102 protein-coding genes and 4 tRNA genes (1 of these 106 running past the window's edge) are annotated in these 114,710 nt (G+C 67.0%); 57 read left to right on the plus strand and 49 right to left on the minus strand.

Features of this window, described 5'->3' with window-relative positions; all coding sequences use genetic code 11:
* Positions 1-202: 202 nt before the first annotated feature.
* Positions 203-451: a hypothetical protein gene (locus tag ACFTWF_RS05215; RefSeq protein WP_378460214.1), complete on the minus strand. Its 249-nt coding sequence runs from the start codon at positions 449-451 to the stop codon at positions 203-205.
* 894 nt (positions 452-1,345) lie between these two features.
* Between ACFTWF_RS05215 and ACFTWF_RS05220 the strand changes: the two genes are divergently transcribed.
* Both ACFTWF_RS05220 and katG read left to right on the plus strand, forming a co-directional pair.
* Entirely contained in the window at positions 1,346-1,957 is a 612-nt protein-coding gene (locus tag ACFTWF_RS05220) for a hypothetical protein (protein WP_378460215.1), read from the plus strand.
* Between the two features lie 193 nt (positions 1,958-2,150).
* On the plus strand, positions 2,151-4,394 hold the full coding sequence (gene katG, locus ACFTWF_RS05225; protein WP_378460560.1) for a catalase/peroxidase HPI: 2,244 nt from the start codon (positions 2,151-2,153) through the stop codon (positions 4,392-4,394).
* Positions 4,395-4,430: 36 nt separating this feature from the next.
* Here the strand turns inward: katG and ACFTWF_RS05230 are convergent, their stop codons facing one another.
* Both ACFTWF_RS05230 and ACFTWF_RS05235 read right to left on the minus strand, forming a co-directional pair.
* Positions 4,431-5,471, minus strand: coding sequence for a D-2-hydroxyacid dehydrogenase (locus ACFTWF_RS05230; RefSeq protein WP_378460216.1), 1,041 nt, complete (start codon positions 5,469-5,471; stop codon positions 4,431-4,433).
* Entirely contained in the window at positions 5,468-6,913 is a 1,446-nt protein-coding gene (locus ACFTWF_RS05235; RefSeq protein WP_378460217.1) for an MDR family MFS transporter, read from the minus strand. Before ACFTWF_RS05235 ends, ACFTWF_RS05230 begins: the two co-directional genes overlap by 4 nt.
* A 133-nt stretch (positions 6,914-7,046) precedes the next feature.
* On the opposite strand from ACFTWF_RS05235, the gene ACFTWF_RS05240 reads away from it, so the two are divergent.
* Positions 7,047-7,931 carry a phosphoribosylaminoimidazolesuccinocarboxamide synthase gene (locus tag ACFTWF_RS05240; RefSeq protein ID WP_378460218.1) on the plus strand — a complete coding sequence of 295 codons (885 nt, stop codon included), beginning with the start codon at positions 7,047-7,049 and terminating at the stop codon, positions 7,929-7,931.
* Between the two features lie 3 nt (positions 7,932-7,934).
* Positions 7,935-10,064 (plus strand): S9 family peptidase, encoded by a 2,130-nt coding sequence (locus tag ACFTWF_RS05245; protein WP_378460219.1) that lies wholly within the window; start codon positions 7,935-7,937, stop codon positions 10,062-10,064.
* Between the two features lie 102 nt (positions 10,065-10,166).
* Here the strand turns inward: ACFTWF_RS05245 and ACFTWF_RS05250 are convergent, their stop codons facing one another.
* The 3 genes from ACFTWF_RS05250 to ACFTWF_RS05260 form a co-directional block, all read right to left on the minus strand.
* On the minus strand, positions 10,167-10,346 hold the full coding sequence (locus ACFTWF_RS05250) for a hypothetical protein (RefSeq protein WP_378460220.1): 180 nt from the start codon (positions 10,344-10,346) through the stop codon (positions 10,167-10,169).
* A 112-nt stretch (positions 10,347-10,458) separates the two neighbouring features.
* Positions 10,459-11,148 carry a response regulator gene (locus ACFTWF_RS05255; protein ID WP_378460221.1) on the minus strand — a complete coding sequence of 230 codons (690 nt, stop codon included), beginning with the start codon at positions 11,146-11,148 and terminating at the stop codon, positions 10,459-10,461.
* Positions 11,145-12,710 carry an ATP-binding protein gene (locus tag ACFTWF_RS05260; protein ID WP_378460222.1) on the minus strand — a complete coding sequence of 522 codons (1,566 nt, stop codon included), beginning with the start codon at positions 12,708-12,710 and terminating at the stop codon, positions 11,145-11,147. The genes ACFTWF_RS05255 and ACFTWF_RS05260 overlap by 4 nt, the downstream gene beginning before the upstream one ends.
* Before the next feature lie 160 nt (positions 12,711-12,870).
* On the opposite strand from ACFTWF_RS05260, the gene ACFTWF_RS05265 reads away from it, so the two are divergent.
* From ACFTWF_RS05265 to ACFTWF_RS05275, 3 genes are all read left to right on the plus strand, one after another.
* Positions 12,871-14,244, plus strand: a complete 1,374-nt coding sequence (locus ACFTWF_RS05265) for a cation:dicarboxylate symporter family transporter (protein WP_378460223.1) — start codon at positions 12,871-12,873, stop codon at positions 14,242-14,244.
* A gap of 83 nt (positions 14,245-14,327) precedes the next feature.
* Entirely contained in the window at positions 14,328-14,822 is a 495-nt protein-coding gene (locus ACFTWF_RS05270; RefSeq protein ID WP_378460224.1) for a glutathione peroxidase, read from the plus strand.
* A 95-nt stretch (positions 14,823-14,917) separates the two neighbouring features.
* Positions 14,918-15,622 carry a DUF2334 domain-containing protein gene (locus ACFTWF_RS05275; protein WP_378460225.1) on the plus strand — a complete coding sequence of 235 codons (705 nt, stop codon included), beginning with the start codon at positions 14,918-14,920 and terminating at the stop codon, positions 15,620-15,622.
* Positions 15,623-15,672: 50 nt separating this feature from the next.
* Here ACFTWF_RS05275 and ACFTWF_RS05280 read toward each other — a convergent pair whose 3' ends face one another.
* Positions 15,673-16,320 carry an MBL fold metallo-hydrolase gene (locus ACFTWF_RS05280; protein WP_378460226.1) on the minus strand — a complete coding sequence of 216 codons (648 nt, stop codon included), beginning with the start codon at positions 16,318-16,320 and terminating at the stop codon, positions 15,673-15,675.
* A 131-nt stretch (positions 16,321-16,451) separates the two neighbouring features.
* Between ACFTWF_RS05280 and purS the strand changes: the two genes are divergently transcribed.
* Together purS and purQ are read left to right on the plus strand one after the other, a co-directional pair.
* Positions 16,452-16,691: a phosphoribosylformylglycinamidine synthase subunit PurS gene (purS, locus tag ACFTWF_RS05285; RefSeq protein WP_005244409.1), complete on the plus strand. Its 240-nt coding sequence runs from the start codon at positions 16,452-16,454 to the stop codon at positions 16,689-16,691.
* Positions 16,688-17,365 carry a phosphoribosylformylglycinamidine synthase subunit PurQ gene (gene purQ, locus ACFTWF_RS05290; protein ID WP_185725633.1) on the plus strand — a complete coding sequence of 226 codons (678 nt, stop codon included), beginning with the start codon at positions 16,688-16,690 and terminating at the stop codon, positions 17,363-17,365. Before purS ends, purQ begins: the two co-directional genes overlap by 4 nt.
* A 52-nt stretch (positions 17,366-17,417) precedes the next feature.
* Here purQ and ACFTWF_RS05295 read toward each other — a convergent pair whose 3' ends face one another.
* Entirely contained in the window at positions 17,418-18,065 is a 648-nt protein-coding gene (locus tag ACFTWF_RS05295) for a HemK2/MTQ2 family protein methyltransferase (RefSeq protein ID WP_378460227.1), read from the minus strand.
* Between the two features lie 196 nt (positions 18,066-18,261).
* Between ACFTWF_RS05295 and malQ the strand changes: the two genes are divergently transcribed.
* From malQ to ACFTWF_RS05335, 8 genes are all read left to right on the plus strand, one after another.
* Positions 18,262-20,367 carry a 4-alpha-glucanotransferase gene (gene malQ / locus ACFTWF_RS05300; RefSeq protein ID WP_378460561.1) on the plus strand — a complete coding sequence of 702 codons (2,106 nt, stop codon included), beginning with the start codon at positions 18,262-18,264 and terminating at the stop codon, positions 20,365-20,367.
* A 21-nt stretch (positions 20,368-20,388) separates the two neighbouring features.
* Positions 20,389-21,588: a macrolide family glycosyltransferase gene (locus ACFTWF_RS05305; protein WP_378460228.1), complete on the plus strand. Its 1,200-nt coding sequence runs from the start codon at positions 20,389-20,391 to the stop codon at positions 21,586-21,588.
* Between the two features lie 40 nt (positions 21,589-21,628).
* Complete coding sequence (locus ACFTWF_RS05310) at positions 21,629-21,982, plus strand: VOC family protein (RefSeq protein WP_185725631.1); 354 nt, start codon at positions 21,629-21,631, stop codon at positions 21,980-21,982.
* A 25-nt stretch (positions 21,983-22,007) separates the two neighbouring features.
* Entirely contained in the window at positions 22,008-23,291 is a 1,284-nt protein-coding gene (locus ACFTWF_RS05315; RefSeq protein ID WP_378460229.1) for a M18 family aminopeptidase, read from the plus strand.
* Positions 23,292-23,433: 142 nt separating this feature from the next.
* The gene (gene purL / locus ACFTWF_RS05320; protein ID WP_378460230.1) at positions 23,434-25,719 is read left to right on the plus strand and encodes a phosphoribosylformylglycinamidine synthase subunit PurL; all 2,286 of its coding nucleotides are present in this window, start codon (positions 23,434-23,436) and stop codon (positions 25,717-25,719) included.
* A gap of 3 nt (positions 25,720-25,722) precedes the next feature.
* Positions 25,723-27,492, plus strand: a complete 1,770-nt coding sequence (locus ACFTWF_RS05325) for an alpha/beta hydrolase (RefSeq protein WP_378460231.1) — start codon at positions 25,723-25,725, stop codon at positions 27,490-27,492.
* Positions 27,489-28,133 (plus strand): CPBP family intramembrane glutamic endopeptidase, encoded by a 645-nt coding sequence (locus ACFTWF_RS05330; protein ID WP_378460232.1) that lies wholly within the window; start codon positions 27,489-27,491, stop codon positions 28,131-28,133. Before ACFTWF_RS05325 ends, ACFTWF_RS05330 begins: the two co-directional genes overlap by 4 nt.
* Before the next feature lie 4 nt (positions 28,134-28,137).
* Entirely contained in the window at positions 28,138-28,524 is a 387-nt protein-coding gene (locus ACFTWF_RS05335) for a sterol carrier family protein (protein WP_378460233.1), read from the plus strand.
* 37 nt (positions 28,525-28,561) lie between these two features.
* On the opposite strand, the gene ACFTWF_RS05340 is transcribed toward ACFTWF_RS05335, so the two are convergent.
* A complete protein-coding gene (locus ACFTWF_RS05340) occupies positions 28,562-29,875 on the minus strand; it encodes a class I SAM-dependent methyltransferase (protein ID WP_378460234.1) in 1,314 nt (437 codons plus the stop codon).
* 173 nt (positions 29,876-30,048) lie between these two features.
* Between ACFTWF_RS05340 and purF the strand changes: the two genes are divergently transcribed.
* Entirely contained in the window at positions 30,049-31,632 is a 1,584-nt protein-coding gene (gene purF / locus ACFTWF_RS05345) for an amidophosphoribosyltransferase (RefSeq protein WP_378460235.1), read from the plus strand.
* A gap of 120 nt (positions 31,633-31,752) precedes the next feature.
* Positions 31,753-32,832 (plus strand): phosphoribosylformylglycinamidine cyclo-ligase, encoded by a 1,080-nt coding sequence (purM, locus tag ACFTWF_RS05350; RefSeq protein ID WP_378460236.1) that lies wholly within the window; start codon positions 31,753-31,755, stop codon positions 32,830-32,832.
* Between the two features lie 110 nt (positions 32,833-32,942).
* Here purM and ACFTWF_RS05355 read toward each other — a convergent pair whose 3' ends face one another.
* From ACFTWF_RS05355 to ACFTWF_RS05370, 4 genes are all read right to left on the minus strand, one after another.
* Positions 32,943-33,143, minus strand: a complete 201-nt coding sequence (locus ACFTWF_RS05355; protein WP_005244376.1) for a DUF3073 domain-containing protein — start codon at positions 33,141-33,143, stop codon at positions 32,943-32,945.
* 180 nt (positions 33,144-33,323) lie between these two features.
* Positions 33,324-34,277 carry an asparaginase gene (locus ACFTWF_RS05360; RefSeq protein ID WP_378460237.1) on the minus strand — a complete coding sequence of 318 codons (954 nt, stop codon included), beginning with the start codon at positions 34,275-34,277 and terminating at the stop codon, positions 33,324-33,326.
* Positions 34,274-34,942 carry an MOSC domain-containing protein gene (locus tag ACFTWF_RS05365; protein ID WP_378460238.1) on the minus strand — a complete coding sequence of 223 codons (669 nt, stop codon included), beginning with the start codon at positions 34,940-34,942 and terminating at the stop codon, positions 34,274-34,276. The genes ACFTWF_RS05360 and ACFTWF_RS05365 overlap by 4 nt, the downstream gene beginning before the upstream one ends.
* Positions 34,939-36,060 carry a YgfZ/GcvT domain-containing protein gene (locus ACFTWF_RS05370; protein ID WP_378460239.1) on the minus strand — a complete coding sequence of 374 codons (1,122 nt, stop codon included), beginning with the start codon at positions 36,058-36,060 and terminating at the stop codon, positions 34,939-34,941. The genes ACFTWF_RS05365 and ACFTWF_RS05370 overlap by 4 nt, the downstream gene beginning before the upstream one ends.
* Positions 36,061-36,122: 62 nt before the next feature.
* Here ACFTWF_RS05370 and ACFTWF_RS05375 point away from each other — a divergent pair, with 62 nt between their 5' ends.
* The 5 genes from ACFTWF_RS05375 to cydC all read left to right on the plus strand — a co-directional run bounded on the left by ACFTWF_RS05375 (position 36,123) and on the right by cydC (position 43,029).
* A complete protein-coding gene (locus ACFTWF_RS05375; RefSeq protein WP_378460240.1) occupies positions 36,123-36,995 on the plus strand; it encodes an aminodeoxychorismate lyase in 873 nt (290 codons plus the stop codon).
* A gap of 134 nt (positions 36,996-37,129) precedes the next feature.
* On the plus strand, positions 37,130-38,626 hold the full coding sequence (locus ACFTWF_RS05380; RefSeq protein ID WP_378460241.1) for a cytochrome ubiquinol oxidase subunit I: 1,497 nt from the start codon (positions 37,130-37,132) through the stop codon (positions 38,624-38,626).
* A gap of 11 nt (positions 38,627-38,637) precedes the next feature.
* Positions 38,638-39,675 carry a cytochrome d ubiquinol oxidase subunit II gene (cydB, locus tag ACFTWF_RS05385; protein ID WP_378460242.1) on the plus strand — a complete coding sequence of 346 codons (1,038 nt, stop codon included), beginning with the start codon at positions 38,638-38,640 and terminating at the stop codon, positions 39,673-39,675.
* Entirely contained in the window at positions 39,672-41,360 is a 1,689-nt protein-coding gene (gene cydD, locus ACFTWF_RS05390) for a thiol reductant ABC exporter subunit CydD (protein WP_378460243.1), read from the plus strand. Before cydB ends, cydD begins: the two co-directional genes overlap by 4 nt.
* Positions 41,350-43,029 (plus strand): thiol reductant ABC exporter subunit CydC, encoded by a 1,680-nt coding sequence (gene cydC / locus ACFTWF_RS05395; RefSeq protein ID WP_378460244.1) that lies wholly within the window; start codon positions 41,350-41,352, stop codon positions 43,027-43,029. Before cydD ends, cydC begins: the two co-directional genes overlap by 11 nt.
* 242 nt (positions 43,030-43,271) lie before the next feature.
* Here cydC and ACFTWF_RS05400 read toward each other — a convergent pair whose 3' ends face one another.
* Positions 43,272-44,381: a type IV toxin-antitoxin system AbiEi family antitoxin domain-containing protein gene (locus ACFTWF_RS05400; protein WP_378460245.1), complete on the minus strand. Its 1,110-nt coding sequence runs from the start codon at positions 44,379-44,381 to the stop codon at positions 43,272-43,274.
* Positions 44,382-44,467: 86 nt separating this feature from the next.
* Positions 44,468-45,178 (minus strand): FABP family protein, encoded by a 711-nt coding sequence (locus tag ACFTWF_RS05405; protein ID WP_378460246.1) that lies wholly within the window; start codon positions 45,176-45,178, stop codon positions 44,468-44,470.
* A 242-nt stretch (positions 45,179-45,420) separates the two neighbouring features.
* Here ACFTWF_RS05405 and ACFTWF_RS05410 point away from each other — a divergent pair, with 242 nt between their 5' ends.
* Positions 45,421-46,725, plus strand: a complete 1,305-nt coding sequence (locus ACFTWF_RS05410) for a cutinase family protein (protein WP_378460247.1) — start codon at positions 45,421-45,423, stop codon at positions 46,723-46,725.
* 131 nt (positions 46,726-46,856) lie between these two features.
* Here the strand turns inward: ACFTWF_RS05410 and ACFTWF_RS05415 are convergent, their stop codons facing one another.
* The 5 genes from ACFTWF_RS05415 to ACFTWF_RS05435 form a co-directional block, all read right to left on the minus strand.
* A complete protein-coding gene (locus ACFTWF_RS05415; protein WP_072943045.1) occupies positions 46,857-47,162 on the minus strand; it encodes a DUF1416 domain-containing protein in 306 nt (101 codons plus the stop codon).
* Between the two features lie 3 nt (positions 47,163-47,165).
* Positions 47,166-48,002: a sulfurtransferase gene (locus tag ACFTWF_RS05420; protein WP_378460248.1), complete on the minus strand. Its 837-nt coding sequence runs from the start codon at positions 48,000-48,002 to the stop codon at positions 47,166-47,168.
* 59 nt (positions 48,003-48,061) lie between these two features.
* Complete coding sequence (locus tag ACFTWF_RS05425; protein WP_378460249.1) at positions 48,062-48,511, minus strand: DUF4395 domain-containing protein; 450 nt, start codon at positions 48,509-48,511, stop codon at positions 48,062-48,064.
* A 236-nt stretch (positions 48,512-48,747) separates the two neighbouring features.
* Positions 48,748-49,224, minus strand: a complete 477-nt coding sequence (locus tag ACFTWF_RS05430) for a thioredoxin family protein (RefSeq protein ID WP_378460250.1) — start codon at positions 49,222-49,224, stop codon at positions 48,748-48,750.
* Positions 49,221-50,000 (minus strand): LmeA family phospholipid-binding protein, encoded by a 780-nt coding sequence (locus ACFTWF_RS05435; protein WP_378460251.1) that lies wholly within the window; start codon positions 49,998-50,000, stop codon positions 49,221-49,223. The genes ACFTWF_RS05430 and ACFTWF_RS05435 overlap by 4 nt, the downstream gene beginning before the upstream one ends.
* A 206-nt stretch (positions 50,001-50,206) precedes the next feature.
* On the opposite strand from ACFTWF_RS05435, the gene ACFTWF_RS05440 reads away from it, so the two are divergent.
* The 6 genes from ACFTWF_RS05440 (at position 50,207) to pstB (ending at position 56,087) form a co-directional block, all read left to right on the plus strand.
* Complete coding sequence (locus ACFTWF_RS05440; protein ID WP_378460252.1) at positions 50,207-50,965, plus strand: winged-helix domain-containing protein; 759 nt, start codon at positions 50,207-50,209, stop codon at positions 50,963-50,965.
* On the plus strand, positions 50,962-51,882 hold the full coding sequence (gene mshD, locus ACFTWF_RS05445; protein WP_378460253.1) for a mycothiol synthase: 921 nt from the start codon (positions 50,962-50,964) through the stop codon (positions 51,880-51,882). The genes ACFTWF_RS05440 and mshD overlap by 4 nt, the downstream gene beginning before the upstream one ends.
* A gap of 215 nt (positions 51,883-52,097) precedes the next feature.
* Entirely contained in the window at positions 52,098-53,213 is a 1,116-nt protein-coding gene (pstS, locus tag ACFTWF_RS05450) for a phosphate ABC transporter substrate-binding protein PstS (protein ID WP_378460254.1), read from the plus strand.
* Positions 53,214-53,281: 68 nt separating this feature from the next.
* Positions 53,282-54,355, plus strand: a complete 1,074-nt coding sequence (gene pstC, locus ACFTWF_RS05455; RefSeq protein ID WP_378460255.1) for a phosphate ABC transporter permease subunit PstC — start codon at positions 53,282-53,284, stop codon at positions 54,353-54,355.
* A 3-nt stretch (positions 54,356-54,358) separates the two neighbouring features.
* Positions 54,359-55,267: a phosphate ABC transporter permease PstA gene (gene pstA, locus ACFTWF_RS05460; protein WP_378460256.1), complete on the plus strand. Its 909-nt coding sequence runs from the start codon at positions 54,359-54,361 to the stop codon at positions 55,265-55,267.
* A 43-nt stretch (positions 55,268-55,310) separates the two neighbouring features.
* Complete coding sequence (pstB, locus tag ACFTWF_RS05465) at positions 55,311-56,087, plus strand: phosphate ABC transporter ATP-binding protein PstB (RefSeq protein ID WP_015888703.1); 777 nt, start codon at positions 55,311-55,313, stop codon at positions 56,085-56,087.
* Positions 56,088-56,230: 143 nt separating this feature from the next.
* On the opposite strand, the gene phoU is transcribed toward pstB, so the two are convergent.
* From phoU to ACFTWF_RS05485, 4 genes are all read right to left on the minus strand, one after another.
* A complete protein-coding gene (phoU, locus tag ACFTWF_RS05470; RefSeq protein ID WP_378460257.1) occupies positions 56,231-56,929 on the minus strand; it encodes a phosphate signaling complex protein PhoU in 699 nt (232 codons plus the stop codon).
* Between the two features lie 81 nt (positions 56,930-57,010).
* The gene (locus ACFTWF_RS05475; protein ID WP_378460258.1) at positions 57,011-59,053 is read right to left on the minus strand and encodes an LCP family protein; all 2,043 of its coding nucleotides are present in this window, start codon (positions 59,051-59,053) and stop codon (positions 57,011-57,013) included.
* A 119-nt stretch (positions 59,054-59,172) separates the two neighbouring features.
* Positions 59,173-60,315, minus strand: a complete 1,143-nt coding sequence (dusB, locus tag ACFTWF_RS05480; RefSeq protein ID WP_378460259.1) for a tRNA dihydrouridine synthase DusB — start codon at positions 60,313-60,315, stop codon at positions 59,173-59,175.
* An 81-nt stretch (positions 60,316-60,396) separates the two neighbouring features.
* On the minus strand, positions 60,397-61,353 hold the full coding sequence (locus ACFTWF_RS05485; protein ID WP_378460260.1) for an acyl-ACP desaturase: 957 nt from the start codon (positions 61,351-61,353) through the stop codon (positions 60,397-60,399).
* 428 nt (positions 61,354-61,781) lie between these two features.
* Here ACFTWF_RS05485 and ACFTWF_RS05490 point away from each other — a divergent pair, with 428 nt between their 5' ends.
* Positions 61,782-63,023 carry an MFS transporter gene (locus ACFTWF_RS05490; RefSeq protein ID WP_378460261.1) on the plus strand — a complete coding sequence of 414 codons (1,242 nt, stop codon included), beginning with the start codon at positions 61,782-61,784 and terminating at the stop codon, positions 63,021-63,023.
* Between the two features lie 29 nt (positions 63,024-63,052).
* On the opposite strand, the gene ACFTWF_RS05495 is transcribed toward ACFTWF_RS05490, so the two are convergent.
* Positions 63,053-63,655 (minus strand): DUF937 domain-containing protein, encoded by a 603-nt coding sequence (locus ACFTWF_RS05495; protein ID WP_378460262.1) that lies wholly within the window; start codon positions 63,653-63,655, stop codon positions 63,053-63,055.
* 117 nt (positions 63,656-63,772) lie between these two features.
* Here ACFTWF_RS05495 and ACFTWF_RS05500 point away from each other — a divergent pair, with 117 nt between their 5' ends.
* A complete protein-coding gene (locus ACFTWF_RS05500) occupies positions 63,773-64,162 on the plus strand; it encodes an MmcQ/YjbR family DNA-binding protein (RefSeq protein WP_378460263.1) in 390 nt (129 codons plus the stop codon).
* Positions 64,159-64,764, plus strand: a complete 606-nt coding sequence (locus ACFTWF_RS05505) for a hypothetical protein (RefSeq protein WP_378460264.1) — start codon at positions 64,159-64,161, stop codon at positions 64,762-64,764. The genes ACFTWF_RS05500 and ACFTWF_RS05505 overlap by 4 nt, the downstream gene beginning before the upstream one ends.
* A gap of 96 nt (positions 64,765-64,860) precedes the next feature.
* Here ACFTWF_RS05505 and ACFTWF_RS05510 read toward each other — a convergent pair whose 3' ends face one another.
* From ACFTWF_RS05510 to ACFTWF_RS05520, 3 genes are all read right to left on the minus strand, one after another.
* Positions 64,861-65,796: an alcohol dehydrogenase catalytic domain-containing protein gene (locus tag ACFTWF_RS05510; protein ID WP_378460265.1), complete on the minus strand. Its 936-nt coding sequence runs from the start codon at positions 65,794-65,796 to the stop codon at positions 64,861-64,863.
* A 145-nt stretch (positions 65,797-65,941) separates the two neighbouring features.
* Entirely contained in the window at positions 65,942-66,718 is a 777-nt protein-coding gene (locus tag ACFTWF_RS05515) for an SDR family NAD(P)-dependent oxidoreductase (RefSeq protein WP_378460266.1), read from the minus strand.
* Positions 66,719-66,918: 200 nt separating this feature from the next.
* On the minus strand, positions 66,919-68,244 hold the full coding sequence (locus ACFTWF_RS05520; protein WP_378460267.1) for an MFS transporter: 1,326 nt from the start codon (positions 68,242-68,244) through the stop codon (positions 66,919-66,921).
* A gap of 284 nt (positions 68,245-68,528) precedes the next feature.
* On the opposite strand from ACFTWF_RS05520, the gene ACFTWF_RS05525 reads away from it, so the two are divergent.
* Positions 68,529-70,487 (plus strand): flavin-containing monooxygenase, encoded by a 1,959-nt coding sequence (locus ACFTWF_RS05525; protein WP_378460268.1) that lies wholly within the window; start codon positions 68,529-68,531, stop codon positions 70,485-70,487.
* Between the two features lie 64 nt (positions 70,488-70,551).
* On the opposite strand, the gene ACFTWF_RS05530 is transcribed toward ACFTWF_RS05525, so the two are convergent.
* From ACFTWF_RS05530 to ACFTWF_RS05540, 3 genes are read right to left on the minus strand one after another with little or no spacing between them, the layout of a single operon-like run.
* The gene (locus ACFTWF_RS05530; protein WP_378460269.1) at positions 70,552-73,734 is read right to left on the minus strand and encodes a carboxyl transferase domain-containing protein; all 3,183 of its coding nucleotides are present in this window, start codon (positions 73,732-73,734) and stop codon (positions 70,552-70,554) included.
* On the minus strand, positions 73,731-74,285 hold the full coding sequence (locus ACFTWF_RS05535) for a flavin reductase family protein (RefSeq protein ID WP_378460270.1): 555 nt from the start codon (positions 74,283-74,285) through the stop codon (positions 73,731-73,733). The genes ACFTWF_RS05530 and ACFTWF_RS05535 overlap by 4 nt, the downstream gene beginning before the upstream one ends.
* Positions 74,282-75,106 carry a mycofactocin-coupled SDR family oxidoreductase gene (locus tag ACFTWF_RS05540; RefSeq protein ID WP_378460271.1) on the minus strand — a complete coding sequence of 275 codons (825 nt, stop codon included), beginning with the start codon at positions 75,104-75,106 and terminating at the stop codon, positions 74,282-74,284. Before ACFTWF_RS05540 ends, ACFTWF_RS05535 begins: the two co-directional genes overlap by 4 nt.
* A gap of 289 nt (positions 75,107-75,395) precedes the next feature.
* Between ACFTWF_RS05540 and ACFTWF_RS05545 the strand changes: the two genes are divergently transcribed.
* From ACFTWF_RS05545 to ACFTWF_RS05560, 4 genes are all read left to right on the plus strand, one after another.
* On the plus strand, positions 75,396-75,905 hold the full coding sequence (locus tag ACFTWF_RS05545) for a nuclear transport factor 2 family protein (protein WP_378460272.1): 510 nt from the start codon (positions 75,396-75,398) through the stop codon (positions 75,903-75,905).
* A 127-nt stretch (positions 75,906-76,032) separates the two neighbouring features.
* Positions 76,033-76,515 carry a nuclear transport factor 2 family protein gene (locus ACFTWF_RS05550; protein WP_378460273.1) on the plus strand — a complete coding sequence of 161 codons (483 nt, stop codon included), beginning with the start codon at positions 76,033-76,035 and terminating at the stop codon, positions 76,513-76,515.
* Positions 76,512-77,375, plus strand: coding sequence for an enoyl-CoA hydratase-related protein (locus tag ACFTWF_RS05555; protein ID WP_378460274.1), 864 nt, complete (start codon positions 76,512-76,514; stop codon positions 77,373-77,375). Before ACFTWF_RS05550 ends, ACFTWF_RS05555 begins: the two co-directional genes overlap by 4 nt.
* Positions 77,376-77,388: 13 nt before the next feature.
* Positions 77,389-78,165, plus strand: coding sequence for an enoyl-CoA hydratase-related protein (locus ACFTWF_RS05560; RefSeq protein WP_378460275.1), 777 nt, complete (start codon positions 77,389-77,391; stop codon positions 78,163-78,165).
* A 53-nt stretch (positions 78,166-78,218) separates the two neighbouring features.
* Here the strand turns inward: ACFTWF_RS05560 and ACFTWF_RS05565 are convergent, their stop codons facing one another.
* Positions 78,219-78,896, minus strand: a complete 678-nt coding sequence (locus ACFTWF_RS05565) for a TetR/AcrR family transcriptional regulator (RefSeq protein ID WP_378460276.1) — start codon at positions 78,894-78,896, stop codon at positions 78,219-78,221.
* A 130-nt stretch (positions 78,897-79,026) separates the two neighbouring features.
* Entirely contained in the window at positions 79,027-80,193 is a 1,167-nt protein-coding gene (locus tag ACFTWF_RS05570; RefSeq protein ID WP_378460277.1) for an LLM class flavin-dependent oxidoreductase, read from the minus strand.
* A 410-nt stretch (positions 80,194-80,603) separates the two neighbouring features.
* Here ACFTWF_RS05570 and ACFTWF_RS05575 point away from each other — a divergent pair, with 410 nt between their 5' ends.
* Together ACFTWF_RS05575 and ACFTWF_RS05580 are read left to right on the plus strand one after the other, a co-directional pair.
* Complete coding sequence (locus ACFTWF_RS05575; RefSeq protein ID WP_378460278.1) at positions 80,604-82,262, plus strand: class I adenylate-forming enzyme family protein; 1,659 nt, start codon at positions 80,604-80,606, stop codon at positions 82,260-82,262.
* A complete protein-coding gene (locus ACFTWF_RS05580; RefSeq protein ID WP_378460279.1) occupies positions 82,259-82,924 on the plus strand; it encodes a carboxymuconolactone decarboxylase family protein in 666 nt (221 codons plus the stop codon). The genes ACFTWF_RS05575 and ACFTWF_RS05580 overlap by 4 nt, the downstream gene beginning before the upstream one ends.
* A gap of 64 nt (positions 82,925-82,988) precedes the next feature.
* On the opposite strand, the gene ACFTWF_RS05585 is transcribed toward ACFTWF_RS05580, so the two are convergent.
* On the minus strand, positions 82,989-84,434 hold the full coding sequence (locus ACFTWF_RS05585; RefSeq protein ID WP_378460280.1) for a 3,4-dihydroxy-2-butanone-4-phosphate synthase: 1,446 nt from the start codon (positions 84,432-84,434) through the stop codon (positions 82,989-82,991).
* A gap of 217 nt (positions 84,435-84,651) precedes the next feature.
* Here ACFTWF_RS05585 and ACFTWF_RS05590 point away from each other — a divergent pair, with 217 nt between their 5' ends.
* Positions 84,652-85,275 carry a TetR/AcrR family transcriptional regulator gene (locus tag ACFTWF_RS05590; RefSeq protein WP_378460281.1) on the plus strand — a complete coding sequence of 208 codons (624 nt, stop codon included), beginning with the start codon at positions 84,652-84,654 and terminating at the stop codon, positions 85,273-85,275.
* A gap of 36 nt (positions 85,276-85,311) precedes the next feature.
* On the opposite strand, the gene ACFTWF_RS05595 is transcribed toward ACFTWF_RS05590, so the two are convergent.
* Positions 85,312-86,640, minus strand: coding sequence for an MFS transporter (locus ACFTWF_RS05595; protein WP_378460282.1), 1,329 nt, complete (start codon positions 86,638-86,640; stop codon positions 85,312-85,314).
* A gap of 466 nt (positions 86,641-87,106) precedes the next feature.
* Between ACFTWF_RS05595 and ACFTWF_RS05600 the strand changes: the two genes are divergently transcribed.
* The 3 genes from ACFTWF_RS05600 to ACFTWF_RS05610 all read left to right on the plus strand — a co-directional run bounded on the left by ACFTWF_RS05600 (position 87,107) and on the right by ACFTWF_RS05610 (position 90,244).
* Positions 87,107-87,463 (plus strand): YidH family protein, encoded by a 357-nt coding sequence (locus ACFTWF_RS05600; protein ID WP_378460283.1) that lies wholly within the window; start codon positions 87,107-87,109, stop codon positions 87,461-87,463.
* A gap of 4 nt (positions 87,464-87,467) precedes the next feature.
* Complete coding sequence (locus tag ACFTWF_RS05605; protein WP_378460284.1) at positions 87,468-87,797, plus strand: DUF202 domain-containing protein; 330 nt, start codon at positions 87,468-87,470, stop codon at positions 87,795-87,797.
* 173 nt (positions 87,798-87,970) lie between these two features.
* On the plus strand, positions 87,971-90,244 hold the full coding sequence (locus ACFTWF_RS05610) for a sulfatase-like hydrolase/transferase (RefSeq protein ID WP_378460285.1): 2,274 nt from the start codon (positions 87,971-87,973) through the stop codon (positions 90,242-90,244).
* A 279-nt stretch (positions 90,245-90,523) separates the two neighbouring features.
* Here the strand turns inward: ACFTWF_RS05610 and ACFTWF_RS05615 are convergent, their stop codons facing one another.
* Positions 90,524-93,157, minus strand: coding sequence for a LuxR C-terminal-related transcriptional regulator (locus ACFTWF_RS05615; RefSeq protein WP_378460286.1), 2,634 nt, complete (start codon positions 93,155-93,157; stop codon positions 90,524-90,526).
* Between the two features lie 271 nt (positions 93,158-93,428).
* Between ACFTWF_RS05615 and ACFTWF_RS05620 the strand changes: the two genes are divergently transcribed.
* The 3 genes from ACFTWF_RS05620 to ACFTWF_RS05630 all read left to right on the plus strand — a co-directional run bounded on the left by ACFTWF_RS05620 (position 93,429) and on the right by ACFTWF_RS05630 (position 95,785).
* Entirely contained in the window at positions 93,429-93,830 is a 402-nt protein-coding gene (locus ACFTWF_RS05620) for a nuclear transport factor 2 family protein (protein ID WP_378460287.1), read from the plus strand.
* Positions 93,831-93,892: 62 nt separating this feature from the next.
* Positions 93,893-95,008, plus strand: coding sequence for an LLM class flavin-dependent oxidoreductase (locus ACFTWF_RS05625; protein ID WP_378460288.1), 1,116 nt, complete (start codon positions 93,893-93,895; stop codon positions 95,006-95,008).
* Positions 95,009-95,035: 27 nt separating this feature from the next.
* A complete protein-coding gene (locus tag ACFTWF_RS05630; protein WP_378460289.1) occupies positions 95,036-95,785 on the plus strand; it encodes an SDR family NAD(P)-dependent oxidoreductase in 750 nt (249 codons plus the stop codon).
* 88 nt (positions 95,786-95,873) lie between these two features.
* Here the strand turns inward: ACFTWF_RS05630 and ACFTWF_RS05635 are convergent, their stop codons facing one another.
* A complete protein-coding gene (locus tag ACFTWF_RS05635; RefSeq protein ID WP_378460290.1) occupies positions 95,874-96,962 on the minus strand; it encodes an NAD(P)-dependent alcohol dehydrogenase in 1,089 nt (362 codons plus the stop codon).
* Positions 96,963-97,011: 49 nt separating this feature from the next.
* Complete coding sequence (locus ACFTWF_RS05640) at positions 97,012-97,485, minus strand: DUF4334 domain-containing protein (protein WP_378460291.1); 474 nt, start codon at positions 97,483-97,485, stop codon at positions 97,012-97,014.
* A 121-nt stretch (positions 97,486-97,606) separates the two neighbouring features.
* On the opposite strand from ACFTWF_RS05640, the gene ACFTWF_RS05645 reads away from it, so the two are divergent.
* Positions 97,607-98,197 carry a TetR family transcriptional regulator gene (locus tag ACFTWF_RS05645; RefSeq protein ID WP_378460292.1) on the plus strand — a complete coding sequence of 197 codons (591 nt, stop codon included), beginning with the start codon at positions 97,607-97,609 and terminating at the stop codon, positions 98,195-98,197.
* A 47-nt stretch (positions 98,198-98,244) separates the two neighbouring features.
* Here the strand turns inward: ACFTWF_RS05645 and ACFTWF_RS05650 are convergent.
* Positions 98,245-98,317: transfer RNA gene (locus tag ACFTWF_RS05650), tRNA-Lys, on the minus strand.
* A gap of 326 nt (positions 98,318-98,643) precedes the next feature.
* On the opposite strand from ACFTWF_RS05650, the gene ACFTWF_RS05655 reads away from it, so the two are divergent.
* The 5 genes from ACFTWF_RS05655 (at position 98,644) to ACFTWF_RS05675 (ending at position 100,599) form a co-directional block, all read left to right on the plus strand.
* Positions 98,644-99,300, plus strand: coding sequence for a TetR family transcriptional regulator (locus ACFTWF_RS05655; RefSeq protein WP_378460293.1), 657 nt, complete (start codon positions 98,644-98,646; stop codon positions 99,298-99,300).
* A gap of 99 nt (positions 99,301-99,399) precedes the next feature.
* Positions 99,400-99,472: transfer RNA gene (locus ACFTWF_RS05660), tRNA-Glu, on the plus strand.
* Between the two features lie 96 nt (positions 99,473-99,568).
* Positions 99,569-99,642, plus strand: a tRNA-Asp gene (locus tag ACFTWF_RS05665).
* 66 nt (positions 99,643-99,708) lie between these two features.
* A tRNA-Phe gene (locus tag ACFTWF_RS05670) sits at positions 99,709-99,785 on the plus strand.
* A gap of 160 nt (positions 99,786-99,945) precedes the next feature.
* Positions 99,946-100,599, plus strand: coding sequence for a TetR family transcriptional regulator (locus tag ACFTWF_RS05675; protein ID WP_378460294.1), 654 nt, complete (start codon positions 99,946-99,948; stop codon positions 100,597-100,599).
* Between the two features lie 4 nt (positions 100,600-100,603).
* Here ACFTWF_RS05675 and ACFTWF_RS05680 read toward each other — a convergent pair whose 3' ends face one another.
* The 7 genes from ACFTWF_RS05680 to ACFTWF_RS05710 form a co-directional block, all read right to left on the minus strand.
* Complete coding sequence (locus tag ACFTWF_RS05680) at positions 100,604-101,344, minus strand: ABC transporter ATP-binding protein (protein ID WP_378460295.1); 741 nt, start codon at positions 101,342-101,344, stop codon at positions 100,604-100,606.
* Entirely contained in the window at positions 101,344-103,161 is a 1,818-nt protein-coding gene (locus ACFTWF_RS05685; RefSeq protein WP_378460296.1) for an ATP-binding cassette domain-containing protein, read from the minus strand. Before ACFTWF_RS05685 ends, ACFTWF_RS05680 begins: the two co-directional genes overlap by 1 nt.
* Before the next feature lie 3 nt (positions 103,162-103,164).
* The gene (locus ACFTWF_RS05690) at positions 103,165-104,022 is read right to left on the minus strand and encodes a branched-chain amino acid ABC transporter permease (RefSeq protein WP_185725591.1); all 858 of its coding nucleotides are present in this window, start codon (positions 104,020-104,022) and stop codon (positions 103,165-103,167) included.
* 23 nt (positions 104,023-104,045) lie between these two features.
* Positions 104,046-105,260, minus strand: coding sequence for an ABC transporter substrate-binding protein (locus ACFTWF_RS05695; protein ID WP_378460297.1), 1,215 nt, complete (start codon positions 105,258-105,260; stop codon positions 104,046-104,048).
* Positions 105,261-105,375: 115 nt separating this feature from the next.
* A complete protein-coding gene (locus ACFTWF_RS05700) occupies positions 105,376-106,203 on the minus strand; it encodes an SDR family NAD(P)-dependent oxidoreductase (protein ID WP_378460298.1) in 828 nt (275 codons plus the stop codon).
* Positions 106,204-106,278: 75 nt separating this feature from the next.
* On the minus strand, positions 106,279-107,337 hold the full coding sequence (locus tag ACFTWF_RS05705; protein ID WP_378460299.1) for a YbhN family protein: 1,059 nt from the start codon (positions 107,335-107,337) through the stop codon (positions 106,279-106,281).
* A 26-nt stretch (positions 107,338-107,363) separates the two neighbouring features.
* Positions 107,364-108,146 carry an SDR family NAD(P)-dependent oxidoreductase gene (locus ACFTWF_RS05710; protein WP_378460300.1) on the minus strand — a complete coding sequence of 261 codons (783 nt, stop codon included), beginning with the start codon at positions 108,144-108,146 and terminating at the stop codon, positions 107,364-107,366.
* A gap of 137 nt (positions 108,147-108,283) precedes the next feature.
* Here ACFTWF_RS05710 and ACFTWF_RS05715 point away from each other — a divergent pair, with 137 nt between their 5' ends.
* Complete coding sequence (locus ACFTWF_RS05715; protein WP_378460301.1) at positions 108,284-109,021, plus strand: VIT family protein; 738 nt, start codon at positions 108,284-108,286, stop codon at positions 109,019-109,021.
* A gap of 17 nt (positions 109,022-109,038) precedes the next feature.
* Here ACFTWF_RS05715 and ACFTWF_RS05720 read toward each other — a convergent pair whose 3' ends face one another.
* From ACFTWF_RS05720 to ACFTWF_RS05730, 3 genes are read right to left on the minus strand one after another with little or no spacing between them, the layout of a single operon-like run.
* Positions 109,039-109,923: a universal stress protein gene (locus ACFTWF_RS05720; protein ID WP_378460302.1), complete on the minus strand. Its 885-nt coding sequence runs from the start codon at positions 109,921-109,923 to the stop codon at positions 109,039-109,041.
* A gap of 45 nt (positions 109,924-109,968) precedes the next feature.
* Positions 109,969-111,504 (minus strand): CHAD domain-containing protein, encoded by a 1,536-nt coding sequence (locus ACFTWF_RS05725; protein ID WP_378460303.1) that lies wholly within the window; start codon positions 111,502-111,504, stop codon positions 109,969-109,971.
* Between the two features lie 45 nt (positions 111,505-111,549).
* The gene (locus ACFTWF_RS05730) at positions 111,550-112,449 is read right to left on the minus strand and encodes a pseudouridine synthase (RefSeq protein ID WP_378460304.1); all 900 of its coding nucleotides are present in this window, start codon (positions 112,447-112,449) and stop codon (positions 111,550-111,552) included.
* Positions 112,450-112,644: 195 nt separating this feature from the next.
* Here ACFTWF_RS05730 and ACFTWF_RS05735 point away from each other — a divergent pair, with 195 nt between their 5' ends.
* Both ACFTWF_RS05735 and ACFTWF_RS05740 read left to right on the plus strand, forming a co-directional pair.
* Positions 112,645-114,633, plus strand: a complete 1,989-nt coding sequence (locus ACFTWF_RS05735; RefSeq protein ID WP_378460562.1) for a CocE/NonD family hydrolase — start codon at positions 112,645-112,647, stop codon at positions 114,631-114,633.
* 40 nt (positions 114,634-114,673) lie between these two features.
* A protein-coding gene (locus tag ACFTWF_RS05740; protein ID WP_378460305.1) for an oxidoreductase crosses the window boundary here: on the plus strand, positions 114,674-114,710 show its 5' portion. The gene runs 842 nt beyond the window's last position; only the first 37 of its 879 coding nucleotides appear in the window; it begins with the start codon at positions 114,674-114,676; its stop codon lies off the right edge, out of view.

Raw genomic sequence — 114,710 nt, forward strand, 5'->3', positions numbered from 1 at the left:
ATCATCGCCCACACACGGACCATGCATCCTGCGACTCTCGGAACCTGCGCCGACACACCGACAAGATCAAAATAAACGCGACTGTAGTACTAGGCCGGGCCACCGCACCAGGACGGCGCAAGGGTGTCGGAGACGCCGCTGGTGTTCTGAACGGCTTCCTGGATAGCATCCGGACAATTCCAGAACCTCGTCCTGAACGGTCTTACTCCACCGATCGAAGAACTGAGGTTGCCCCATGGAGGGTGTACGCCCCGATGATCACGAACTCGATGCGGCGTTGCGCGCTGCGACCGACGGTGAGCTCACTCCGTTCGAGACCCACGACCTCCTCGGTGCCGACGATTGCCGGGTCCTTGCCGCGGCCACGGCTGAGCGGCGCGCGCAGGCGAATGCACGCTGATCGGGCTGCCGCGGTCGCCGGCCCACCTGGGGTGGGGAAGTCGTCGAGCATCGACCCTCGCCGCCTCCCCGGGCAGGGACGGCGGGCCCTCGATGCGGACACACTCGAGGACCATCTGCTGCGCGACGCCCTCGACCAGGGCATCTGTACCGATCTGTTGAGGATCGAACTGGCGGACGGGCACCGTCTGATGCTCCTGAATTGGCGACCCTCGTGCACGCGGAGTCGACGACACTCCTCGCCATGATCACCGAGATCTGTCTGTCCCGTGGAGAGAACCTGGTCCTGGAGGGCACGCCCTACGGGGCCGCGACGGTCTCGGGGCAGGTTCACGCCGGGGTCCGTCATCGACGCCTAGATCCGAGCCGGGTGCCAGTGTCCGGAAATGAGACGTCCGACCCGGCAGAGCAGCGCGACTATTAGGGAAGCCACCTCAGTCGACACCGCGAATCGACAAAGGTGACCGACACGCCCCACCTGCCGCGGAACTCCAGAGGACGATTCCCATGACGACCAACCGAATCTCACCGCACAATCCACCTCTGGATTCAGGAGCTGGTCGGGTCTGGCTTGTTGCCGCCCTGTGTAGAACGGCCGCCCCCGCCGACCGTCCAGCCGTCCGCGACGACTTGATGCGGACCTGGCTGCCAGTGGCCGGCGCGGCCTACCGCAGCTCCGACGGAAAACATCAGGCCACATGGGCCCAACTGCACGCGCAATTCGACCTCGTCGAGGTGTACCCATGACTACCGTGATCGACATCGGCCGGACTCGACAATCGGTCTGTGCAGAAACCGCCCTCGCGGCGCAACTCACTTTCGAGGACTATGCGGAGGATGCCGTGCGGCTGGCTCCCGACGACCGCATCACGTGCCCGCTCCATCGCAAATGGATTCATCAATGTGTCGCCTCGCCCACCCACGTGAACCGGGTGACGAGCCACCGGTGGTGCCGGCACTGCGCATTGCCGTTGGCCGTGGCTATCGACGAAGTCGCGTTGACGGTCACCATGCGTTGCCCTGGTTGCGGTGGCGGCAACAGTCCCGCCACGGCCCGCGTGCTGACCGCGTGCCGCACCAGTCTCGCGCGCTCGAAAGTGCGAGCTGCCTCGGCGTGCCAGTGAAACAGAATTCCAACGAGTACCAGGACATCATCGGACACGCGTACCTGGGCGCGTCCTTCGCAACCTGCGTCTTCGATTGCCTCATCGAGGATCCTCGCTACTCGATTCATCGGATACTCTGGGAACAACTCCGCGACGTCGAACTCGCCATCCGAGACCAGCTCGCCTCGCTGCACGATTCCAAGATGCTCGGCGACTCCGCGCACTGGGCTGCCGATTATGTCGGCGCCATAGGAAAACTCGGTTTGAGTGAGCTACTGGCGGCAACGGTGACGTTCGGTCGGGCATCTCTTTATCGCTTGCACCGGTTGAGTGCAATCGCTCCGAAAACCATCGCACCGATCTATGTCGACCTGATCGTTCTCGAGTCGCAATTGGTGACCGCAGTTGAGGCCGCGTCCGGCAGCCGCGGCACGGCACGCGTCTCAATTTGACTCAGTATCTAGACGAATTCCACAGTCGTCGCGATAGTTTTTCGGTGTCCTCGACCATGGATTGCGCAGGCCAGCTGTGGTTTTCCGATTTGCGCCACGACCGCACTGCCCGACATCACACACTTCGTCACCCCAGCAACTGAATACAGCTCCCGGAATATGCACTTGTGGAAGGAACCCCGTGTCCGAAAACATCACCGCGACCCTCGCGGCCGAACACCCGCCCATCGCCGAGGCGCACACAGAGCCCGCTCCGAGCGGGGGTTGCCCGGTCGCACATGGTCGACTCACCCATCCTGCCCAGGGTGGCGGCAACCGTGACTGGTGGCCGAACCGGCTCGACCTGAAGGTTCTGCAGCGGAACCCTTCCGTGCGGAATCCCATGGACGGGGATTTCGACTACGCCGCGGAATTCGCTGCCGTCGATCTCGAGGCCCTGAAGCGGGACATCGAGGAGGTGATGACGACCTCGCAGGACTGGTGGCCCGCCGACTACGGTCACTACGGCCCGCTGTTCGTCCGGATGGCGTGGCACGCGGCGGGCACGTACCGCATCACCGACGGCCGGGGCGGCGCGGGCGCCGGCATGCAGCGGTTCGCGCCGCTGAACAGCTGGCCCGACAACGTCAACCTCGACAAGGCGCGCCGGCTGCTGTGGCCGGTGAAGAAGAAGTACGGGAAGACGGTGTCGTGGGCGGACCTGATCGTCTTCGCCGGCAATTGCGCACTGGAGTCGATGGGATTCACGACCTTCGGCTTCGGCGGCGGCCGGGTGGATCAGTGGGAGCCCGAGGAGATCTACTGGGGTCCGGAGACGACGTGGCTCGGCGACGAGCGCTACAGCGGGGATCGCGATCTCGAGGAGCCGCTCGGGGCGGTGCAGATGGGTTTGATCTACGCGAACCCGGAAGGCCCGCAAGGTAACCCGGATCCGCTCGCCTCCGCGATCGACATTCGTGAGACGTTCCGCAGGATGGCGATGAACGACATCGAAACGGCGGCGCTGATTGTCGGTGGCCACACGTTCGGGAAGAATCACGGGGCCGGTCCGGCCGACCTGGTCGGACCCGAACCGGAAGCGTCCCCACTCGAACAGCAGGGCTTGGGATGGACGAGTTCCTTCGGTACCGGCAAGGGCGGCGACACCATCTCCAGCGGCCTCGAAGGCGCGTGGACACCCACGCCGCGGACGTGGGACAACAGCTTCGTCGAAACTCTCTACGGGTACGAGTGGGAGCTGACGAAGAGTCCCGCCGGTGCGTGGCAGTGGATCCCGACGGGCGGCGCCGGAGCCGGCACCGTGCCCGACGCCCACGACACGTCGACAGCGCATGCCCCGGTGATGTTGACGACGGACATCGCGATGCGGGTCGACCCTGCCTACGAACGGATCACCCGGCGCTGGCTGGATCACCCGGACGAGCTCGCCGACGAATTCGCCAGAGCCTGGTACAAGCTCACGCACCGCGACATGGGCCCCGCCGTGCGCTACGTCGGGTCGCTCGTCCCCGAGGAGACGCTGCTGTGGCAGGATCCCATTCCCGCCGTGACGCACGACCTCGTGGAGGCCGCCGACATCGCTGACTTGAAGACCCGGATCCTCGCGTCGGGTCTGACGATCGCGCAGTTGGTGTCCACCGCGTGGGCGGCCGCGTCGACCTTCCGCGTCAGCGACATGCGCGGAGGCGTCAACGGTGGTCGTATCCGCTTGCAGCCGCAGAATGGGTGGGAGGTCAACAACCCCGACGCGCTCGCCGACGTCGTCCGCGTACTCGAAGAGGTTCAGGATTCGTTCAACTCGGCACAGACCGGGGCCAAGCGCGTGTCGTTCGCCGATCTCGTCGTGTTGGGTGGCAACGCAGCGGTCGAGCTGGCCGCGAAGAACGCCGGACACGACATCGAGGTGCCCTTCACCCCGGGCCGTACCGACGCCACCCAGGAGCAGACCGATGTCGAGTCGTTCTCGGCGCTCGAGCCGACCGAGGACGGCTTCCGCAACTACCGCGGACGGCCGCACCGCCTTCCCGCCGAGTACCAGTTGATCGACAAGGCGGATCTGCTGACGCTCAGTGCGCCCGAATTGACGGTGCTCGTCGGTGGACTGCGCGTGCTGGACGCCAACTACCGGCAGTCACCTGTGGGCGTCCTGACTGCGAACCCCGGATCGCTGACGAACGATTTCTTCGTCAACCTTCTCGACCTGGAAACGCAGTGGGCGCCCACGGACTCGGACCCGCAACTCTACGAGGGTCGCGCCCGCACCACCGGCGCGGTGAAATGGACCGGAAGCCGCGTCGACCTGGTCTTCGGATCGAACTCCGAGCTTCGTGCTCTCGCGGAGGTCTACGCGGCCGACGACGCGCAGCAGAAGTTCGTCCGCGACTTCGCCGCCGCGTGGGACAAGGTGATGAACCTCGACCGGTTCGACCTCGCCTGAGTGTGCCGCCGGACGGACCCGGGCCGCTCGGCGCGGTCAGTACCCGGCGTCGAAGTCGAACTCGTTGATCAACGGGGTGTCGCCGGACAGGTAGCGTCCGAGATTCTCGAGGAAGAGGTCGACGATCTTTCCGTTCTCCGACGGCACGTTGGCGGCGCTGTGCGGGCTGAGCAGGACGTTCTCCGCCGTCCACAGCGGCGAGTCGGCCCGGAGCGGTTCGGTGGAGGTGACGTCCAGGACGGCGCCACCGAGCCGCCGGGTCGACAGTGCTTCCGCGAGAGCGTCTTCGTCGAGGATCGGTCCCCGGCCGAGGTTGACGACCAGAGCGCCGTCGGGGAGGGCGGCGAGTTCGGGGCGGCCGATCAGCCCGCGAGTGCGATCGGTGAGGGCGCAGGAAATGACGAGTATGTCCGCGGTGGGAAGGTGCTCGGCGATCCGGTCCGTGGTGGTCGTCGTGTCGAACGGCGGGTCGGTGGGGCGCGGGCTGCGGGCGACTCCGGTGGAGGTGACGGAGAAGCATCGGAGGAGTTCCGCGGTGCGTGAGCCGATCTTGCCGGCCCCCACGATCAGCGCGTGACGGCCGGCGAGTTCGGTCGTCTCCTGTTTCCGCCAGGTTCGGTGGTGCCGGTCCGCGATCAGCCGGGGGAGCCCGCGCGCGAAATGCAGGATTCCGGCGAGCGCGAACTCCGCCAGCGGATCGGCGTGCACGCCCGCGGCGGTCGTCACCGTCAGCGGCCCGGACGACAACCCGATTTTCTCGAGGAGTTGCCCGGCGCCCGCGGACGTCGCCTGGATCCACCGCAGATTCGGCGACTGCTCGAGCGTGCGTTCGGGGCGACGCCAGTCGAAGTCGAACATGACGTCGGCGGTGTGCAGCATCGACGTCCACCGGTCGTGCTCGTCGGCCGTCAGGTCACGCGGGATGCCGACGTGGTCGCTGGGCCACCGCGGGCGGGGCAGCAGTTCGGGGGCGTACGACACCCGGATCCGAGGGTCGCTGCGCGCGACCCGCTCGACCAGGTCCGGCTCGAGGTACGACGCGACGAGCACCTCGACGCACGGGTCCGGCACGGTCACTCGGTCACAGCCGTCGGTGCGGCGGCTTCGACCTCCGCGTCGGAGGCGGATTTCGGCATCGCGGCCGCGGCGACGACGAGGACGACGGCCGCGCCGAGGGCGGCCACGAACACCAGATGCAGGGCGCCGGCCAGATCGGCGGGCGCGGGATTGTCGTCGCCGCCCAGTTGAGCATTGACGAGGGCGCCGAACAGGGCGACCCCCACGGCGCTGCCGATGGACCGGGCGAACATGTTGGTGGACGTGACCACGCCGCGCTCCGACCAGTCGACGCTGGACTGCGCCGCGATGAGGGTCGGGCTCGCGACTAGGCCCATGCCGCCGCCGATGACGAAGCAGCAGATCGCCACGTGCCACACCGCCGACTCGAGGGACAGACCCAGGGTGAGGGCGGTGCCGGCGACCACCAGGAGGCTGCCCGCGGTGGCGGTGACTCGGAAGCCGAAGCGCAGGTACACGCGGCCCGACTGCGACGCGGCGATCGGCCAGCCGATGGTCAGCGTGGCCAGCGCGAATCCGGCCACCAGTGCGCCCGTTCCGAGCACACCCTGGGCGAAGGTGGGCACGTACGTGGTCAGGCCGAGGACGATGGCCCCGACCAGCAGGGACACGAGACTGCTCGCCGCCAGAACGCGCCGGGTGAACACCCACAGCGGCAGCACCGGTTCGGCGGCGCGGCGTTCGACGAGGACGAACGCGATCAGGAACACGAGACCCGCCGCGAAGATCCCGATGCTGATCGGTGAACTCCACGCCCAGGCCTGCCCGCCCTCGAGGAGTCCGAGGATGAGCAGCGTCGCCCCCACGGCGAGGATTCCGGCGCCGGCATAGTCGATCGACCGCTGGGTGCGCACCCGCTCCTCGCCGAAGTTGCGGATCAGCATCACGGCCGCGAGGAGGCAGAGCGGAATGTTGACGAAGAAGATCCACCGCCACGACAGATATTCGGAGAACAGGCCGCCGAGGGTCGGGCCGACCACCGCGGACATGCCCCAGACGCTGGCCAGGTAGCCCTGGGCCTTGGCGCGTTCGGCGAGGGTGTAGATGTCGCCGGCGATGGTCATGCTCATCGGCTGCACGGCCCCGGCACCGAGACCCTGCACCGCCCGGAACGCGATCAGCGCGGGCATGCTCCACGCGATCCCGCACAGCACCGAGCCGACGCCGAACAGGGCGATCCCGAGGAGCATCACCGGCTTGCGGCCGAAGATGTCGGCGAGCTTGCCGTAGATCGGCACCGACACGGCCTGGGTGAGCAGGTAGATCGAGAACAGCCACGGGAACTGCGAGAAGCCGCCGAGATCCCCGACGATGGTGAAGACGGCGGTGGAGATGATGGTCGCATCCAGGGCGACCAGCGACGTCGTGAGCATCAGCGACACGAGAATCGGTCCGCGTTCCGAGCGGAACCCGACGTCGACCGGGGTCGTGTCCGTCGCCATTACCCACCTGTCGCGTCGTCGTTCACATCACAGAAGTCTCTTTCAAGGCTAACGACATGGGTGCCGGTGCTATTCCGGGCCCCGATCGGTGCGCGTCCCGTCGTGTCCGTCCCGACCGATAGGCTGGATCACCGTGCGCCCCTCACTCGATTCATACGCCCATCTGGCCGGTGGCAAGGTCCGCGACCTCTACACGATCGACGACGAGCACCTCCTGTTGGTCGCGAGCGACCGGATCTCCGCCTACGACCACGTCCTCAGCACCCCGATCCCGGACAAGGGTCGGGTGCTCACCGCGATGAGCGTCTTCTTCTTCGGCGTCCTCGGCGGCAACAACCATCTGGCCGGCGAAGCCGACGACAGCCGGATCCCCGAAGAGGTCCTCGGCCGCGCGCTGGTGGTGCGCAAGCTGAACATGGTTCCCGTCGAGTGCGTGGCCCGCGGCTACCTCACGGGGTCGGGGCTGATCGACTACAACGAGACCGGCGCGGTGTGCGGAGTCGCACTGCCCGAGGGACTCGTGGAGGCGAGCCAGCTTCCCGACCCGATCTTCACGCCCGCGAGCAAGGCGGAACTGGGGGAGCACGACGAGAACATCAGCTTCGAGGCCGTCGTCGAGAAGGTCGGCCAGGATCTGGCCGTAAAGCTGCGTGACGACACCCTCGACATCTACGGCCGGGCGTCCAACTTCGCCGCGGATCGCGGCATCATCCTCGCCGACACCAAGCTCGAGTTCGGACTGGACGCGCAGAACAACCTGATTCTCGCCGACGAGGTCCTCACCCCCGACTCTTCCCGGTACTGGCCCGCCGACGGCTACGAGGCGGGGAAGGTGCAGCCGAGCTTCGACAAGCAGTTCGTCCGCAACTGGCTCACCGGCCCCGAATCCGGCTGGGACCGCGCGTCCGACACCCCGCCGCCGCCACTGCCCGCAGAGATCGTGGCGGCGACCCGCGAGCGGTACATCGAGGCGTACGAGCGGATCTCGGGTCTGTCGTTCGCGGACTGGGTGGGCTGAGACATGACCTCCGGAGACCAGACGCTCACTCCGCCGGTCGCGAAGACCGTCGCCACCGAGCGCATCCACCACGGTCACACGTTCGTCGACGAGTACGAGTGGCTGCGCGACAAGGAGAACGCCGAGGTCGTCGCGTACCTCGAGGCCGAGAACGCGTACACCGAGCAGGAGACGGCGCACCTCGCACCGCTGCGCGACCAGATCTTCCAGGAGATCAAGTCCCGCACGCAGGAAACCGACATGTCGGTTCCCACCCGCATGGGCGACTGGTGGTACTACGCCCGCACGATCGAAGGCAAGCAGTACGGCGTCCAGTGCCGGGCCCCGATCGCCGGCCCCGGCGACTGGACACCGCCCGAGCTGACCCCGGGTGTGGAACTGGCCGGCGAACAGGTCCTGCTCGACGGCAACGCCGAGGCCGAGGGTCACGACTTCTTCTCCCTCGGCGCCTTCTCCCTCAGCCATGACGGCAACTTGCTTGCGTACTCCGTGGACGTCGTCGGCGACGAGCGCTACACGCTGCGATTCAAGAACCTGACGACCGGCGAACTGCTGCCCGACGAGATCCCCGGCACCGCGCCCGGCGTCACCTGGGCCATCGACCACAGCCACGTCTTCTATCTCACCGTCGACGAGTCCTGGCGGCCCGACACGGTGTGGCGGCACAAGCTCGGCACCGACCGCGAGCAGGATGTGTCGGTGTTCCACGAGCCCGACGAGCGGTTCTGGGTGTCGGTCGGGTCCACCCGCAGCGAGAAGTACCTCATGATCTGGGTGGGGTCGAAGATCACCAGCGAAGGCTGGGTTCTCGAATCGGCGAACCCCGAGGGCGAATTCCGGGTGGTGCTGCCGCGGCGCGAGGGCGTCGAATACGGAGTCGAGCACGCGGTCGTCGCCGGTGAAGACCGCTTCCTGATCATGCACAACGACGTCGTCGACGGTGTGAAGGCGGAGAACTTCGTCCTCGCCGAGGCACCGGTGTCCGACCCGACCTCGCTGACCACCCTCATCCCGCACCGATCCGACGTGCGGCTGGAGGAGGTCGACGCGTTCGCCGATCACCTGGTGCTCGGATACCGCCGGGAAGCGTTGACCCGGCTGGCCGTCTGGCCGCTCGGCGAGAACGGCTACGGCGAGTTCACGGAGATCGAATTCGACGAGGAACTGTTCAGCGTCGGGCTCGGGGCCAACCCGGAATGGCGGCAGCCGACGCTGCGGATGGCGTTCACGTCGTTCATCACGCCCGGCCAGGTCTACGACTACGTGCTGGCGACGGGCGAACTCGCGCTGCGCAAGTCGCAACCCGTGCTCGGCGACTTCGACGCCGGCAACTACGAGCAGCAACGCGACTGGGCCGTCGCCGACGACGGGACACGCATCCCGCTGTCGATCGTCCGCCGGAAGACGACCGGCGCCGGCGGCCCCGCCCCCACGCTGCTCTACGGGTACGGCTCCTACGAGGCCAGCATGGACCCGGCGTTCTCGGTCGCGCGGCTCTCCCTCCTCGATCGGGGTGTCGTCTTCGTGGTCGCACACGTGCGCGGCGGCGGTGAGATGGGCAGGCACTGGTACGAGACGGGCAAGACCCTCACCAAGAAGAACACCTTCACCGACTTCGTCTCGAGTGCACGGCATCTGATCGACACCGGGCGCACCACGCCGCGGCAACTGGTCGCCGACGGCGGCAGCGCCGGAGGCCTGCTGATGGGTGCGGTGGCCAACCTGGCGCCGGAACTGTTCGCCGGCATCCTCGCCAACGTTCCCTTCGTGGATCCGCTCACCTCGATCCTCGACCCGTCACTGCCGCTCACCGTCATCGAGTGGGACGAGTGGGGCAACCCCCTCGAAAACCCCGAGGTCTACGAATACATGCGTTCGTACAGTCCGTACGAGAACGTCGAGGCCAAGGACTACCCGGCGATCCTGGCGATCACCAGCATCAACGACACCAGGGTGCTGTACGTCGAACCGGCCAAGTGGGTCGCGAAACTCCGCGCCACCAAGACCGGCGACGCGCCCCTGCTGCTCAAGACCGAAATGAGCGCCGGGCACGGCGGTGTCAGCGGACGCTACGAGAAGTGGAAAGAAGTAGCGTTCGAATTCGCGTGGGTGCTCGACCTGATCGGCAAATAGGTACTGCGGCACCCTCGCCGGCGGTTCGCCGTCGGCGTGTGAAGGAGTACGTCGAGGTGGGGCGGAAGTCGCCGTGTCAGGCGACTTTCCGCCACGCACGCATCAGACGCAGAAACTGATGCTGGCCGATCCCAGTGGCAAGTTGAGGCAGACCGAGATCGAGCCGACCACCGGGGTCGGTGCGGGGGCGAGCGGTGCGGCGAGGGCTGCGGGGGCAGCCAGCGTGCCGAGTGACAGGGTCAATGCAATCGCGGCGAGTGTGGTGGCAATTCTGCTAGACATCGTGAGGTCCTTGACTGAGTGACGACGAGCCGGAGGTGACTCCTTCTCATCGTCCACCGATGTGACGCAGGTCACAACCGTCCGGTCTGGCTTTTCTCAGGCCGCCGCGGAGTCAGCGCTGCGCGTACCGAATCTGTGGACGCCCCGCCCGGCCGTACTCGGTGTGCCGGGTCAGGACCCCGTCGTCGGCGAGGCGTTCGAGGTAACGCCACGCCGTCACCCGGGAGACCCCGATGCTGGCGGCCACCTCGGCCGCGGTCAGCGGCCCGGACGCCTCCCGGACGCAGGCCGACACGTGGTCGAGGGTTTGTGGTGCAACGCCTTTCGGTGAGGTCGCGCGCTCATCGGAGGTGCGCAGGGCCGACATCGCCCGGTCGATGTCCTGCTGGCTCAGCGCGTTGCTACCGGCGGGCAGGGCGTCGCGAAACTCCCGGTACCGCTCCAGCTTGTCGCGGAACGCCGCGAACGTGAACGGCTTCAGGAGATACAGTGCGATTCCACGCGCCACGGCGGTACGGACCATCTCGAGGTCGCGGGCCGAGGTCACCGCGATCACGTCGGGGCTCGGCCGCACACCGCTCAGTGCCGCCGCCACGTCGAGGCCGCTGGCGTCGGGCAGGCCGATGTCGAGCAGGACGAGATCGATGGGGTCGTCGCTGCCGTTCGCGGCGGCCACCGCGCGCATGGCCCCGTTGCCGTCGTGAACGACGGTGTGGACCGAAAACCCGGGTATCCGTTCCACATACGCCCGATGCGCCTCGGCGATGAGCGGCTCGTCCTCGACGATCATCACCCGGATCACGAGACGTCCCCCTCGAACGGAATTTCGACGACGATCATCGATCCGAGCGACGGCTCCGTGTGGATCGTCCCCCCGTGCCGGGCGACCACCTGGGTGACCAGTGCCAGACCCAGCCCACGCTGGCCCGACTTGGTGGAATATCCACGCGTGACGGCCTTGTCGAGTTCGTCGGCGGGAATGCCGGGTCCGCTGTCGGCCACCCGCACCACCATCGTCGAATCCTCCTGACGGACCGTTACTTCCACCCACGCATCCTCTCCGGGCGACTCGGTCGCACCGCGGGCCGCGTCGATCGCGTTGTCCACGAGATTACCCACCAGTGTGACGAGTTCACGCGCGCTGAGCGGCGCGACGGGCCCGAGCGCGGTGTCCTCGGTGACGGTCAGGTCGACTCCCCGTTCGGCGGCCACCCCCACCTTGCCGAGCAGCAGTGCGGCCAGCGCCGGCTCGTGGACCGCCGTCATCAGGCGGTCGATCAGTTCCTGCGACAACCGCAGATCCTCGGTGGCGAAGGCGATCGCGTCGTCGTAGCGGCCCAGTTCGACCATCGTGATGATCGTGTGCAGGCGGTTCGCCGATTCGTGCGCCTGCGACCGCAGCGACTCCGCGAATCCGCGAATGGAATCGAGTTCTCCCATGATGCTTTGCAATTCGGTGCGATCCCGCAGCGTCAGCACCGTCCCCAGTCGCTGTCCCTCCCACGTGACGGGCTCCCGGCTGACGAGCAGCACCCGGTCGGGCGTCACGTGCACCTCGTCCCGGGAATCGCCCTCCCGCGACTGTCGCAGGGAGTCCGGAAGCGCGGACAGGGGCACCGGGCCCTCGGGAAGGTCGAGGAGGCGGCGGGCTTCGTCGTTGACCACGTCGGCCTCCGCGTCGTCGTCGCCGTCGCGGCCGAGTACCACCAGGCCCTCGCCGATCGAATGCAGGACCGCGTCGTGGTGCTCGTACATCTGACGCAATTCGTCGGGTGCCATCCCCAGCGTCTGACGGCGCAGGCGCCTGCTCAGCAGGAACGACCCCGCCGCGGACACCGCCAGGCCGATCGCGGCGACCGCGAAGATGGTCGGCAGGCTGGCGGCGAACTGGTCGCCGATCTTCGCCCGGGTGACGCCGACCGACACGAGACCTGCGATCCGGTCGCCGTCGTAGACCGGGGCCACGGTGCGGATCGAGGGTCCGAGCGAACCGGCGTACGTCTCGGTGAACGTTTCACCGCGGACCGCGCGGTCGATGTTCCCGGAGAACACGCCGCCGATCAGTTCGGGGTTGGTGTGCGTGAAGCGGATGCCGGCGGGGGTCATCACGACGATGAAATCGGTGCCGGTGGCCGCGCGGATCCGCTCGGTCTGCGGTTGGAGGACCGCCGTCGGGTCGGGGGAGCGCAACGCGTCGACCGTGCCCTGCGACATCGCCAGCGTGGTGGCGACGGCCGTGACCGCGCGCCGGGTGGTGTCGTCGCTGTCGCGACGCTGATCGACGACGGCTAGTGCGGTCCCGGCGCCGATGACCAGCACCAACACGACGAGCTGCAGGAGAAAGAGCTGCCTCGCGACGCTCATGGGCCGTCTCGGCGGATGGTGAGGCAATGCACTTCTCCTGAACGTAATGAACACAAACTTCACCAGCCAAGCGATCGCTTAGAAGATTCTTCCAAGACGTGATCGCGGTCACTAGCCGGCCTCACCGATCAGCTTGCCACTCGAATTGGAGGACAGTCCCATGACTACTGCGACAGGGAAAACCAAGAAACGCGACCGGACCCACTGGTTGTACATCGGGGTCATCGTCGCCGTCGTCGCGGGCATCCTTGTCGGGTGGCTGGCTCCGGGAGTCGGCAAGTCGGTCGGCGTGCTCGGCACGATGTTCGTCGACCTGATCAAGATGATGATCAGCCCGGTCATCTTCTGCACGATCGTGCTCGGCATCGGATCCGTGAAGGCGGCCGCGAAGGTCGGCAAGGTCGGCGGACTCGCCCTCACCTACTTCATCGGCATGTCGACCGTCGCCCTCGGCATCGGCCTCCTCGTCGGCAATCTCCTCGACCCGGGGACCGGCCTCAACATCAGCGCGGACACCGCCGGAACCGGCGCCGCGCTCGCGGAGAAGGCCCACGGCGCCGGCGGCACCATGGACTTCCTCCAGTCGATCATCCCCACGTCGCTGATGTCCGCGCTGACCGAGGGAAGCGTGCTGCAGACCCTGTTCGTCGCGCTGCTCGTCGGATTCGGACTGCAGGCCCTCGGCAAGCAGGGTGAGCCCATCCTGCGCGGTGTCGGCCACGTCCAGAAGCTCGTCTTCAAGATCCTGTCGATGATCCTGTGGCTCGCACCGATCGGTGCCTTCGGCGCCATCGCGAACGTCGTCGGTCAGACCGGACTCGGTGCCGTCGTCCAGCTCGCCACCCTGATGCTCGGCTTCTACCTGACCTGCCTGATCTTCGTGTTCGGTGTCCTCGGATCCGTGCTCCGCGTCGCCGCAGGCATCTCGATCTTCAAGCTGGTGAAGTACCTGGCCCGCGAATACCTGCTCATCTTCGCCACGTCCTCGTCCGAGTCCGCACTGCCGCGACTGATCGCGAAGATGGAGCACGTCGGCGTCGAGCGCACCACCGTCGGTGTCGTCGTCCCCACCGGCTACTCGTTCAACCTCGACGGCACGGCCATCTACCTGACCATGGCCTCGATCTTCATCGCCGACGCGATGGGACAGCCGCTGTCGTTCCCCGAGCAGCTGTCGCTGCTGGTGTTCATGATCATCGCGTCCAAGGGTGCTGCCGGAGTCAGCGGCGCCGGGCTCGCCACCCTCGCAGGCGGGCTGCAGAGCCACCGTCCCGAACTGCTCGACGGCGTCGGCCTCATCGTCGGCATCGACCGGTTCATGTCCGAGGCCCGCGCTGTGACGAACTTCTCCGGCAACGCCGTCGCCACCCTGCTCGTCGGCTCGTGGACCAACACGATCGACCACGACCGCGTCCGCACCGTCCTCGACGGCAAGCTGCCGTTCGACGAATCGACGATGGTCGACGACGGCCACGGCGAGATCGTCGACGAGCAGGCCACCGAGAACGAATCGCGGGTGCTCGTCAAGAGCTGACCGGCCCTCTCGAAGTAAACCTCTGTGCGCCCCGGCGATTCGAACCCTGGGCGCACAGAGGTTTGTTGGCTACGTTGGTGCGCATGACGACTCCTGTTCAGAACATCGGCATCAACACCCTCGGCGGCACGCCGACCTCACTCGGCGAGTACGACGGTCGCGCCGTCCTCGTGGTGAACGTCGCCTCCAAGTGCGGGCTCACCCCGCAATACAAGGGCCTCGAGAAGCTGGCCACCGACTATGCCGACCGCGGACTCACCGTGATCGGCGTCCCCTGCAACCAGTTCATGGGTCAAGAGCCCGGCACCGCCGAAGAGATCGAGACCTTCTGCTCCACCACCTACGGCGTCACGTTCCCGTTGCTCGAGAAGATCGAGGTGAACGGCGACAACCGGCACCCGCTCTACGAGGAACTGACCAAGGCCACCGACGCCGAAGGCGCGGCCGGCGACATCCAGTGGAACTTCGAGAAGTTCCTCGTCGCCCCCGACGGCACCGTCGTCAAGCGGTTCCGTCCCCGCACCGAACCGGACGCCCCCGAGGTCGTCGACGCCATTGAGGCGGTCCTGCCGAAGTAGGCCCTTCGGGCCCGTGCGCCTTTCTGGTTGCTCCCACAACCAGAAAGGCGCACGGGCTTTGCCTCGTGTTCACGTTCTCCTGTCACGCTGGGGCCATGACCGGACAGGTGATCGTGTCGGTGTCAGCAATCAGGGACGAGACGCGCGACTTCGCGGCCGCGTTCGCCGAGGAGATGGATCGGCGCGGAGTGCCGCTGTCGCTGCTGGTGGCCCCACGGCTGAAAGACAAGTACCGGCTGGTCAACGACCCCGCGACGCAGGACTGGGTCCGCGGACGCCGGTCCCGCGGCGACGCCGTCGTCCTCCACGGGTACGACCAGGCCGCGACCAAACGCCGGCGCGCCGAATTCGCGGCGCTCCCCGAGCACGAGGCGCGACTGCGACTGCTCGCGGCAGACCGGGTGATGGAACAGACCGGCCTGCGCACCCGACTCTTCGCCGCCCCGCGCTGGCTGGCGTCCCAAGGCGCGGTCGCGGCCCTGCCGTCCGCCGGGTTCCGGCTGCTGGCCGGGATGACCGCTATCCACGACCTCGAACGCGAAACGTCGGTGCGGTCGCGAGTGCTGGGGATCGGGGAGGGATTCCGCGCCGAACCGTGGTGGTGCCGGGCGCTCGTCCTCGGCGCCGGCCGGACCGCCCGGCGCGGGGGGCTGGTACGCCTCGCCGTCACCGCCAAACAGTTGGGGAGCTCGGGACCGCGGCAGGCATTGCTCGACGCCGTCGATCTCGCGCTCTACCACGGCGCCCAGCCGGAGGTGTACCGCTGGCAACCCCGGATTCCGCAGATCGGTGCCGCCTGACCCGTGAGTACTTGTTAACCGCGGGCGGTTAACAAGTACTCACGGGGCCGTCAGGCCACCTCGACGCTCGACTCGCTCGGCAACGTGCGGAACTCGGTGCCCTCGGGCGCCATGTCGGTGTAGCGGCCGTAGAAGATGCCGGTGGCCTCGTTCGCGATGATCGCCTGGTGGATCGGCACCGCGACCCGCGGTGCGACGGCTCGTAGGTAGTCGACGGCCTCGGAGATCTTCATCCACGGCGCGGCGGCGGGCAGTGCGAGCACGTCGACCTTCTGCTCCGGGACGAACAGAGAGTCGCCGGGGTGCATCAGCCGGGCCGGGTTGCCGGCGTCGCCGAGCAGGAACGCCGTGTTGTCGATCACCGGGATGTCCGGGTGGATCACCGCGTGCGTGCCGCCGGTGCCGGTGACGTGCACGTCGCCGATGTCGAACTCGTCTCCGGCGTGCACCCCCGTCCAGCCGCCGCCGAGCTGGGCCGCGGTCTGCGGGTCCGAGTACAGCGCCGCGCCGGGGTTCGCCTCGACGAGGGCGGGCAGTCGTTGCTGGTCGACGTGGTCGGGGTGCTGGTGCGTCACCAGGATGGCGTCGAGTCCGGTGATGCCCTCGAATCCGTGGGAGAAGTTGCCCGGATCGAAGAGGATGGTGGAACCGTTCAACTCGACGAGGACGCAGCTGTGGCCGAAGTGAGTCAGTCGCATGAATTCGAGTATGCGCCTGGATACGTGGCGCGTCCGCTTCGTCCGATGCGAACCGCAGGCAGGTAGCCCGGTAAACTTCCGGGTGCCCGGTGTTCCACTCTGGGCTCGCGCACTACTACAAGGAGCAGCACGTGGCCCGTGTCGTCGTCGAAGTCATGCCCAAGGCCGAGATTCTCGACCCCCAGGGGCAGGCCATTGTCGGAGCGCTGCCGCGGCTCGGCTTCGCTGGAGTGTCCGATGTCCGTCAGGGCAAGCGGTTCGAGCTCGAGGTCGACGGCAGTGTCGACGACGCTCAGCTCGAGAAGATCGCCGAGGCCCTGCTGGCCAACACGGTGATCGAGGACTGGACCGTGAGGCGCGTCGAAGCATGAGCGCCCGCGTCGGAGTCATCACTTTCCCCGGCACCCTCGACGACGTCGACGCCGCCCGCGCGGTGACCCTCGCCGGCGGCGAAGCCGTGAGCCTGTGGCACGGCGACGCCGACCTCAAGGGTGTCGACGCCGTCATCGTTCCCGGTGGCTTCTCCTACGGCGACTACCTGCGCTGCGGGGCCATCGCCCGGTTCGCGCCGGTCATGGGCAAGGTCGTCCAGGCGGCGCAGGGCGGCATGCCCGTCCTCGGCATCTGCAACGGATTCCAGGTGCTGTGTGAGGCCGGACTCCTGCCCGGTGCGCTCACCCGCAACGAGGGCCTGCACTTCATCTGCCGCGACGAGTGGCTGAAGGTCGAGGCCACGTCGACGGCGTGGACGTCCCGCTACGAGGCGGGTGCCGAGATCCTCGTCCCGCTCAAGTCCGGCGAGGGCCGTTACCAGGCGTCGGAGACCGTTCTCGACGAACTCGAGGGTGAAGGTCGCGTGGTGTTCCGCTACGCCGGCGACAACCCGAACGGTTCGCAGCGCGGCATCGCCGGGATCTCGTCGGCCAACGGCCGCGTCGTGGGTCTCATGCCGCACCCGGAGCACGCCACCGAGGCTCTCACCGGCCCCAGCGACGACGGACTCGGCATGTTCTACTCCGTCCTCGACAGCGTCATCTCCGCCTGACCCGACCGGCGTCGTGCGCGGCCGTGGCCGTGCACGACGCCTCGCCGGAGGGCTATTTGACGGCGCGGATGACCACGATCTCTTCCGTGGTCTGACCGGCCTCGATCAGTCCTCGCCGTTCGAGCATTCTCCGGCGTGCGTCGAGGACGGGGCCGAACGGAATCTCCGCCGACGCGGCGACGTCGACCAGCATGTTCTGCTCCTCGAGCATCGTCAGCGTCTTCTCGACCCCACTGAGAACGGACTGCGCGAGCAGCAGGACACCACCGGGGACGAGAACCTCGGGGGCCTCGCAGCAGATTCGATCGAGCAGTGCCCGTCCGTTCTTACCCGCGTCCCACGCGCGCGCCGGCCCGCGGTCGGGCACCGTGTCGACGGGAGCGGGAACGTACGGCGGATTGGACACCACGACGTCGAACCGTTCCGTGCGCACGGCTTCGAGAAGGTCGCCGTGGATCACCCGGATCCGATGTCCGCCGAGAAGCGCATTGAGCCGGACGCTGATCGCCGCGCGCCTCGACACGTCCACCGCCGTCACCCGGCCGGCGCCCGCTGCGGCGGCGTGCACGCTGAGAGCACCCGTTCCCGCGCACAGGTCGAGCAGTCGCGTATGGGGTCCGAGATGTTCCGCTGCCAGGACGTCTGCCAGTAACTGCGTATCGTGTTGCGGGCGATAGACTCCGGGAAGGCGTAGCAGCATCGAACACTCCTCGGTTGCCGGGCGCATCGGATTCCGTCCACGGCCTGCCTTTCCGGGGCGCGCCGTGGACCCGTGCGTCTGATTACGACACAATTACCCCGCTCGGCGCAGGGCCAATCACGCGGACGGGGCCCGGCGTCCTCGCCGCCGGATCGGAAGCCGCGCAGATCCCGGCGTGAACTGGCACGATCGACGGGTGGCGTACACCGAGCAGTTGCGTGACCTCGCGGCCCGGCACGGGGTGGCGACGTCGTACCGGGGTTGGGATCAGCAGAGTCACGATGTGGGCGACGACACGCTGCGGCGTGTTCTCGCGGCGCTCGACGTGACCGCGGACACGGACGACGAGGTGCGGAGCGCCCTGTCCGACTGCGACGCGGCGCCGTGGCGGCGGATGCTGCCGCCTGTCGTCGTCGGGGTGGAGGGATCCGAGACTCGGTTCGTGGTGCACGTTCCGCACGGCGAACCCGTGGACGTCCGGATCGACACGGAGGCGGGCGGGACGGTGGCCGCGCGTCAGCTGCAGGTGTGGGTCGATCCGCGCGAGGTCGACGGAGAGTTGATCGGCCGTGCCACATTCGCCGTTCCGTCCGGGATTCCGTGCGGCTGGCACACGGTGCGAGCGTCGACGTCCCTCGCGTCCTCGTCGTGCACTCTCGTGGTCACGCCGGTACGGTTGTCGACGTCCGACAGTGTGCGCGACCGCAGGCGCTGGGGTGTGCTCACGCAGTTGTATTCGGTCCGGTCGCACCGTTCCTGGGGTGTCGGCGACTTCGGCGACCTCGCGGATCTCGCGTCGATCTTCGGGTCCGTCCACGGCGCCGACTACGTTCTGGTCAATCCGCTGCACGCCGCGCAGCCCCGGCCGCCGATCGAGGCGTCGCCGTATCTGCCGACCACCCGCCGCTACGTCAACCCGATGTACATCCGGGTCGAGAACATCCCGGAGACCGCGTATCTCTCGACGCGACGTCACGCGCGGATGCGCGACGCCGCAGCGCGTTTCGAGCGGGCGAACGACCGGTCCGACCGGATCGCCCGAAATGCGTCGTACCGCGCCAAACTCCGGGTGCTCGAACGGGTGTTCCGGATCGAGCGCAGTCCGAGCAGGCAACACTCATTCGACGAGTTCTGCCGCGTCGAGGGCGATGGCCTGCGTGACTTCGCGACGTGGTGCGCGCTCACCGAGAAGTTGCGGCCCGGCGACCCGCGATGGCGAACGAAGGCCGCTGCTCCCGACGCCGAGTGGGTCGAGGCGCAACGGCGCAAGCTGGCGCCGCGAATCGAGTTCTACTCCTGGCTCCAATGGGTGTGCGACGAACAGCTTTCCGACGCACAGGGCTCGGCCCGGGCAGCGGGTATGGACATCGGGATCGTGCACGATCTGGCGGTCGGGGTCCAGCGCGACGGTGCGGATGCGTGGTCGCTGGGGACGGCCCTGGCGGAGGGAATCACCGTCGGGGCGCCGCCCGACGACTTCAATCAGCAGGGGCAGCAATGGAATCAGCCGCCGTGGCGGCCGGATCGGCTGGCGGAGCTGGGTTACGCCCCGTACCGCGACATGCTGCGGACGGTGCTCAAACATGCGGGTGGGCTCCGCGTCGATCACATCCTGGGTCTGTTCCGGCTGTGGTGGATCCCGGCGGATGCGGAGTCGCCGGCCGAGGGAACGTACGTGACCTACGACCACGAGGCGCTGATCGGGATCCTCGTGCTCGAGGCGGAGCGGGCCGGCGCCGTGGTGATCGGCGAGGACCTCGGGGTGTTCGAACCCGTCGTGCAGGACTACCTGGCCGAACGCGGGATCCTGGGCACATCGATCCTGTGGTTCGAGCACGACGGCGAGCGTCCGACGCCGCCGGAGGAATATCGGACCCTGTGTCTGACTTCCGTCACCACGCACGATCTTCCGCCGACCGCGGGCTATCTCGCGGGTGAGCACATCGAATTGCGTTCGCGGCTCGGGCTCCTCGAACGCGACCTCGAACTGGAGAAGGAACACGACGCGCACCAGCGCGAGGCGGTACTGCAATTGGCGCGCGACCGCGGGTTGCTGGCGGACGACGCGTCGATACCCGACACCGTGAAGGCGCTGTACCGGCTGATCGCCCGGAGCCCGTCGCTGCTGTCGGGTGTCGCTCTCGCCGACCTCGTGGGGGAGTACCGCATCCAGAATCAGCCGGGCACCGACGAGACCCAGTACCCGAATTGGAAGATCCCGCTTGCCGACGCGTCCGGGCGGGTCGTCCATGTCGAGGACCTCGCGGACGGCGATTTCGGATTCGTCGAGGACGCCCGCTGACCCGTCTGGGGAAGGACGAAGATGCCACGCGCACACATCGCCATGGTCAGCATTCCGGCGCCCGGGCACGTCAACCCGAGCCTGGAGATTCTCCGCGAGCTCGCCGCGCGCGGGCACCGCGTGACGTACGCCAACGACGCCGCGATGAAGGACGTCGTCGAGAGCACCGGAGCCGAATTCAAGGAGTACACCTCGACGCTGCCGCGCGTGAACACCGCGGGCGCGGCGGAGGAGTCCGACAGAACCTGGGACGGCGACACCATCGATCAGCTCACCCTGTTCCAGGTGGAGTACGAGGCGATGCTGCCGCAACTGCGAAGACTGTACGAGAACGACCGTCCCGACCTGTTCCTCTACGACATCGCGGGAGGCCCGGCCCGTGTCCTCGCCGAGGAATGGGATGTGCCGATCGTGCAGCTGTCGCCGACGTACGTGGCCTGGGAGGGGTACGAGGACGACATGCAGTCGTTCGTGGACACGATGCGGGCCGACCCGCGGGGCGCCGTGCTGTACGAACGGCAGCGGAAACTCCTGTCGGACAATGGTGTCGAGACCGACCCGGACGAGTTCTACGGGCGCCCGGCCAGGGCGGTGGTGCTGATCGCGAAATCCATGCAGCCCAACGCCGACCGGGTGAACGAGGCCGTCTACACATTCGTCGGACCGGCCCTGCCCACCCGACGGCCCGCCGACGGCCGGTGGGAGGGTCCGGCCGGGGCGGGGAAAGTGCTCCTCATCTCGCTCGGCACGGCCTTCACCGATCATGCCGACTTCTACCGGCGCTGCCTCGAGGCGTTCGGCGATCTCGACGGCTGGCACGTCGTCCTGCAGATCGGGCAACACGTCGACGGCGCCGAACTCGGCACCGTGCCCGGCAATGTCGAGGTCCATCGCTGGGTACCCCAATTCGACATCCTGTGTCGGGCCGATGCGTTCCTCACCCACGCGGGAATGGGCGGGTCCAGCGAGGGAATGTTCACGGGAACCCCGATGATCGCCGCGCCGCAGGCCACCGACCAGTTCGACAACGCCGACGCGCTCGTCGCCGCGGGAGTCGCGGTGCGCGTGGACAGTTCGACCGTCTCGCCGGACGAACTCCGGGACGCGCTCGAACGGGTCGACGCCGAGCCGGTGCGGACGCGCAGCGCCGAACTCGCCGCCGAGTTGCGTTCTGCGGGTGGGGTGGACGCGGCCGTCCGGGTGATCGAGGATTTCCTGTGATACCCCGAACCGTGTCGGTGGCCCGGACTACTGTCCGGGCATGGCACTCACACTCGGCATGATCACGTTCGACACCCTCGATCCCGGTCCGCTCGCGAAGTGGTGGGCGAAGCAGACGGCCGGCACGATCGAGCAGGAGAACGACGGCTGGTTCTACGTCGTCGCTCTCCCCGGCTCCGCGCAGAAACTGGCGTTTCAGAAGGTCGACGATCCCACACCGGGGAAGAACCGCATCCATCTGGACCTTTCGTCCGACGACCTCGACGGCGAGGTGGGCAGGCTGAGCTCGGACGGCGCCACCGAGGTCGCGCGGCACGAGATGGGCGGCTTCCGGTGGGTCACGCTCGCCGACCCCGACGGAAACCAGTTCTGCGTCTCGGGTCCCCACGCGTGATTGCGGGTCCTGCATGATTGAGACCATGCCTTCCACCACGTGGGCCGACGCCCAGGGCCTCTGCACCTTCGTCGATGCGTCACCGTCGCCGTTCCATGTGTGCGCGACCGTGTCGATGTCGCTGACCGGCAACGGGTTCACCGAGCTGCACGAAACCGACTCGTGGCCCGGCGAACCCGGCCGGTACTTCCTGGTGCGCGGTGGATCGCTCATCGCCTGGAGCACCGAAGGGGTGGGCCGGACGGCGCCCTTCCGCATCGTCGGCGGGCACACCGACAGCCCGAACCTGCGCGTCAAACAGCACCCCGACCTGTCGTCGGCAGGGTGGCAGCTGGTCGGGCTCGAACCGTACGGCGGAGCGTGGCTCAACTCGTGGCTCGACCGCGACCTCGGCATCTCCGGACGGCTCAGTGTGCGGGCAGGCAACGCGGTGGAGGAAAAACTCGTCCGCGTCGACGAACCGATCCTGCGCGTGCCGCAACTGGCCATCCACCTGTCCGAAGACCGCAAGGGAGTGCACCTCGATCCGCAGCGCCACCTCAACGGGGTGTGGGGCGTGGGGTCCGAACGCCGGTCGTTCATCGACTTCGTGGCGAACCGCGCGGAGGTCCCGGCCGGCGCGGTGCTCGGATGGGAGCTGATGACCCACGATCTCGCGCCCAGCACGCTCGTCGGAACCGAACACGACCTCGTCAGCGCGCCGCGCCTCGACAACCAGGGCACCTGCTACGCCGGCACCCAGGCGCTGCTGGCGGCGGCCGAGAACCCCGGCGACCAGGTGCCCGTGCTCGCCCTGTTCGACCACGAGGAGGTGGGCAGCATGTCGGATCGGGGCGCGTTCTCCGATCTCCTGAGCACCGTGCTCGAACGCATCGTCCTCGGCCGCGGCGGCGGGCGCGAGGAATTCCTGCAGACCATGGCCGGCTCGATCTGCGCGTCCGGGGACATGGCGCACGCGACGCATCCCAACTACCCGGACCGGCACGAGCCCGCCCATCACATCGCCGTCAACGGGGGACCGGTGCTCAAGGTCAACCAGAACCTGCGCTACGCCACCGACGCGGCCGGAGCCGGGGCGTTCGCGCTCGCCTGCGACCAGGCGGGTGTGCCGCTGCAGCGGTACGTGCACCGGGCCGATCTGCCGTGCGGTTCGACCATCGGCCCGATCACGGCGTCCCGGACGGGGCTGAGCACCGTCGACGTGGGTGCCGCGCAGCTCGGGATGCACTCCTCGCGGGAGCTGATGGGCGCGCGTGACGTGCGGGCCTATTCCGACGCCCTTGCGGCCTTCCTCACACCGACGGCGTGACGAAGAACCTGCAGGGAGCGCCAGGTCGGTGCCGGAACGAGCCGCCGGATAGACTGACGTACGGCTCGTCGCCACTCGGCTTGCGCCGACCGTGACTCCCGGCTTGCCTTTCGACTCCCGTAGGGAAAGGGACCCACCTCCAGTGTCAGCACACCCGGTCGACACCGTCACCGCCGCCACCGCGACCCCCGACGTCGCACAGCCTTTCAAGGAACTGGGCCTCAAGGACGACGAGTACGCCCGTATCAAGGAGATCCTGGGCCGTCGCCCCACCGAGGCCGAGCTCGCGATGTACTCGGTGATGTGGAGCGAGCACTGCTCCTACAAGTCGTCCAAGGTGCACCTGAGGTATTTCGGTGAGACCACGACCGACGAGATGCGGTCCTCGATGCTCGCGGGCATCGGTGAGAACGCCGGCGTCGTCGACATCGGCGACGGCTGGGCCGTCACGTTCAAGGTCGAGAGCCACAACCACCCCTCCTATGTGGAGCCGTACCAGGGCGCGGCCACCGGCGTCGGCGGCATCGTCCGCGACATCATGGCCATGGGCGCCCGCCCGATCGCCGTCATGGACCAGTTGCGCTTCGGTGCGGCGGACGCCCCCGACACCCGTCGCGTCGTCGACGGTGTGGTGCGTGGTGTCGGCGGCTACGGCAACTCGCTCGGCCTGCCCAACATCGGTGGCGAGACCGTGTTCGACGAGTCCTACGCGGGTAACCCGCTGGTCAACGCCCTGTGCGCCGGAACGATGCGCGTCGAGGACCTGCACCTCGCGTTCGCATCGGGCGCCGGCAACAAGATCATCCTGTTCGGTGCGCGCACGGGCCTCGACGGCATCGGCGGCGTGTCCGTCCTGGCGTCGGAGACGTTCGACGGTGACGAATCAGGTACCGGCCGGAAGAAGCTGCCTGCGGTGCAGGTGGGTGACCCGTTCACCGAGAAGGTGCTCATCGAGTGCTGTCTCGAGCTGTACGCCGCGAAGCTCGTGGTCGGCATCCAGGACCTCGGCGGCGCGGGCCTGTCCTGCGCCACGTCGGAGCTGGCCGCGGCCGGCGACGGCGGCATGCACATCAACCTCGAGCAGGTCCCGATGCGGGCCACCGGCATGACCGCGGCGGAGGTGCTGTCCAGCGAGTCGCAGGAACGCATGTGCGCGGTCGTCACCCCGGAAAACGTCGACGCGTTCATGGAGGTCTGCAAGAAGTGGGACGTCCTCGCCACCGTCATCGGTGAGGTCACCGACGGTGAGCGGCTCACCATCTCCTGGCACGGCGAGACCGTCGTCGACGTGCCGCCGCGCACGGTCGCCCACGAGGGCCCGGTGTACGAGCGCCCCGTGCAGCGTCCCGCGAGCCAGGACGCCCTGGTCGCGAACACCACCGCGGGCCTGAAGCGTCCCGAGTCGGCCGACGAACTGAAGGCGACGCTCCTGAAGATGCTCGCGTCCCCGGCGCTGTGTAGCCGCAAGTGGATCACCGAGCAGTACGACCGTTACGTGCGCGGCAACACCGTCCTCGCGGAGAACGCCGACTCCGGTGTGATCCGCGTCGACGAGAAGACGGGCCGCGGCATCGCGCTCGCCACCGACGCGTCCGGCCGCTATACCTCGCTCGACCCGTACGCCGGTGCTCAGCTGGCGCTCGCCGAGGCCTTCCGCAACGTCGCCGTCACGGGCGCTACCCCCAAGGCCGTCAGCAACTGCCTGAACTTCGGTTCCCCCGAGGACCCGGGAGTGATGTGGCAGTTCCAGCAGGCCGTGCGCGGTCTGGCGGACGGCTGCGCGACGCTCGGCATCCCCGTCACCGGCGGCAACGTCAGCTTCTACAACCAGACCGGGTCGACCGCGATCCTGCCCACCCCGGTGGTCGCGGTACTCGGCGTCATCGACGACGTGCACCGGCGCATCCCCACCGGTCTCGGATTGGAACCGGGCGAAACCCTGATCCTGCTCGGTGACACCCGCGACGAGTTCGACGGGTCCATCTGGTCGCAGGTCGAGCACGGTCACCTCGGTGGCGTCCCGCCGAAGGTCGACCTGGAGCGGGAGCAGTTGCTGGCCGACATCCTCCTCGCGGCGTCCCGCGACGGACTGGTGTCCGCCGCCCACGACCTGTCCGAGGGCGGTCTCGCGCAGGCCGTCGTCGAGGCCGCGCTCGCCGGCGAGACCGGATGCCGCATCCTGCTTCCCGACGACGCCGACCCGTTCGTCACCCTGTTCTCCGAGTCGTCGGGTCGCGTGCTCGTCGCGGTCCCGCGCACCGAGGAAACTCGTTTTACGGGTATGTGCACGGCCCGTAATCTCCCGTGGGTGCGCATCGGTGTGGTGGACGAGGGGTCCGATTCCGTCGAGGTCCAGGGTCAGTTCTCGGTCTCGCTGGCCGAACTGCGCACGACGTTCGAGGGAACACTACCGGCATTGTTCGGGTGATGAATGGTCGATTCGGGGGCATTGGAGAGGGTTGACAGGGGGCCGCGGGAACTCTCGCGGCTAGTCGATCCTGCGCTCTTCCACGGCCCCCGGCTCGACCGGACCTGGCATTTCCTTCGACTCGACTTCACCGGCATCGCGTTCGCGACGCTGTTCTTCTGCTGGTCGCTGACGCCGTCACTGCTGCCCCGCGACTGGCTGTTCCAGGGACTGATCGGCGGCATCAACGCTGCCATCGGATACACGGTGGGAACGGCGATCGGCTGGGCGGTGCGCCGCTATTTCCTGCGGAACCGGTCCTGGTGGCCGCTGCCGGAACCGTGGTCGACCGGGCTGCGGGTGCTGGTGACGGTGACGTGCGTGGCCGTCAGTCTCGTGATGCTCGCGTACTCCGCGGCCTGGCAGCGTGAACTCGCCGCGCTGATGGGGGCGGAGGGAACCACCACCACCGGCTACATCCGCACGGGCGGCCTGAGCCTGCTCGTGGGCGCCGCGATCATCTCGGGGTACCGGCTGCTCCGGGAATTGGTGCGGTGGATCGCGGCACGCCTCATCCGGCGGTGGCACCTTGCCATTCCGACCGCCACCACCGTCGGCATCCTCATCGTGACGGTGCTGTTCTTCCTGCTCGTCGACGGCGTGCTGATGCGCGGCATCTACGCCGCCACGAACGCGGCGTTCAGCCTGCAGAATTCGACCACCCGGGAAGGCGCCGAGCAGCCCCTCGACCCCGAGAAGTCCGGCAGCCCCGACTCTCTCGCGCCCTGGGACAGTCTCGGCTACGAGGGACGGAATTTCGTGTCCCGGGGTCTCGACGCCGACGAACTCACCGCCGCCAACGGCGCACCGGCCAAGGACCCCATCCGCGTCTACGCCGGCCTCGAGACCGCCGAGGACACCGAAGCGCGCATGGATGTGGTCATCGGTGAACTCGAACGGACCGGTGCGTTCTCGCGCAAGGTGCTCGTCGTCATCCCCACCACCGGCACCGGGTGGGTCAATCCGACTGCGGCGCAGGCGATCGAGTTGGTCCACAACGGTGACACGGCGCTGGTGGCCAGCCAGTACTCGTTCCTGCCGAGCTGGATCTCGTTCCTCGCCGACCGGGAGAAGGCCGCGGAAGCGGGCAAAGAACTGATCGACCGTGTGCACGAGCGGTGGTTGCAGGAACCCGAGGCGACGCGGCCCAAACTTCTCGTCTACGGCGAGAGTCTCGGAACCCAGGCCGGGGAGGGCGCCTTCGACACGCTCAGCGACATCCGGGAGACCGTCGACGGTGTGCTGTGGGTGGGGCCGCCCAACTCGAACCGACTGTGGGGGCAGCTGATCCAGCGCCGCGACCCGGGCACACCCGAGGTGGACCCCGAGTACGCGGCGGGCCTGGTGGTGCGGTTCGCCGACGACTCCGCCGACATGGTCGAGAACACCGGCGAATGGCTGTCGCCGCGCATCCTGTACGTCCAGCACCCGTCCGATCCCGTCGTGTGGTGGTCGCCCGACCTCGCGTTCACCCGGCCCGACTGGTTGAAGGAGCCGCCGGGCGACGATCGTTCGCCATCCATGAAGTGGTTTCCGTTCGTGACGTTCTGGCAGGTGTCCGCCGACCTCACGAACGCCGCCGGCGTCCCCGACGGGCACGGCCACAATTACGGGACGCTCGTTCTCGACGGCTGGATCACGGTGGCTCAGCCCGAGGGGTGGACGGCCGTCGACACCGAACGCGTCCGCTCCACCCTCGAATCACTCGCCGGGACCGAGGGCCCGGAGAAATGAGCAGGCCGGCCTCCGTTGCGGCTGCGACGGCGGCGCTGGTGTGGAACAACGTGCTGCTTCCCCGCACGGGACTCGGCCCGTACGGGCGGGCCGCCGCCGGAGGTGCGCTCGGACTGTCGGCTGTGGGAGCCGCGCGCGCCGCGGGGTATGACATCGACGAACTCGGCCTGTCCGTCTCGAAGCTGAGGTCCGGGCTGCGGCACGGCGCCGCCGCGTCCGTCGTGCCGATGGCGGGATACGCGATCGCGCTGAGCATCCCCGCACTGCGGGCGCGCGTGCCGGCCGGCGACGGCGCCACCGGCTTCGCGGGCTGGGTCGGGTTCCGCATCCCGGTCGGAACGGTGATCCATGAGGAACTGGTGTTCCGCAGCGTCCTGTCGGCGATGTTCCATCGGTCCTGGGCGGCCGCGACGGCGGACGTCCTGCACGCCACGACGTTCGGGCTGTGGCACGTGCGCGCCGCCCGGATCGCCGGAGACGGGGTCGTCCCGAGCGTGCTGCTCACCGGAGCGTCGGCGTGGTTGTTCGAATGGCTTCGCCGGCGCAGCGGCAGCGTCGTAGCCCCTGCACTGCTGCATCTTTCGGTGAACGTCGGTGGGGCGGTGGCCGCCGTGGTGGCGCGGGCCCGCACAGTAGATTGAGGGCATGCCCTCGCGTCGTGCCGTCGATCCCGCCGAACTGAGAGCCGCCGTCCTCGAGGTCGGCCCCTGGCTGCGCGGCGACACCGAGGAGAAGCCGTCCCGCACCCAGTTGGCCGCGGCGGTCCGCCTCAGCGCGCGGACGCTCGAGCAGGTGGCGCCGGGGTCCAGTGTGGAGGTGCGGGTGCCGCCGTTCGTCGCGGTCCAGTGCATCGAGGGTCCCCGGCACACCCGCGGTACCCCGCCCAACGTCGTGGAGACCGACCCGCGGACGTGGCTGCTGTTGGTGACGGGTCTGCTGGACTTCGACGGCGCGACCACCGACGGCGGGGTCTCGGTGTCGGGGAGCCGCGCCGGGGAGATCGCCCACTGGCTTCCCCTGCTGCGCGTGTAGTCAGCCGAGCCCCACGCTGCTCATCCGGGCCCGACGCTTATCCGAGCCACAGCGCGCGGGTGCGGGGGAGGCCGCTCGACCCGCCGTCGGACGGCCGGATGGCGAGGACCTGGTGGATCGTCAGCCGGCCCTTCTCCTCGAACCCCAGGGCGCTGGCCGCGAGGTACAGCAACCAGGTGCGGGCGCGCTCGGCGCCGACGAGCCGGACCGCGTCGTCCCACGAGTCGCGGAGCCTGCTCACCCAGGCCCGGAGTGTGAGTGCGTAGTGCTCCCGGAGTGCCTCGACGTCGCGCACCTCGAGCCCGGCGTGCTCGAACGCGTCGAGCGTGCGGCTCAGCGGAAGCACCTCGCCGTCCGGGAAGATGTAGTTCTCGATCAGCCCCGGCGAGTTCTCCGTGTCGGTGAGCGACCGGACCGAGGCGATGGCGTGGTTGAGGAGCCGCCCCTCGGGGCGCAGGAGGTGGAGCAGGTGCGCCGCGTACACCGGCAGGGCGGCGTCGCCGACGTGCTCGGACATCCCGATGCTGGAGATCGCGTCGTAGGGTCCGTCGGCGATGTCGCGGTAGTCCTGAACCCGGATCTCGATCCGATCCGAGAGCCCGGCCTCGGACACCCGGGCCCGCGCCCATTCGGCCTGTTCGTGGCTGAGGGTGACCCCGACGACGGACACGTCGTACTTCTCGGCGGCGTGGATGGCCATCGAACCCCAGCCGCAGCCCACGTCCAGCAGTCGCATCCCCGACCGGAGTCCGAGTTTGCGGCAGATCAGGTCCAGTTTGTCGTTCTGCGCTTCTTCGAGGGTTCCGGTCGCAGTGCCTGGCTGCTGGTCCCAGTACCCGCAGGAGTAGACCATCGTCGGCCCCAGGAACAGGCGGTAGAAGTCGTTGCCCACGTCGTAGTGATGTGAGACCGACGACGCGTCGCGTGCCTTGCTGTGTTTGGTGCCGCGGCGCCGCGGCACCTCCACCGACGGCGGTGTCGGCCGCAGCCCGAGGCCGCCGAGCCGGACGAACGTCGACAGCGACTTCAGGACGGTCCGACGGTCGGAACCGCGGACGCCGAGAGTTCCCAGCCGGTCGACGAGGCCGGGGAGGGAGAGCAGCCGGAAGACGTCGCCCTCGATCTCGAGGTCCCCGGACACGTAGGCGCGCACGAGTCCGAGTTCGTTCGGCGACCACAACACCCTCCGGATGGCCCGGCGGTTGCGGAAGACGATGGTGACGTCGGACTCGGGTCCGGCCTCCGAGCCGTCCCAGCATCGGACGTGCACGGGAATGGGGATTCCCATCACTCCCTCGAAGGCGCCGAGGAGGCGTTCGGCTGCGGTCGGAGCCGTGTTGCGGATGGTCATCGGAAAAGCCCCCGCTCTGTGGTTCGAGGATACTGATCGGTACCGAAACTAATCTATTTCGGTCCGTCCGTCCCGGAGTCGGGCGGGTTCGAGCGGCACCGTGGGCGAAGCAGCGGCGGCGGGCACGTAGACTGACCTTGCCCCTCACACGCCCATCCCCAGGGAGCACCCCGGTGACCAGAGCCGATCTGTCGGTCCACAGTCCTAATCTCCTCTCCTCGAACCCGTCCGACGAGGACGAGAACGAGCCCCGCGAAGAATGCGGAGTCTTCGGCGTCTGGGCGCCGGGAGAGGATGTGGCGAAACTCACCTACTACGGACTGTATGCACTGCAACACCGCGGGCAGGAAGCGGCAGGCATCGCCGTCGCCGACGGTTCGCAGGTGCTGGTCTTCAAGGACCTCGGGTTGGTCAGCCAGGTGTTCGACGAGCAGACCCTGGCCGCGATGCCGGGCCACGTCGCCGTCGGGCACTGTCGCTACTCCACGACGGGCTCGACCACGTGGGAGAACGCGCAGCCGATCTTCCGCACCACCGCCGCGGGCAGCGGCATCGCCCTCGGCCACAACGGCAACCTCGTCAACACGGCGGAGCTGGCGCAGCGCGCCCGTGAGGCCGGACTGGTCAACGACAAGCGTCCCGGCGGGGCCACGTCCGACTCCGACGTCGTCGGCGCCCTCCTGGCGCACGCCGCTGCCGACAGCACCATCGAGCAGGCGGCCATGACGCTGCTGCCCACGCTGCGCGGCGCGTTCTGCCTCACCTTCATGGACGAGCACACGCTCTATGCGGCGCGCGACCCGCACGGCATCCGCCCGCTGTGCCTCGGCCGCCTGGACCGCGGCTGGGTGGTGGCCAGCGAGACGGCCGCACTCGACATCGTCGGCGCGTCCTTCGTCCGCGACATCGAGCCCGGCGAGCTGCTCGCCATCGACGCCGACGGCGTCCGCTCCTCCCGCTTCGCGAACCCCGAGCCCAAGGGCTGCGTGTTCGAGTACGTGTACCTCGCTCGCCCGGACAGCGTCATCGCCGGACGTTCGGTGCATTCCACCCGCGTCGAGATCGGCCGTCGCCTCGCCATCGAGCATCCCGCCGAGGGCGATCTCGTCATCCCGGTGCCGGAATCGGGAACCCCGGCCGCGGTCGGGTACGCGCAGGGGTCGGGCATTCCGTACGGCCAGGGTCTGATGAAGAACGCCTACGTGGGCCGCACGTTCATCCAGCCGTCGCAGACCATCCGCCAGCTCGGTATCCGGCTCAAGCTCAACCCGCTCAAGGAAGTCATCCGGGGCAAGCGCCTCGTGGTGGTCGACGATTCGATCGTCCGCGGCAACACGCAGCGCGCGCTCATCCGGATGCTCCGGGAGGCCGGCGCACTGGAGATCCACGTCCGGATCGCATCCCCGCCGGTCAAGTGGCCCTGCTTCTACGGCATCGACTTCGCGTCCCCGGCCGAGTTGATCGCCAACGGTGCCGGCGGCGGCGGTGAACCCGGCAGCTTCGACGAGATGCTCGAGGGGGTTCGCCGCTCGATCGGCGCCGACACGCTCGGCTACATCTCCACCGACGGCATGATCGCCGCCACCGAGCAGCCGGCGTCCCGGTTGTGCGCGGCCTGTTTCGACGGCACGTACCCCATCGCGCTCCCCACGGAGACGTCGATCGGCAAGAACGTTCTCGAGGGAATGCTCGAGAGCGCGGCAGGCAGTCCCGCGACGCGGGAGAACGACAACGCGAACGCCCTGAGTCGGCCGTAGGCCAGTACATCGGGGTCCGGCCGGAGAACGTACTCCGGTACCGTAAGGACGCAATCACAGCACTCGATTGCCCGACCGACACGATTTTGACGAGCAACAGAAGGCTGGAGTAACAACCACATGACCGAGGATCCGACAAGTCGCCCTGGCGCGTCGTACGCCGCCGCAGGAGTGGACATCGCCGCAGGCGATCGGGCGGTGGAACTCTTCGCTCCCTTGGCCAAGCGCGCCAGCCGTCCCGAGGTTCTCGGTGGTCTCGGTGGATTCGCGGGACTGTTCTCGCTCAAGGGTGACTACAAGGAGCCGCTCCTCGCGGCCTCCACCGACGGTGTGGGCACCAAGTTGGCCGTCGCTCAGGCACTCGACAAGCACGACACCGTCGGCCTCGACCTGGTCGCGATGGTCGTCGACGACCTCGTCGTCTGCGGTGCCGAGCCGCTGTTCCTGCAGGATTACATCGCTGTCGGGCGCGTCGTGCCGGAACGGGTCGCCGAACTCGTCAGCGGCATCGCGGAGGGCTGCATCCAGGCCGGTTGCGCGCTGCTCGGTGGCGAGACCGCGGAGCACCCCGGTGTGATGGCGGACGGCGACTACGACCTGTCCGCGACCGGTGTCGGTGTGGTCGAGGCCGATCAGGTGCTCGGACCCGACCGCGTCCGCCCCGGCGACGTCGTGATCGCCATGGGATCGTCCGGACTGCACTCCAACGGTTACTCGCTGGCCCGCAAGGTCCTGCTCGAGATCGACCACATGAGCCTGACGGCGCACGTCGACGAGTTCGGCCGCACGCTGGGCGAGGAGATGCTCGAGCCCACCAAGATCTACGCCAAGGACTGCCTGGCGCTCGCCGCCGAGACCGATGTGCGCACGTTCTGCCACGTCACCGGCGGTGGACTCGCCAACAACCTCGCGCGGGTCATGCCGAAGGGCCTGGTCGCCGAACTCGACCGCGGTACGTGGAGCCCGGCTCCGATCTTCGCCATGATCGCGCAGCGCGGACGCGTGGAGCGCGCCGAGATGGAGCAGACCTTCAACATGGGCGTCGGCATGGTCGCGATCGTGGCGCCCGAGGACGTCGATCGCGCGCTGGCCGTCCTGACGGCACGGCACATCGACTGCTGGACGCTCGGCAGCGTCAAGAAGTCGCACGACGTGTCGGCGGATCGCGCGGTTCTCGCGGGCGATCATCCGAGGTTCTAGGTCGGACGCAGTAGGTCGGAACGGGGCGAGCTAGTGGCCCCGACCGGCTGAAGATGTGGAAATGAGGGGGAGCCGGTATCGGCTCCCCCTCATTTCGTTGTCTTCAGATCTCAGCGCCGCCAGTCGTCGTCGTCCTCCCGGGAGTGACCCTCCCTGTCGGCACGCTGGTCAGCGAAGACCTCGTCCCGATGCGAGTTGGACGACCCACCTGAGAGCTCTCTTTGCAGGCTGTCAAAATCCGTGGTCGGTACGCTGTACTTCAGCTCGCGTGCAACCTTGGTCTGCTTTGCCTTAGCCCGGCCGCGGCCCATGGCTGACCCCCTCGCGCTTTCGCGGGGCGGCCTGGGGAATTTGGCGGCCCCGTTTGAGTGTGTAAGTTCCTGCCCACACTCTAGCGTGGAAAACACGCTCGCGCTTCCATCCACACCCCGAAGCGGTGTCGGTTTAGTCTCATCGGGCTCGCGAACTGCCCCGATGCCGGTATTTCGCCCTCAGAAGACTCCCGGAATTGCCCGGACCGTCCCCACCCGGACGCCGCCGCCGAGCACGGGCTGCGACGCGAGGGCCGCGAGATCCTCGGTCCAGTCGGCGCCCATCCTGTGCAGAAGCGCTGCGGCGAGGGGCAACCGGGCGCGTTCGTGGCCGTCGTCGATCTTCAGCGCGAACGCCGAGCCGTCCGGGAGGGCGCCGGCGTAGACACCGTCGGCACCGGCCTTCGTCATCAGTCCGGGCACGACCGGCATCAGCCGCGCGTCGTCCTTGCCGGTGCCGGAAACGAGATACGGGTGCTCGCGGACGGCGTCGGCGACGGCGAGCTCGGGGGAGTCGGGCTCGGCGGTGACGAGCCGGGCGAACGCCCGCGCCAGGTGCGTCAGCGACAGCGGGACGATCGGCAGCCCGCATCCGTCGATGCCGAGTTCGGCGTCGACGTCGCCGCTGATCGACCCGAGCGTCTCGACCACTGCGAGTTGAAGCGGATGCGTCGGCTCGAGGTAGCTGTCCAGCGGCCAGTCGTTGGTCAGGCATGTGGCGAGCATCGCCGCGTGTTTGCCCGAACAGTTCATGTACACGGGGCGGGGGAGCTCACCGGCGGCGAGCAGCTCGGCCCGGGCGAGTTCGTTGGACGGCAGATCCGCGGGACAGCGGAGCAGGTCCTCGTCGAGGCCGTACCGGGCGAGCAGCTGCTCGACGAGTTCGATGTGATCCGACTCGCCCTCGTGGGACGCGGTCGCGATCGCGAGCTCCTCGGAACTGGACGGCTCGAAGCCGTTCCGCAGCATGGTCACGGCCTGCCACGGCTTGTTCGACGACCGAGGGTAGATCGGCGTGTGCACCTCACCGAGGGTGAGGGCGATCTCGCCGTCCGCGCGGAGGATCACCGCGGAACCGCGGTGGACGCATTCGCGGAATCCGGAACGGACGACCTCGACCAGTTCGATGCTCAATACGTGACCTGCACTTCCAGTCCGGCGATCCGTCGGCGCGCCTTCTCGGCGACGGTCGGAGAGAGGTTCTCCTGCTGTTCGAGCAGTGCCACGAACCGTTCCGGGTCGCGGCCGGTGAACAGGTCGCGCACGGTGACGCCGTGGCCGGGCACGTGGACGCGGTGGACGGCATCGCCGGCGGTGATCGACCCCTCGGTGACGACCCGCAGGTACGCACCCGTGTCGCCGCGTGCGGAGAACCGCTTCACCCAGCCCGGCTCGCTCGCCCAGACCCCGAACGTGCCGCACGGCGTCCGCGGACTCGTCACCTCCAGTTCGGTGCCGCCGATCCGCCAGCGTTCACCGATGACGGCGTCGCTCGCGGCGATCCCGTCGAGGCGAAGGTTCTCGCCGAACCATCCCGGGGGCAGTTCGCGGCCGAGTTCCTCCGCCCAGCGCGCCGCCTCGTCCTCCTGGTAGGCGTAGACCGCCTTGAACGTGCCGCCGTGGAATTCGGTGTCGCAGACGTAGTCGCCGGCCAGCCCGGCGGTCGTGACGCGCACGGGGCCGTCGACGGGGCGCTTGTCGATGGCCGTCCGGGTCACCCGCCGGGTGCCGCTGTCGCGCTCGGTGTGCAGCACGCAGACGGCCAGCACCGCGCCGGCCGCCGCGGTCGCGTCGCTCACCGGCCCCGGAGCCGGTCGACGGCGGCGCGGCCCGCCTGGACGGCGTCGTCCACGGGGACGGAGTCGGGGTCGATGGATGCGGCGCAGGGTCCGGTCACCAGTTCGGTGTCGGTGGGGACGGAGCGCTTCACGAGGGCCAGCGCGATGGGGCCGAGCTCGTGATGGTCGATGACCGTGCCGACCCGGCCCACCGCACGCCCTCCCGCCGTCACCGGGTCACCCGGCTCCGGTCGGCCCTCGGCGCTGCCGTCGAGATGCAGCAGGACCAGGTGGCGAGGCGGTTTGCCGAGGTTGTGGACGCGGGCCACCGTCTCCTGACCGCGGTAGCAGCCCTTCTCCAGGTGGACGGCGCCGTGCTCGGCGGGCCCGCCGATCCAGCGGACCTCGTGCGGGATGGTGCGGTCGTCGGTGTCGAGTCCGATCCGGGGACGCACGGCGGCCACCCGCAGTGCCTCGAACGCCCACGTTCCCGCGGGCGCCGCACCGGCGGCGGTGAGCCGGCCCCACCACGTCGCGAGTCCTTCCCGGGGGATCAGCAGATCGAAGGAGTCGGCGGTCGGCCACGGCATGCGGCGCGCGAAGCCGCCCCCGGGCACCGCGACGGCCGCATACGGCTCGGCGGGTGCGGCGACCCCGGCGGCGTCGAGGACGGCCGCGGCGTCGGGGCCGATGACGCTGAGGACGGCGAGCTCGTTGCCGTCGCGGGGCTCGGCCTTGGACCAGAACACCATCTTGGTGAGGAACGACAGAAGGTCGGGACCGCGGTCGGCCTCGGTGTCGATCCAGGTGACACCGTCCAGGTCGGTCTGGACGAAGTGATGTTCGACGCGGCCGTTGACGTCGAGGCTGAGGTTCTCGGCGCTCGTGCCGTCGGGGAGCGCGGCGACGTGCTGACTGGAGATGGTGTGCAGCCAGGTGAGCCGTTCGGGTCCGCCGATCGCGATGACGAACCGGTGGGAACGGTCGACGACCACCGCGGATCGCTCGGCGCTGCGTTGTTCGCCGAGCGGATCGCCGTGATGCCAGGCGACGCCGGCGTCGGGCGAACCTTCGGGCGCAGGGACCGCGCCCGAAGCCGTGACGAGTGGACTGGGTGAGACGGGCAGGTTGTCGACCACGAACCCAGTCTAGGGACCATGGACGGCGGGTGACGGTCAGCAGGGTCGATAGGCTGGGTGTCATGTCTGATCGAGTGCTGGTGACACTGGACCACGAGGTGCGCGACGCGGATGCTCCGCTGCTGCACGCGGACGATCTGGCGGTGGTGCGCGGCGACGGTGTCTTCGAGACGCTGTTGGTGCGCGGTGGCCGCGCACTCAAGGTGGAGCCGCACCTCACTCGTCTGGTCGCGTCGGCCCGCGCCCTCGGTTTGCCCACCCAGGACCTGGACGACTGGCGGCTGGCCCTCGAACTGGCCGTCGAGGAGTGGGGGTCCGAGCGTGAGGGCGCGATGCGCCTCGTGCTCAGCCGCGGCCGGGAGTCCGGTGGGGACGCAACGGCCTTCGTCACCGTCGGGCCGGTCTCCGACCGGATCCGGGACGCGCGACGCGACGGCGTGTCGGTTCTCACACTCGCCCGGGGCTATTCGGTGGATCTGTCGGCGAGCGCGCCGTGGCAGCTGCTCGGGGCGAAGACCTTGTCGTATGCGACGAACATGGCGGCACTGCGGTACGCGGCGACGTTCGGGGCCGACGATGTGATCTTCGTCAGCAGCGAGGGCAATGTGTTGGAAGGGCCACGTTCCACGGTGGTCATCGCCCGGGAGAAGACGCTCCTCACGCCGCCGCCGGAACACGGAATTCTGCCCGGAACCACTCAGCAGGCGCTCTACGAGGTGGCGTCCGGGAAGGGTTTCCGCTGCGAGTACGCGGCCCTGCGCCCGGCGGATCTCATTACGGCGGAAGGTGTTTGGCTCATCTCGAGCGTCACCATGGCCGCGCGCGTCCGCAAGATCGACGGTCTCGCCCTGCCCGATGCGCCGCTCGCCGACGAGATCGTGGAGCTCGTCGACCTCGCGGTCGAGACGACGGGCGCCGAGTCCGCGGAGGCTTGACAGGTCTACTACATTTCGTAGTAACAAAGTCCTGCGGCGGAAACGACCCCCGCAGTACCTTGTTTTCAAGGGTCGGGCGGATGCCCACGCTCCGACCCTGAAGCCTGTCCTACGGGCCCAGTTTCGGAGTAGCCATGGATGCCTTGGATGTCTCCCGGTGGCAGTTCGGCATAACCACCGTCTATCACTTCATCCTCGTTCCGCTGACGATCGGGCTTGCCCCGCTGATCGCCGTCATGCAGACGATGTGGGTGGTCACCGGAAAGGATCACTGGTATCGGCTCACCAAGTTCTTCGGGAAGCTCTTCCTGATCAACTTCGCGCTCGGCGTGGCCACCGGCATCGTGCAGGAATTCCAGTTCGGGATGAACTGGAGCGAGTACTCGCGATTCGTCGGCGACGTGTTCGGCGCACCCCTCGCGCTCGAGGGACTGGTCGCGTTCTTCCTCGAGTCGACGTTCCTCGGGCTCTGGATCTTCGGCTGGGGGCGACTGCCCAAGCTCGTCCACCTCGCCACCATCTGGCTGGTGGCGATCGGCGTGAACGCGTCCGCGTACTTCATCATCACCGCCAACTCGTTCATGCAGCACCCGGTCGGGGCCGTGTACAACCCCGAGACCGGGCGCGCGGAACTCACCAGCATCTGGACGCTGCTCACCAACAACACCGCCCTCGCGGCGTTCCCGCACGTCGTGGCCGGCGCGTTCCTCACGGCAGGCACGTTCGTGGCCGGCGTCGGCGGCTGGTGGATGGTGCGCAGCATGCGCAAGGCGAAGGAAGCCACCGAACCGGACGTGGCGAAGAAGCACGAGGACACAGCCAGGACGATGTTCCGTCCGGTCACGATCCTCGCGCTGTGGGTCATGGTGGCCGCGGGCGTCGGGCTCGCGATCACCGGCGACATCCAGGGCAAGCTGATGTTCGAACAGCAGCCCATGAAGATGGCGTCGGCCGAATCGCTGTGCCACACCGAAACCGGTGCCGACTTCTCCATCCTGACCGTCGGCACCCAGAACAACTGCGAGAGCATCACCCAGCTCATCAAGATCCCCGGCCTCACCTCGTTCCTGGCGGACGGCAACTTCGACTCCACCGTCGAGGGCGTCACCGAGATCCAGGCCCGCTACGAGGAGATGTACGGGCCCGGCAACTACAAGCCCAACCTGTTCGTCACGTACTGGACGTTCCGCGCGATGATCGGCTGGGCCGCCGGTTCGGCGCTGCTCGCAGTGGTCGGTCTGTGGATGACCCGCGGCGGACGTGTCCCGGACAAGAAGTGGTTCGGCTGGTTGTCGATCGCCGTCATCCCGACGCCGTTCCTCGGGAACAGCGCGGGCTGGGTGTTCACCGAGATGGGCCGCCAGCCGTGGGTCGTTGCACCGAACCCGACCGGTGTCGACATGATCAGGCTGACCGTCGACCAGGGCGTCTCGAACCACTCCCCGTGGACCGTCTGGGTCTCGCTCATCACGTTCACCGTGGTCTACGGGGCGCTGGCCGTCGTGTGGTTCACGCTGATCCGCCGCTACACGGTCGAGGGGCCACTCGAACACGACGCGCATCCACCGGGTGACGACCACGACGAGCCCGAAGAACCGGGCAAGCCCGAACAACTCTCGTTCGCGTACTAGGAGAGACGGTCATGGGACTTCAAGAGGTGTGGTTCATCCTGATCGCGGTGCTCTTCATCGGGTACTTCGTCCTCGAGGGATTCGATTTCGGCGTCGGCATGCTGATGCCGGTGCTCGGCAGGCGCAAGGACCCCGAAGGTGACACGCGGCGACGGGTCGTGCTCAACACGATCGGCCCCGTGTGGGACGGCAACGAGGTGTGGCTCATCACCGGCGGCGGTGCGCTGTTCGCGGCCTTCCCGGAGTGGTACGCCACCCTGTTCTCCGGCTTCTATCTGCCGCTGCTGATCATCCTCGTCGCGCTCATCGTCCGGATCTGCGCCATCGAGTACCGCGGCAAGATCGACGACGACACCTGGCGCCGACGGTGTGACTGGGGCATCGTGTTCGGGTCGTGGGTGCCTGCAGTGCTGTGGGGTGTCGCGTTCGCGAACATCGTGCGGGGCGTCGACATCGACGCCGACAAGCAGGTCACGTCGAACCTGTTCGATCTGCTCAATCCCTACGCCCTGCTGGGTGGCCTGACGACCGCACTCGTGTTCGCCCTGCACGGCGCGGTGTTCCTCGCGCTGAAGACGGCCGACGAAGTGCGTACGGACGCCGTCGAACTCGCGTCCCGGCTGGCCCTCCCGGCCGTTCCGGTGGCGGGCGCGTTCGTGCTGTGGACGCAGTTGGCGCACGGCACGGGCTGGACGTGGATCCTCGTCGCGATCGCCGCAGGCGCACTCCTCGGGGTGGTCGCGCTCACCCGCGCCGAGCGGGAAGGGTGGGCGTTCCTGCTCACGTCGATCGCCGTCATCGCCACGGTGGCACTGCTGTTCGGTTCGCTGTTCCCCGACGTCATGCCGTCCACCCTGGACGCCGCCTACAGCCTGACCATCGAGAACGCGTCGTCGAGTCCGTACACCCTGAAGGTGATGACGTGGGCCGCGGCCTTCCTCACCCCGGTGGTGCTGATCTACCAGGGCTGGACGTACTGGGTGTTCCGGCAACGGATCTCGACCAAGCACATCCCGCCATCGATCGGTCTCCCACTCGAGCGCAGATGAGCACAGCGGTAGGCGACGCACCCCGCCCGGCACGGGACGGTGCGTCCCGGCGCCCCGTCGATCCCCGGCTGTGGCGGTACTCGGCCGCGGCCCGCGGATATCTCGTCCTCACGGTGGGGTTGTCGATGGTCGACGTTGCGATGGTCGTCGTGTCGGCGCTCATGATCGGCCGCGTGCTCGCCGGGGTCATCGTCGACGACGCCACCGACCTCGGCCGGTGGTCCACCGAACTGGTGGTGCTCGCGGTCGCGGTGGGTGTCCGGTTTCTCGGCGCCTGGCTGCAGTCCCGCTTCGCGCACCGTTCCGCGACCCGTGTCGTGGCGGAACTGAAGGGGGAAGTCCTCGGTGTCGCCACGCGGATGCGGCCACGCGAACTCGATCCGCGCCGCGACGAGATCGCGACCGTGCTCACCCGCGGCATCGACGGACTCGTGCCGTACCTCACCGGGTACGTTCCGGCCCTGGTGCTCGCGGTCACGCTCACTCCGGCGACGTTGGCGGTCATCGCATTCCAGGATCTGACGTCCGCGGCCATCATCTTCGTCACGCTGCCGCTGATCCCGGTCTTCATGATCCTCATCGGACTGCTCACCAAGGGCAAGGCGGCCAAGACCCTCAACGCGATGACCGCGTTGTCCTCGCAACTGCTCGACCTTCTGGCCGGACTGCCCACATTGCGCGCGCTCGGCCGCGAGCAGGGCCCGGCGACGCGGGTACGTGAACTCGGCGACGCCCACCGCCGCACCACGATGTCGGCGCTGCGGGTGGCGTTCCTGTCGTCGATGGTGCTCGAACTGCTGGCCACGCTGTGCGTCGCGCTCGTCGCCGTGAGCATCGGACTCCGGCTGGTGTACGGGGGGATGGGACTCGAAGCCGGAATCATCGCACTGATTCTCGCGCCCGAGGTGTACCTCCCGCTGCGGAGGGTCGGAACCCAGTTCCACGCCGCCGAGGACGGAATGGCCGCCGCGAGCAGGGCCTTCGCCGTCATCGATTCCGATCGCCCGGACGACGTCGACGGCGCGGTCGTGGTCGACGCGATCGGGGCGCGTCTGGAATTCGACGGCCTGGATGTCCGGTCCCGGCGCGGACTGGCGCCGCACGGACTGTCCGGGGTCGTCGAACCCGGCGCGGTGACGGTACTCACCGGACCGAACGGGTCCGGGAAAACGACTGCGGTGCAGGCACTTCTCGGTATCGTCGAACCGGCGCACGGCGACGTGCGCGTGGCCGGGGCGCCCGTCGGCACCCTCGACCGGTCCGCGTGGTGGGCGCAGGTTGCGTGGCTGCCCCAGCATCCCGTTCTCGTGCCCGGCACTCTGGACGAGAACCTCCGGCTGACCGGTGACGTCGTCGACCTCGAACATTCCTGCGCCGCCACGGGTTTCGACGAAGTTCTCGCCGAACTCCCCGACGGCTGGAACACGCGGGTCGGGTCCGGTGGAACGGGACTGTCGCTCGGGCAGCGGCAGCGGCTCGCCCTGACCCGCGTGCTCGCCACCCGGCGTCCCGTGCTGGTGCTCGACGAACCGACCGCGCACCTCGACGACGCGTCGGAGCGCACCGTGCTGGAATCCCTGCGGAGCCTGGCCGCGGCCGGCCGGACGGTCGTGGTCGTCGGGCACCGTCCGACCGTGCTCGCGGCCGCCGACCGGGTGATCGAGGTGAGCGCCGATGTCGCGTGACCCGTTGCTCCGCGCGCTGCCGCTGCTCGACCTGCAGCCGGGACGGGTGCTGCGTGCCGTCACCGCGGGCGTCGCCACGCTGGGCAGTGCGCTCGCGCTGGCGGCGCTGTCGGCGTGGTTGATCACCAGGGCGTGGCAGATGCCGCCCGTCCTCGACCTGAGCGTGGCCGTGGTGGCCGTGCGCGCGCTCGGCATCTCCCGGGGCGTGTTCCGTTACCTCGAGCGGCTGGCCACCCACGACACCGCACTCCGCGGCACCACCTCCGCCCGCACCCAGCTCTATCAGCGGCTGGCCGACGGCGACCCCGCCGCCGCGGCCGGGCTGCGCCGCGGAGAACTGCTCACCCGCACCGGGGCCGACGTCGACACGCTCGGCGACGTCGTGGTCCGCGCACTCGTTCCCATCTCCGTGTCCGTCGTCCTGGCCGTGGCCGCCGTCGGCATCCTCGCGGTGATCTCGCCCGCAGCGGCACTCGTGCTCGCCGTCGCGCTCGCGGTGTCGGGGGTCGCGGCACCCTGGCTGTCGGCCCGGGCCGCCCGCACCGCCGAGACGTCCGGCGCCGACGCACGTGCCCGGTTCAGCGAGGACGCCGTCACCGCCCTCGATCACGCCGCGGAACTCCGCGTGGCGGGCCGCCTCGACCGGACCGTGTCGCAGGCCGCCGACGCCGAGCGGGCCGTGGTCGCGGCCACCGACCGCGCCGCGGCACCCGCCGCCTTCGCCGACGCCGCCACGCCGCTGGCTGTGGGAGTGAGCGTGATCGCGTCGCTGCTCATCGGCATGGACCTGTACGCGTCGGGGACCATGAGCCCGATGGCGATGGGCGTCCTCGTGCTCCTGCCGCTGTCCGCGTTCGAGGCCACGGCCGCGTTGCCCGCGGCGGCAGTCGCGCTGACCCGGGCCCGGATCGCGTCGCGCCGCATCCTCGCCGTGCTCGACGCCGCCGTCGCCGATCCGCACCCCGGTGACCGGCCCCTCGACGGACCCGTCCACGTCGCGTCGAAGGCGTTGCGCTGCGGCTGGCCCGGCGGAAACGTCACCGCGCCACTCGATCTGGACCTACCGCCGGGTGCCCGCGTCGCGATCGTCGGGGGCAGTGGGTCCGGGAAGACGACCACCCTGATGACCCTGGCCGGGCTTCTCCCGCCGGTGTCGGGGACGGTCCGGGTCGACGGCATCGATCTGCACCGCGTCCGATCCGGCGCGGTGCGCCGGAACATCGGATTCTTCGCCGAGGACGCGCACCTCTTCGACACGTCCGTGCTCGAGAATCTGCGGGTGGCGCGGGGCGACATCGACGAGGCTGAGGCTCTCGCCGTCCTGAAGTCCGTCGGGCTCGGGGGATGGGTGTCCGGGCTGCCGGAAGGCGTGCGCACGACCCTCGCCGCAGGTGCCCGGGCGGTGTCCGGCGGGCAGCGGCGCCGACTGCTCCTCGCCCGCGCCCTGCTGTCGCCCGCGCGGCTGCTGTTACTCGACGAACCGACCGAACATCTCGACGCCGACGCGGGCGCCGACCTGCTCAGGCGACTGCTCGCGCGCGACGGCGGACTGGTGTCTGCGCAGCGCACCGTCGTGGTGGTCACCCACCAGCTTCCGCAGGATACCAGCGCTGACCTGGTGATACCCGTCGAGAAAGCTGAGAGCGAAAATGCGTTGCCGACTCCGTGAGTGCGGCGTACGTTCTTGAGTACACGAGGAAGGAGGTGGTCTGAAATTGAATGACAGACGGACACGTGAGGTGGCTGCCAGCTAGCCGCTACCGCTGACGGAATTCACTGACCGCGCGAGCGGCGAGCGAATCCCAGGCAGCTACCCGGCCCCCGAGCCCCCGGTCTGGTCCAGATCGGGCCCGGTGCATCAGCACCGGAAGGCTCGGGGGCCGTTGTGCGCTTCGCGCCCGTGAGTACTTGTTAACCGCCCGACGTTAATAAGTACTCACGGCACCGGGGGCACGGGTTCGACCCGCTCCAGCCGCCCCGCTCGAGGACCGCCCGAACCTCGGCCGCGACGTCGCACGAACGTCGCGTCACCTCCTCCCAGCCGTAGACCAGCGTCGCCTTGCCTGCGAGTTCCGCTGCGTTGCCGCGACGCCGGTCACGCAGCGCCACCGACCGCGACGAGTGATAGCGCAAACCGTCCAGTCGCACGATGAGAGGAACACCGCTGTCCGAGTAGTCCACGTCCTCGTACAGCGTCTGCCCGTCGACGAGAACCGGCGACTGTCGCCGGGCGGTCGGGAGGCCGTGAGCAGTCTCGACGTCGACGGCGTACCGATGCTCGAGGATCGACTGCACCCCGCCGACGACGAACGACAGCGCGTCGGTAAGGGCCTTCCGATATCTCCGCGGCGGACGCTGCTCGATCCGACGAAGCAACTCGTGGACCGACACGCTGCTGCCGGTGACCGCCGCGACGACGACACGCGCAGCTTCCGGCGCCGACGGTTCCTCGACGGCCAGATTGACGACGGTGTCGGCCAGGGACGTTCGCGGCAGCAGCGTCGGGACGAGGATGTGGGCGTGCGCCCGGGACCGGTGCACCACGACCCCCGGGTGCAGGAGATCGCCCTCACGGGGGACCGGACGGTCGGAACGCCGTCCGGCCTTGCGATATGTCGGTCCCTGAGGCTCGGCCGACAATCCGTACGGCACGGTGACGTGGATCGGTCCGGCAGGGTCGACGGGCACCAGCGCCCATTCCTCGGCCGCGGTCCGGTGGCTGAGTATCGCCCGGGGACCGCCGAACAGCAACGCCGCCCACAACGTCATAGGCCGGTCGAGAGGACCGTTGGTGACGGCGTAGACGCCGTGCAGCACCGTCGACCATTGGCCGGACTCCACCATGTGCTGAATCTGCCGGGTCGAGATGCCCAGCCCGCGCAGTTGCCGGGCCGTGACGAGGCCGTGCTGATAGTCGAGGACGCGTTGGAACTCGGGTTCGAAGTCGATCGTCGCTGTGGTCATGGACGCGACGGTGCGCGTGCGAGCCGACAGGAATGGCCCGAAAAACGCCGATTTCAACTGGCCTGTGGATGAACCGCAGGTTGTGGATAACCTGAGCTGTGAGTACTTCTTAACCGCGGGCGGTTAATAAGTACTCACGGGCGTCAGCCGACGTAGCGGGACAGACGCGCCGAGAGATGGGGGCGCAGTTCACCGTCGGCGATGATGCGTTCCTCGACGTAGGCGAGATCGCCGCCCTCGACGATGCCGTACAGGCGCTTGGCGCCGCCGACAAGGACACCGGAGGTGCTGCGGATCACGACGTCGGTCGCGAGTTCCCACGACGACTGCGTGAGGGCCCGGCCGTAGAACAGTTCGACGATGCCGGAGCTGTGGGTGAGGAGGAGTTCGACGACTTCCTCGTTGGTGCTACCGGGAATGCCGTCTCCGCTGATCCGCCAGAATCCGGTCTCGTGGAGGTCGGGGCGCACGTATTCACCGTTGGCGTCGAGGACCCAGCTCTGGGATTCCCACTTGAGGTAGTTGCCACCGTTGTGAGAGACGATGATCTGCTGCCCGAACGGGTAGTCGCCGGTGTCGGGGTCGTGACCTTCCCCTTCGCCGCGCCACACACCCACCAGGGGCAGTACTGCGAGGAGTTCGTTGTTCAGATCCGGGCCGAGGCGCAGATTTGCGGTGTCCTCGGGCAGCGGAAGGTCCGGAAGCTGCGGGATGTTCCGCGACGCCGTCGTCTTGGACCGCTCGATGGCGTCCGCGACGGCTGCGTCACCGCTACCACGACGCACCCCGGCGGGCGCGTTCGTAGGCGGGTGCTCGGAAGGCGGATCTGCGCCTGCGTCCGGGTTCTGACTCACGACTCGTCGGTGACCAGACGGTAGATCGTGTAGAGCGAGAACCACGTGATCAACACGGCGGCAAGGACAAGAAGTACCTCGAAGAAGATAACCACGGGGACATCCTAAACCGAACCCGTCGAACGGTCGAAACGGGAGGCGACTTACCGTGACTGCCGCTACGGTTTCTCGAAGGCGACCATCCGGTCGGTTCCGAAGATCCTCATGCGGTCGTCCCGTCTCCCGCCCCTCCCGGAGGTCCCATGCTTCGATCGAGTAAGGCCGTCACCGGTCCGGTGCGTGCCGCGATCACGGCGACTGCGCTGCTGCTCACCGTCTCCGCTGCCTTGTGTGCTCCGGGTCTGGCCGTCGCCGCCCCGGACACCGGCAGTGCCGGCTCGGGCAGTGCCGGCTCGGGAAGCGCCGGTTCGGGCAGTGCCGGCTCGGGGGGCGCCGACACGGACCGCGTCGACCCGAACAATTACGCCGCGGACTGCCCCGACGTGATGATCGTCGCCGTCTCCGGCGCGACCGACTCGTCGGAGGACCGCAACCCTCTGGCAGACGAGAATCGTCAGCTCTGGTCGAACTGGGTCGGCAACGTGACCGTGCCGACCGGCGAGGCCAACAAGGACGACCCGGGGAGGGTCGGGTGGATGTACGTCCCGTACCCGTCCACGTACGGACTCGGCCTGTTGCAACCTGTTCCGACATACCAGGATTCGATGGCGGCCGGTGTCGCGTCGACGAACAGGATCCTCGACGAGAACAAGGCGAAGTGCGGCGACGACACCAAGTACGTCCTCCTCGGGTACAGCGTCGGCGGCGAGGTGGTCGAGCGGGTGGCGCGCGAACTCGGCCACCGCGACAGCAATGCTCTGGTTACCGCCGACGACATCGCCGGCGTCGCGTTGATCGGCGACCCGTACCGCCCCGCGGGGACGCCGTCGATGGGCGAGCCGGGACCGCCCGGGGGAGGTTTCATGTCGTCCGAGCCTGCCGACTACGGCGCTCTCGACGGCAAGATCACCTACGCGTGCCGACCGTACGACATCGCGTGCGACGCGCCGCAGGAGATCGCGGTCCTCGAACTGGCGCTGGGGGTGCTCGGCCAATTGCACTTCACCCTGCTGAATCCGGGCCAGACCGTCTCCGACTTCGCGAACGCGGTGACGAGCATGGCGGCGCGGACGATCGTCCACATCGTCACTCACGACGACTGGTTCGCGTCGGACGAATCGTTCCTCGACGTCCTCCGCAAGGTAGCCGACCAGACGTACGATCCGGACGGGCCGGACCGCGACATGCACGTGTCCCAGGAGCAGATGGTCGCGGCGCTGAACTGGGCGATGGGCCCCGGTTCGGACGTGGTGAAGGCGAAGCTGGCGGCGGAGGGTCCCGGGTTCCTGGAGGACAACCGGGACATCTTCGATCTCGTGACGAAGCCGTACATCTTCCTCGGCTTCATCCAGCACCTCTTGTACTGGAACAACAACCCGAACGACCCGTGGTACTGGGAGAGCGAGCGGGTGGTCGACTGGATCACCGCGCTGGCGCGGCAGCAGTAGGTGGCTTCGCCGCTCGTGCGCCTTTCTGGTCGTAGGAGCAGCCAGAAAGGCGCACAGGCGGCGGAGCCGCCTACGCGGAAAGGCCCCGCTCCGAACGCTCGGAGCGGGGCCTTTCCGTTGGTGCTGTGTCCTTATTCGCCGACGGTGACGTCGACGTTGTGCACGCCGGCGCTGGTCGGGCTCACCGTGGCGGTGCCGTTGCCGGAGCTGGACAGTGCGCGCACGGTCCAGTCGCCGGGGGCGGCGAAGAAGCGGAAGTCACCGGTGCCGGAGGCGACGACCTCGGCGGTGAACTCTCCGCCGCCGTCGAGGAGGCGCACGAACGCTCCACCGATCGGCTGGCCGTCAGCGGCGAGAACGCGGCCGGTGATGACCGTTTCCTTCTCGACGTCGACGCCCGCGGGCAGGGTCTGGGTCTGTACAGGTGCTCCACACATGGCTCAGTGAACCTCCAACTCGATGGGTGCGCCGACGAGTGAGCCGTATTCGACCCAGCTGCCGTCGTAATTCTTGACGTCGGACTTGCCGAGGATCTCCTTGAGCACGAACCAGGTGTGGCTGGAGCGCTCGCCGATCCGGCAGTACGCGATGGTGGGCTTCGACTCGTCGTAGCCCTTCTCCGAGTACAGCTTCTCCAGGTCGTCGTCCGACTTGAACGTGCCGTCCTCGTTGGCGGTGGTGCTCCACGGGATGTTGATGGCCGTGGGGACGTGTCCACGCTGCTGCGCCTGCTCCTGCGGCAGGTGCGCGGGGGCGAGGATCTTGCCGGAGAACTCGTCGGGCGAACGCACGTCGACGAGGTTCTTGTTGCCGATGGCGTCGATGACCTCGTCGCGGAACGCGCGGATCGTCAGGTCGGGTGCGTCGGCCTTGTACTGGGTGGCCGCGCGGTTGACGGTCTCCTTGGAGAGGGGGCGCCCGTCGAGTTCCCACTTCTTGCGGCCGCCGTCGATCAGCTTGACGTCCTGGTGGCCGTACAGCTTGAAGTACCAGTACGCGTACGCCGCGAACCAGTTGTTGTTGCCGCCGTAGAGAACGATGGTGTCGTCGTTGGCGACGCCCTTGGCGGACAGGAGATCGGAGAACTGCTGCTGGTTCAGGAAGTCCCGACGGACGCCGTCCTGCAGGTCCTTCCGCCAGTCGAGGCGGATGGCGCCTTCGATGTGGCCGCCGTCGTATGCGCTGGTGTCCTCATCCACCTCGACGAAAACGGTCTTGGGGGCGTTGAGGTTCTGCTCAGCCCAGTCGGCGGAGACTAGGACATCGGAGCGAGCCATGGTGTTCCTTTCGATGTGTTCTTACTTCTGTCGGGTGGATCGTGCGGTGGTGGAAGCGTTCAGGCGGGGCGGAGCCGCGCCACGAGCGGATAGATCTGGCAGCCGAGGCAGAAGCCGAACGCGGCGTTGAGGAACGCCGCGAACAGGGCGAATGCGGTGGCCACGGCACCGACCAGGCCGGAGCCGGTGAGGAAGCCGACGGTTCCGATGGCGGCGAAGACGAAGCCGACGAGCTGCGCGAAGCGGAGCGGCGCGGTGGGTTCGCGTTCGCTCGCCGGGGCGAGTCGGGGCGCCACGAGGGTGCCGAAGATCTGGCCGTACGGGCTGCGCCGCGGCCCGGTGGCGGCACCCGCCGCGAAGACGACCGCCTGCAGCGCCAGCAGAATTCCTGCTGCGACCAGCGAGAACGTCGACACGACGAGCACGGCGACGAGGATTGCGGTGGTGACCCAGGCAGCGAACCGGGGGCCACGAACGTCGACCTGTGCGGGCTCGAGTGTGGTGGACATGTGAAGTGCTCCTGCGGTGAGTCCTGAATGCTTGCCTGGCGCCGAAGGACGACGAATGACGTCGTCATCGGGGTTCGATCACGGGCGCGGAATGCGCGGTGTCAGCAGAAAGCGACAGCCCTGGTGATCAGCAACAGGTACAGCAACAAGCCCCGAGGCGGCACAGGTCTACCGTGCGGCGTCGGGTGAGCATGAGCTCGTGGCTGGATTGCACGACGACGAGTTTACCCGGTTCTTCAGGAATTTGAACCCGGGGGCCGGGTGAGGGGTCCGAGCGCGGCCCGCAGGTCGGCCGCTGAGGGCACCCCGGACACCCGGAAACGTTGCTGCAGGTCGGCGTCCAGAATGAACGTGGTCGGCAACGACAGAACGCCGAGTTCCTTGGCGAGAGTGGGATACTCGTCGATGTCGACTTCCACCTCCACGGGCGGTTCCGGTTCGCCGTCGAGGTCCGCGACGACCTGTCCCACCACTCTGCGCACCGCCGCGCACGGTCCGCACCAGTCGGCGGAAAAGTGGAGAACGGTGGCTGTCCGGGGGTGCTCCGCCGATCCCATCCCGACGCCCGCGTCCTCGAGGAGGCGGCGTCGGTCGTCCGTCACGACCGCGGTCGTCTCGCCGCTGCCTCGGACCTTCCCCTGGCGCCGCTGCCACACGAGGCCGAACGCGGCAGCGGCGACGAGTGCGATCACCAATAATGTGATTCCGGTCATCGGCTCTGCAGTTCGTCGAGGTCGATCGTGACGTTGTCGCCGACGCCCTCGATGACGATCTGCGAACCCTCCGCATAGACCTCGGTCGGCTGGACTCCGAACGGCAGTTCCCGGGGGTCGATGGTCCGGGTGAAGAGGCCGAGGATCGCGGGGGCGAGGGGTTCGGGGATGGTGAAGTCGGCGTGGCCCTCGGGCCCGAAGTAGAAGTCGCTGGCGACGATCTTCACCTGTCCGCCGTCGAGGACGAGGTCGGCCTGCACGCTGACGGTCGTGTCGATGGGCCCGACGGGGACCGTGCCGGTGAGGACGACGCCGCCCGCGGTCGGCATCCCGGAGCCGCCGGATCCGCCGGTGCCGTCGGACTTGCTGGCCGGCGGAGCCGATACCTGCAGGTCGGGGATGTCGAGGAACCGTCCGAGGTCGGTGGCGTCGATGAGCATGCGGCCGGAGAGGTGGTCGACCGGGAGGGTTTGGACGGAGCCGTCGACGAGGTCGGACAGCGGTGCGGTGACGCCCTGGAGGCTGGACTCGATCGTCACCTCGCCGACCACGTCACTCTGCACTCCCTGTGCGCGGATCGCGATGTCTTCGTACTTCCCGTTCCACGCCTGGTTGAGGAAGGGAAAGCCGTGCACCGTGACTTCGGGATCAGCGGTGAGCGACGCGCCTGCCCGCAGCTCCCTCGACACCCGATACTCCGCGTAGGCCGCCGAACCGAAGTCGACGACGAGTCCGAGGGCCACGAGGAACACGATTCCGATGATGAGTTTCCGCACGGCCCCATTGTGACGGACACCGTCGCGGGGAGTGTCGGTGCAACCTCCCCGCCGGTCGCCGGGGGTTCGGTGCGACGAACGCCGTCGGCGGCGCGCTACTCTGTCACCGACAAAAGTGTCGATACCTTCAGTGTCGATCTACCTGGACCGGCGGATGAACGATCCGTCGGCCGGCCGGGTACGACGGCGACGAGATGGGAGGCTGTGTGGAGCTACTGCTTCTTACCTCCGACCCGAACCCCGAGGCAGTGCTGCCTGCCCTCGCCCTGCTGGCGCATGCGGTGCGGCCTGCCCCGACGGAGGTGTCCTCTCTCCTGGAAGCGAGCTCCGCCGACATCGCGCTGGTGGACGCGCGTACCGATCTCGCGGCGGCGCGCGGACTCTGCCGGTTGCTGGGCAGCACGGGTTCCGCGGTTCCCGTGGTGGCGGTGCTCACCGAGGGCGGCCTGGTGGCCGTCAATTCCGACTGGGGTCTCGACGACATCCTGCTCCCGGGCACCGGGCCGGCTGAGGTGGACGCCCGCCTCCGACTGCTGGTCGGGCGCGCAGGCGGCGTCGCGAGCCCGGAGGCGTCGGGCAAGATCACACTGGGCGAGCTGGTCATCGACGAGGGCACGTACACGGCTCGCCTGCGCGGACGCCCCCTCGACCTCACCTACAAGGAGTTCGAACTCCTCAAGTACCTGGCGCAGCACGCGGGTCGCGTCTTCACTCGCGCGCAGTTACTGCAGGAGGTGTGGGGATACGACTTCTTCGGGGGCACCCGCACGGTGGACGTCCACGTGCGTCGTCTGCGGGCGAAGCTGGGCAGCGAGTACGAATCCTTGATCGGTACAGTCCGCAATGTCGGCTACAAGGCCGTCCGTCCCACCCGCAGCAAGTCGGGGGCGCCGGTTCCACCGGTCGACGATCTCGACGCAGACGACGCGGACTTCGAATCCGCCGAGGGGCAGGCATTCCAGTGAGCGTTCCGGTGCAGTCCTGGATCGATCGACTCGACGGCAGACAGGCCGCGCATGTGGCCGCCCTGCTCGAGCGCGCGACGGCGGCCGACGGAACCGCGCCCGTGTCGGAGCAGGGCGTGCATGCCGTGTCCGGTGCCGGTGCCGGTGGCGACGTGCGGCACCTCGTGGAGACCGACGGCGATCGGATCGTCGGATACGCGCAGTTGCAGCCCGGCCACGGTGATCACCCCGCGATGGCCGAACTCGCGGTCGACCCCGAGTCGCGTGGCCGGGGAATCGGTGGCCGGCTGGTCACCGAGGCCCTGTCCGAGGGTGGTCCGGACGCGCGAGTGTGGGCACACGGCAACCTGCCCGCGGCGCAGGCGGTGGCGCAGCGGCTCGGTCTGAGCGGTGCGCGCGAACTGCTGCAGCTCCGGCGCCCGCTCGCAGGCACGGAGCTTCCCGAACTTGTCGTGCCGGAAGATATTTCGATCCGCGGGTATCGCGGCGTCGAGGACGATCCCGAGGTGCTGCGGGTCAACGCGGCGGCCTTCGCCTGGCACCCCGAGCAGGGATCGTGGACCGAACGGGACATCGCCGAACGTCGCGCGGAGGCCTGGTTCGACCCGGCCGGGCTGTTCATGGGATTCGCCGCGTCGGACGAGACGCGGCTGCTCGGATTCCACTGGACCAAGGTGCACCCCACTCAGGGCGACGAGCCCGCCATCGGTGAGGTCTACGTGGTGGCGATCGGCCCGGACGCCCAGGGGCGTGGCCTCGGCAGGCTGCTGACCCTCGCCGGACTGCACTATCTGCGCGACCGCGGGCTCGGCTCGGTGCTGCTCTACGTCGAGGGCGACAACACGTCGGCGTTGCACACCTACGACCGGCTCGGGTTCGAGCGGTTCCACACCGACGTCGCGTACGCGCGCGCCTGAGGTTCTCCTCTACTTCGGCATCGGCCGTTCGTCTCGGAAATATGGACAGTTGCTCAGTCTGTTCACTTTCCGTTCACCAATCGTGGTCCAACTGGACATTAGCTACCCCTAGGTTTCTCCGTGGGCAGCGCCGTGTTGCCCGGTGCAGGATTCTCGAGATCCGCGCCTCATGTCGCCGCCCGATCGCGGGCGAGACGGTATTTCCGGAGGACTAGGTGAATCTCAAGCGCAGTGGCGCCCTGCTCGGTGTGGCCCTGGGTGCCATGACCTTGGCCGCGTGTGGCAGCGACAACAACGCGGCGTCGAGCGGCGTCGACGCGTCCGCGTCGACCGCGACGTGCGAGGGCAAGGCCAACCTCTCCTCGGCCGGTTCCTCGGCCCAGAAGAACGCCATGGACCAGTTCGTCTCCACCTACATCTCCGTGTGCCAGGAAAAGGACAAGACGGTCAACCTGGCGTACAACCCCAGCGGTTCAGGCGACGGACGTACCCAGTTCATCGCCGGCCAGATCGACTTCGCCGGTTCCGACTCGGCGATCAAGGCCGAGCAGGCGGAGCAGGCCAAGGCCCGCTGCGTCGGCGGCGAGGCGTGGAACCTTCCCCTCGTCTTCGGACCCGTCGCTGTCGCCTACAACCTCGACGGCGTCGACGACCTGGTGCTGAACGGCGAAGTGACCGCCAAGATCTTCAACGGCACCATCAAGAAGTGGAACGACCCGGCAATCGCCGCCCTCAACCCGGGCGTCACCCTGCCGGACCAGGACATCACCGCGATCATCCGCTCCGATTCCTCGGGTACCACCGACAACTTCCAGCAGTACCTCACGACCGCCTCCAACGGCGCCTGGACCACCGGGGCGGGCTCCGACTTCACCGGCGGCATCGGTGAAGGCGCCAAGGGTTCGGCCGGTGTCGCGCAGGCAGTGGCCTCCGCCCCCGGCTCGATCACCTACGTGGAGAAGTCCTACGCCGACCAGAACAAGCTGTCGGCCGCGCAGATCGACACCGGTGCGGGTCCGGTCGCGCTGAGCGACGAGTCGGCGGCGAAGGCCATCGAGGGTGCGCAGTTCAAGGGTGCGGGCACCGGCGACCTGACGCTCGACCTCGCCTCGATCTACGGCACCAAGGAAGCGGGCGCATACCCGCTGGTGCTCGCCACCTACGAGATCGTGTGCTCGAAGGGCTATGACGCCGACACCTCCGCCGCGGTCAAGTCGTTCCTGACCAGTGCCGCCAACGAGGGCCAGGCCAACCTGGCCGAGCAGGGCTACGTGCCGCTGCCCGACTCCATGAAGGAGAAGCTGAACGCGTCGGTCGCCGCAATCGGCTGATTCGCACGGTAAGTCGTTCGGACCCGCCCATGACTCGATATTCTGACGATGAAGGATTGCGAGCGCAGATGAGTGAAGCGCACACCGAATCAGCACCTCGCGCCTCCGGCTCCGCTTCCAGCGGGGCCGGGGTGGGCGGTTCGAACGGCACCCCGGAGGCCGAGTTGAGTACCACCAAGGCCGACACCCCGACCCCGACGGAAACCCCCCGCGGCAAGACCGTCGCCAGGCCCGGAGACCGGATCTTCAAGACCCTCGCCACCACGTCGGCGATCTTCATCTCCATCCTCATCGCCGCGATCGGTATCTTCCTGATCTGGCGTGCGGTTCCCGCGCTGAGCCGGAACCAGGTCAACTTCCTCACCAGCCGCGAATGGGTCACGCAGAACATCAACGCGATGGCGTTCGGTGTCCTCGACCTCTTCCAGGTCACCGTTCTGGTGTCGCTGTTCGCGCTGGTGCTCGCGATGCCGGTCGCCCTGGGCATCGCGATCTTCCTCACCGAATACTCGCCGGGCTGGCTCAAGCGTCCGCTGGCGTACGTCATCGACCTGCTCGCGGCCGTGCCGTCGATCGTCTACGGCCTCTGGGGTCTGCTGGTGTTCGCGCCGGCGATCAAGCCACTCGCCGTGTGGCTCAACGAAAATCTCGGCTGGTTTCCGCTGTTCGCGTCGGGCAGCGGGTCGATCACCGGCGGCGGCACGATCTTCACCGCCGGCATCGTGCTCGGTGTGATGATCCTGCCCGTGATCACCGCCGTCACCCGCGAGGTGTTCGTGCAGACGCCCACGTCCCAGATCGAGGCGGCCCTCGCGCTGGGCGCGACGCGCTGGGAAGTCGTGCGAACCACGATCATTCCGTTCGGAAAGTCCGGCTACATCAGCGGATCGATGCTCGGCCTCGGTCGCGCCCTCGGTGAGACCATGGCGCTGTACCTGATTCTGCGCACCACGTCGCAGCCCTTCGGGTGGTCGCTGTTCGACGGCGGCGCCACCATCGCGTCCAAGATCGCCCTCGGCTACGCGGAGTTCAACAACAACATTCAGGCCGGCGCCTACATCGCCGCGGGCCTGGTGCTCTTCGTGCTCACCTTCGTCGTGAACGCCGCCGCCCGCGCCGTGATCGCAGGAAAGAAGGACTGACCCATGACCGCGACCCTCGACAAGCCGGTCAAGGCCCCCACCTTCCAGGGGGTCGGTGCTCGCCGGCGTCTCACCGACCTCGCCGCCACCGTGCTCGTGACGCTTGCGGTGCTGGTGGCGCTGATCCCCCTCGTGTGGGTCCTGATCACCGCCGTCGTCAAGGGAATCCCCGCCCTGACGTCGGCCAGCTGGTTCACCCACTCGCTCAGCGGACTGACGGCGTCGGCGGAGGGCGGCGGCATCTATCACGCGCTGATCGGCACGATCCTGCAGGGCCTCGTCTGCGCCGTGCTGTCCATCCCGCTCGGACTGTTCGTCGCGATCTACCTCGTCGAGTACGCCGACCGGAAGTCGCGGCTGGCACGGCTGACCACATTCATGGTCGACATCCTCAGCGGTGTCCCGTCGATTGTGGCCGCCCTGTTCATCTACGCCCTGTGGATCGCGACGTTCGGTTTCCCGAAGTCCGGATTCGCGGTCGCGCTCGCCCTCGTCCTGCTGATGGTGCCCGTCGTCGTCCGCAGCACGGAGGAGATGCTCCGCATCGTTCCGCAGGATCTGCGCGAGGCGTCGTACGCGCTGGGCGTTCCGAAGTGGAAGACGATCGCCAAGATCGTGCTGCCCACCGCGCTTCCGGGCATCATCACCGGCGTCATGCTGGCGCTGGCCCGAGTGATGGGCGAGACGGCACCGCTGCTGATTCTGGTGGGTTACGCACCCTTCATCAACTTCAACCTGTTCGGTGGCGAGATGGGCACGCTGCCCGGCGTCATGGTCGCCGAGATGAACAACCCGACCGATGCCGGCACCAACCGGATCTGGGGTGCGGCGCTGACGCTGATCCTGCTCATCGCCGTCCTCAACATCGCGGCCAAGGTCGTCGGCCACTTCTCACAGGTCCGCAGCAAGTGATCCATCCACTCGATTTCGAACACCAATCAGTAGGGAGCCGGTAATGGCCAAGCGTCTGGATCTCAAGGACGTCAACATCTACTACGGCAAATTCCACGCCGTCGCCGATGTCGGGCTGTCCGTCCCCCCGCGGAACGTGACCGCCTTCATCGGTCCGTCCGGTTGCGGCAAGTCGACCGTGCTGCGCTCGCTGAACCGCATGCACGAGGTGACTCCCGGTGCGCGCGTAGAGGGTTCGATCCTGCTCGACGGTGAGGACATCTACGGCTCCGGCATCGACCCGGTCGGCGTCCGCAAGACGATCGGCATGGTGTTCCAGCGGCCCAACCCGTTCCCGACGATGTCGATCAAGGACAACGTGGTGGCCGGACTCAAGCTGCAGGGCGAGCGCAGCAAGAAGCGTCTCGACGAGGTGGCGGAGCGGTCGCTGCGCGGCGCCAACCTGTGGAACGAGGTCAAGGACCGTCTGGACAAGCCGGGCGGCGGACTGTCCGGCGGTCAGCAGCAGCGTCTGTGCATCGCCCGGGCCATCGCCGTCTCGCCCGACGTCCTGCTGATGGACGAGCCCTGCTCGGCGCTGGACCCCATCTCGACCCTCGCGATCGAGGATCTCATCACGGAGTTGAAGAAGGACTTCACCATCGTGATCGTCACCCACAACATGCAGCAGGCGGCGCGTGTGAGTGACCAGACCGCGTTCTTCAACCTCGAGGCCACCGGTAAGCCGGGACGCCTCGTCGAGATCGACGACACCGAGAAGATCTTCTCCAACCCGACGCAGAAGGCCACCGAGGACTACATCTCGGGCCGCTTCGGATAGATCGACCCCACACGAAAACGCCCCGACCGGCGAACCGGTCGGGGCGTTTTTCGTGTCTGAGCGTGAGGACGGTGGAACGAACGAGACGCCCGTACGGTCAGACCGTACGAGCGTCTCGTTCGCGCGAAAAGGGTTGGGGGAGGCTACTGCTCCGGGTACGAGGTGAGATTGTCGGCGTCGGCCGCGGCGATCTCGTTCTCGTCGGGCAGCTTGCCGGTGACGAGGAAGATCACGCGACGGCCCACCTCGACGGCGTGGTCGGCGAACCGCTCGTAGAAGCGGCCGAGGAGGGTGACGTCGACGGCGGCGGCCACGCCGTGCTTCCACTCGCGGTCCATCAGGACGGTGAACAGGTGACGATGGAGGTCGTCCATCGCCTCGTCCTCCTCGCGGAGGCGGGCGGCCCGCTCGGGGTCACGGCTCTCCAGAACCTCGCGGGCTGCGGCGCCGATGGACACGGCGATGCGTCCCATCTCGGCGAAGTACCCGTTGACCTCTTCGGGGAGCACGTGGTTGGGATGTCGGCGGCGTGCGATCTTTGCGACGTGGAGAGCCAGCGCCCCCATGCGGTCGATGTCGGCGACGATCTGGATGCCGCTGACGACGGAGCGGAGGTCGCCGGCGACCGGTGCCTGTAGGGCGAGGAGGGCGAAGGCCCGCTCCTCGCAGATGGTGCTGAGCTCGGTGATCTTGTCGTGCTCGCCGATCACCTGCTCGGCGAGGGAGAGGTCGGCCTGGAGCAGCGACTGGGTGGCGCGCTCCATGGCGACCCCCGCAAGCCCCGCCATCTCGCCGAGCAGGTCGGCAAGCTCGGTCATCTGTTCGTTGTAAGCCACGCGCATGAGGTCACAGCCTACGGTGCACGGGAAACCAAGTCACGATCACACGGTGAACGCGGGGTGAACGCGATGCTGATCGGACGCTCAGTCGCAGGAAGCGTCGCCGGCATTGACCACGGCCAGGTCGGCGGGTATTTCCACGTTCTCCGGCTCGCCGACCCGAACGTTCGACATGTCGAGCGGAGTGTCGATCGGGCTCGGCGTCTGCACGGTGCCGGAGAAGCTCGAACCGAGGGCGACCTCCACGACCGTCCCGAGTCCGGTGGTCGACTCGAGCGCCGCGCCCGGGAACGACGACGCGAGGGTGGCGGCCTCGGCCTCGTGGCCGGGGGAGAACCGGATGACGGTCTCGCTACTGGTGCCCGTGTAGTTGCCCACGTTGTAGATCTGGAAGCCTTCGGCGGCCAACGAGTCGGCGGCGGTCGCGGCCAGGCCCGACTCACCCGAGGCGTTCGACACCTGGACGGTGACACTGGACGGGTCGACGGCCTGGACGGACGGTGGCGTGGGCGCGGCCTGGGGTTCGGGGGCCGACGAGGGCAGCGGCTCCGCACGCTTCTCGCCGGGTAGCGCGTCGTCGTCGATGATGGCGCGGAAGATGGCCTTGATGTCGTCGGTGCGGGGGATTTCGTTGCCCCACTCGGTGGTGCCTGCGGTGGGCACGGTGAGGAACGTGACCGCGCCCGCGTCGACGTTCTGCAGGGAACGGCCCAGCGTGACCAGCGACTTCGTGTCGATGTTCTCCACGAACGTGTCGCGGGTGAAGGCGTTGATGAAGCCGTTCAGCTTGCCGGGATTGAGCAGCACCTGACTGGACAGGGCGCCCCGCAGCAGGGCGGAGAGGAATCGCTGCTGACGGTTGATGCGCCCGTAGTCGCCGTTGCCCTCCGCCTCGACGTGTCTGGCGCGGACGAAGTTCAGCGCGGTCTTCCCGTCGAGCATCTGGGTGCCCGGCCGGGGCAGCACGGTGCCGAGCACGTCGTCCTCGAGCGGCTGGGTGGTACAGACCTTCACCCCGCCGATCTCGTTGACCATCGACTCGAAACCGGCGAAGTCCATGCCGACGAAGTGGCCGATCTTCAGGCCCGACATCTTCTGGATCACCTTCACCAGGCATTTCGGTCCGCCGAGCGCGTAGGTGGCGTTCAGTTTGTCGCCGTCGGCGGCGGGATATGTCTCATCGGTGTAGCTGCCGCTGTCGTTGTCCCAGCCCTGGCAGACCGGCCGCTCGACGTCGAGGTCGCGGGGGAACGACACCGCGACCACCCGGCTCCGGTCGGCGGGGATGTTGACGAGCATCACGGTGTCGGCGCGGGACCCCTCGGCGTCGTCGATGGTGCCTGCGCCCACCTCGCCGCTCGCTCCGGCGCGGGTGTCGGTGCCGACGATCAGATAGGTTTCGTCACCGGTCTGCCCGACGGCGTCGACGATGTCGGTCGACTCCGTGTCGAGGGCCGCGATCTGGTCGAACTTGCCTTCGGTGGAGCGGAGATATCCCCAGACGATGCCGGTGCCGGCCAGCGCGATGACCGCCACGAGGGCGACGACGGCACGTCCGGCCGCGCGGAGGCGCTTCCGTTTTCGGGTCTTGCTCAGGGCCAGGCGGGTGACCGCCGGGTTGCCGACCACCTGCGGTGCGGCGGTGGTCTCGGCGGAATCCGCCACCCACTCGGGCTCGGGAGCGCTCGGCGGCGGTTCCGGCGGGGGAGGTGTAGCGGTGGTCTTGCGCGGAGGAACCCCGGGAGGCGGCGGCTGCCGCTCGTCGATCGGGGGAATGGTCTCCGTCTTGTCCGGATCGTCGGGCCTGTTCGGCTCGTCCCCGGAGACCTTCTTCACGAGGTCTGCCACGGAGAGAGTTTCGGTGGGACCGCCCGCGGCGCGGCGACCGATCCGGCCGCTGTCGTGGCGGGACGATTCGGTGCGTTCTACCTGTGCGCGGCGCTCGGGCGCCGGCTGCTCGGAAGGCCGGCGATCGACCGAGGGCTCCCGCTCGGGAGGGGACTGGTGCCGTGGGAGCCGCCGCGGCCGTTCGGACTGGGCCTCTCGGTAGCTCCGATCGGCGAGGGGGCGCTCCCAGGGAGCCCGGGATTCGGGAGTCGGTGAGTCCGCACTGTGATCATCACCCACCGATGCAACCTGACCTCTCCGCCGACTCGGACCTCCGTCGGCCCCGACGGATTCCAGCCATAGTACTTATCGAACGCCGGGGCTCCGCACATGTAGCGAGGTGACGCGCGTTCGTGCCGCTAACCACCGGAATGCATGAGGTCGGCGCCGGCGGGCACGAGGCAGTCCTCGGGGTCGTCGAGCCAGCCCTCGGGGAGCGCGACCGTTCCGGGTGATCCCTGCCGTCCGCGCGGTCCCTCGGCGTCCTTCGGGAACGGAATGGTGGGATCGAGCTGGACGAGGAGATCGTCGAGTTCGGTGAGGGTGCTCACGAGGGCCATCGCGACCCGCAGTTCCGACCCGGCGGGGAAGCCCCGCAGGTACCAGGAGACGTGTTTGCGCAGTTCACGCAGGCCCTTGTCCTCGCCGTGGTGATCGGCGAGGAGTTCCGCGTGGCGGCGAATGATGGTGGCCACCTCGCCGAGGGTGGGCGGAGTGGGCTGCGGGTTCCCGTTCAGCGCCGCGCTCAGCTCGGCGAACAGCCACGGCCTGCCCAGGCATCCACGGCCGACGACGACGCCGTCGCACCCGGTCTGCTGCATCATGCGGGCTGCGTCCTCGGCGGCGAAGATGTCGCCGTTTCCGAGGACGGGCACGTCCGTCACGTGTTCCTTGAGGCGGGCGATCTCGTTCCAGTCGGCGGTGCCGGAGTATCGCTGTGAGGCGGTGCGCGCGTGCAGTGCGACCGCTGCGGCGCCCTCGCCGGCGGCGATCCTGCCGGCGTCGAGATGCGTGTGGTGTTCGGCGTCGATGCCGACCCGGAACTTGACGGTCACCGGGACGTCGGTGCCCTCGGTCGCCTTCACCGCCGCCGCGACGATCCGGCCGAACAGGGTGCGCTTGTACGGCAGGGCTGCACCGCCGCCCTTGCGGGTGACCTTGGGAACCGGGCAGCCGAAGTTCATGTCGATGTGGTCGGCCATGTTCTCGTCCACGATCATCTTGGCCGCGGCGTACGTGGTGTCCGGGTCGACGGTGTACAGCTGCAGCGAGCGCGGTGTCTCGGTCGGGCCGAACGTCGTCATGTGCAGGGTCGCGGGCTGCCGCTCCACCAGGGCACGCGCCGTCACCATCTCGCAGACGTACAGGCCGGACGTGCTGCCCGCGCGTTCCGTCTCGAGCTCACGGCACAGCGTGCGGAACGCGACGTTGGTGATGCCGGCCATGGGGGCCAGGACCACCGGACTGCGCAGCTCGAGCGATCCGATTCGAAGGGATGACATTGACGACCTCTGGGAAAGTGCTGGATTCAAAACTGTGCCCGGTACCGAATCCGGTACCGGGCACAGGATAACTGTTTTGCGCTACGAAGCTTTCTGCTCGCGCTTCTTGGCCTCACGGGCCAGCATGCGGTCGCGCTGCTCCTCGAACTTGGTGGCCTGGCCCTCGAGGTTCTCGAGGAACTTGCCGAGGCTCTCGCGGATTTCTTCGCCGCGGGCGGTGAAGTCGTTTCGCTCGAAGACGTTCCACTTGCGCAGGACGGGCATCACGACCTCTTCGAGGTGCTGGCGAAGGTCGTAGATGCCGTGCTTGGCCATGAGCACGCCGTTGCGCCGGAAGTTCGGCATTCCTGCGCCCGGCATCTGGAAGTTCTGGACGATCATGTCGATGGCCTCGAGCGCCTGGTCGGGCGCGAGGTCGAGGGCCGCGCCGCACATGTTGCGGTAGAAGATCATGTGCAGGTTCTCGTCGGCGGCGATGCGTTGCAGCATCTTGTCGGCGATCGGTTCCTTGCACGCCTTACCGGTGTTGCGGTGGCTGACGCGGGTGGCGAGTTCCTGGAACGTGACGTACGCGACGGAGTGGAGGAAGCCGGCGTCGACGTCGGCGGGCGAGGCGAACCCGTTCGTCATGTGCTCCATGCGGAAGCGTTCGAGCTGGACGGGGTCGACGGCGCGGGTCACGACGAGGTAATCGCGCATCACGATGCCGTGACGGTTCTCCTCGGCGGTCCAGCGGCCGACCCAGGTGCCCCAGGCGCCGTCCTGCGAGAAGTTCTCGGCGATCTCGCGGTGGTACGACGGCAGGTTGTCCTCGGTGAGGAGGTTGGTGATCATCGCGGCCTTGGCGACCTCGTCGAGCTGCGACTGCTCGGGATCCCAATCGGTGCCGCCCATCGCGGCGAAGTTGCGTCCTTCGTCCCACGGAACGTAGTCGTGGGGATGCCATTCCTTGGCCATGGAGAGGTGGCGGTTGACGTTCTCTTCTGCAACCGGCGACAACTCCTGCAGCAGTTCGAGTTGGGTCAGGTCCCTCGCCATGTGTAATGCCTCCATGTAGCTCAATTTGACTTCGGTCAGCCTACGGCACCGTAAGTAGGTTGGTAAACGCCGTCGGCGGCCCGGAAACCGTCTAAGTTACCGATCCGTAATGAATCGTCCGGGATGTGTCGCCGCGCCGCGGCGAACCGTTACATGACAGTGTACTGATGTGGTTGCGTGTGCGGTGACCAGCGTAATCATCGCAGGGAGGGATCATCACCACGACGCGCGGACAATTGTGGACGATCACAGTTTTGTCGAGTTCCACATATTCCGCGGCCGATCTCGAGCCGTGTCGGGGGTTGCGCGGTTCCTATTTCGTCAGGCTGTCAATGTCCTGGGAAAAGGTTTCACCCCAGGTGTGAACATCGCCACCCCGGGTTCCCCTCAGCCTCCGCGGACAGCATGCTCATGAGCGGAGGTAATGAATGAGCACTGGTTCGATCAGCGGCACTTCCGCCCGGGCTACCCACCGGGCGGGCACCCCGATCCCGCACGAACGGCGATCCCGCGGCTACCGAACCATCACGCTCTCCCTCTTCGCGGCCGGTCTGACGACGTTCATCTCCATGTACTCGGCGCAGGCCCTGCTGCCGGCGTACGCGGACGGCTTCCACGTGTCCCCGGCCGTGTCCGCCCTGTCCGTGTCGGTCACCACCGGACTGCTCGCCCTCGCGATCGTCCCGGCCAGCGTGTTGTCGGAGCGGTACGGGCGGACCCGGGTGATGGTGCTGTCCGCGCTGGTGGCGTGCGCCGTGGGTCTGTTGCTGCCGCTGAGTCCGAACATCGGTCTGCTGCTCGCGGGCCGCGCGATCCAGGGCGTCGCGCTCGCCGGGATCCCCGCGGTGGCGATGGCGTACCTCGCCGAGGAGGTGCATCCGAAAGACCTAGGCGCGGCGATGGGCCGCTACGTGGCGGGGACGACGATCGGTGGGCTCGTCGGGCGGCTGGTGCCGTCGGCCGTCGTCGACGTCGGTTCGTGGCGGTGGGCGATGGAGGCGTCGGCGGTGCTGGCACTCGTGTTCGCCGTCGTGATGATCCGCACGCTGCCCGCGTCGCAGTTCTTCCGTCCCCAGCGTGCGAACCCGGGAACAGTGCTGGCGAATGTGGTTACCCACCTGCGTGATCCGTCGCTGCGGACGTTGTTCGCGCTCGGGTTCATCCTGATGGGCGGTTTCGTCTCGGTCTACAACTTCCTCGGATTCCGGCTGAGTGCCGCGCCGTTCGGTCTGCCCGAAAGCGTTGTCGGACTCGTGTTCCTGCTCTATCTGGCCGGCACCTACACCTCCGCCGCGGCGGGCGCGTTGTCCGACCGGATCGGCCGCCGCCGGGTGCTTCTCGGCGCGGTGGGCGCGACCGCGGTCGGGCTCGCGCTCACCGTGCCCGACTCGCTCCCCGTCGTGCTCCTCGGAATGGCGCTGTTCACGGGCGGTTTCTTCGGTGCCCACTCGGTGGCGGGCGGATGGGTCGGCAGGCTCGCTACCGAGCATCGGGCGGAGGCGTCCGCGCTGTATCTGCTCGCCTACTACCTCGGCTCCAGCGTCGCCGGAGCCGCGGCCGGGGTGGCGTACGCGGCGGCGGGCTGGGTGGGGACCGCGGGATTCGTCGGGGCACTGCTGGTGATCGCGATCGTGTTGTCCGTCGTCATGTTCCGCAGCAACGGCGACTGAGCGCAGAGCCGGGCCGTCGCCCCGCGGTCCTACTTCTTTCCGCCGCCGAGTAGTCCACCGAGCACATCGCCCAGCCCGCCGCCGGCACCCTTTCCGAGCAGGCCGCCGAGGACGCCGCCGAGGCCACCGGATCCGCCGCTGCCCCCGAGGATCCCGCCCAGTACGTCCCCGAGGCCGCCGCCGGCCGGGCCTGCGTCCTGCGTCTGCGGCGCCGAGGTGCCACCGCCCGTCACCTGCTTGGCGATGTAGGCCAGCACAATCGGCGCGAGAATCGGGAGCAGTTGCTTCATCAGGTCGCTGCCCACGCCGCTGCCGCCGCCCACGCCGCCGAGCGTGCTCGCCACCTGATCGCGTTCGCTGCCGAAGATGTTGGAGACGATCTTGTCGCCGTCGTCGGTGTCGACCTGATCGAGGTCGATTCCGCCGTCGAGCAGGGTGGTGTCGCTGTGGTCGTGGAGCGCGCTCTGCAGCGACGCGGCGCCGTCCGGATCTGCGGCGTTGGCGCCGAGCCCGCCGACGAGTGTGGGCAGCGCCGACTTCACCGCGGTTTCCGCGGTGGCCTCGTCGACGCCGAGTTGTCGCGCGATCTGGTCGATCGGGATCTGGGACAGAATGTCGTCAATCGATGCCATTGATGCCTGCCTCGTCGTGGGGGTTCCTCGTCGGCACCCCGGACCTCCGACCTTAGTGAATCCGCCGTGTCCGTTATGCCTGTTGCGGTCCGTCGGGGTGCTGCCGACAATCGTCACATGGGCAACAACATGAGCCGCCTGGAAGAGATCGTCGCCGAGTTGCCCGAAGCCGTGCGGGTGGACATCGCCCAGTGGGACGGGCACCCGACGTTCCGGGTGCGGGGGAAGAACTTCGTGTTCTGCGATGTGGAGGCCACCCGGCTCACGGTGAAGCTGACCGTCGACGAGGCCGCAGCGGTGGTCGCCACCGAACCGGATGCGGAGCCCGCGGGATACGGTCTCGGTAGACACGGCTGGGTCGTACTGGACGTCACGGACGCGGACGGGCCACGGTGGGAGCAGTTGCGTGAGTGGATCACGACGTCGTACACGCTCGTCGCCCCGAAGCGACTGGCGAAGCAGGTGCTGGACGAAGAACCGTTGCCGACGCAGGGAGAGCAGTCATGACGACCGACAACAGCGCATCCACCACGACCCCTGCGAAGTCGGGGCTGCCGTCGTGGGCGAGGAAGGCCATCGGCATCGTGGTCCTCCTGGTGGTGCTCGTCGTCGCCTACTTCATCCTCGCGGCCTACCTTCCGCGGGCTTGGGCACAGAACGTCGGGGGGATGGCAGGCGGCAGCTTCGCCGGCGGCATCCTGTGGGGACTGCTCTTCGGGACCGTCTGTACCCTCCTGCCCCTGCTGCTGTTCCGCTGGGCGTGGCATCTGTTCCGCAGGCGCCGGTTCAAGCCGATGCAGATCGGGTTGCTGATCGTCGGGGTACTGGTGGTGCTGCCCAACCTGCTGACACTCAGTGTGGTGCTCGGCGGCAACAGCGCAGCGCACGCGGGGGAGCGGATCATGGACGTGGACGCCCCCGGGTTCCGGGGTGCCTCGCTCGCCGGAGCGATCATCGGGGTGGTGCTGTTCCTCGGCATCGCCGGAGTCAGCTTCACCTACCGCAAGCGCGGTGAGGATCTCGCCGAGATGCGGAGAGACGCGAAATCGAAAGACCTGCAGGCCGGTAGTGACGGTCCGCCCGCCGGACCGTCACCGGCCGCACCCTGATCGGGGACAACGACATAATCTGGCCCGGACACGGCGACCACCTCCGGGCGCTGCCCGACATCGGCACCGAAGTGCCGACCGGATGCAGCGCCTGGACTAGAGAACCGCGATCAGGCGCCCGTCGGGCGCGCCGTGCTCGAGGCGATGCAGGCCGTCGGGAATCTCGCCGAACGAGATCTGCTCGGTCCTCGGCAGCACGGCCCCCGCGGCCACCAGCGCGAGTATCGCGCTCGCTTCGGCTTTGGTGCCGTTCGATGCGCCGACGATCTGTACTTCCTTCATCGTGATGCTCGGTATGGAGACGGACGTGGCTTCGACGCCCAATCCCACCTCGACGATGCGGCCGCCGTGCCGGATGGCGCCGATGGCCGAGTCGAGAGTTCCCTCTGCCCCCGCGAAGTCGATGATCACGTCGAGTTGCTCGGCTTCGAATTCGCGGATGTCCCGTGAGCACGCCTCGACACCGAGTTGACGCGCGAGCGGCCACCGTGCCTCGCTGACCTCGGCGACGAACACGGAAGCTCCTGCTGCTTTCGCGATCTGGACGCCGAAGTAGCCGAGACCGCCGAACCCGATGATGCCGACCTTCATTCCGGATTCGATCTGCCCGGCGGTGTGCACTGCTCGGTAGGCGGTGCGACCCGAACACGTCGCCGAGGCCGCGTCGCGAAAGGACAACCCGTCGGGCAGTGCGACGGGCAGGTGGGACGGAACCCTGACCTTCTCGGCGTAGCCACCGTCCATCGCGGTCCCCGGGCCGTCCGTGGTGGCAGGTATTCCGACACGGTCACCGACGACGAAGCCGGTGACGTGCGAACCGACCGCGGAGACGGTACCGACGATCTCATGGCCGAGTGTGATCGGCACTTGTCCGAGTAGGTGCGTGATGGTTCCGTTCATGAACCCGATGTCGGAGTGGCACAAGCCGACGGCTCCGGTGTCGATGACGATGTCGTCGGGTCCGGGGGCCGGATCACCGATTTCTACCTGTCGCAGTTGCTCGTCGACCGCGGTGAATTGCCATGCCTTCATCGTTTCGATCCTTTCGATTTGCGTCGATGGTGTCGATGAAGTCTTCGACACCGTTGATGGCGGAGGGACCGGGTGCGGCAGGTACTCGCCTGCGCCGTCGGTCCGGGGGTGGGATGCGACAGATATAGGAGCGCTAGGCTGTTCGCTAGCGTACCGCCGCGAATCCTCCGTCGACCGGAAGCAGCTGGCCGGTGATGAAGTGCGACGCGTCGCTGGCGAGGAACACGAGCACCGGTGCCAGATCGCGTTCGGCGTTGCCGAACGTTCCACCGAGCGGGATGTCCTTGCGGAGCTGTTCCTGATAGGCGGCAAGCTCTTCCGGTCCGAGCGAGTTGGTGTACTTGTCGAACATCGGCGTGTTCACGTAGGGCAGAACAGCATTGACGCGTATGCCCGATGGTCCCCATTCGCGAGCGACCGTCCTGGTCCACGTGTGCACGGCACCCTTGGACGAGCCATAGGTTGCGTTGGCCAATTCTCCGGTGAATCCGGACATCGACCCGAAGTTGATGATAGCCCCCGTGCCCACCGGCTTCATGATCCGGTACGCGGATTGGTTGGTGTGAATCGTTCCCAGCACGTTCACCCGGTAGATGCTCTCGAACAAGTCGTCGGTGATCTCGTCGGCCATCGCGGAGCGCTGCAGACCGGCGATGTTCACGAGAACGTCGATTCCACCTAGTTCTTCTGCAGCACTGCGGAAGAGCGAGTCGGTCGCCTCACCGTCGGCGATGTCGAGACGCGAGAACCCGACCGTTCCGGGACCGGCGTCGTTCGCCTCTTTCGCGACCTCGCGACCCCCCTGCTCGTTCAGGTCGTACGAGCGCACGGTCGCACCCTCCGTGGCGTATGCCTTGACGATGGCGGCACCGATACCTTGCGCTCCACCCGTGACCAGGATGCGTTTTCCCTCGAGTTGCATGATGACTTCTTTCGGATCGAATTCGACTTTCCGCGAGCTCCGTGCGAATGCTGCGCGGGGCGGACCGTGGACCGAGTCGTCCACTTCGTTGGGTGATAGGTACGCATTTGTCATTAACTGCAACAACACTTTTCGATTCGGCCACCGGCCGAACATGGTGCGGTCGATCCCGGACGAAGAATCCGGGATCGCAACGCTCGTCAGAACTGGAGTTCTTCGCGGTGTCCGGAGCGCTGCCGACCGCGAATCGTCAGTAGTGCAACAACGCTGATCGCTGCGCAGCCGATTGTGTAGTAGGCCGCGGACAACGGATCACCGGTGGTGGATGCAAGCCACGTGATGATGTACGGCGCCGTCCCGCCGAATATCGCCACCGACAGTGCGTAGGTCACGGATACACCGGTAGCCCGGTTCCGGGTACGGAATCGTTCCGAAAGGAAGGCCGGCATCGGACCGCCGACGACGCCGATGAGCAGCCCGGCGATCACGAGTGCCACCATTCCGCCGCCGAAGCCGAGGTTCAGCATGTAGTAGAGAGGGTAGGAGAGAATCACCACCGCAGACGATCCGAACATCAGCACGGGGCGTCTCCCCACGCGATCGGACAGGGCGCCGAACACCGGCATCGACAGCCCCGCGGTGAGCCCGGTGACGAGTGCGAGGAAGTACGAGCGTTCGAACGACATGTCGTAACTCGTCGACAGGAACGTCGGCATGCCCACCATGAACGTGTTGCCGACCGCGTTGTACACGACGACGACGCCCATCGTTGCTGCGAGATATGCCAGTGGTCGTCGATCCACGGGTCCCGTGACGGCCGGCGCGTCTGCGGCGCCGTCGACGCGGATCTGCTTGAAATGGGGTGTCTCGTCGACCTTCAAACGCAGGTAGAGCACGACGAGTCCCATGGGGGCTGCGATCAGGAACCCGACGCGCCAGCCGTAGGAGGACATGGCGTCGTCGGAGAGAAGGACTGCCAGCAGTGTCGCGACACCGCCGCCGAGTACGAAGCCCAAGGTGGTGCCGACGAACGACCAGGATCCGTAGAGTCCGCGTTTGCCGGTGGGGGCGGACTCGACCATCAGGGACACCGCTCCGCCCATCTCGCCGCCCGCGGACAATCCCTGGGCTATGCGGCACAGCGTCAGCAGTAGAGGCGCGAGGATTCCGATCGAGGAGTGCGTAGGCAGAAACCCGATGCACGTCGTGGCAATGGTCATCAGTGCGATGATCAGCGCGAGTACGGGCTTCCGTCCCACTCTGTCGGTCATCCGCCCGAAGATCACTGCCCCGACGGGACGAAGGAAGAAGGCGAGGGCAAAGAGCAGGAATGTCGAGAGTATCGATGCGGTCGGGTTGTCCGACGGGAAGAACAGGGGCGCGATGATCGGCGCCATGTAGGCGTAGATCGCGAATTCGTACCACTCGATCAAATTGCCGAGTGAACCCGCGACGAGCGCCTTTCGCGACTTCTGGACGTCGAGCACCACCTCGGTGCCCGGCGTGGAGCTGACTGTATTCGGCATGGTCATGTCCGTTCGGGTGAGCGTCGCCGGAGGCCGATGCCTCGGGTTCGACGTGTTCGTGTGACGAATGACACTCGGAAATCAACACGAATGTTGCCTGCATGAACGGGCATTTGTCAACGCCTGCGTGGACGATCGCACCGTGCAACGCGAACGTTGACAAATCTGCGCGGGGGCTGCCACCATGAGTCGAAGGCTTTTCAACGTCAATGTTGAAAGTTCGTGATCTCGGCGAGGAGCAATTCGCAGCTCCGGTCGCCGCATTCGATGCGAGAGGTGCTCATATGAAGGCAGCGCAACAGGTCCAGGAGGCAGGCGCGGCAACCGAAGATCGAATCAATCCCGATCGGCTCACCGAATGCGAGATTCGAACCGCGGTTGCACGGGCAAACGTGCCCTCGCTGCTCATGGTCGTGTTCCAGACGACGGGTGACGAGAAGTGGCTGGCCGCGCCGTACACGCCGACACGCGGTAAAGGACTCGGCGACCACGACTCGGGCGGTCTCGACGAAGCGATTCAGGACGAGATCAGGGAGGCTGCGGTCGAGGCCGTTCTCGATTTGCAGAACGGCGTACGCCCTGCGGTCGAGACGCCCTCACCGGAGCTCACCGTGCGGATGATCAGTGTCTGCATGGGCGAGGAGGTCGGGGAGGAATACGGCCCCATGCTGTCCCTCGAACTTGCTCGTCGTGCTGCCCCCGATGCTCCGAGCCTCGCGCTCGAGCCCGTCAACGCACCGGAATCCTATTCGGTGGTCGTCATCGGCACGGGCGTTGCGGGAATCGCTGCAGCGCAACAGCTCGAGGACATGGGGATCGACTACGTCATCGTGGAGAAACAGCCGGAGGCCGGCGGAAACTGGTGGCAGAATACGTATCCCGGCGCCGGAGTCGACACCCCCAGTCACCTGTACTCGTTCTCCTTCGCGAAGAACGACTGGACGACGCACTTCGAACTCCGCAACGAACTGCAGGGCTATTTCGCAGGCGTACTGAAGGATCTCGGTGCCGGTGAACGCGTTCGGTACGGAACCGAAGTCCGATCGACGCGATACGACGAGGCGGCCGCGCAGTGGTCCGTCGACGTGATCAATCCCGACGGCTCGGCGTCGACGCTGCGGGCCGATGTGGTGATCAGTGCCGTGGGAGTGCTGAACCGTCCCACGACGCCGAACCTACCCGGGATGGACGGCTTCACCGGTGTGAGTTTCCATTCGGCGAATTGGCCGGACGATCTCGATCTGGACGGCAAGCGCGTCGCGATCGTGGGCACCGGTGCCAGTTCGATGCAGATCGCGCCTGCCATCGCGGACCGCGTAGCGCATCTCAGCATCTATCAGCGCTCTCCTCAGTGGGTTGCGCCGTTCGAGAAGTTCCGGGCGCCGATTCCCATGGAATTGCGTCGCCTCATGCAGACCTGCCCGATCTACCACAGCTGGTACTGGATTCGCTTGTTCTGGCAGTTCGGCGACAAGGTGATCGAGTCGCTGCGCGTCGACCCGGAGTGGGACCATCCGGAACGTTCGGTGAACGCTCGGAACGATGCCCATCGTGAGTACTTCACGCGGTACATCACGGCGCAGGTCGGCGATCGAACGGATCTGCTCGACAAAGTGATACCCGGCTACCCGCCGTTCGGTAAGCGGATCCTGCTCGACAACGGGTGGTACGCGACGCTGCGCAAGGACAACGTCGACCTCGTCGACAGGTCTGTCACCGCCGTCCGCCCCGAGGGCCTGGTCGACGATCAGGGCACGGAGAACGACGTGGACGTGATCGTGTGGGCCACCGGATTCGAGGCCGCACGGTTCGTGAGTTCCATGGATGTGGTGGGAATGGACGGCCGGACGCTGCGCGAGGTCTGGAACGATGACGACCCCAAGGCGTACCTGGGGGTGTCGGTTCCGGGGTTCCCCAACTTCTTCATGCTGGGTGGCCCCAACTCGTTCCCGGGTAGCGGCAGCTTCATGTTCTTCATGGAGGTGCAGATGCGCTACATCCGTGGGCTGCTGACCGAGATGTTCAAGAAGGGAATCAAGGCGATCGATGCCCGCCCGGAGGCGAACGACGAGTACAACGAATTGGTGGACTCGACCCATTCACGCACGGTGTGGACGCATCGTGGAATGTCGACGTACTACCGCAACTCGCAAGGGCGGGTGGTGTTCGTGATGCCGTTCCTCAATGTCGAGTACTGGCAGATGACGCGTCGCCCCGATCTGGAGAACTACACAGCGCGATAGCACTTCGAGAACTCTGCCTCGGAACCGATTCGGTTCCGAGGCAGAGTTCGTTGGAGGAGCTTTTCTACCACGAGTCGATTCGCCTGCGAACCTGGGCTGGGCGTTCGGGGCGCGGAGCGGCGAGCACATCGACGATCCGTGAACGAGTGGACGCGGGATCGATCACGTCGTCGATCTCGAACACGGACGCGGCGTTGACGGCCTTGCCTTGCGCCACGTACTCGTCCAGGTGCTGTCGGTAGACGCGCTCTCGTTCCTCGGCGTCCTCGATGGCGGCCAATTCGCGACGGTAACCGAGCTTGACGGCTCCCTCCGGACCCATGGCACCGAGTTCGGCCGACGGCCAGGCCAGGATGGCGTCCGGGACGCGGAAGCTACCCCCTGCCATGGCCTGGCCGCCGAGTCCGAATGCCTTGCGGACAATCACCGTGCAGAACGGAACGGTGAGACCGGGCGCGGTGACGAAAAGCCTGCTCACATGACGCACCGACGCGGTGCGTTCGGCGTCGGGTCCGACCAGGAAACCGGCGGTGTCGCAGAGCGAGAGGACCGGAAGACCGTACGCCTCGCACAGCTGCAGGAACCTGGTCATCTTGTCGGCCTCGGCGCTGCCGATCGTGCCGCCCGCCCGGCTGCCGTCGTTGGCGACGATCCCGATGGGAGTGCCCCCGAGCCGGACCAGCGCCGTGATCAAGCCTGCGGCGAATCCGCGTCGGAGTTCGAGGACGGATCCTCCGTCTGCGACGGTGTCGATCACAGCGCGGAGGTCGAACGGCCGGTTGCGTCGTTCGGGGACGATGTGACGCAGAATCCGCTGGTCCGCGGCGGTCCACTGGGTCTTCGGGCCTGCGAAGTAATCGAGATATCGCCGTGCGACGCCGACCGCCTCCGATTCGTCGGCCACGACGATGTCGATGACCCCGTTGGCCTCCTGGACGGACACAGGCCCGATTTCGTCCGCGGCGAACACACCGAGGCCGCCCCCTTCGATCATCGCGGGCCCGCCGAGTCCGATCGTCGCATCACGGGTCGCGACGATGACATCACACGTGCCCAGGAGTGCGGCGTTCCCGGCGAAACACCGACCCGACGCGATCCCCACTGTCGGCACCACGCCGTTGAGCCGTCCGAGTGCGACGAATGTCCCGAGGTCCATCCTCGTCGCCCGGGACATGTCGTCCGTGTCTCCGGGGCGTCCTCCGCCGCCTTCGGCGAACAGAACCACCGGTGTGCCTCTGCGGCCTGCCAGTTCGAACATCCGCTCGGCCTTCTTGTGGCTCTGAAGGCCCTGGGTTCCGGCGAGTACCGTGTAGTCGTACGCCAGCACCGCCACCGGTCGTCCGGCGACGCGTCCGAATCCTGTGACGAGGCCGTCGGCAGGTGTTTCGGATTCGAGTTCGTCCAGCGGCCTCCGTCGCCGCTGCGCGGCCACGACGAGCGATCCGTACTCGTGGAACGTACCTTCGTCGACGAGATGGGAGATGTTCTCGCGCGCGGTGCGTTTGCCTCGCTCGTGCCGGCGATCGATCGCCGCCGGACGCGACTCGTCGAGGGTTCGCCGGTGCCGTGCTTCGTTCTCGGACAGATCCGTGCGGTGGGCGGTGAGGTCCACGTCGACGGGGGCTGCCGAGGTTTCGTCCTCACCTGACTCGAGCGCGAGAGTCACGAGGTGATCGCCCGCGCTGACGGTGTCGCCTGTCGCAACCCGCACGTCGAGGACGCGGCCCGCCTCTGTCGCGCAGACGTCGGTCTCCATCTTCATCGCCTCGAGCGTGAGCAGAGCGTCGCCCACTCGCACCTGCCGGCCCGGCACCGCGGTCGTCGCGACGACCGTGCCCGACGTCGGGGCCCGCAGTTCGAGTCCGGCGGCTGGCTCCGTGGGAGTATCCGACATCGAGAGTGCGGCCAGATGGTCGTCGATCGTTCGTGTCGTCACCGCGCCGGACCGGAATTCGTGACTGTTCAGCAGCCACGACGTCGTCGTGACGTCGGTATCCATGTCGCTCAGAGTCAGATCGCCGAGAGCGTGGCCCAGTTCTGCTGCGGCTGAACCGAGGTCGCCGTCGGTGCGGTGCACGATGATCTTCGCCAGCAGTGGGTCGTACCCGGTCCCCACCTGCATTCCCACCTGCGCGTGAGAGTCGACGCGGATCGAAGCACCGGACGGAAACCGAACGTCGGTGAGTCGATCGGAGCCGGCGGGTTTCGGCCCGCCGGTGACCCGCGCTTCGATCGCGACACCGTCCGGTTCGCCGAGCGTGGCCGGTGAGAGTTGTACGTCCTCGAGCGTGCGTCCCTGTGCGACATCGAGTTGGAGGCCGACCAGGTCGAGACCGGTGATGGCCTCGGTAATTCCGTGTTCCACCTGGAGGCGTGGATTGGCCTCGATGAAGTACCACCGATCGAGGTGATCGGCCTCCACGAGGAACTCGAACGTGGCGAGTCCCCGCAGCGCGACGGACGACGCCAACGTCAGTGCTGCCGAGTGGAGTTCCTTGCGAGTGGAATCGGGGAGATTCTGGGCGGGTGCGATCTCCACGACCTTCTGGTGGCGGCGCTGCGCCGTACAGTCGCGGTCGAAGAGATGCATCGGCGACCCGACGCCGTCACCGACGACCTGGACCTCGATGTGCCGGGCCCGCGGGAGGAAGGCCTCGACGTAGACATCGGACAGGCCGAAACTGCGTTCCGCCTCGGAACGGCATCGGTCGATGGCACGTTCGAGTTGGGCGAGATCCTCCACGATGCGCATCCCACGGCCGCCGCCCCCCGCCGTCGCCTTCACGATCACCGCGCCGGCCGGAAGTGACTGCGCGAACTCACGTGCGTCGGTTTTCGACGTGGGACCCGCGGTGGCAGCGAGGACGGGTACTCCGCAGCCGGTCGCGAGTTCACGCGTGGCGGACTTGTCACCGAGAAGCCTCAGCGTGCGAGCATCGGATCCGACGAACGTCAGCCCCGCCAGAGCGCAGGCCTCGGCCAATTCGGCGCTCTCGCTGAGGAATCCGTAGCCGGGATGAAGCATCGAGGCCCCCGACCGCAGTGCCGCGTCGCGAATGCCCGCGACATCCAGATACGCGGTGGGGCCTGTTCCCCGGAGCGGCAGGGCGTGGGCGGCGGCGACGGCGTGCGGGGCATCGTGCTCGTCCTCGCTGTACACCGCGATCGACCTGATGCCCCGGGCCGCGGCGGTCCGCATGATTCGAAGCGCTACTTCACCGCGATTGGCGATCAGAAGGGACGTCATACGGATTTCCGGTCGGCGGCGAAACCGCCGTAACCGCCCTGGAAGAAGATCAGGGGTGACTCCGGGGTGTCGAGTTCGAGATGCCGCACCCGGCCGACGACGATGTGGTGGTCGCCGGCATCGTGCACGGCATCGATCTCGCAGTCGATCCACGCCAGCGCACCTGCGATCCGCGGCATGCCGGACGGGGCGGGGGTCCATTCGACGTCCGCGAACTTGTCGGTTCCCTTCCGCGCGAGACTGCGGCAGACCTGCTGCTGCTCGGTGCCGAGCACGTTGGCGCAGAACCGTCCGGCCGAGCGGATCTTGGGAAAGGTGGACGAGGACTTGTCCGGCAGGAACGCGACCAGCGGCGGATCGAGTGACACGGAGGTGAAGGATCCGACCGCCATGCCGGTCGGATTGCTCTCGGCGTCCATCGTGGTCACGGCCACGACGCCGGTGGGGAAGTGGCCGAGAACGTTTCGGAAGCGCGAGGGGTCGATCGCATGAAACTCGTCGATTATCACGGAGCCGGCGACGGTCGTGCCCGAGTCGGATTCGTGGGTCATTTGATCGTCATCCCTGCATCGACGGGGAGCATGACGCCTGTGACGTAGCGGGATTCGTCGGAGGACAGCCAGGCGACGGCGTTGCTGATCTCGGCGGGTTCCAGCATGTCGATCGGGAGCAGGTTGCTGATGGAGTTGCCCATGTTCGACGGATCGGCCAATGCTTCTGCCAGTGGGGCGTTTCCGACCACCATCGGTGTGCTCACCCCGGTGGGGTGAACGGAGTTGACTCGGATGCTGTGTTCGCCGAGCAGAATCGCGTACTGGCGCATCAATCCCACCACGCCGTGCTTGCTGGCGGTGTACCCGATTCCGGCACCGGAACTCCCGCCGACGGCTTTGATGCCTGCGGTCGAACTGATCAGAACGATGGAGCCACCACGGCCCTGGGCGATCATGGTTTCGCGAGCGACCTCGACCGTGTTCCACACCCCGACGAGATTCACGGCGATCACGTCGGCGAACACCTGATCTCGATCCGGCTCGTTCGACTGTTGTGGTGCGATTCCCGCGTTGGCGACGACGATGTCGATACCCCCGAGCTCGGCGACACCGGCATCGAAGGCGGCCTGCAGCGCGCCCTTGTCGCGGACGTCGGCGACCCGCGCGACAACGCGGCGATCCAGCTTCTCCACCAGCGCGACGGTCTCGGCGAGGTCGTCCTCGTCGGCGAGGGGATAGGGGACCGATTCGATCGAGTTGCAGATGTCGACTGCGATGATGTCGGCACCTTCCTCGGCGAGGCGAATCGCATGACTGCGTCCCTGCCCGCGCCCAGCTCCGGTGATGAATGCGATCTTGCCCTCGAGTGTGGAGCCCATGGCGATTCCTTTCGTCCGTGAAGCCGGGTCGGGCATCGAGGCCACACGACACTCGACCCGGAGACTGATTGAAGCCTCCTCCTCGAGCCCGAATTCTGTCAACTACGCTGTTGAATGAATCTACGTTTGTGTGGATTGATCGATCGCGACCGCGGTGTCGAAGGTTGACATCTGTGTCGCAGGGCACAATGATCGAGGCAGCGATCTACGCTGACGTTGATCGAGGAAGGTAGGGCTCGGCCCTCCGGTCGAGTCGCTGGATATTCATACGCCGCGCAAAGGAGTGCACATGTCCGACATCGAGAGCAGGGTGCGTCGACTGGAGGACAGGGCGGAGTTGGACGACCTCGCGGTCCGTTATTTCCTCGCTTCGGATTTCGACGATTTCGATGCCATCGCCGACGCCTTCGCCGAGAACGGGACGTTCTCGGCCGGAGGATTTCCCGGCGCGTCCACCGGCAGTGGGATCGCGGACATGATCCGGCAAGCGCGTACCGCGTTCGGGACCACCATTCACACGCCGCACTACGTCCTCATCGATTTCGTCGACGACGATCACGCGACCGGACTGGTGGGCGCGCACCTCGAGATCGCCACCGGCGGGACGACGGTGTTCGGGGCCGTGCGGTACGAAGACGAGTACGTCCGCGAGGACGGAAGCTGGAAGTTTGCATCGCGCAACATGCGCACCGTGCATCTGGGTCCCTGGGAGGAAGTGGGCACGTCGCTCACCTCGGACCTGCCGGTTCGGTGGCCGGGGGCTGAGCCTGCGCCGTCCGACTACTCGGTCCGCGTCTGACCGATCGCACCCGCCGCCGGCGGGTGCTCTCTGTCTCCAAAATCTACATTCATGTTGATTGCGCGTCTCGTGGTCGAGTCGGGGGATCGCACGTACATCAACCAAGGCACATCCAGAGGAGATCGCAATGACTGCCACCCATGAGGTGTCCACCAGGGAGCTCGCCGAGCTCGTGGAGACCGGCAAGATCGAACGCGTCCTGTTCGACTACGCCTACAACCTCGACATGAACCGTCCCGACGACCTCGCGGCGTTGTTCACCGAGGACTGTTACGTCGCGTACGGACCCGACTTCGGTGCCGAGGGCCGTGCCGCCTATCGCGAGACACTCGACGGCATCGGGACGTTCTTCACCGCGACCAGTCACCATGTGTCCAACATCGTGGTCGACTTCTCCGACGATCTTTCGTCCGCGACGGTGCGCTCGGTCCTGTATGCATGGCATCGGTACACCAAGGAAGGCAAGGCCGACGGGTACTTCTTCGGCCAGTATCACGACGAATTCGTGCGGGACGACGAGCACGGTTGGCGCTTCTCTCGCCGCGAGCTGCGTGCGTCCGGTGTCGTGGACTTCCATGTCAAGAAGCAGATCCCGATCGGGCGGTCATGACGGCGATCGCGGACTCGGCTGCAAGCCTGCGATACGAGAATCTTCGAATCGAGCACCGGGGGCCGATCAGCTGGATCGTGCTCGACCGGCCGGACAAGGCCAATTCGCTCTCGAACGAGATGCTGGACGAGTTCAGCGCTGCTCTGACCGCTCTGACGACGGCCGGCGGGCCGATCATCGGAATTCGTGGAGCGGGTAGGGGATTCTCGGCAGGATATGACATCGGCCAGGTGGGAAAGGTCGTCGCCCAGCCCGATCCGGTGGCGGATCGGGAGCGTCTGGCGCGTAACGTGAATCGTTTTCTCGCGATCTGGGATCACCCGAAACCGGTGATTGCTGCCGTGCACGGATACTGCATCGCGGGCGCCACCCAGATGTGTGTCTTCGCGGACGTGACACTCGTGGCACGCAACGCGAAGATCGGTGAGCCGGCGATCCCGCTCGGCGGTGGCTACATCGCACCGTTGTGGGCGCCCCTCGTCGGTCCCAAGCGCGCCAAGGAACTGGCGTTCGTTCCGGGCAACTCGATCGACGGCACGACGGCGGTCGAGTGGGGCTGGGCCAATCACGCTGTGGCCGAGGAAGATCTGATCGCCGAGACCGAGGCGCTTGCGGCTCGTATGGCCCGCACGCCGTCGGACATCCTGCGGATCAAGAAGCTGTCCATCAACAGGGCGATGGAAGCGATGGGCGTGCGTACCGCCGCTCACGGCGGGGCAGAAATGGACGCCCTGCTCCACCTGTCGCCGTCGGTGGCAGAGGTGCGCAGGTTCGTTGCCGAGGTGGGGCTGAAGGCGGCGATCGCTGCCTACCGCGAACCCGTTGCGTTAACCGATCATGCGGTCGCAGAACAACTATGAGGAAGGACCTACCGTGAGCAGCGGAATTGTGTTCGAGTTCGACAACCACATTGCACGTGTGACACTCGACCGGCCGAAGGCGTTGAACTCCATCGATCCCGAGATGGATGCGGCGCTGTTCGAGGCGTGGACCGAGATCAACTCGAATCCGGATATCTGGGTCGCGGTGCTCGGTGCGACGGGGGAGAAGGCGTTCTGCGCCGGTGCCAATGTGAGCGGAGGGACCGAAGGCGACGGCCACAGGATGGCGCTCGGCGGCGGCCTCACCGGTGTCGGCGGCCCCATGCTGACGCTGCGCAAGCCATTGATCGCGGCGGTGCAGGGATACGCGATCGGCGGTGGGTTCGAACTGGCGATGTGCGCGGACATCATCGTCGCAGCGGACAACGCTCAGTTCGGTATTCCCGAGACGAAGGTCGGCATCATCGGCGAGGCCGGCATCATGCATCGCGCGATACGGCAGCTGCCGCATCACATCGCGATGGCCCTGATACTCACCGGTGATCGCATCGATGCACTGCAGGCGGAGCGATATGGGCTGGTCAACGAGGTCGTGCCGTACGAGAAGCTGGTCGAGACGGCGTCGTCGTGGGCGGAGCGCATCGCGGCGGCGTCACCCCTCGCCGTCCAAGCCGCGAAAGATGCCGTGCTGTCGCGGGCGGGATGGCCGCTCGACGTCGCACTGGCAACTCGGTACGAGCCCATCGAGGCCTACGCGACCAGTTCGGATCGGCTGGAAGGCCGCGCGGCATTCGCCGAGAAGCGTGCTGCCCAGTGGAGCGGTCGCTGACAGCATCTTCGCCTGTGCGCTGGGTCCGCCGTCACGGCGACCCAGCGCACAGTTCACTTCGTGGTCTTCGCGCCTTCGAAGAAGAGTGTGCAGAACGCTTCGGTGGTCTGCTTGGCGTCGACGCTACGCATTCCCGGCTTGAGCCATCGATGCGTCCAGTTGACCATGCCGAACAGGGCTTTGGACATCAACTGAACCGACACGTCGCTGCGGAGAGTGCCGTCGTCGACGCCCTGCTTCAGCACGTCGAGGACGATGGTTTCGAAACGCTTGGTCTTACGCGCCATGTCCTTGCCCCAGGACGTGGTGTCGAGTTGTAGCTGCGCCATGTCTTCCTGGATGTAGAGGTAGACGAAGGGGTAGTTCTTTTCGTACGAGTTCATCTGTTGCTCGACGAGGCGGCGAAGCTTCTCCGGCGCGTCGTCGTCGCTGACGAGGATTTCCTCGGCGACAGCGATGTTCTGATCCAGAACGTCGACGAGAATGTCGTGGAAGAGAGCCTGGAACAGTTCCTTCTTGCTCGCGAAATAGTAATAGATCGACGCTCTGTCGGTCCCGAACCGCTCGGCGATGTCGTTGAGCGTCGCCCCCTCGAAGCCTTTTTCCTTGAAGACGTCGGCTGCGGTCCGCAACAGTTCCTGGCGCTTGGCCTGGTAGTTGGGGCTGCTGTCGTTCTGGGCGCTGCGACGGCGTCGGCTCATGCCACTGTTGGCTGCGGTCGAAGTTGGCATTGTCGGATGATACCTCCGGATCGAGGGCATTGATCAACGTCGGCGTCGAACGAGTTCGCCGTCGTGGACGGGGAAGGCCCCGGGAAGTCGTTGCTTTCGACAACTTCCCGGGGCCTCGATGTCGGTGGGATCAGCCCACTGCGACGGTCTCGTGTGTTCCGTCGACCGGAACGTTCGGCACGACCTCGGTCGCGAACAGGCGGAGTGATTCGATCCACGGCTCGGGATCGTCCATGGCGTCGTGCGTATTGACGGCGAGCTGGCCGTACCTGAAGCCGGCCAGGTCGAAGGTCTTCTCGATCTTCTCGATGACGGTCTCCGGGCTGCCGCATAGCCACACGTTGTCGGCCAGGTAGTCGAGGTCGACATCGTCGATGTCGACCTTGTGGTCGGCATCGTCGATGAAGCCCTGAAGGATCCGGTACTTCTGGTAGACCGGCATCAAGTACTTCTGCCAGGCCAGTCCCAGTGCGCCGTTCTTCGCCTTCTCCTTGGCCTCTTCGTCCGTCTTCGCCACGAACACATCCCGTGCGATCTTGAATCGAGATCCCTGGGGGGTTCCGCCGATGGACCTCACCGCCTCCGAATACGTGTCCCACTGCGACCTCAGCAACGCCGAACCGCCGTAGAACGAGATCGGGGTCCAGCCTCGTTCGCCTGCGAGCCGATGAGACGGCGAGTTCTTGCTCAGGCCAGTGACAGCGATTTCGAGGCCGTCCGCGCCGCCGTGGGGTGAGTGGTCGGCGGTCAGGTGGTACTCCTCGCCTTCCTTGACCTTGAACTCGCCATGGGACGCGACGCTACCGGGATCGATCTGTCCGTCGAGGCGTGCGGCCTTGTAGTACTTGCCTTCGAAGTCGAACGGCTCCTGGCGCCACACCTTGTCCATCACCTCCAGCCCCTCCATCAGGCGGGGGTGAGCTTCCGACAGATCGCCGGGCTGGCCACGAAGCACGGCTTCGTTCTCCCACGAACCGGCGCCGACTCCGAGGAAATACCGGTCCTCGAGCAACTGCGAGGTGTAGCCGATCTGAATGGCGAGGGTCGACGGGTTGTGCAGGGGCACGATGTGCGCCATGGGCGCGAAACGCATGCGCTGGGTGATCTGTGCTGCCGCGACGATCAGCAACTCGGGGTTCGGAATGTTCTCCCATGCCTGCATGCCGTGCTCGCCGACCATGAAATCGCGATAGCCGAACTTGTCGCATGCTGCTGCCAGCATGAGCGAGTACTCGAACGTGTCCTTGTCCTTGCGCCCGGGACGCATGTACGGGGTGTGGAAAACGCCGCATTCCATTTGTGAATCTCCAGCTTCTGGTCGTCGTGAATGCGTCTGCTGCGGTGTCCGGCACGAGCCCGACAGCGGTGGGGGACAGCCCTCGGGAAGCGAGGGTGGCTTCGCGGAACACGCATGCAGACTGTTCTGTCCGATCGATCCGACACAGGTTCGTGGCGGTCCGCCAGGCGAAATGCTCGCATCGGCGTAGAACCAACCTAGGGTGATGCCCATCACTTGTCAACTACAACGTTGACGTTGAAAATGAATAGAATCAACGTTGATATAAATCAACTTCAACGTTGACAGTGTGACGTGAGTCGCTTAGCGTCGACGTCGACACGATCCCTCGGTGCGCGCGGATCCTGCGCCGCTGATCAAGACAATTTCGGTAGCGCAACCGCTGCCGACGATCGATGATTGAGGACGAGATGACTGACATCGACGGCTGGTGCAACGTAACCCCGCTCGGCGACCTGCTGGTGCGAGGTGCCCACCTGCACCCGGATCGCGATCTGATCGTGTTTCCTGAGGCGCGGTTCACGTATGCGCAGCTACTCGAAGGCGCAGTCGCGGTCGCGCGCGGGCTACTGGCCCTCGGCGTCGAGTCCGGTGATCACGTCGCCCTGCTGGCGCCGAACGGTATCGAGTTCGTCGAAGGGCTCTTCGGCTCAGCGTTGATCGGGGCTGTCGTCGTACCACTCAACGCGCGGCACAGAGCGAAGGAACTCGGCTACATCATCGAGAACGCAGACATCACCGCGTTGCTCACGGTGTCCGGCCCCGACGACTACGTCGACTTCGTGCAGGTACTGCACGAAGCGCTGCCCTCCCTGGCCACGGCTGGAGCCGGCGATCTCGACATTCCCGAGGCGCCGAGGCTGCGGCGAGCCGTACTGCTGCGAGGAACCGGCCGGCCCGGGTTCACGTCCAGGGCGGACTTGGACGCTGCGGCAGAGACCGTCGACGCGACGCTCGTGCATCGTCGCCGCCGCCGGGTGCGGACGAGAGACATCGCCGCGATCCTGTACACATCGGGGACGACGGCCAACCCGCGTGGATGCTTGCTCACCCACGAATCGATGACGCGCGGTCCGGTGGAGCGGGCGACCGATCGCCTGTCGGCCGGCGGGCGTCACATCAGTTGGGCCGGCGGTCCGCTGTTCCACATCGCTGCGCTGGCCCCGCTGATCGGCGCGATCGGTGCCGGAGGAACGTTCCTGACCGATACGTTCTTCGAGCCGGGCCGCGCCATCGAGCTGATCAGGGCCGAGCGGCCGACCTGTGTCTGGCCCTGGTTCCCCGCGCCGATGCAGATGATGATGGCGCACCCGAACTTCGACGCAGCGGAGTTCGACTCGATTCGCTACCTGTTCCTGATCGGTCCGCGTGTCCTCATCGAGGCCGTTCAGAATCTGTTCCCTGCGGCCGAACTGATGGCCGCATGCGGAATGACGGAAACGACCGGGATCTATGCTCTCAGTGAACCGGACGAGTCGTTCGAGGATCGCAGTGGCGCACAAGGAAAAGCCGTGCCGGGCATCGAGATTCGTATTGTCGATCCGTTGAGCGGTGCCGAACAGCCGGTGGGAGTTCCCGGTGAGATCCTGATTCGCGGCTACTGCGTGACCGAGGGCTACTACAAGGATCCCGAAAAGACCGCCGAGACGATCGATTCCCACGGCTGGTTGCGCACCGGGGATCTCTACAGTCGCACCGAGTCCGGGTGCCTGGTGTTCCACGGACGGCTCAAGGACATGCTCAAGGTCGGTGGCGAGAACGTCGCGGCCATCGAGGTCGAGTCGTTCCTCTGCGAGCATCCTGCCGTGTTGACCGCCGCCGTCATCGGCCGACCGGACGACAGGCTCGACGAAGTGCCGGTGGCATTCGTCGAGGTCCGAGAAGGACACCAGCTCACCGAAGCGGAGTTGATCGAATTCTGTGACGGCAGAATCGGCCGGTACAAGGTTCCGCGCGCCGTGTACTTCGTCGAGGCGGGGGCGTGGCCCATGTCGGCGACGAAGATCAACAAGCGCGGACTCAGAGCGCAGTTGGCGACACTCGCCTCGTCGCTGAGTGTGGCGGGATGACGTCTGTGACCTTCGGATGCGACACCCGAGATCTTCGTGCGATAGCCGAACTCGTATTGGCAGACGTGGACGAGGGTCCTGCCCTCGACGAGCAGACCCGCGTGCTCACGCACATCGCGGTGCGGTCGGTGGTCACGACCATGGACGTGTCCGGTTCCGACCACTACATCGAGGAAGCGCTCGATCTGGGCCTGGGCGCAGAACAGATCCAAGAGGCGTTGACGGTGGTCTCGGGCCTCGGTGTGCACACACTGTTCGAATCGACCAGACAGTTGTCGAATGCCGTTCGGCGCAGAGACGGCGTCGTCGAACCACTCGATGCAGCGCAGCAGAACTTGCGAGATCGTTACCTGGGCGCGGATCCGTATTGGCAGCGCATGGAGGACGAGCTTCCGGGCTTCTTCGATGCGCTGCTGAGAATGTCACCGGCAACATTCGTGGCGTTCTTCGACTACTGCGCGGTGCCGTGGAAAAGTCGGGCGCTACGGGCAGTGACCAAGGAACTGATCTCTCTCGCTGCCGATTCCACTCCCACGCACCGATACAAGCCTGGATTCGTGCTGCATCTGAAGAACGCCCTCGACCTCGGCGCAGGTGCTCGCAGCATTCGCGAGGTGCTCGATATCTCGGCGTCCGCGCCCGGCCACCGCGGCGTCGGCTGACCCTCCTCGTCCGCACAGAATTCGGCCCCGGTACGAACGTCGTACCGGGGCCGATTCGCAGTGTTTAGCCGGCGATCAGCGACCGTGTCCGCACGACGTCTGCGGCGAGAGCGGCAACCAGCTCCTCCTTCGATGCAAACGTCACCTGCCCGCGCATCCAGTGGTGCAGATGCACCTCGAGAGTGGTGTCGTACAGATCGCCGTCGAAGTCCAGCAGGTGTGCCTCCAACAGTCGAATTCCGGATCTGCCGTAGAACGTCGGGCGTCGGCCTATCGATATCGCAGCGATCGCGGTCGAGCCGTCGGGGAGTGTGCACCGGCCTGCCCACACACCGTCGGCGACCGAATTCGACTCCTCCAGTTCCAGGTTCGCAGTGCGGAAGCCGAGTTCGCGTCCGCGGCGGTCGCCGTGAACGACCGGTCCGACGACGGACGGACTCTCGAATCCGAACGGCGCCGGTGTGTTACCGCGGGCAGGGGCGGCCGAGTCTCCCGAGCTGATGCTCAGGCCGAGGTGCCACATCATCGTCCGCGACTCCGGCGGGACGTTGTGCAGGGCGGGGGATGGGTAGCCGCACTCGCGCACCACCTCGGCGAGGTCGCCGTGAGTGTCGGCCGAGAGAGGGCTGTTCGGGGAGTGTCTCGCCACCACGACGGTTCCGTAACCGCGGTCGGAGACCTTGTCCAGCGCAGCGCCGATCGGGCAGTCCTGGAACAGATGCGGTGCCGGATCGCTCTCGTACTCGAAGCAGACGAGAGGGGTGGTGCCGGCGGCAGGCGATCCAGTGGAGTACGCGACGTATTCCGCTCCCGTGACATCGCTGCGGTATCCGACGCAACGAAAGGGGCCGCGAGCAGTGTCACGCTCGACGGTGAACTGCGTCAGCAAGTGCAGCTCCGTCATCCGCCGGTACGTTGCCACATCGTCGATCGACAGGCATCCGAGCCCGTGTGCACGAGCGAAGGTCTCGGCCTCGGCGGAGTCGGCGATCGCTGTCGGATCGAGCTCGGACACGAGGGCGCTGTAGGCGCAAGTCCGATGCACACCCGCGATGGTCAGGAGATCCACGGCAGCTTCCGCGGGCCCCCGGAACGCGAACACCCCGCCGGTGGCGGATCGTGCCGGGAGCACGTGCCCGGGCCGGGTGAACGCGTCGGGGGTGCTCGCAGAATCGGCGAGGATGCGTAGCGTGCCCGCCCTGTCGGACGCCGAAATGCCGGTGCCCGGTCCTCTCGCGTCGACGCTGACAGTGAACTCGGTTCCGGTATGTTCCCGGTCCGCACCGACCATGCTCGGGAGCCCGAGACGGTCGCAGTCCGAGCCGGCCATGGCGGCGCAGACCAGTCCCGAACCGTGGCGAACCAGAAATGCGATCGATTCCACGGTGGCCTTCTCGGCCGGGACCAGGATGTGGGCGTCGCTCGTGGGGGAGTTGCCCGTCAGTACGACCGGACGACCGGCGCTCAGGTCCGAAAGTGCTCGTTGCACGCGGGTTGTTGGACCATCCATGGTGGGGAACCTCGCTTCGATATGGACGACTGCCATTGGCACTGTGACGAGCGTCGCAAAAACCTAGACGTGTGTCAACATCAACGTAGATATTGATTGTGTCTCGGGCCGGCGCGCGTGCCGAGTGCGAGCGACGCGCGGGCGAGCGTAGGCTGACCGCCGTCCTGAGCGCATTGGGGACATTGCAACGCAGGCAGGAAGTCGGAAGGAGAATCATGTGGCGAGGAAGGCGATAGCCCGGAAACCCGGCCGGCCGCCTGCGAGCGAGGGCCGCGACCGAGCTGCCGACATCATCGAGGCGGCCCGCGCACGCTTCGCCGGCGACGGATTCGACGGTGCATCCCTGTCGAAGATCGCCGCCGACGCGGACTTGACGCTTGCTGCCCTGTACCACTACTTCGACGACAAGATTCAGTTGTTCGAGATGGTGTACCGGCTCACACTCCACGCCCTCTGGGAGCCGTGGATCGACGGGCTGGCGTCGCTGGATCCGAGTCTCGATCTGGCTGCACGGTGCGAAGCAGTCATGACCCCTGGTGACCGGCCGGACGACGAACACACCGACTTCTTCGCGGGTGCGCAGGTCGCCGGACGTCGCATCCCCGAGCTACGACACCTGCTCGACGAACGAGACATGGTTCGGCAGCGTGCATTCGCAGCGCTGCTCGGCGACCTGGGTGATCGAGGTCGAGTGCGGGGGTGTTCGACGAATGCGGAGGCCATCGCGCTCCTCGAGGTCATTTTCACGGGATGGACCTTCGAGGGCTACTTTCAACCCTCTCGCCGCGACGAGCACCACGAATCGGCTATGCGCATTCTCCGAACCCTGACCGTGGAATAGTCGCGCACGGTCAGGGCGACGCCGAACGAAGCAGGATCAGGCCGCGTATGCGCTCAGTGCGCGGATGTCGCGTTCCGGACGGATCCACAGCATGGCGATGATCCCCCCTGTGACGAGAATCCCCGCGGTGAGGAGAAAGACGATCTGGTAACCCGTTGCGCCGTCGTGTGCCTGGATGATCCTCCCGGCGACGAACGGTGCGATGACGCCTGCCAGGGAGGACACCGCAATGGTCGTGCCCTGAACGCTGCCGCGCTGGGAGGCGGGGCTGAGCTCGGCGTTCACGGTCAGCGTCACGGCCGAGATGATGACGCTGCCGAAATAGAAGGCGAAGGTCATGAAGGCAATCTGCGGCCACCCCACTGCGGCGTACACCACGCCGGCCATCGCGATCCCCGAGACGAGGAGGCATCCCGATCCGAGAACGCCGCGGGCCTTTCGGCTGGACACGCCTCGGCGCATCATCGCGGTGGTGACCATCCCCTGGAGAAGGACACCGACGCCTCCTGCGAGCCACGGCAGCGTGACCAGCAGGCCAACCGTTCCGGATCCGTAACCACCGACGGTTCCGAGATACGGAGGTACCCAGGCGATGAGCAGCGACATGCTCCAGTAGCCGGCAAAGGTGGCGGCCGTGGCGGCAAGCCAAGTGGGGGTGCTGATGATTCGACGTAAGGGAATTCGAACGGTCGGTTTCACCTGCAGGTCGGTGGCGGACCGGTCGTCGGAGGGACGGTGATCTACGGTGCCTTCGCGGCCGATGACGATCCACGCGAGAGCCCAGACGAATCCGACCGCGGCGAGGAGTCCGAAAGCGGCATGCCAGCTGAAGGCCTCGATCACCCAGCCGATCACGGGCGCCGCGACAATGACTCCGAGCGGAGCTCCCAATGCGAAAAGTGACGTAGGCAAGGATCGTTCGGAGTCGGTGAACCACTTGTGGATCGCGTGAATTGCGACGGGAGCCGCAGGGCCCTCGGCGGCTCCGAGGACGAGGCGGCTGATCAGCAGCACAACGAATCCCACTGTGCCGATCATCGGCAGCATCATGACCGTCCAGATCATGACCATCCCTAAGATCACCCATTTGGTGGGGAATCGGTCGGAGAGAAAGCCGCCGACGACGGCGGAGATCGTGAACGGCAGGAAGAACGCGCTGGAGATCACGCCGTACTGAGACGCGGTCAGGCCGAGGTCCTCCATGATGGGCTTTGCGGCCAATCCCAGCACTGCCTTGTCGGCAAAGTTGATCAGGATGAACAGGATGAGCATGGCGGTGACGGCCCATGCGCGTCGACGTGTGTGGGAATCCAGTCGCACTGTTCTCGTCGGCGGCTGCGTGACAGTGGAATCTTCTATGGACATCGTCTTCCTCGGGGTCGGATCGGTGTTGGCGCTGGAGCGAGTGAAGCGAAATGGTGGAATTGGCCGTCAATTGTGCTGGGAAGCAATGTGTTCGATGTGATGCCGGCAATTCGATCGCAGCGGAGTCGGGGCTGCGGATTCCGGTGAGGAGAGGGCGTGGGGCCTGTCCCGTGAAGATGGAGGCGCCCCGAAGCGTCGAGTCGCCGCTGCGCGGGTGATCCGCGATGCCGCCGTCAGTTGTGATACACGACTTCTGGCGGTGTATGTCGCCGGACGTTCCGTGCCGACTTCTGCAAGTCAACGACATGGGAGCGAGGTTGTCAACGGTCGAGTTGAAGACGTCCGAGATCAACACATACGTTGATGTTGACTTTCCTAACCTTGGTTGGAAGTATCGACGAACATCGTGAACGTGCGTGTCCGCAGGGCCGGGAGGTAGAGCGCGCGCCGAGGGAAAGGTATCGCTGTGACCTGGCGACCCAAGTCGTTTCGGCTAGGCGCCGATCCGGATCCTCGATTCACCCTGGCGAACGAACGCACGTTTCTGGCGTGGATTCGGACCGCGTTGGGCACGGTTGCAGCGGCGGTCGGATTCGAAGCGTTCGGTGCCGATGTGGTCGGTGCCGGAGTCCGCTCGACTGTCGTCGTCTTCCTGTTGGTCGGTGCGATCTTTCTGGCTGTCGGCGCTTTTCGGCGCTGGTGCACAGTGGAAGGTGCGTTGCGGCTGGGCAAGGGCCTACCCGTGCCCACGGTCGCGGTTCTGGCGACCGGGTTGGTCGTCGGCACGTCGCTGACCCTGCTCGTGGTTGCAGCAACGCGGTGACGCGGTGACGCGCGGCGAAGACTCCGTCGCCGACCCTGGGTTGCAGCCCGAGCGGACTTCTCTGGCGTGGGTCCGGACTGCATCGACTGTCGCCGCGGTGGCCGTTCTCTATGTGCGAGCGGTGCCAGGACCCTTGATCGTCACGGGAACGATCGCGAGTGTCGCGACAGCCCTGTCGGCCGGGGTGATTCTGTCGGGGCGCCGCGTGCACGACCGCCGGTCCGTCGACTTCTCCGCCGGCGGCACCCGTCCTGCCCTCCTGGGCAACCTCGTGCTCACCGCGGTGGTGACGGTGATGGCGATCAGCGCCGCCATTCTCGTCGCGTATCCCTGATTTTCGGAGAAGCGCCCCCTTCCCTCAGTCCTGGCCGTCGGCCGCGATGATCGGTGCATCGCTTCGATCGAGAGTGAAATATGTTGTTCCCCTTCGCAAAATAAATTAATTGTGCTAGTAATTAATTTAGCGGACCACCGTACGGTGACAGTTGAATGTGAGAGGGAGTACTCATGACCGAAGACACGACTCGAGAAGCGCAGCCGGGGGAGCCGCGGGCAGTGCCCGGAAAGAAGCCGAACGTTCTGGTAATCCTGCTCGACGACATGGGTTTCGGTGCCTCGTCGGCGTTCGGGGGACCATGTCGGATGCCTGTCGCGGAGAGCCTCGCCGAGAACGGCTTGAAGTTCTCGCGGTTCCACACCACGGCATTGTGCTCGCCGACACGCAGTGCGTTGATGACCGGCCGCAACCATCACAGCGTCGGGATGGGGACCGTCACGAACATGTCGATGGCGACGGAGGGATACAACGGTATCCGCCCCGCATCGAAGGCAACCCTCGCTCAGACGCTGCGGCTCAACGGATATGCGACCGGTGCGTTCGGAAAGATGCATCAGACGCCCGGTTGGGAACTGAGCCCGGCCGGGCCGTTCACGCGGTGGCCGACTCATGAAGGGTTCGACAAGTTCTACGGGTTCCTGGCGGGTGACACCGACCAGTTCGCGCCGAACCTGGTCGAGGGCACCACGTTCATCGAGCCGCCTGCCACCGAAGCAGAGGGCTACCACCTCTCCGAAGACCTCGTCGACCAGAGTGCTGCATGGATCCGGCAGCTTTCCGCATTTGCGCCCGACAAGCCGTGGTTCACCTATCTCTCGTTCGGTGCCACACATGCGCCCTTCCAGGTACCCGAAGCGTGGCGTGATCGGTACCGGGGGGAGTTCACCCACGGCTGGGACGCCCAGAGGGAGCGGACCCTTGCGCGGCAGAAGCAGTTGGGCGTGGTACCGGAGGATGCCGAATTGGCGCCGTGGGCGCCCGGCGCTCCGTCGTGGGACGAGATGAGCGAGGCGGAGCAGACGGTTGCACAGCGATTGATGGAGGTGTACGCCGCGTTCGCCGAGCACACCGACCTGCAAGTGGGACGGCTGGTTGCCGAGCTCCAGCGCCTCGGCCAGCTCGATGACACGCTGATCTTCTACATTCTCGGCGACAACGGCGCATCGGCCGAAGGTGGCATCGAGGGCACGTTGAACGACATCCTGCGGATAAACGGTCTGCCCGAAGACGTCGACCGGATGGTCGAACGTCTCGACGACGTCGGTTCGTCCATCACCGCGCCGCACTACAACGTCGGCTGGGCGTTGGCCATGGACACCCCCTACCAGTGGACGAAGCAGGTCGCGTCTCATTACGGCGGTACGCGCAACGGTCTCGTCGTCCACTGGCCGGCCGGAACCGCCGAGACCGGCCTGGTCCGGAACCAGTGGCACCACGTCATCGATGTAGCTCCAACCGTGCTCGAGGCCGCCGGCATCCCGCACCCCACGTCGATCGACGGCGTGGCGCAAGACCCGATCGAGGGCACCTCGATGCTGGCCACGTTCACCGCCTCGCAGGCGCCTGAAACCCACACCACCCAGTACTTCGAGATGCACGGCAATCGGGGCATCTACCACGAGGGGTGGACCGCGGTCACCAAGCATCGCACTCCCTGGTCGGTCGGCGTCGTGGACCTCGTCGACTTCGAGGACGATGCCTGGGAGCTCTACGACACGACCAGCGACTGGACGCAGGCGCGCGATCTGGCGGCAACTCATCGCGGCAAGCTCGCCGAACTCCAGCAGCTGTTCCTGGCCGAGGCCGACAAGTACAAGGTTCTCCCCCTGGATGATCGGTTCTCCGAACGGCTCAATCCGGAAGCGGCCGGCCGCCCTGCCGCACCGAAGCGGATGACGCTCGATCCGAGCACCCCCAGGCTGGCCGAAGACACCGTTCCCAACATCAAGAACGCGTCGTTCCGTATCACGGCACGTCTGCACGCCGGCGCGGAGGCATGCCGCGGCGTTCTCATCGCGCAGGGCTGCCGGTTCGCCGGCTGGTCACTGCACGTCGACTCCGGTGTCCCGGTGTTCACCTACAACCTTGCGGAAATCGAGATCACCCACATCTGTGCCGATCGCGCGCTCGACCCAGGCGACCACGTCGTGGAGGCGGTCTTCTCCTATGACGGAGGCGGCCTCGGCAAGGGCGGAGAACTCACCCTGATGATCGACGGGAACAACTGCGGGAGTGGCCGTATCGAACGGACGATCCCCTTCGTGTTCTCGGTCGATCAACCGCTCAGTGTGGGAGTCGACTGGGGAAGCCCGGTCACCACCTACACGCACGCCACGGATACGCGGTTCACCGGCAGGCTGGACGACGTCACCATCGACGTCGGTTCGGACACTGTCGATCCCAGCGACGAGGAGAAACTCCAGGCCGAACTCGCCTTCCACTGACACGCTGTCCGGAGGAATGCGGCGCGTGGACCCGAGTGCCTCTCGGGTCCACGCGCCGGGCGTCGTTTCCGGTGTGGAGCTCAGAGGACCGCGACGAGGCGCCCATCCGATGCAGCCCCTCGCGCGAGACGATCCAAGCCCGCCGGAATGTCGCCGAAGGAGATTTGCTCGGTGTTCGGCACCGTGCAGTGCTCTGCAGGCGTCCCGGACCCGTCGTCGTCGCCGGGATCCCGACGCGATCGCCCACCGCGAAGTCGGTCACGTTCCGCGCGTTCCGGGTTACCGGGCGCCGGCGTCGGACAGTGCGTTGAGAACCTGTTGTCTGCGCCGTATTCCGAGCTTTCCGAGCATGTGTGCAACATGCCCCTCGACGGTGCGTACCGAGAGGACCATCCGATCGGCGATCTCCTTGTTGGACAATCCTTCTGCCACAAAGGTGGCGATGTCGCGTTCGCGGGGTGAGAGATCCGCGCCGGGTGCCGAACGGACTGTTGCACGCTCGATGCCGTCCTCGTTCAGGGCGTAGGCGATGATCTGTGACTTCGACATCGTGGCACCCCGGTGATGTGACCTCGAGTAGGCGGCATCGCCGAGTGCGAGGCGCGCACGGGACTCGTACTCTTCCCGGCGCTGGACCCAGTGTCGGGACCCGTACAACTGCATGCCGAACGAGTCCCACATCGACGATGCCGCGCCGAGTAGCACTGCGGCCCGTTCGCGGGAACCGCTTGCAGCTTCGGCCCAGGCGAGAAGATCAGTCACGAGGGTTGTTCCTACGGTGTCGTCGAACGCACGCTTGAGCCCCAGGCTCGTTCTCGCGAGCCGAATGGCCTCGTCGTACCGGCATCGGACGAGCGCGACGAGACCGAGGCCATAGACGGCGTACGAGAGCATCCACCTCTCGCCCGTCGCCGACGCCTGCATTCGTACGAGCTCGAAATGCTCGGCAGCCGGTACCACTGCTCCGTTGGAGCTGAGCAGCATTCCCATCTCGATGTGTGCCGTCCACATGAGGTCGGTGCCCGAGGGGAGCTGTTCGTACAGTGCGAGGGCACCCGTCAAGTGGTGTTCGCCGGCGTCGAAGTCGCCGCCGAGGTAGGTATTGAGCCCCTGTGTCTGCAGTGTGAACGCAAGGGTCGCATCGTCCTGCAGCGATCGCGCGAGCCGTGCAGCCGCGTCGAGTGTGCGATCGGCTTCGGAGCGATCCCCCTGCATGGTCTGGAGGACACCGAGTGTGGCGTGGAGTTTCGCGACATCGCTGTCGGCGAGACCTTCGACGTTCAGCAGACCGGTCACCCACACTCGGTGTTCCCGCACAGAGAAGGCAGACGACCACAGGAACCACGTGGCAACCAGACCGGCCGCGAGGGAAAGATGTTCCTCGGTCGGCTCTGCAAGCGCAGTCTGCAGCGCCAGCCGGAGATTGGCTCGGTTCTCTCGGAGTTGGCCGCTCACTCGTTCCTGCTGGTCACCGGTCCATAGGCGACGCGCTGAGTCCACGAGTGCTGCGCACCATCGAAGGTGGGCGCCGCGCAGTGTGGACGCTTCACCGGCCGAGAGTTTGCTTGCACCGAAATGCCGTATCGTCTCCAGCATCCGAAAGCGGACGGAACCGTTGGAGTTGTCGCGCCGGAGAACCGATTTGCTCACCAGGCTCGCGAGCCCATCGAGTACGTACTGGGTTTCCACCGTAGCGTCCGAGCACACCTCTTCGGCCATTGCGAGATCGAAGCCTTCGGCGAACACGGAGAGCCTGGCCCACAGCGCTCGTTCCCGGATGTTGCACAGGTCGTAGCTCCACTCCACCGTGGCATGAAGACTCCGATGTCGTTCCGGGCCACCGCGATTCCCTACCGTGAGCAGCGCCAGCCTGTCGTCCAACCGGGTAGCGAGGTCGTCGACCGACAACGCGGTCAACCGGGCGCAGGCGAGTTCGATCGCGAGGGGCATCCCGTCGAGTTGCACACATACGCGGCTGACGGCATCGCGGCAGTCTTCGGTCACCGTGAACCCGGCAAGTGCAGCCGACGCCCGATTCTCGAACAGTTCGATCGCGGGACCGATCTTGCCGGGGTCGGTGATGTCGCTGGTGGGCAGCGGTTCCAGAACATGGACGTACTCGTCGGGTACGGACAGCACTTCACGACTGGTGACGAGGAACTTGACGGCGCCGGTACTTCGCAGGACGAGCGAAATCAACTCCGCGCACGTGGAGATCAAGTGTTCGCAATTGTCGAGAACGATCAGTAGATGCTTGTCGCGGAGCGACTCTACGAGCGATTCGATTGCGCTGTGCGCAGGAACGTCGGGACCGTCCGATCCCAGCGCATCGAGAATCGTCTGAGGAAGTAGTGAGTCGCTACGCAGCGACGCGAGTTCGATGAAGCGGACTCCATCGACGAACGCCCGCCGATAGTCGTGTGCGGCCTCGGCGGCCAATCGAGTTTTGCCGATACCGCCGGGGCCGGCGATCGTCACCAAACGGCTCTCGCCGAGAAAGGTGCGGAGGGTGCGTAATTCGCCTTTGCGTCCGACGAAACTCGTCGAGAAACGCGGGATGCCGGACGGAGGGCCCGTCTGGATCGCCGACGCCGGCGAGTGGGGGACCTGCGCACTGCCGTCCCGGACGCGTCGCACGACTCCCGCAAGAGTGTTGCGCGACCCCTCCCACTGCAGGTCTCGATGAATTTGAGCCACGGTCATCGCGGGGTGGACCTCGAGGAGGGTGGCAATCGCCGGGGCGAGTGCATCTGCCGACGACCCGCGGCGCGGCCGATGATCGGGGGGAGGTGCGTCGAAGGTCAACGCACGGCGCACGGTGTTGCGGGAAATCCGCAGTGTTGCCGCTATCGCCGAGATCGACTCGCCGGCCAGACGGAGGTCGGTGATCTGGTGCCACTCGTCCGAGTTCACAGAAGTTTCTCGTTCCGTTCGGTGCACTGCATGTGACTGGTGTCACGGACCGATAGTGCATGGTGTGCGCTCGGTGGTCAAGATCTGACATCGCTGATATTGACGGATTCGCGACACTGCTACTGCGCACAATCAGTGCTCCGAACTGGGGTTTTGCCGACCGTTCACGTGGTGTCCGAAACCGCGTACTTCTACGGTTTCGTGGGAGTGGCGCACCCTGGACAGTGATGTAGGCCATAACCGATCGCATCGCTGCACAGACGGAGCATCCATGAGTACGCCGGAACAGAACATCGACTTGGCGAAGAATTTCGCAAAGGTCTTCTCCACGGGTGACGTGGACCAGATTCTCGACACCCTTCATCCCGACGCGACCTACTGGGTGTCGGGAGGGATCGACGGGATGTCGGGGACCTATGACAAGGAAGGCCTGGGTGCGCTTCTGTGTGGGGTCACCTCCGTGTATGAGAACGGCGCACTGGAGGTCACCCCGACGTCGGCGATCGCCCAGGGCGAGAAGGTGGCTGTCGAGGCAACGTCGTACGCGAAGTTGAAGAACGGCAAGGTGTATCAGAATCGATACCACTTCCTGTTCGAGTTTCGCGACGGTCGGATCCTGTCCGTCAAGGAGTACATGGATACCAAGCACGCGTTCGACATCTTCTACGCATGACGCGTTGCTCTCCACATTCGCAGTGCGTGCGTCAAACGTATTTCCACGAAAGGCAATTCACGATGGCAATGGAAACCGGACTGATCGTCCACCCCTACATGCGCCCCGAGCGGACGGCACGTCAGACGTTCGACTGGTGCGTCCAGCAGGCCGTCGAGGCCGACCGGATCGGGTTCGACTCGATCATGCTGTCCGAGCACGCCTCGCAGCGCTGGGAGAACATTCCGAACCCGGAACTCGTCATCGCGGCGGCGGCGCGGCAGACCGAGAAAATCAAATTCGCTCCGATGGCGCATCTGCTCCCTCATCAGCATCCGGCGAAGCTCGCCATCCAGGTCGGCTGGCTGTCCCAGATTCTCGAGGGCCGCTATTTCCTCGGCATCGGTGCGGGCGCCTACCCGCAGTCGTCGTACATCCACGGCATCAAGAACGGTGAGGACACGAAGTTCACCAATGAGATGGTCCGTGAGTCACTCGAGATCATGGAGAAGATCTGGAAGCGAGATCCGTTCTTCTACGAGGGACGCTTCTGGAATGCGGGGTACCCTGAAGAACTGCATGGCGCCGACGGCGACGACCAGCACATGCTCGCGGACTTCAGTCCCTGGGGCGGAGCGCCGGAGATCGCGGTGACCGGGTTCAGCGCCAATTCGCCGTCGATGCGGTTCGCGGGTGAGCGTGGATTCCGGCCGGTGTCCATCTTCTCCGGTCTCGAAGCTCTCAAAACGCACTGGGAGACCTACTCCGAGGCTGCGGAAGCGAACGGGCACGTCGCCGATCGTTCTCGTTACCACGTCTCGCAGACGGTGTTCGTCGCCGACACGGACAAGGAAGCGAAGCGGCTCGTCATGGAGGGGCCGATCGGGTACTGCTTCGAGCGTTACCTCATTCCCATCTGGTGGCGATTCGGCATGATGGACGGTTTCATCAAGGATGCCGGTGCCGACAGGGCGGACGTGGATCTCGAGTGGGTCGTCGACAACGTGTTCTGCGTGGGGTCACCGGACACCGTGGTGGACAAGATCAATCATCTGTTCGAGGCGACCGGCGGATGGGGCACCCTCCAAGTCGAATCGCACGACTACTACGACGACCCCGCCCCCTGGTTCCAGTCTCTCGACATGATTGCGACAGAGGTTGCCCCGCGCATCTCGCTTCCCGCTCCGGTGTCGATCTAGCCCTCCGAATCCAACTGAAAGGTAGACATGACGAAACGTTTGGAGGGCAAGGTTGCCCTCGTCACCGGTGCCGCGCGTGGAATGGGCGAATCGCATGCGAAGACATTCGTCGAGCACGGCGCGAAGGTCGTGCTGGCTGACGTGTCCGCCGACGCCGGCGAGCGGCTTGCCGCGGAGCTGGGTGCGAACGCGCTGTTCGTGCATCACGACGTTACCCAACTCGATTCGTGGACGAGCACCGTCGAACGGGGCGTGGCAGAGTTCGGTGAGATCAACGTTCTGGTGAACAACGCAGGGGTGCTCGGTCCGCTGGCGACGACCGCGGAGCTTACCGAGGACGACTACCGAAAGGTCTGCAGCATCAATCAGGACGGAGTGTATTTCGGGATGAAGGCGGTCCTGCCGTCGATGATGAAGGCCGGAATCGGCTCGATCGTCAACATCTCGTCGATCGCCGGGATGGCGGCGAACTACGGCTTTCCCAGTCTGGCGTACGTTGCCAGCAAGTTCGCGGTCCGTGGCATGACGAAGGCAACGGCAATCGAATACGGTCCGAATAATATTCGCGTCAATTCCGTCCACCCCGGGTTCATCCAGACGCCGATGATGGTGGAGGCGACCAACGAGGAGGGTGGTGACGCACTCGCTCAGATCCCGCTGGGCCGGATCGCCGACCCGCAGGAGGTCTCGAACCTCGTGCTCTTCCTCGCCTCGGACGAATCCTCGTACATCACAGGATCGGAGCATCTGGTCGACGCCGGCATGCTTGCCCAGTAGGGCTGAAACCGAGGTAGTGGACGGATTTCTCCGAGATCCGTCCACTACCTCGATGTCGTCCAGTGATCCCGCACCGCCGCAGGCGGACTCACCACACCAGCACCGGTTTGATGACGGTGCCCGCTTTCTGGTCGGCGACGGCACCGTTGATGTCGTCGAAACGATACTCGGTGACGAGACGGTCGAACGGAAACTTTCCTTCCGCGTGCAGCGCCAGCAACTGCGGAATGAATTGCTGTACGGTCGAATCGCCTTCGACGCAGCCGCGCAGGGTCTTGCCGCTCAGCATCAGGTCCTGAACGTTGACGGCCACTTCGGGCTCGCCCAGTCCGACGACCACCGCGCTGCCCCGCGCGCGCAGCGACGACAGCGCCTGCCCGATGACGCTCGCGTTTCCCGTCGTGTCGAGGGTGTGGGTGGCCCCGCCGCCTGTCGCGGCACGGATGTCGCCGACCACGTCGTGCGTCCCCGGATCGATCGCCCGCGCGCCGAACTCCTCCGCGAGTGCGCGGCGTGCGGGAACCGGGTCGACCGCGAGAAGCGTTGCGACACCGGCCGACCGGGCCGCGAGCAGTGCGGCGAATCCGACGCTGCCTGCGCCGAAGACCACCACGGCCGAATCGCTTTCCGGGCGAAGCACGTTCAACACCGCCCCCGCTCCGGTCTGGAACCCGCAGCCGAGCGGGGCCGCGGCGACCAGGTCGACGGACCGGTCGACGACCACGATGTTGTCGGCCGTCGCGAGGACGTGCTCGGCGAAGCTGGACTGGCCGAAGAACGCGGAGCGCACGGGTTCGCCGTGCTGGGTGAGGGTGGCCGACCCGTCCGCGCGGCGGCCCGAGCTGTTCAACCGGTGCGCGTTCTCGCAGTACGCCGGACCGCCGGTGCGGCACTGACGGCAGTCGCCGCAGTGGCGGTAGCTGAGGATCACGTGGTCGCCGGGCGACACCCCGGTCACGCGGGATCCGACGTCCACCACGACTCCCGCCCCCTCGTGTCCGAGAACGACGGGGCCGACGGCTTCGGGGAGCGCCGCCTTGGTGAACAGATCGGTGTGGCACAGGCCGGTGGCGACGATGCGCACCAGTACCTCGTCTTCGCGCGGTGCGTCGATTCGGACCGTTTCCAGCGTGAACGGAGACTCGGGGCCTCGTGAGACCGCGGCCGTGATCTGCATTGCTGTTCCTCGGGTGGCGTGACGACCGGGCTCCGGCACGGTACGGATCTCAGTCCCGTTCGAGGAGGAAGTAGTAGTGCCTGCCCGCGTCGAGGACCAGTGCGGACTTGCCGTTCATGATGCCCATGAGGGTGGAGTCGTCGACCCGCTTGAAGTGGTCGAAGATGGGTGCGCCGTCGTAGACCATGGTCGCGGTGACCTCGCCCCGGAATTCGATGTTCCACAGGCTGGCCTCGCCGTTGCCGCTCTCGACATCGGAGAACAGGGTGCCGTCGGCGTCGCGGCAGATCAGCGGCTTGGCGTCGTCGAGCGAGATGAACGTCTTCCCGTGCCAGCGGCTCGCGACCAGCTGGTCGTGCAGGCGGTGCCCGGTGGCGAAGTCGTCGCCCTTCCATGCCCCGAGGATGTCTTCGGCGCGGACGGTGTCGAGCGCTGCCCACACGGCGTCGAGTTCGTCGGGGGAGACTCCGCTGTCCCGCCAGCGAAGCTGGCGGAACGTGCTGCGGGCCTGATCGTTGTCCATGGGCAGTCCTCGGGTCGGTGCTGACGGGCGGGGTCACCCGGATTCCGAACCAAACTGTTCGGCAACTTCGGAGGCTACGCCGAACCAGTTGGTTCGGCAACGGGCAATTTAGGATGACGGCATGCGATCAGCGGGAGAAGCCACGCGAGACCGGATCCTCGCCGCCGCGAAGGAAGAATTCGCCCGTTACGGAGTGGCGGGGGCCCGGATCAACCGCATCGCGGAGGCCGCGCGCGCGAGCAAGGACCGCCTCTACGCGTATTTCGAGAGCAAGGAGGCGCTGTTCGCCGCCGTCATCGAGCAGTGGATCGCGGAGACGACGGAACAGACGGCGTTGCGGGGCGACGACCTGCCGGGATATGCGGGCCGGCTGTTCGACGACTACGTCGCGCACCCGGAGAACGCGAGGCTGCAGGAGTGGGCCGACCTCGAGATGCGCGAGCAGATCGCCGACAGTGACGCGCGGATTCGCACGCTGCGGCCGAAGGCGGACGAAATCCGCCGCGGGCAGCAGGAGGGCTTCATCGATCCGTCGTGGAACCCCGGCGAACTCCTGCTGGTGATCACCGACATCGCCCGCACGCTCGCCACTGCCCGCGGCGGCCCGAAGTCGGAAGGCGGAAGGTCGGTGGAACAGCGACGGCAGACGGCTGTCGAGGCGGTTCGTCGGCTGGTCCGGGTGCCGGCAGGGGCGGATGCGCCGGGCCGGTAGCGGACGTTCATGCCCTTACCCGGCGTGGTGCCGGGTAAGGGGAGAAGTGCCCCCAGTAGGGCTCGAACCTACGACCTGCGGATTAAAAGTCCGTAGCTCTACCAACTGAGCTATAGGGGCGCGGGGCCAGAGTCTAATGCGCAGACGGTGCTCGGGAAAACAGCACCCCCGGCACGGCGTGGCGCGTGGGGGTGAGAAGGGTCGACTCGGGTGCGCACCCCCTGCAGCGCACCCGAGCCGACCCGAATTATACCACTCGGTGTGTTTTGGTATCGGCCTGCTTCTGGCGTCGTAACATACCCAAAGTATGGTTTAGATGACTTTTAATTACTTCAAGACTGCTGTGTTGGTTTTTTCAAAACAGGGATACTGTTATGTATGGCTCCATGCTCGTCCTTGCAAGGCGAGGGGGTGGGGTTACGACATCTCGGAGAGGGTCCACCGCAATGCCACGTCAACAGGAGCGTGCGCGACGCACTCGCGCTGCGCTGGTGGAGTCGGCCGCGATCGAGTTCGCCAAGCGCGGCTATGCAGCAGCGTCGGTCAACACGATCCTCGAAGGCTCGAACGCCACCAAGGGGGCGATGTACTTCCATTTCCAGTCGAAGGAAGAGCTCGCCCGGGCCGTCCTCGAGTCCGGAGTCGAGCAGTTCACTGCCCTGACCGACCGGTGGACGCGTCGCACGGATATCGGGCCCTACGAGGCCCTGCACGGCTTCGTGCTCGACCTGGCGAAGCTGTTCCATTCCAGCGTCATCGTCCGTGCGGAGTTCCGGCTGATCGTCGAACCCGAGTTCTATCCGGACGTGCAGTCCGGCGGTTCGCAGGTCTGGGGGAGGGCCGCGCACGAGTTCGGTGTCCGCGCTCAACGGGAGGGACTGCTGCGCGCCGGCGCGGATCCCGAGAAGTTCACCCGGGTCCTGGCGGCGTCGCTCGCCGGCCAGCGGTACATGTCCGACATGACTGCCCTCGAGGGCGACCTCGGCGAGCGGTTCACGGAATCGCTCGAAGTGGTCCTCACCGCCATGGCTTCGCCCGAATGGCTGGAGAACTTTGCGAGGGACGGGTGGCCCGATTCCGGCTCAGAACTGCCCGATTCGTAGCCTGACCTGGCGATTTGGGAAATTCTCGATCCGTGTCCTAAGCTATCCAAGCTCCCAACGGAACGCCGTTGGAGGTACTGGTTCGGAGAAATCCGGCGGGCCCCCTTCGTCTAGCGGCCTAGGACGCCGCCCTTTCAAGGCGGTAGCGCGGGTTCGAATCCCGTAGGGGGTACGTTTGACCAGTGTCGAGCATGCGGTATGGTTCGACGGCAGTAAACAGTGACACGCAGTATCGCTTTACACTTGTAAAGCACAGCAGGACAAGCAAGGCCCTGTGGCGCAGTTGGTTAGCGCGCCGCCCTGTCACGGCGGAGGTCGCGGGTTCGAGTCCCGTCAGGGTCGCAAGTGTGTTGCCAATACTCGGTATTGGCAACACCGTGCGATAGGCATTCGGTTCGGGTGCCGTCCGGCCAGGTAGCTCAGTTGGTACGAGCGTCCGCCTGAAAAGCGGAAGGTCGCCGGTTCGATCCCGGCCCTGGCCACCACGATTCAGGAAACTCCGTTGTCGAGAACGTCGACAGCGGAGTTTTTTCGTCGTTCCCCCACGTGAGTGCGAAAGTGTGCCGGAACACACATTCGCACTCACGTGGGGTAGGGGTGCCGTCGCGCGACGACGCGGCGCCGGCTGTCGCTAGGCTGACGTCCATGAGCAGTGCTGAAGAGCCGCTGACCGCGGGCCGCGACGGATTGTTGTCGTTGCTTCGCAACGGGCAGCTGCCCTCGCGTGGGGCGAAGGCCCCGCAGCGGGAGCGTTACCAGCGGATCGTCGCCGCGGCGATGGAACTTGCCTCCGAGGGCGGGTACGACGCCGTGCAGATGCGGGCCATCGCCGACCGGGCGGGGGTCGCGCTGGGCACCGTGTACCGCTACTTCCCGTCGAAGAACCACATGCTGGTGATGGGTCTGCTGATGGTGTTCGAGGGAATGCGGTCGAGGTTCGAGAATGTCACGATCCCCGGTGACACGCCGTCCGAGCGGATCCTCTTCGTCCTGCGGAAGAACACGGAAGTACTCGAGAAGGACCGGCCGCGGTACGAGGCCCTGGTCCGGGCGTTCATGTTCGCGGACGCGTCGGCATCGGCCGAACTGGATGCGTTCGGTGCCCTGATGACCGAGATGTTCGCCAAGACCATCGGGGTGGAGCGGATCTCCGACGACCAGTTGAATGCCATCCGCGTGATCGGCGACGTCTGGATGTCGAGCCTGGTGTCCTGGGTGGCCGGCCGCATCTCGGTGGACGAGGTGATGGCCCACCTCGGGCTGGCGGTCCGGCTCGTCTTCCGGCGCCTCGGCGGGTAGCTCGTCAGCCGCCGACGCGCCCGAAATACGCGTCGCGCAGCACGGCCCGGTCGTCGATCTCGCCGGCATCCGCGTCCATGACGACGCGTCCGACGTCGAGAACCGTGACGTGATCGGCCACGCTCATCGCCGCGTCGACCGCCTGCTCGACGAGGAGCACCGCCAACCCGGTCTCCTTGAGTGCCGTCACGCGTTCCATGACCTCGTTGACGATCACCGGTGCGAGGCCGCCGGACGGCTCGTCGAGCAGCAGCAGGGTGGGTTTCGCCATCAACGCCTGCCCGATCGCCAGCATCTGCTGCTGCCCGCCGGACATGGCGCCCGCGAGGAGGCCGCGCTTCCGGCCGAGGACGGGGAACAACTCGTAGATTCTGTCCACCTCGTCGCGCAGCGCCGACCGCCGCATCGTGCGCACATACCCGCCGAGGATCAGATTCTGTTCCACGGTCTGCCGGTGGAACACACGCTTCCCCTCCTGCACGTAGGCCATTCCCTGTCGAACGCGCCGGTGTGGCGCGACCTTGGAGATGTCGCGGCCGTCGAACTCCAGGGTGCCGGCGGTGATCTTGTTCAGCCCCGAAATGGCTCTCAACGTGCTGGTCTTCCCGGCACCGTTCCGACCGAGCAGCGCGGTGACCTTCCCGGGCCACACGTCCAGGGAGACGTCCCACACCACCCGGAGGTCGCCGTAGCCCGACTGCAGATGCCGCAGGCTCAGGAGGGGCGTCGAAGTGTGCTCGCTCATCAGGTCGCCTCTCCGGCCAGTTCGGTGTCTTCGGCGACGACGCCGAGGTATTCGCTGAGTACGCGCGGGTCGTGTTCGATCTCGGACGGCGGTCCGGCGGCGATCACGCGGCCCTGGGCCAGCACGACGATGGTGTCGGCCAGTGCAAGGACCAGCCGGAAGTTGTGCTCGACCAGCACGATCGTGCAGCCGGCGCGGCCGAGCTGCCGGATCAGGTCGGCGAGGCGCTCCACCTCGTCCTCGTCGAGGCCGGACGCCACTTCGTCGAGCAGGAGCACCCGGGGCCGGGCGACCACCGACCGTGCGACCTCGAGCAGCCGCCTCATTCCCAGCGGCAGAGAGGCAGCCGTCTCGTCCCGCAGATGCGCGAGCCCGACCGTGTCGAGCGCCCGTTCCGCCTCGGCGAGGTCGGCGGCACGGACCCTGCGGTAGCGGGGGAGGCGCAACACCGTCGACAGCATCGACACCCGGTCGGTGCGGTACCGGCCGGAGGCCACGGCCTCGAGCACCGTGACGCCGTCCGGGATGTCGGGCGTCTGGAACGTTCGGGCCACACCCACTCCGGCGACCTGTTCCGGGGCCATGCCCTGGACTTCTCTGTCGCCGATCAGGATTCGTCCGCTGTCGGGACGGTAGAAGCCGCAGATCATGTTCAGCATGGTGGTCTTGCCGGAGCCGTTGGGCCCGATCAGCGCGGTGACGCTCCCGGGTTCCGCCCGGAGGACGGTGTCGTCGAGCGCCTGGTTGCCGCCGAACGCCTTCGAGATGCCGTCGACGACGAGTGCCTGCCCCGACATCGGTTCCATCGCCGGCCGATCCGTGTGTCCGGGGCGGGTTGCTCCACGGCCGGTCAGGCCGGCCGCGCGGTCCAGCCGTGCCGTGGCCTGCTTCGCCACCTTCGCCAGGCCGCCGCTGAGCAGGACGCCCCCGGCGATGAGGAATCCGCCGTAGAAGACGAGGGCGTACTGCTGGAACTCGGAAGACTGGTTGGGGCCGAGTTGCATGATCGCCGCGCCGATCACCGCACCGTAGACGCTCGTCGCGCCGCCGAGGATGCAGGCCGCGAGAACGGCTGTGGCGAAGGTGAATCCGAACGCCTCCGGCGAGACGTACATGTCGATGTTGGCGAACAGGGCACCGGCGAGGCCGGCGGGGAACGCGCCGATCGCATAGCCGAGGAGCTTCATGCGGAACACCGAGATGCCCACCGAGGAGGCCAGAACCGGGCTCTGCTTCAGTGTGCGGAACGCGATGCCGTGGCGGGAGACGACGAGGTTGCGCACGGCCGCGAACCAGACGATGGCGACGAGGACGACGACCACGTAGAAGCGGTCCGCGTCGATCACGCCACCGAACAGCGTCGCCGGTTGGATCCCGCTCAGACCGTTCCGGCCGCCGGTGACGTTCCCGAAGACGGCGATGATGTCCGGGACGAGGAGGACGAGGAAGAACGACGTCATCGCCAGCGACCAACTGCCCAGCCGCAGCCCGGGTATGCCGGTGACGATGCCGACCGCCAGTGCCACGAGACCCGAGGCGATCAACTGCACCACGATGTCGGTGTACCCCGCGATCGACAGCAACCCGGCGGTGTACGCACCCGCCGCATACATCGCGGCCTGCCCGAGTGCGAGTTCACCCGCGTAGCCGAGGCTGAGGTTGAGTCCGCTGACCACCAGCGCCAGGATGCAGGCGAGTTGCACCTGGCGGGACAGCGCGAAGTCGAGACCGAACTCCGGCAGAAACAGGACGACGAGCCCGATGGCGAGCGGGAAGAGCCAACCCGGAATCGAGCGAATCAGGCGCCACACCAGCATTGTTCACACCACCCGTTCCCGGACCCTGCCGAACAAGCCGGCCGGGCGCACCATGAGTATCGCGATCAGCACCACGAAGACCGCGATGTTGCTGTACTGGCTTCCCACTTCGAGCGCGGCGAACGATTCGACGAGCCCGACGGTCACGCCGCCGACCAGCGCACCGGGCAGCGACCCGAATCCGCCGATCGCCAGGGCCACGAAGCCCTTGATGGCCAACGCCGAACCCAGCGTGGCCACCGCGAAGGTCTTGGGACCGACGAAGAGCCCGAGGAACCCGGCGAGCGCACCCGAGAACGCGAAGGCGCCGAGCGCGAGCGCCCGCACGTTCACGCCGCGCAGCATGGCGGCTTCGCGGTCCTCGGAGATTCCCAGGAGCGCGAGACCGGTCATGGTCCGCTTACCGACGTAGCCGAGGACGATCACCGCAACGACGGCCAGGATCAGCAGCGCCACCTCGACCGGGTAGGCGCGTCCCCCGAGAATCGTGATCGGATCGTTCGATCCGAAGAACGGAACGGTGAGCGGCTCGCTACCCCAGATCAGCTGTGTCGCACCGTTGATCAACGTCGCCGCCCCCAGCGTGGTGACGAGCTGATTCTGGTGATCGCGCACCGGTCGGACCGCGATGATCTCCTCGAATCCGGCCAGGATCGTGACGGTGACGGTCGCGATCACCGCGACGACGAGCACCGGCAACTCGAGGGTGACCAGACCGGTGTATGCGACGAAGGTTCCCACCATCATCAGCTGGGCCTGGGCGAAATTGAAGGTGTGGGACGAGATGAAAACGATGTTGTAGCCGATCGCCACGAGCGTGTAGACCGCGCCCAGGGCGAGACCCGACCAGACTATGGTCACCGGAATCTCCTGCGGTCGAAGTGTCAGGCGCTCGGATTTCCGTACTGGCCGTCGAGGAGTGGGCTCGGCGGCACGAACTTGTACGCTTCGTCGCCCGGCTTCGACGCGTGCGATTCTGCCGTGAAGTGATAGGACGGGGAGAACGCGGTCTCCGCGCTGTCGAGAACGTCCTGGTTCTCGAGGGCGTCGGCGAGGGCTTCGGGATCGGACGAGCCGGCTTTGTTCGCGGCGGCGGCGACGAGGGGCAGCGCGTCGTAGTTGTCGGCGAGGATCAACGTCGACGGAATGTCGCCCATCGCCTTCATGTTGTCGACCATCGTGTTGACCGCGGTGTCCTGGGCGTCGTAGACCGTGCTCGACATGACGTGCATGACGAGATTCGCCGTGGCAGGGGTGCCAAGCACCCCGTCCGGTGCCGGCTTGGAGACGAGTGACGTTCCCGCGACCGACGTGTTCCCGATGAGCGGGATGTTCCAGTCGAGTCGCTGAAGGCTGGTGAGCAGGTATCCGAGCGGCGCGCCGTAGGCGTCGACGACCAGTGCCTGGGTGCCGCGGTTCTTCAGCGACTGCAGTTGCGCCGTCATGTCGAGCGCCGCGGAGTCGTACTCCTCGGAACCGGTGCCGGTGACGCCTGCACCGCTCAACGCGTCCTCCATCGCCTGCCCGAAGACCTCGCCGTAGGCGCTGCTGCTGTGGACGACACCGACGGACTGGTATCCCTTGCCCTTGATGTAGCGCGCGATGGTCTCGGCGTTCTCGGCCGGTCCCGACGCCAGGTCGAAATTCAGCGGGTATTTCTCCGGATTCGCCGAGTCCTCGGTCGGCCCGATGTTGAAGGACAGGATCTTGTTCTGCGCGAGTATGGGCAGTGTCGCGGTGGTGATGGTCGACGGGCCGGAGTTGAGGAAGAGGTCAGGCTTCTTGCCCGACGCGATCGCCTCCCGCAGTTTCGACACGGCGTTGGTGGCGTCGCCCGCGTCGTCGACCACGGTGATCTCCACCTGCCGACCGCCGACGCCGCCGGCGCGGTTGACCGCCTCCGCGCTCGCTTTCGCTGCGAGCACGGATGTCTGGGCATTCGCGGCGAGCGAGCCCTGCGCGCTGATGCCGCCGGTCACGAACACCCGGTACGGGCCCCCGGCGGCGTCGGCCTCGGATGCGCCCGACCCGGCGCATCCGGTAACCGCAAGTGCCGTCACGGCGAGCGCCGCAGTGAGAGCCGAGGATCGAATTCGCATGACCGCCCCTTTGACGTGAGTAAAGCAAGCAATTGCTTGGTGCGGCAAAAGGTAGCAGAACTAACGGTCGGTGTCCGTCGAATGTCCCGCTGGGCGGGCGCACTCGGTGGCCGGGTCAGCGGAACGACGGCCGGATCACCGGTTGTCGTCGTTCGAGGATGGTGGCGGTGTGCTGCCGGACCATGCTGTCGAGGTGTTCACCCTGCGGTGCGAGCCAGAAGTCGCCGCGGTCGATGCCCGCGAAGACCATCTCGGCGAAGGTGTCCGCGTCGAGTCCGTCGGTGGTCAGCAGTGCGCGCATCTGCGCGACCATCTGGTCGACGGCCGGATGGGAGACGCCGCCGAACGGATTGTCGAAGACCGATGTGACGACGGGGCCCGGCGCGAGCACGCTCGCGGACACCGGCGCGCCGACCATGCTCAGTTCCATCTGCAGGCACTCGGTGATCGCGACCACCGCGAATTTCGATGCGCTGTACGGCGACATCATCGGACCGGGGGCGAATCCGCCGACGGACGACGTGTTGACGACGCGACCGGTGCCGCCCTGCTCGATCATCCGCGGAACGAACGCGCGGATCCCGTTGACGACACCCGTCACGTTGACGCCGAGGGCTGCGTCCCAGTCGGATTCGCGGAGTTGCCAGAGGAATCCGGCCCGCATGATTCCCGCGTTGTTGAAGAGCAGATCCACCCGCCGGAACGAGTCGAACGCGAGATCCGCCAGCGCGTCGACGGATCCGGCGTCCGCGACGTCGGTGACGCGGGTGATCGCAGTCCCGCCGAGGTCAACGGCCAGACGCTCCAGTGCATCCGCGTCGATGTCGGCGAGCACCAGTCGCATACCGCGAGCGTGTGCGTGCCGGGCGATTCCCGCCCCGATTCCCGAGGCTGCGCCGGTGACGACGACAACCCGATTCTCCTGTGTGTCCGGTTCCGTCACGGCTCGACCGTAGGACCGTCGACGGGCGGTCCGGACGCATGCTCTCTCTCAGCGGGAGGGAATCACGGGAGGGAATCATTTGCCGCGACGCCACAGCGGTTCGAGGTCCGGGCCCTCCTCGTCCTGCTGCACACCTCGGAAGCGCACCGCGAAGACGATCCAGCCGATGGCGGCCATGAGCAGGAAGCTGACCAGTCGATAGACGACGATCGCGGACACCGCCTCGGAACCGGCCATGCCACTGGCCGTCAGCGCGGGGACGAGCACGGCGTCCATGACACCGAGCCCCGCGGGCAGGAGCGGTATCGCCGAACCGGCGGCGTTGCCGGCCGCGTACGCCACCGCGAGCCCGGCGAACCCGGGATGGGCGCCGACCGCGTAGCACGCGAACGCGAGACACGACGCGTCGGCGACCCAGTTGAACAGCGACCAGCCGAACGCGCGGGCCGTGTCGCGGCGGTCCATCCGCACGGCGCTCATCTGGTTCACGATGTGCTTCCACTGTCGGACACCGGTGAGCGCGGGCTTCTTTCGGAGGGAGTTGACCCCGCGCAGCGCGGTGATGCCGACCCCTTCGAGCGCGTCCGGGCGCGATGCCGCGTACTGGGCCACGACGAGGAACGCGCACAGGCCGCCGAACGTGAAGATCAGGGAGAACGGGTTGGTCTTGGCCCCGACGAGGAGCGCGCCCGTCAGGCCGACGAGCGCCAGGCCGATCGCCTGGAGGACCCCGGCCATCACCAGTTGCCAGGTCGCGACGACGGGGGAGGCACCCCACAGTCGCGTCTGCCGGTACGTGAACGTGGTCGCGAGAACCGGTCCGCCCGGCAGCGTCACGCTCATCGAGTTGGAGGCGAACGTCACGGCGAGGGACTGCCGCTGCCGGATGTGCACGTCCGCGACGCCCAGCAGGCACCGCTGGACCCGGGCGAAGCTCGACATCGATGCCAGCGACGCCACGACCGCCGCGGCCACCCATCCCCATTGGAGGTCGCCGAGGTTGCGGACGCTCTCGGACAGGTCGGGCCAGATGAGGACGATCTCCACCGTGAGTACCGCGACGAGCAGGCCGCCGATCACCCAAGCGACGCGACGCCTGCGGGGCGTCGGGCGAGTGTCTTCGGCGTCAGTCATACGCGTCCATTACACATGGCCGGTGATCAGACCGTGTATCCGCCGTCGACGTCGAGCTTCTGTCCGGTGACGAAACCGGCCCGGTCGCCCGCGAGGAAGCAGACCGCCTCCGCGACGTCGGCTGCGGTGCCGAACCGTCGCAGCGGTATCCGGCTCATGGCGGCGTCGAGCGCGCGCTGGTCGAGTTCCTCGGAGCTGATCAGCCGCTCGGCCATGCCGTCGGTGAGCATGCCGGGCCCCACCGAGTTGAAGCGGACGCCGTAGCGGCCCTCCTCGGCGGCGAAGCCTTTGACGAGTTGTTCGATGGCCCCCTTGGTGCCGGGGGAGAGTCCGTCGCGCACCGGGAAGCGGCTGGTGGCCGCCGTCGTGACGGCGACGACGGAACCGGACGACTCCCGCAGCGCGGGCAGCGCGGCCTTGACGACGGTGAAGAACGCGACCGCCTCCTGTTCGAGGTGCTCGGCGTAGTCGCGGGGAGCGATGTCGGACAGGTGGATCATCGGAATGTGCGGACCGGCGGCGTGCACGAGGATGCCGAGGCCGCCGAAGTGCTCGACGGTCTGCTTCACGACGCTCGCGACGCGGGGCTCGTCGGTGAGGTCGGCGGAGAAGGCGTGTGCGGCGCCGCCCCGGCCTTCCAGTTCGCCGACGAGGTCCGCGGCGACGTCGGCGTTGGACCGGTAGGTGATGGCGACGTCGTGGCCGAGGGTGGCGAGTTGCCGGGCAATGGCGGATCCGATGCCGCCGGTGCCGCCCGTGACCAGTGCGGCGCAGCGACGTCCGGGGGTGCTGGTGGCGGGTGTCGCCATGGGGGACTCCAAGCGTGGGGGGACGGCGCCCCTAACCTAGCAACTGCTTGGTTTCGGTGTGGGGCGAACGGCCCCCAGCGGCCGAGCGCAGCCTAGCCTGGCTATCCGACCAGGCCTTTTCGTCTTAACCTGAACACATGTCAGCTGAGAACGCCGAGCGTGCCGAGCCCGCACGACATCCCGACGAACCGCACGCACCCAGCCTGGCGAGCCGCCTCAACTGGCTGCGGGCCGGTGTCCTCGGGGCCAACGACGGCATCGTCTCGACCGCCGGTCTGGTCGTCGGGGTGGCCGCGGCCACCACCGCGCGATCGGCGATCTTCACCGCCGGCTTCGCGGGTCTCGCGGCCGGGGCGGTGTCGATGGCCCTGGGTGAATACGTGTCGGTGAGCACCCAGCGCGACACCGAACGCGCCCTGCTGTCGAAGGAACGACGCGAACTCGCCGAGACCCCCGACGCCGAGTTCGAGGAACTCGTCGGAATGTACGAGGAGAAGGGTCTGCGGGACGAGACCGCCCGGACGGTGGCGCGGGAACTCACCGATCACGACGCGTTCGCCGCGCACGTGGACGTCGAACTGGGTATCGACCCGGACGACCTGACCAACCCGTGGCAGGCCGCGGCGTCGTCGGCGCTGTCGTTCACGCTCGGCGCCCTGGTCCCGCTGCTCGCCATCCTCTTACCGCCTGTGGATCTGCGTATTCCGGTGGCGTTCGTCGCGGTGCTGGTGGCATTGGCGCTGACGGGCACCGTCAGCGCCGCTCTCGGCGGCGCCAAGCGCACCCGGGCGGTGCTCCGGGTCGTGCTGGGCGGGGCGCTCGCGATGATCGTCACGTACGGAGTCGGACAGCTGGTGGGGACGGGCATCTCCTGAAGCAGCCCGCCCGCCCGTCACTCGTTCCGGCAGATCATGACCGGGCAGATGGCGTGGTGGAGCAGGTTCTGACTGGTCGAGCCCATCAGCGCGCCGAGCAGCGGTCCCCGGCCGTGGCTGCCGACGACGATCAGCTGGGCGTCGCTCGCGTGCCGGAGGAGGACATCGGCCGCGGCGCCCTGCTCGGCCACCTTCGTCACGGACACGTCCGGATACCGTTCCGATTCGCCGGCAAGGCTCTCGGAGAGCAACGCCTCCTCCTCCTGCTTCACCGCGTCCCAGTCGACGAGCATGCCGGTGCCGCCCGCGCCGACCGTCGGGGAGCCCTGCCACGTGTGGACGGCGACCAGCGGGGCCTCGAAGAACGACGCGACCTCGAAGGCGTGCGCCACCGCATCGCGGCTGAGGTCGCTGCCGTCGACACCGACCACCACCGGGCGCTGATCCGGGATGGAGACGTCGCCCCGCAGCACCGTCACCGGGCAGCCCGCGCGGTTCGCCACGTGCAGCGCGGTCGATCCGAGCAGGGCCGAACGGAACGCTCCCGTTCCCGTCGATCCGAGCACGATCAGCCGGGCCCAGTCGGCCGATTCGAGCAGCGCGGTGCCAGCCGGACCCGGACTGATGGTCGTCTCGATGTCCAGGCCGGGGAACTTCGGTCCCAGCAGTCGCTTCGCCGTCTCGATGATGGCCTCGCCGTCCTCCCGGAGCTGGCTGAGGAATTGCGATTCCAGCATGATCGAGGCGGGGCTGTACAGCGGGCCGTCCTGCGGCAACGCGTGGACGAGAGACAGCGTGGCACCCCACTTCGACGCGACTGCGGCGCCCCACAGCGCGGCGGCGGTGGAGGCGTCGGATCCGTCCAGGCCGACGACGACGGAATGACTGGCGGGTGTGCTCACGTCTGGCTCCCTTCGGTCACGCGGGTGCGTACTCCCGACTGTGCCCTACTTCCAGACTTTTCGGGCCGCCTTCTTCGCGGACTTCCACTCGGGCTTCAGTTGCGGCGCCAGGGTATCGCCGCGATCGAGTTCGCGCTGGAGCAGCATGCCGAGGCCCAGACTCGACTCGGCCGAATGCTGATCCTCCGCGACCGTCGCGAGGATGTGCTCCCGCGCGACGACGGCGTCCTGGTACTCGCCGAGGACGTCCTGGAAGCCCTTGAGCTTCTTGTGTGCGCGGTCGGATGCCTTCGGTGCCAGCGGTCGCGTCGACTCGAGTGCGTAGCGCATTCGCTTGGCGCGCTTGCGCGCTCGGTGTGTCAGCTCGTCGCGCTCGCCCCGGGTGGTCGCGTCCGCGGCCTTCCGGACGCGCTTGCGAACGGACTTCGACAAGGAGCGCAGGGATTTCCGGACGGCCTTCTTCGACGGGCCCGAGCCCGTGGACGACTCGACGGCGGCGAGGAACGTGTCGAGTCCGGCGAGCAGGTCGAGGTAACGCCGCGAGTTCAGCGCCGCCAGAGCCGCGGGGCGGGCGGTCGCGGCGAGTCCCGAGAAGTATTCGTCGAGGCGCGCCCGCACGACCTCACGGCCGGGTATCTCCTCCGCGTCGTCCAGCCGATCCACGAGCCGGCTCCACTGCACCTCGGTGTCCCGGGCCGGCCCGAGGGCCTGGCCGATCCAGCGGAGTTCGACGATCAACTCGTCGACGGTCTCCTGGTCGCGCAGGCTCGGCCCGTACACCTGCAGGATGCTCCGCATGCGCCGGGCCGCGACCCGGAGGTCGTGGACGGACTCCTCGAGGTCGCGCCGCACGCCGAGGTCGGCCGTCACGAGAGAATCCTTCTGCGCCGCCAGATAGTCGAGCAGTAGCTTCCGCGGAGCCGACCCCTTCTTCCCGCGTACAGGACGCGTGGTGTCGGTGACCGCGTCGCCGAGCGCCCGCCGCAACTTCGACGGCGCGTCCGACCGCGTGATGCCGGCATCGGTCAGTCGGGAGTCGATGGCGTCGAACAGCTTTCGGTCGCCGGCCGCGAGTTCGACCTCGATCTCGCGCCACACCCGCTCGTCGGATCCGGTTCCCGCCTCGGGCACGGCGGCGATCACGACATCCGAGACGACCTCGGCGAGCGTCGTTCCCGCCGCGTCCACGAGTCGCTGCCGCTCGCGGTCGGTGCTGATGAGCGCGACCGGGTTCAGGGCGGCGCCACGCGTGACGGCCGTGAGCAGCTCCGCGAATTCTCCGGGCACCTCCGTCTCGGGGAGCTCGGCGTCGGGTGCCAGCTGCAACTCGGTCCGCTCGTCCGCGCCCGCCGGAATCTTCAGGTGCCAGCCGGCGTCGTCGCCGCCTTCTCGGCGGCGGAGGGTGATTCCGGCACGGAGCAGCAGGAGTTCGCCCGTGTCGTAATACAGGGCGGACAGCTGAACGGTGTCACGTCGGGGTTCGCCGTCGACGCCCGGCAGCCCCGAGAGGGCCGGGAGTTGCTGCTCGGACGTGGCTTCGTACTTGCGTTCCACTTCGGACACGGACGTCGCGGTACTCATGTCACCATCTTTCCGCCTGACCGGGGTGAGGGAAAGAACGCGAGGTCAGGTCGGCCAGTCGAGAGTGCGCCGGCTCGCGAAGCGGCGACCGTCCCCCGAGATCGGGTCGACGAACTCGACGGATCGGGCCAGCAGGCGCAGCGGTGTCGAGTAGTCGTCGGCGGCAACGTCGTAGAAGTCGGGGTAGAAGTTGTCGCCGTGGATCGGGATACCGAGTGCGCTCATGTGAACCCGTAACTGGTGTGTCTTCCCGGTGTGCGGCAGCAACCGGTACCGGGCCGCGTCGCCGCACACCTCGAGAAGTTCGATCCGGCTCTCGCTGTTCGCGGGACCGTCCACCTCGTACGCCTTCAACACCCCCCGCTCCTTGACGATTCGACTGCGGACGGTGGCGGGCAGTACGAGATCGGGGTCGTGACGGGCGACCGCCTCGTACTCCTTGACCACCCGCCGCTGATCGAACAGCGACTGGTAGTCGCGCCGGACCTCGCGCCGCACCGTGAAGATCAGCACCCCGGCGGTCAACCGGTCGAGCCGGTGCGCGGGCGTCAGCTCGGGGAGGTCGAGGTCTCGGCGCAACCGGACCAGCGCCGACTCGGCCACGTAGGCGCCGCGCGGGGTGCTGGCCAGGAAGTGGGGTTTGTCGACGACGAGGAGGTTCTCGTCGCGGTGGAGGATCTCGATCTCGAACGGCACCCGCTTCTCGACCGGCGGGTCCCGGTACAGGTACACGAACCTGCGGGGTGCGAACAGCGTGGCCGCGGTGATCGGCTGCCCGCGCTCGTCGACCACTTCCGATGCGCCGACCTTCTCGCGGAGGCGGGTCTCGTCGTGCGGAAATCGGGCGACCAGGTACTCGAGCACGGTGGGCCACGAGCCGACGTCCGGCATCCTCAGGCGCGTCGGGTTGAGGCCGTCGCGGACGGGAAGTGGGGCGTCGGGCACCTTCGCCACGGTAGTCGAGAGGGTGCCGAAACCCGTCGTTGACCGCGGGAGGACTCATGGTTACTATCCGGTAAGTTTGTGACGCGGGCCACCCTGATGGCCGCTGAGGCGCGTCATCGGAGGATTTTCACGGGGTTCGTGGTGATCGTGCGTCGATGGGCGTTTCGTCCGGGTGCGGTGGCAGTTGTTCTTGCGATGGCGGTGGGTCTCGCCGTCGCTCCGGCGCTGACGGCGTCGGCCGATCCGACGGGGGGAGCGGCGGCCGCGCAGTGGAACGCCGCGGTCGACGCCCCGCCCGAATACCCGGTGATCGCGATCGACTGGGACGTTCCGATCAGGATGAGCGACGGAACGGTGTTGAAGGCCAACGTGTATCGCCCCGCGGACGCCTCGGGCACGCCGATCGACACCAGGATGCCGTCCGTCCTCAATGTCACGCCGTACACGAAATTGGTCGGTAACCTCGTCGATTCCGTGCTCGCGGTGCCGGGACTCGAGCACACGGTCGTCGACCTGGTGAACTCCCTCGATCTCGCCGGAACACCGTTCGACGGCGTCGGCGAGGCGGCGAAGGTGCTCACCGGTGGCGGCATGCGCGTCTTCGGCGTCAACCGCGACCTCGTCCGGAACGGATACACCCAGGTGGTGGTCGATGCGCGCGGCACCGGCTTCTCGCAGGGGGAGTGGCAGGCGCTCGGTCCGCTCGAGCAGCAGGATTCCGTCGAGGTCATCGACTGGATGAGCAAGCAGGGATGGTCCGACGGCACGGTCGGGATGGCGGGGGTGTCGTATTCGGGCATCAACTCGCTGCAGGCCGCGGGACACCAGCCGCCTGCGCTGAAGGCGATCTTCCCGACCGAACCGGGCAACGACCTGCTCCGCGACATCGTCGGAACCGGCGGCGGCCTCGGGGTGGGCTTCATGCCGCTGTGGTTGACGCTGGTCAACGGTCTCAAGTTCGTCCCCGACGTCCAGGCCCTCGCGCAGGGCCGCTTCGATCAGCAATGGCTCCAGGATCGGTTGCGGGATCCGCTGACACTGTTCCCCGCACTGATCGAGGCCATGACGGCGACGAAGATCGGCGATCTCGACCCCGGCACGCTGCGGGTGGCGCAGGACGGCCAGTTCTACGAGGAGCGCAAGGCGCAGGCGGGGAACATCCGGGTGCCGACCATGCTCTACGGCGCCTGGCACGACATCTTCGCGAACAGTGAGCCGCGCGTCTACAACGACATCCCGCTGCCCGCGGGCGAGAAGCAACTGATCATGAGCGACGCCTACCACATCTCGTTCGGGGGCGGTTTCGGTGAGCAGGACGCGCCGCCGCGGCTCGACGTCCTCGAACGCGCGTGGTTCGACAAGTGGCTGAAGGGAATCGACAACGGCATCGACGGGTACGGCCCGGTGACGCTGTATCAGCAGGGCAACGGCTGGACCACCACCGATCAGTTCCCGCGCGCCGGGGTCGACTACCAGCGGATGTACCTGTCGGGCGCTCCCAGCGGCACCGCGGGGCACGCCGTGCACGACGGCAGCCTGGTGTCGGCGAAACCCGGTGATGCAACGCAACTCACGGTCGCACCCGGGCTTCGCGGGCTCTGCTCCCGCGACGGTGTGCAGGGCACCGCGGGCGCGGCCGTCGTCCTCGGATCGGTGTGCAGCAAGGATTCCCGGTTCGACGAGGCCGAGGGGCTCACGTTTACCAGCGCACCCGTCGCGCAGCCGACGGAGTTGTCGGGTCCGGTCAATCTGCATCTCGAGACCGTGCTCGACGCCCCCGACGGGTTCTGGGCGGTGACGCTGAACGACGTCGCGCCCGACGGCACGTCGACGCCGCTCACCAACGGCGCCCTCACCGCTTCCATGCGGGCCGTGGACGATTCGAAGAGCACGAAGTCGGCGAACGGCGACTACTCCGAACCCCACCACTACCTGACGGTGGAGTCGCGGCAGCCGTTGGTGCCGGGCGAGGTGACGCCGGTGGACATCAACTTCGTGCCGACCGACGCGATGCTCCAACCGGGCCACCGACTGCGCGTCGACGTGTACGCGGGGAGCATTCCCCGGTATCTGCCGCTCGGACCGATGCTGGCCGACAGCGGGCTGAAACCGCAGCACGTCGCGTTGTCGCCGGACCGGCCGAGTTTCCTCAATCTGCCGCTGGTCGGAAGGCGGGCGTGGTGACGGGTTCACGCCGCGCCCCGGCATCCGTAGGGTTGAAATCATGACCAAGTGGACAGCTTCGGACATCGTCGATCAGA

Origin of the sequence: Rhodococcus sp. NPDC056960 (assembly GCF_042674125.1) — a bacterium.
GTDB lineage: Bacteria > Actinomycetota > Actinomycetes > Mycobacteriales > Mycobacteriaceae > Rhodococcus_F.

Excerpts from the sequence above, each read along its gene's own strand:
- ACFTWF_RS05215 (WP_378460214.1), bottom strand. The coding sequence starts at position 451 with ATGCTCGACGACTTCCCCACCCCAGGTGGGCCGGCGACCGCGGCAGCC.
- ACFTWF_RS05235 (WP_378460217.1), bottom strand. The coding sequence starts at position 6,913 with ATGGCGACGGACACGACCCCGGTCGACGTCGGGTTCCGCTCGGAACGC.
- ACFTWF_RS05245 (WP_378460219.1), top strand. The coding sequence starts at position 7,935 with ATGACCTCCGGAGACCAGACGCTCACTCCGCCGGTCGCGAAGACCGTC.
- ACFTWF_RS05250 (WP_378460220.1), bottom strand. The coding sequence starts at position 10,346 with ATGTCTAGCAGAATTGCCACCACACTCGCCGCGATTGCATTGACCCTG.
- ACFTWF_RS05260 (WP_378460222.1), bottom strand. The coding sequence starts at position 12,710 with ATGAGCGTCGCGAGGCAGCTCTTTCTCCTGCAGCTCGTCGTGTTGGTG.
- ACFTWF_RS05265 (WP_378460223.1), top strand. The coding sequence starts at position 12,871 with ATGACTACTGCGACAGGGAAAACCAAGAAACGCGACCGGACCCACTGG.
- ACFTWF_RS05270 (WP_378460224.1), top strand. The coding sequence starts at position 14,328 with ATGACGACTCCTGTTCAGAACATCGGCATCAACACCCTCGGCGGCACG.
- ACFTWF_RS05275 (WP_378460225.1), top strand. The coding sequence starts at position 14,918 with ATGACCGGACAGGTGATCGTGTCGGTGTCAGCAATCAGGGACGAGACG.
- ACFTWF_RS05280 (WP_378460226.1), bottom strand. The coding sequence starts at position 16,320 with ATGCGACTGACTCACTTCGGCCACAGCTGCGTCCTCGTCGAGTTGAAC.
- purQ (WP_185725633.1), top strand. The coding sequence starts at position 16,688 with ATGAGCGCCCGCGTCGGAGTCATCACTTTCCCCGGCACCCTCGACGAC.
- ACFTWF_RS05295 (WP_378460227.1), bottom strand. The coding sequence starts at position 18,065 with ATGCTGCTACGCCTTCCCGGAGTCTATCGCCCGCAACACGATACGCAG.
- ACFTWF_RS05305 (WP_378460228.1), top strand. The coding sequence starts at position 20,389 with ATGCCACGCGCACACATCGCCATGGTCAGCATTCCGGCGCCCGGGCAC.
- ACFTWF_RS05310 (WP_185725631.1), top strand. The coding sequence starts at position 21,629 with ATGGCACTCACACTCGGCATGATCACGTTCGACACCCTCGATCCCGGT.
- ACFTWF_RS05315 (WP_378460229.1), top strand. The coding sequence starts at position 22,008 with ATGCCTTCCACCACGTGGGCCGACGCCCAGGGCCTCTGCACCTTCGTC.
- ACFTWF_RS05325 (WP_378460231.1), top strand. The coding sequence starts at position 25,723 with ATGGTCGATTCGGGGGCATTGGAGAGGGTTGACAGGGGGCCGCGGGAA.
- ACFTWF_RS05330 (WP_378460232.1), top strand. The coding sequence starts at position 27,489 with ATGAGCAGGCCGGCCTCCGTTGCGGCTGCGACGGCGGCGCTGGTGTGG.
- ACFTWF_RS05335 (WP_378460233.1), top strand. The coding sequence starts at position 28,138 with ATGCCCTCGCGTCGTGCCGTCGATCCCGCCGAACTGAGAGCCGCCGTC.
- ACFTWF_RS05340 (WP_378460234.1), bottom strand. The coding sequence starts at position 29,875 with ATGACCATCCGCAACACGGCTCCGACCGCAGCCGAACGCCTCCTCGGC.
- purM (WP_378460236.1), top strand. The coding sequence starts at position 31,753 with ATGACCGAGGATCCGACAAGTCGCCCTGGCGCGTCGTACGCCGCCGCA.
- ACFTWF_RS05355 (WP_005244376.1), bottom strand. The coding sequence starts at position 33,143 with ATGGGCCGCGGCCGGGCTAAGGCAAAGCAGACCAAGGTTGCACGCGAG.
- ACFTWF_RS05375 (WP_378460240.1), top strand. The coding sequence starts at position 36,123 with ATGTCTGATCGAGTGCTGGTGACACTGGACCACGAGGTGCGCGACGCG.
- ACFTWF_RS05380 (WP_378460241.1), top strand. The coding sequence starts at position 37,130 with ATGGATGCCTTGGATGTCTCCCGGTGGCAGTTCGGCATAACCACCGTC.
- cydB (WP_378460242.1), top strand. The coding sequence starts at position 38,638 with ATGGGACTTCAAGAGGTGTGGTTCATCCTGATCGCGGTGCTCTTCATC.
- cydD (WP_378460243.1), top strand. The coding sequence starts at position 39,672 with ATGAGCACAGCGGTAGGCGACGCACCCCGCCCGGCACGGGACGGTGCG.
- cydC (WP_378460244.1), top strand. The coding sequence starts at position 41,350 with ATGTCGCGTGACCCGTTGCTCCGCGCGCTGCCGCTGCTCGACCTGCAG.
- ACFTWF_RS05410 (WP_378460247.1), top strand. The coding sequence starts at position 45,421 with ATGCTTCGATCGAGTAAGGCCGTCACCGGTCCGGTGCGTGCCGCGATC.
- ACFTWF_RS05415 (WP_072943045.1), bottom strand. The coding sequence starts at position 47,162 with ATGTGTGGAGCACCTGTACAGACCCAGACCCTGCCCGCGGGCGTCGAC.
- ACFTWF_RS05420 (WP_378460248.1), bottom strand. The coding sequence starts at position 48,002 with ATGGCTCGCTCCGATGTCCTAGTCTCCGCCGACTGGGCTGAGCAGAAC.
- ACFTWF_RS05425 (WP_378460249.1), bottom strand. The coding sequence starts at position 48,511 with ATGTCCACCACACTCGAGCCCGCACAGGTCGACGTTCGTGGCCCCCGG.
- ACFTWF_RS05430 (WP_378460250.1), bottom strand. The coding sequence starts at position 49,224 with ATGACCGGAATCACATTATTGGTGATCGCACTCGTCGCCGCTGCCGCG.
- pstC (WP_378460255.1), top strand. The coding sequence starts at position 53,282 with ATGAGTGAAGCGCACACCGAATCAGCACCTCGCGCCTCCGGCTCCGCT.
- pstA (WP_378460256.1), top strand. The coding sequence starts at position 54,359 with ATGACCGCGACCCTCGACAAGCCGGTCAAGGCCCCCACCTTCCAGGGG.
- pstB (WP_015888703.1), top strand. The coding sequence starts at position 55,311 with ATGGCCAAGCGTCTGGATCTCAAGGACGTCAACATCTACTACGGCAAA.
- phoU (WP_378460257.1), bottom strand. The coding sequence starts at position 56,929 with ATGCGCGTGGCTTACAACGAACAGATGACCGAGCTTGCCGACCTGCTC.
- dusB (WP_378460259.1), bottom strand. The coding sequence starts at position 60,315 with ATGTCATCCCTTCGAATCGGATCGCTCGAGCTGCGCAGTCCGGTGGTC.
- ACFTWF_RS05485 (WP_378460260.1), bottom strand. The coding sequence starts at position 61,353 with ATGGCGAGGGACCTGACCCAACTCGAACTGCTGCAGGAGTTGTCGCCG.
- ACFTWF_RS05490 (WP_378460261.1), top strand. The coding sequence starts at position 61,782 with ATGAGCACTGGTTCGATCAGCGGCACTTCCGCCCGGGCTACCCACCGG.
- ACFTWF_RS05495 (WP_378460262.1), bottom strand. The coding sequence starts at position 63,655 with ATGGCATCGATTGACGACATTCTGTCCCAGATCCCGATCGACCAGATC.
- ACFTWF_RS05500 (WP_378460263.1), top strand. The coding sequence starts at position 63,773 with ATGGGCAACAACATGAGCCGCCTGGAAGAGATCGTCGCCGAGTTGCCC.
- ACFTWF_RS05505 (WP_378460264.1), top strand. The coding sequence starts at position 64,159 with ATGACGACCGACAACAGCGCATCCACCACGACCCCTGCGAAGTCGGGG.
- ACFTWF_RS05510 (WP_378460265.1), bottom strand. The coding sequence starts at position 65,796 with ATGAAGGCATGGCAATTCACCGCGGTCGACGAGCAACTGCGACAGGTA.
- ACFTWF_RS05515 (WP_378460266.1), bottom strand. The coding sequence starts at position 66,718 with ATGCAACTCGAGGGAAAACGCATCCTGGTCACGGGTGGAGCGCAAGGT.
- ACFTWF_RS05520 (WP_378460267.1), bottom strand. The coding sequence starts at position 68,244 with ATGCCGAATACAGTCAGCTCCACGCCGGGCACCGAGGTGGTGCTCGAC.
- ACFTWF_RS05525 (WP_378460268.1), top strand. The coding sequence starts at position 68,529 with ATGAAGGCAGCGCAACAGGTCCAGGAGGCAGGCGCGGCAACCGAAGAT.
- ACFTWF_RS05530 (WP_378460269.1), bottom strand. The coding sequence starts at position 73,734 with ATGACGTCCCTTCTGATCGCCAATCGCGGTGAAGTAGCGCTTCGAATC.
- ACFTWF_RS05535 (WP_378460270.1), bottom strand. The coding sequence starts at position 74,285 with ATGACCCACGAATCCGACTCGGGCACGACCGTCGCCGGCTCCGTGATA.
- ACFTWF_RS05540 (WP_378460271.1), bottom strand. The coding sequence starts at position 75,106 with ATGGGCTCCACACTCGAGGGCAAGATCGCATTCATCACCGGAGCTGGG.
- ACFTWF_RS05545 (WP_378460272.1), top strand. The coding sequence starts at position 75,396 with ATGTCCGACATCGAGAGCAGGGTGCGTCGACTGGAGGACAGGGCGGAG.
- ACFTWF_RS05550 (WP_378460273.1), top strand. The coding sequence starts at position 76,033 with ATGACTGCCACCCATGAGGTGTCCACCAGGGAGCTCGCCGAGCTCGTG.
- ACFTWF_RS05555 (WP_378460274.1), top strand. The coding sequence starts at position 76,512 with ATGACGGCGATCGCGGACTCGGCTGCAAGCCTGCGATACGAGAATCTT.
- ACFTWF_RS05565 (WP_378460276.1), bottom strand. The coding sequence starts at position 78,896 with ATGCCAACTTCGACCGCAGCCAACAGTGGCATGAGCCGACGCCGTCGC.
- ACFTWF_RS05570 (WP_378460277.1), bottom strand. The coding sequence starts at position 80,193 with ATGGAATGCGGCGTTTTCCACACCCCGTACATGCGTCCCGGGCGCAAG.
- ACFTWF_RS05575 (WP_378460278.1), top strand. The coding sequence starts at position 80,604 with ATGACTGACATCGACGGCTGGTGCAACGTAACCCCGCTCGGCGACCTG.
- ACFTWF_RS05580 (WP_378460279.1), top strand. The coding sequence starts at position 82,259 with ATGACGTCTGTGACCTTCGGATGCGACACCCGAGATCTTCGTGCGATA.
- ACFTWF_RS05585 (WP_378460280.1), bottom strand. The coding sequence starts at position 84,434 with ATGGATGGTCCAACAACCCGCGTGCAACGAGCACTTTCGGACCTGAGC.
- ACFTWF_RS05595 (WP_378460282.1), bottom strand. The coding sequence starts at position 86,640 with ATGTCCATAGAAGATTCCACTGTCACGCAGCCGCCGACGAGAACAGTG.
- ACFTWF_RS05610 (WP_378460285.1), top strand. The coding sequence starts at position 87,971 with ATGACCGAAGACACGACTCGAGAAGCGCAGCCGGGGGAGCCGCGGGCA.
- ACFTWF_RS05620 (WP_378460287.1), top strand. The coding sequence starts at position 93,429 with ATGAGTACGCCGGAACAGAACATCGACTTGGCGAAGAATTTCGCAAAG.
- ACFTWF_RS05625 (WP_378460288.1), top strand. The coding sequence starts at position 93,893 with ATGGCAATGGAAACCGGACTGATCGTCCACCCCTACATGCGCCCCGAG.
- ACFTWF_RS05630 (WP_378460289.1), top strand. The coding sequence starts at position 95,036 with ATGACGAAACGTTTGGAGGGCAAGGTTGCCCTCGTCACCGGTGCCGCG.
- ACFTWF_RS05635 (WP_378460290.1), bottom strand. The coding sequence starts at position 96,962 with ATGCAGATCACGGCCGCGGTCTCACGAGGCCCCGAGTCTCCGTTCACG.
- ACFTWF_RS05640 (WP_378460291.1), bottom strand. The coding sequence starts at position 97,485 with ATGGACAACGATCAGGCCCGCAGCACGTTCCGCCAGCTTCGCTGGCGG.
- ACFTWF_RS05645 (WP_378460292.1), top strand. The coding sequence starts at position 97,607 with ATGCGATCAGCGGGAGAAGCCACGCGAGACCGGATCCTCGCCGCCGCG.
- ACFTWF_RS05655 (WP_378460293.1), top strand. The coding sequence starts at position 98,644 with ATGCCACGTCAACAGGAGCGTGCGCGACGCACTCGCGCTGCGCTGGTG.
- ACFTWF_RS05675 (WP_378460294.1), top strand. The coding sequence starts at position 99,946 with ATGAGCAGTGCTGAAGAGCCGCTGACCGCGGGCCGCGACGGATTGTTG.
- ACFTWF_RS05680 (WP_378460295.1), bottom strand. The coding sequence starts at position 101,344 with ATGAGCGAGCACACTTCGACGCCCCTCCTGAGCCTGCGGCATCTGCAG.
- ACFTWF_RS05685 (WP_378460296.1), bottom strand. The coding sequence starts at position 103,161 with ATGCTGGTGTGGCGCCTGATTCGCTCGATTCCGGGTTGGCTCTTCCCG.
- ACFTWF_RS05695 (WP_378460297.1), bottom strand. The coding sequence starts at position 105,260 with ATGCGAATTCGATCCTCGGCTCTCACTGCGGCGCTCGCCGTGACGGCA.
- ACFTWF_RS05705 (WP_378460299.1), bottom strand. The coding sequence starts at position 107,337 with ATGACTGACGCCGAAGACACTCGCCCGACGCCCCGCAGGCGTCGCGTC.
- ACFTWF_RS05710 (WP_378460300.1), bottom strand. The coding sequence starts at position 108,146 with ATGGCGACACCCGCCACCAGCACCCCCGGACGTCGCTGCGCCGCACTG.
- ACFTWF_RS05715 (WP_378460301.1), top strand. The coding sequence starts at position 108,284 with ATGTCAGCTGAGAACGCCGAGCGTGCCGAGCCCGCACGACATCCCGAC.
- ACFTWF_RS05725 (WP_378460303.1), bottom strand. The coding sequence starts at position 111,504 with ATGAGTACCGCGACGTCCGTGTCCGAAGTGGAACGCAAGTACGAAGCC.
- ACFTWF_RS05735 (WP_378460562.1), top strand. The coding sequence starts at position 112,645 with ATGGCGGTGGGTCTCGCCGTCGCTCCGGCGCTGACGGCGTCGGCCGAT.